This is a genomic window from Microbacterium xanthum, assembly GCF_034531355.1.
GTDB classification, from domain to species: domain Bacteria; phylum Actinomycetota; class Actinomycetes; order Actinomycetales; family Microbacteriaceae; genus Microbacterium; species Microbacterium xanthum.
Genome location: NZ_JAWHUE010000004.1, coordinates 1 through 115343 on the forward strand (window position 1 = coordinate 1; position 115343 = coordinate 115343).

A 115343-nucleotide genomic window follows, 5' to 3' on the forward strand; every position below is an offset into this window, starting at 1 on the left:
TCGCCGCCTCGAACTCCGCGACCGCACCACCGATCACCGCAGCACCCGCGACACCGTACGAATCACCCTCCAGACGACCGTGGAAATCGTTGATCGTCAACACCTGGATCTCGGTGGTCTCGGTCGGTGCGTCAGCCGACAGTCCGACCAGAACCGGATCGTGATCCGACGAGCGGTAGACGTCGTCGGCGTGGAACAGCGTGCCGTGGTTGTTGTAGCGGCTGTACTCCAGCGCCACCGACTCCCCGGAGTTGATGTTCCAGATGTCCCCGCCGGTGGCGCGCGCCCGCGCGTCGGCGTCGAGGAGGATGTGGTCCAGCGACCCGGACTGCCCCGAGAACGAGTACGACGACGTGTCGATGTCGAAGGTGGCCTCGGCATCGACGAAGCCGGCGTCGTACAGGACCTGCATGGGCTCTTCACGGCTGTACGCGTTGAAGTCCCCGGCGAGGATCACCCCGTCGACGCCTTCGGCGAGACCGTCGACCCACGCGGCGAGTGCGGTGGCCTGTCGCACGCGCGACTCGTTGCTGCTGCCTTGTCCGTCGCCGGTGTCGGCATCGCCCGGCCACGGGCCCTCCGACCCCTTCGACTTGAAGTGGTTGACGACGAAGAGGAACGCGTCGCCGCCCGCAGTGGGGGCGAAGGCCTGAGCGATGGGTTCGCGGGCGTTGCCGAAGGCCTCGCCTGAACCTGACTGGTCGCCGAGGGCGAGGGCGGCACCCACCGGTGTCACGTCGGCGGGCTGGTAGATGATCGCGTTGGTGATCACATCCTGCTCCGGCAGCGGCGGCAGGTCTGCAGAGGAGGGCACGAAGGCCCAGATCTCCGCGCCGGCAGCGTCATTCAGAGCCTCGACGAGGGTCGCGACGGCCTCGTCCACGGTCTCACCGAGCTTGGCCGAGTTCTCGATCTCCATCAGGCCGACGACGCTCGCGTCGAGCGCGCCGATGGCCGCGACGATCTTCGCCTGCTGACGGGCGAGGTCTTCGCCGTCCCAGGCGCCACGCTGATCGCAGCCCGTGCGGACGTTGTTCCCGTCCCCCGTGCGGTCGGTGTACGCCTGGCACGAGGGGTTCTGCTCGCCCAGGGTCGTGAAGTAGTTGAGGACGTTGAAGGAGGCGACCGAGATGTCGCCGCCGACGTCGCCCGGGGCGACCGTGCGGGGGTTGGAGAAGGACACCCCGTCGTCTCCGGACCCGTCGCCGACCACCGGGGCGACAGGAGCGAACCGCCAAGCGTCGAATCCGTAGTGGAGGACGACCGGCTCGTCGAAGACGACGGTGCCGCCGACGACGACCGGCTCGACGAGGGAGACGTACGGCGGAGTGAGGGAGGAGTTGTTCGAGGTCGTGAAGTTCGTCGTGCGCCCGTCGTCGAGGATCACGGCTCGCGCGGCGTTGTCCGCCACGACCGCTGCGGCCTCCGCCGAGCCGGGCAGGGCCACGTCCGTCGGCTGGCGGAGGGGCTCGTCACCGAAGGCGAGACCGACCTCGCCGTACGAGTTGGTGCTGTAGGTGTTGCTGATGGTGTAGGTGCCCTGCGGGTCGAGGAGCATCGATTCGAGCGTCTCACGCTCCGCTTCGTCGCGCGGCCACGCCACGGAGGCGGCGGCGACGGGGGCCTGATCGGCGAGGACCGTGGCCTGCCCGGAGGCCACGGACAGCTGGGTCAGGCCGTAGAACTCGCTCACCTGACCGGTGACCTGCACCGTGTCGCCCGGGGAGACATCGCCCACGGTGGCCGACGAGTAGACGAAGATCGCGTCGGATGCGTCGTGTTCGTCGAGATCGAGGGGTCCGCCGGTGCCGGGCGTCTGCAGCACGTAGCCGTTCAGGCCCCCCGTCGGGTAATGCGCCGTGACGATCCCGACGGTGGTCACCGTCTGGCCGACCATGGGCGAGGCGTCTCCCGTTCCCTGGATCTGTGCGATCGCGACCGGAGCGGGCGGCGTCGTCGGGGTGGGCGTCGGCGTCGCTGTGGGGGTCGGCGTGGGTGTCGGGTCGCCGGGTTCCTCCGAGCTCGAGCCGACGGGTGTGGGCGCTCCGGCGGTGAAGTCCGCGGCGTTGTCGGCGGTGTGGGTGTGGGCGGCGTCTCGAGAAACGCTCGTGGCGTTCGACGTGGCGGGGGTCGCTCCCGAACCGGCGAAGATGGCGGCCGATCCGTAGCCGACGAGGTCGACGACGCTCGCCTGCGCGGCGACGTCGGTCGTGGGCAGAAGGGTGTCGGAGTCGACGAGGGCGACCGTGCCGTTGGAGCTGCTCATCGCGATCGACCCGTCGATGTCGGCGGTGTAGCCGGGCAGCGCCGAGTTCGATCCGAACGCCTGGCCGACCAGGAGCGACCCGCCGGCGGCGATCGATCCGGTCAACGGGGTCGCCTGCCATCCGTTGCCGCTGGACGGTGCGTACTGCACGGTCCAGCCCGCGAGGTCGACAGGCGCGGTTCCCGGGTTGTACAGCTCGATGAAGTCGCGGTTGTATGCGGCGCCGCTGTTGCCGCCTCCGCCGTAGACCTCGTTGATGATGACGGGGGCGTCCGCGGACACGGCCGCCGTGGCCGCGACGGGGAATGCGACGCCGGTGGCGGCGAGTGCGACCGCGGTCAGAGCTGCCGCGGTCGAACGCGCGCGGGACGCGCGCGCAGAGGGGGGTGTCGGATCAGTCACGACCGAGGACTCCTTCATGAGGTGTGTTCAGGCGTCGGCGCGGTCGCCGGCGGCCGTGACAACTCTCGGCGACTTCGGGACGTTTTGCGAGAGTCTTGCGTGAACAATGCGTTAACTGCGGATGTCGGAGCGGTTCTGCACCTGCGCGCGTCCTCGACGTCGACCCCCCGTAGAATCGTCGGGACATGTCACCGCGCGCACTCGAGCCCCTCCAGCCTTCCGCGACCCCGCCGGAGTCGATCCGGAACTTCTGCATCATCGCCCACATCGACCACGGCAAGTCGACCCTGGCCGACCGCATGCTGCAGATCACCGGCGTCGTCGCCGATCGTGACATGCGGGCCCAGTACCTGGACCGCATGGACATCGAGCGCGAACGCGGAATCACGATCAAGTCGCAGGCGGTGCGGATGCCGTGGGCCGTCGCGGACGAGTCCGGCGTCGACCGAACGTTCGCCTTGAACATGATCGACACGCCCGGGCACGTCGACTTCACCTACGAGGTCTCGCGCTCCCTCGCCGCCTGCGAGGGAGCGATCCTGCTCGTCGACGCCGCGCAGGGCATCGAGGCGCAGACCCTCGCGAACCTGTATTTGGCACTCGAGAACGATCTGCAGATCATCCCGGTGCTGAACAAGATCGATCTGCCCGCCGCCGATCCCGACAAGTTCGCCGCCGAACTGGCCGGACTCATCGGAGGCGAGCCGGAGGATGTCCTGCGGGTCAGCGGCAAGACGGGCATGGGCGTCGAGGCGCTCCTGGACCGGCTCGTCGAGAAGGTCCCCGCACCGGTGGGCGATGCCGATGCCCCCGCTCGGGCGATGATCTTCGACTCGGTCTACGACTCCTATCGCGGTGTCGTGACGTACGTGCGCATGATCGACGGCAAATTGGAGCCGCGTCAGCGCATCCAGATGATGTCGACGCGCGCGACGCACGAACTCCTGGAGATCGGCGTATCCAGCCCCGAGCCGAAGCCGACGAAGGGACTCGGTGTCGGCGAGGTCGGGTACCTCATCACCGGCGTGAAGGATGTCCGACAGTCCAAGGTCGGCGACACCATCACCGACCAGCGCAAGCCCGCCGCGGACGCGCTCCCGGGGTACACCGACCCGAAGCCGATGGTCTTCTCCGGCATCTATCCGATCGACGGCAGCGACTACGCCGACCTCCGGGAGGCACTCGACAAGCTGAAGCTCTCCGACGCGTCGCTGCAGTACGAGCCGGAGACCTCGGTGGCTCTGGGCTTCGGGTTCCGCTGCGGGTTCCTGGGTCTGCTGCACTTGGAGATCATCACCGAGCGGCTGACCCGCGAGTTCGACCTCGACCTGATCACAACGGCGCCGTCGGTCACCTACGATGTGGTCACCGACACGGGGGAGACCGTGACGGTTACCAATCCCAGCGAGTACCCCGACGGGCGGGTGGCCGAGGTCTCGGAGCCCGTCGTGAAGGTCGGGATCCTCCTTCCCAAAGACTACGTCGGCACGGTCATGGAGCTGTGTCAGTCCCGTCGCGGGACCCTCCTCGGGATGGACTACCTCAGTGAGGACCGTGTCGAGCTGCGGTACAACATGCCCCTCGGTGAGATCGTCTTCGACTTCTTCGACCAGCTGAAATCCAAGACCCAGGGGTATGCGAGCCTCGACTACGAGCCCGCGGGGTCACAGACGGCCGATCTCGTCAAGGTGGACATCCTGTTGCAGGGGGAGAAGGTGGATGCGTTCAGCTCGATCGTCCATCGTGAGAAGGCGTACGGGTACGGCACGCTGATGACCGAACGGCTGCGCAAGCTCATCCCGCGTCAGCAGTTCGAAGTGCCGATCCAGGCGGCCATCGGCGCGCGCATCATCGCGCGCGAGAACATCCGCGCCATCCGCAAGGACGTGCTGGCCAAGTGCTACGGCGGCGACATCTCCCGGAAGCGCAAGCTGCTGGAGAAGCAGAAGGAGGGCAAGAAGCGGATGAAGATGGTCGGGCGCGTCGAGGTCCCCCAGGAGGCGTTCATCGCCGCGCTGTCGGGTGACGTCGAGACCAAGAAGTAGTTCGCGACCGGCTCCCGGCGGATGCTCGGGAGGGGATGGGTAGGCTCGGAACATGCGCCGCGGAACCTTCAAGGACGACACGGTCGACTACGCCGCCGTCGGGGCGACACAGGCGCCCGATCTCATGCACTTCCCTCCGGAGCGCAGCCTTCCCGCGGAGCAGTCTTGGCGGATCGGATCCGGGCAGGCGCGTTTCGCCTCAGCGGGGGAGGCGCTGCTCGGATGGGCGGCCCAGCGTGGCACCGGGTTGACGCTGAGCGACGTGCGCCCGGCTCCCGGGCCGATGTACTCGGGCGTGAGTTTCGACGCCGAGGGGGCCCCGATCGCCCCTAGTCGTACCGAGGCCGATCAGCGCTTCGACGCCGATGGCACACCGTTCGTCGGGGCCGGCACCACCATTCACCTCTCCGGTCGCGTGGCCGGTATGAGCGCCGACGCGGAGCTCCGCGTGATCTTCGCCGTCGAGGAGCCGCGCAGGACCGGGTTCGCCCTGGGAACCGTGGGCGGGTCCGTGGTCAGCGGTGAGGAGTCGTTCATGGTCGAGTGGTACGACAACGACGAGGTGTGGTTCACGGTTCGTGCCTTCGATGCGCCGCGTTCTCTGCTGTACCGGCTCTGTCCGGCGCTGACGCGCCGTCGTCGCCGCGAACTGTTCACCCGCTACCTGCGCGCGATCTCGCCGCTCTACACGACGTCAGCGTGACTCGCGGGGGGTCTCGCTGATGGGCGCCGCGCTGCCGCTGGGTGATCCGGCGCCGCGGGATGGGATGCTGCCGAAAGACCTCGTCATCGATGCGGACGCCGCGTTCGGCGTATACCTGCACGTGCCTTTCTGTCGGGTTCGATGCGGCTACTGCGACTTCAACACCTACACGGCCTCCGAGTTGCGGGGGGCACGGCAGGACACCTACGCCGACACGCTGCTCGGCGAGATCGAGCACGCCGGACGCGTGCTCGCCGTCCGTGCGCCGCTGCGTCCTGCGGCGACGGTGTTCTTCGGCGGGGGGACACCGACGCTCCTCCCTGCGGGCGACCTCTCTCGGATGCTGTCGGGGGTGCGCGACACCTTCGGTATGACTCCCGGTGCCGAGGTGACGGTGGAAGCCAACCCCGACACGGTGACTCCTCGCGTGGTGGCGGAGCTCGCCGATGCGGGCGTCACCCGGATGTCGATCGGCATGCAGTCCGCCGTGCCGCACGTCCTGGCGGCGTTGGACCGCACCCACCGGCCGGAAAACGTCGAGACCGCCGTCCGGGCGGCGCGGAGCGCGGGCCTGAAGGTGAGCGTCGATCTCATCTACGGTGCGCCCGGGGAGCGACTCGAGGACTGGGAGCGTTCGCTCGGAGCCGCCGTGGCCCTCGAACCTGATCACGTGTCGGCGTACGCCCTGATCATCGAGGAGGGCACCAAGCTCGCCCGGCAGATCCGTCGGGGTGAGGTACCGGCTCCCGATGACGACCTCCAGGCCGACATGTACGAGATGGCGGAGTCGATGCTGACGGCGGCGGGGCTGGGATGGTACGAGGTGTCGAACTGGGCACGGACCGACGCCGACCGGTCCTTGCACAATCTGGCCTACTGGCGCGGCACCGACTGGTGGGGATTCGGACCCGGCGCGCACAGTCACGTCGCCGGTCTGCGCTGGTGGAACGTCAAGCATCCCGCCGCCTACGCCGCACGGCTGGCGGCGGGCGACTCGCCCGCCGCGGGGCGCGAGCGGCCGGACGCTGCCTCGCGGGCATTGGAGAAGGTGCTTCTGCGCTCGCGCATCCGGGAGGGACTGCCGATTCTTGAGGTGTCCGAGGACCGGCGCGGGGCCGTCCCCGCACTCATCGCGGACGGACTCATCGACGGCGCTCGTGCGATCTCCGGGGTGATCGTCCTGACGATGCGCGGGCGGCTGCTGGCCGACGCCGTCGTGCGGGCTCTCACCGACTGAGCGCACGCTCCGGGTCGGGCACGATAGAATTGGCACTCACTCGAGACGAGTGCCAGGGAAGCCGGACACGTACGCGGGAGGATCGATGGTCAGCGCACGCGGACTGGAGGTCCTGCGCGCGATCGTGCAGGACTACGTCGAAACGCGTGAACCGGTCGGCAGCAAATCGATCGTCGACCGTCATGCGTTCGGCGTGTCGGCGGCGACCATCCGCAACGACATGGCGCTCCTCGAAGACGAGGACCTCATCACCGCCCCGCATACGTCATCAGGCCGCGTTCCGACCGACAAGGGGTATCGCGTCTTCGTCGACCACCTGTCGGAGGTGCGGCCCCTCTCGCCGGCCCAGCGCACGGCCATCATGTCTTTCCTGGAGGCACCCGGGGATCTCGACGACCTCATGGTGCGCACCGTCCGCGCCTTGACGCAGTTGACCGGTCAAGTCGCGATCGTGCAGTACCCGTCCTTCGCGCAGGCTCACGTGTCCCATGTGGAGTTGGTCGGTCTGGACGCCGGGCGCATGCTCGTCGTCCTGGTCACCGACACCGGCCGGGTCTCGCAACGTCTGCTGTTCCTTCCCCACGAACCCGTCGCCGAAGACCTCGTCCGGATGCGCGCGACGGTGGCCGACCTCATCGTGGGCCGCTCGATCCGGGATGGCGCGCAGGCCATCGCCGACCGTCTGGCGTCGGTGGCGACGGGGACGCGCTCCCCGCACGACACCGTGGTGGACCTCATCGCGAGCGTGGTTGCCGAGGAACTCGACGAGTTCCGGCAGGATCGTCTGGTCATGGCCGGGACCGCGAACCTCGCCCGCCGCGAGGCGGATTTCCGCGGCAGCATCTACCCGCTCCTGGAGGCGATCGAGGAACAGGTGACCCTGATGCGACTGATGGGCGAGATGGTCGCCGACGAGCACGGGCTGGCCGCGAGCATCGGACGGGAGAACGAACCGTTCGGTCTGGCCGAGGCGTCGGTCGTGGCCGGTGAGTACGACGCACCCGGCACTCGGGCCCGTGTGGGTGTGCTGGGGCCGACACGCATGGACTATCCGAGCAATCTCGCGTCGGTGCGCGCTGTGGCGCGCTACCTGTCGCGGCTGCTCGACGAAGACGAGAACGCCCGCTGAGGCGTCCGACGACAGACGAACCCGTGGCGACACGGGTGGGAGAGGCGAACGTGGCTGACCACTACGAAGTACTGGGTGTCTCGCGGGACGCGAGCCCGGAGGAGATCAAGAAGGCCTATCGGCGGCTCGCGCGCGAGCTTCACCCGGACGTGAATCCGGGGGAGGACGCCGCCGAGCGGTTCAAGTCGGTGACGCACGCCTACGACGTGCTGAGCGACCCCGACCAGCGCGCGCGCTACGACATGGGTGGAGACTCGCCGTTCGGGGGTGGCGGAGCCGCCGGTTTCGGTTCCTTCGGCGACATCTTCGAGACCTTCTTCGGTGCCGGCGGCGGCGGGGGAGCGCGGGGGCCGAGGCCGCGCTCGCGCCGCGAACGGGGCCAGGACGCTCTCGTGCGGGTCACCCTCGACCTGGGCGACGTCGTGTTCGGCGTCCACCGCGACATCGAGGTCGACACCGCTGTCCTGTGCGAGACGTGCGACGGCTCGTGCTGCCAGCCGAACACCCAGCCGGTCACGTGCGACATCTGTCACGGGTCCGGCCATGTGCAGCAGCAGGTGCGAAGTCTGCTGGGCAATGTCGTCACCAATGCGCCGTGTCGCGTGTGCCAGGGCTACGGGACGACGATCCCGTACCCCTGCGCCGCATGTCAGGGACAGGGTCGTGTGCGGGCGCGTCGCACGGTCTCTCTCGACATCCCCGCTGGTGTCGAGACGGGTCTGCGCCTGCAGCTGCCGGGCTCGGGAGAAGTCGGTCAGGCGGGCGGGCCCCACGGTGACCTCTACATCGAGGTCACCGTCAAGGACCACGAGACCTTCAGCCGAGAGGGCGACGATCTGCTGGCGACCCTCGACGTGTCGATGCCCGATGCCATCCTCGGGACATCGACGACGATCGAATCGCTCGACGGACCGGTGGAACTCGAGATCCGCCCGGGCGTGCAGGCCGGAGACGTCCTGACCATCAAGGGGCGCGGGATCACTCCGCTTCGCGGCAGCCAACGCGGGGACCTGCGCGTGGGCGTCCATGTGGTCACGCCCACGCGGCTGGATCACAAGGAACGGGCCATCATCGAGGACTTCGCCAAGCGCACCAAGGCGCCCTCGCCTCAGCTCGCGCAGTTCCATCAGGGCCTGTTTGCGAAGTTGCGCGATCGCCTCCGGAACGGCTGAGGTGGCGCTGCACTTCGTCCTCGAGGACGGCGGAGGGCTCGAGGGCGATGAGGTGGTGCTCGAAGGCCGCGAGGCTCATCATGCGGCGGCGGTGCGTCGTCTGCGTGCGGGGGAGCAGGTGACCGTCGGCGATGGTCGCGGCACATGGCTGAGGGGCGAGGCGGCGGAGGTCTCCTCCGGCCGGGTGGTCATCACGGTTCAGGAGCGACGCCACGTCCCCGCCGCCGAGCCGCGCCTGGTGCTCGTGCAGGCGTTGGCCAAGGGCGACCGCGACGAGTTGGCCGTCCAGGCGGCGACGGAGATCGGCGCAGACGAGATCGTTCCCTGGCAGGCCACGCGGAGCGTGTCGCGCTGGGAGGGCGCCAAGCGTGAGAAAGGGCGCGCCCGTTGGCGGACCATCGCCCGCGAGGCGGCGAAGCAGGCCCATCGCGCATGGATCCCCGAGGTCGCAGAGCCGGTTTCGACCGCGCAGCTGATCGAACGCGGCCGCGGTGCGCGGGTTCTGCTGCTGGTGCCGGGTGCGGCGGTGCCGTTGAGCGGCACCGTGCTGGACGCAGCCGACGCCTCGGACGTCGTGCTGGTGGTCGGGCCCGAAGGGGGTATGGCGCCGGAGGAGATCGAGCGGCTGTGCGAGGGCGGTGCCCGCCCCGTGCGACTGGGGCAGAACGTGCTGCGCACGTCTACCGCCGGTCCCGCGGCGCTGGCGATCGTCAGTGCGGCGCTCGGACGATGGTGAAGCGCCGCCCCGCCCGCGGCGTGACGCCGCGCCGATAGACTCGACGTATGACGGAATCGTCTGTTTTCACCCGCATCCTTCAGGGCGAGATCCCTGCGGAGATCATCGCCCAGACCGAGAACGCCTTCGCGATCCGCGACATCGCCCCCCAGGCGCCGGTGCACTTTCTCGTGATCCCGAAGACGGAGCGCTACCGTGACGTCGTCGAGCTCGCCGACGGCGACCCCGCTTTGCTGGCCGAGGTCGTCGGTCTCGCCCGCGCCCTCGCGGACGAGCACGCGGGCGGCGAGTTCCGCCTCGTCTTCAACACCGGTCCGGGGGCGGGTCAGACCGTGTTCCACGTTCACGCGCACGTCCTTGCCGGCCAGCTGGAGGAGAAGACCCTCGGTGCCTGATCAGGAACCCACTGTCGATCGCGTGTACGCGGACGGTGTTGCGATGGTCCAGTTGCTCGGACCCCAGGACCGTCTGTTGCGTGTTCTGGAGCGCGAGCATCCCGACGTGGACGTGCACGTGCGCGGGAACGAGATCACGCTCACCGGTGACGCCGGTGCGGTCGCGTCCGCGCGTACCCTCGTCGACGAGCTGCTGGTCATGACCCGGGCGGGCCATGACATCGCCCCGGCCGACGTCTCCTCGTCCAGCCGCATCCTGCGCTCCGAGACGGGGATGCGGCCCTCCGAAGTGCTCGGCGAACAGATCCTCTCCTCGCGGGGCAAGGTGATCCGTCCCAAGACGCTCGGGCAGAAGTCCTACGTCGACGCCATCGACGATCACACGATCGTGTTCGGCATCGGCCCGGCCGGTACCGGTAAGACCTATCTCGCCATGGCGAAGGCCGTGCAGGCGCTGCATCGCAAGGAGGTCAGCCGCATCATCCTGACGCGGCCTGCGGTGGAGGCCGGCGAGCGGCTGGGTTTCCTGCCCGGCACGCTCACCGACAAGATCGACCCATACCTGCGCCCGCTCTACGACGCGCTCAACGAGATGATGGACCCGGAGATCGTTCCGAAGCTCATGGCGACGGGCACGATCGAGGTGGCACCGTTGGCCTACATGCGCGGGCGCACGCTCAACGACTCGTTCGTGGTGCTCGATGAGGCTCAGAACACCACTCCCGAGCAGATGAAGATGTTTCTGACCCGGCTCGGCTTCGGCACGCGCATGGTCGTCACCGGGGACATCACGCAGATCGACCTGCCCCAGGGTGCTTCCGGGCTTCGACTCGTCACGCGTGTGCTCGGGGAGGTCGATGACATCCACTTCTCCTACCTCACCAGCGAGGACGTTGTCCGCCACACCCTGGTCGGGCGCATCGTCGACGCGTACAGCGAGTACGACGAGAAGCGTCTCGCAGCGCGGCGCGACCGCGATGAGGCGACGGAACTGGCCAACCGGGTGGAGCGGCGTGCCGCCGATCGTCCCCGCAGACCCCGCGATCACCTTCCGAAACGAGGACGCTGATGACCATCGAGATCACGAACGAGTCCGGCGTCGCGGTGGACGAGACGGTGCTGTTGCGCCTCATGGAACACGACCTGGCCGAATTGCGGGTGAGTCCGGACGCCGATGTGGCGATCCTGCTCGTCGACGAGGGGGCCATGGAATCGCTCCACGTGCAATGGATGGACGAGCCCGGCCCGACCGACGTCCTGAGCTTCCCGATGGACGAGCTGCGCCCGGGCACCGAGGACGCCCCGACCCCGGCGGGCCTTCTGGGAGACATCGTGCTCTGCCCGCAGGTCGCCGAAACGCAGGCGATCGCGGCCAAGCACACCACGATGGACGAGATCGTCATGCTGACCACGCACGGGCTGCTCCACCTGCTCGGGTTCGATCACGCCGAACCCGACGAGGAACGCGAGATGTTCGCCCTGCAGCGCGACTTGATCGCGGGCTTCCAGGCGGCTGAGCGCCGCCGACGCGCATGACCGAGGCGATCCTCCTCGTCGCGGCAGCGCTGCTGCTTGCCTTCGGTGGGCTCATGGCCGCCGTGGACGCGGCGCTCAGCGTGACCTCGCGCGCCGACCTCGAGGAGCTGGGTGAGGACGGCCGCAGCCGGACCGCGTTGCGCCGCATCGCCGCCGACCCCGACGCGCACACCACGGCGGTGGCCTTCATCCGCGTCGTGGTGGACACGACCGCGGCGGTGCTCGTCACCGTCGCGTTCACGTTGCTCTTCGAGAACCTCTTCTGGGCGACCCTGGCGGCGGCCGTGCTGATGTCGGGGATCTCGTTCGTGGTCGTGGGTGCCAGTCCCCGCAACTTCGGCCGCCAGCACGCGCGGGGCCTCCTGCGCGGAGCGGCGCCGGTCGTGCGCGGTGTCCGGATCATGCTCGGGCCGCTCGCCCACGGGCTGGTGCTGCTGGGCAACCGCGTGACGCCGGGAGTCGCTCGTGGCGCGTCTTTCGCGTCTGAGGAGCAATTGCTGAGCATGGTCGATGAGGCGGCGTCGCGCGACCTCATCGAAGAGGACGATCGGGAGCTCATCCACTCGGTCTTCGACTTCACGGACCGCTACGTTCGCGAGCTCATGGTGCCGCGCACCGACATGGTCACCGTCGACGCGGGCGCCACGACCCGCGACGCCATGACGATCTTCCTCGACCGCGGCGTTTCCCGCATCCCGCTGATGGACGACGATGCCGACGACGTGGTCGGCGTGCTCTACCTCAAGGACCTCGTGCAGTTCGGCTTCCGCGATGAGTCCGGTTGGCGCGACACGCCGGTCGCCCGTATCGCCCGACGAGCCGTCTTCGTCCCGGAGTCGATGAAGGCCGAGACGCTGCTGCAGCAGATGAAGCGCGACAGCGTGCACGTGTGCATGGTCGTCGACGAGTACGGCGGGGTCTCCGGGCTGGTCACGCTCGAGGACATCATCGAGGAGCTCGTCGGCGACATCTCCGACGAATACGATCCGCGCGCGGACGAGATCACCCCGCTCGAACAGGGACGGTTCCGCGTGAGCGCGCGTCTCGGGCTCGATGAGGTGGGAGAGCTCTTCGACATCGATCTCGAAGACGAGGATGTCGATTCGATCGGCGGCTTGCTCGGAAAGGCCATCGGTCGCGTTCCCCAGCCGGGGTCGACAGCACAGGTCTTCGGTCTCGTCATCACCGGCGGTGCCTCGCGAGGCCGCGGGCGCGGCATCTCGTCGGTGTTCGTGTCCCGGTCGGAGAGCCCGCGTGTCGACGATGCTCCGCCGCGCACCGGAGAGATCACCGTTCCGAAGACCCCCACCGGAGAGATCCGGGTCATCCGAAAGGGCGGTGACGCATGAGCGGCACGTCACGATCAGGATTCGTCACCTTCGTCGGTCGTCCCAACGTGGGCAAGTCCACCCTGACCAACGCGCTCGTCGGCGAGAAGGTCGCGATCACCAGCGACAAGCCGCAGACCACGCGTCGCGCGATCCGCGGCATCGTCAACCGTCCGGGTGGGCAGCTGGTGATCGTCGACACACCCGGCATCCATCGGCCGCGTACACTCCTGGGCGAGCGTCTGAACGATCTCGTCGAACAGGTTCTCGGCGACGTCGATGTGATCGGGTTCTGCGTGCCGGCGACCGAGAAGGTCGGCCCCGGCGATCGCCGCATCGCCCAGTCATTGGACGGCTATCCGCGTGCGCGCAAGGTGGCCATCGTGACCAAGACGGACATCGCTGACCGGTCCCAGGTCACCGACCGGCTGGTGGAAGTGGATGCGTTGCGCGAGGACTGGGATGCGGTCATACCGTTGTCGGCCTCGACCGGGCAGCAGCTGGAGGTCCTTGCGGATGAGCTGCTGGTCCTGATGCCGTCGGGACCCGCACTGTACCCCGAGGGTGTCGTCACCGACGAGGCCGTGGATGATCGCATCGCCGAGATCATCCGCGAGTGCTCCCTCGAGGGCGTGCGGGACGAGCTGCCGCACTCCATCGCCGTGGTCGTCCAGGAAGTGGCGCCACGCGAGGACTCCGACCTCACCGACGTGTATGCCGACATCATCGTCGAACGTGACTCGCAGAAGGCGATCATCATCGGGCGCAAGGGCGCTCGACTCCGCGACGTGGGTGCCGCGGCCCGCGGCCAGATCGAACCTCTCCTCGGCGCCCGGGTCTATCTGTCCCTTCGCGTCAAGGTCGCGAAAGAGTGGCAGCGCGACCCCAAGCAGCTCGGACGCCTGGGTTTCTGAGATGATCCCCGGCTGCGCCCGGGTGTACCCTGGAGCCATGCGCTTCGGTGGGCTCCTTCTTCTTAGCCGCCGCGACGAGGCCTCGATCTAAGGGCCTTCCTCGTCGCGGAGCCTCGCCATGGCCCTGGGGTAGCACCCCGTTCCCCGACGTAGAGAAGACGCGAGCATGAAGAACACCCAGAAGCCTTCCGGGATGCCGGTCCACAAGTACCGCCCCTTCCACGAGCAGATCTCGGTCGACCTGCCGGACCGCACCTGGCCGTCGAAACGGATCACCGAAGCGCCCCGGTGGTGCGCGGTCGACCTGCGCGACGGCAACCAAGCGCTCATCGATCCGATGAGCCCCGAGCGCAAGCGCCTCATGTTCGACCTGCTCGTGAAGATGGGCTACAAGGAGATTGAGGTCGGGTTCCCCTCGGCGAGTCAGACCGATTTCGACTTCGTCCGCCAGCTGATCGACGAGGGCCTCATCCCCGATGATGTGACCATCCAGGTTCTCACCCAGGCGCGCGAGCACCTCATCGCCCGCACGTACGAGTCGATTCGCGGTGCCAAGCAGGCCATCGTCCACCTGTACAACTCCACGAGTGTGCTCCAGCGCGAAGTGGTCTTCCGCACCGACCGGCAGGGCATCATCGACATCGCCCTGGAAGGGGCGCGGCTGTGTCGCGAGCTGGAGAAGACCATCCCGGACACGCAGGTCTTCTATGAGTACTCACCCGAGAGCTACACCGGAACCGAGCTCGAGTTCGCGGTCGAGATCTGCAACCAGGTGATCGAGGTCCTGGAGCCCACACCCGACCGCAAGGTCATCGTCAACCTGCCGGCGACGGTCGAGATGGCGACCCCGAATGTCTATGCCGACTCCATCGAGTGGATGAGTCGGCGGCTCGCGCACCGCGAGAACGTGATCCTCTCCCTGCACCCGCACAACGACCGCGGCACGGCGGTCGCCGCTGCTGAGCTCGGGTACATGGCCGGCGCAGACCGCATCGAGGGGTGCCTGTTCGGAAACGGGGAGCGCACGGGCAACGTCGACCTCGTCGCGCTCGGAATCAACCTGCTGACCCAGGGCATCGATCCGCAGATCGACTTCGGCGACATCGATCAGATCAAGCGCACCGCCGAGTACTGCAACCAGCTCCCGGTGCACGAGCGCAGTCCGTGGGCAGGAGACCTGGTTTTCACCGCGTTCAGTGGATCGCATCAGGATGCGATCAAGAAGGGGTTCGACGCCATGGCGGCGCGCGCCGCCGAGGAGGGGGTCACGGTCGACGAGATCGAGTGGGCGGTTCCTTATCTGCCGATCGATCCGAAGGACCTCGGGCGCTCCTACGAAGCGGTGATCCGGGTGAACTCGCAGTCCGGGAAGGGGGGAGTCGCCTACCTGCTGAAGTCCGATCATGCCCTGGACCTCCCGCGCAAGCTGCAGATCGAATTCTCCGGGGTCGTGCAGGCCAAGACGGACGCCGAGGGCGGTGAGGTCACCAGTGACCAGATCTGGAACGTCTTCACCGATGAGTACCTGCCCGCCGACGACGCCGACGCGCGGTGGGGCCGATTCGAGCTGCTGTCGACGCGGACCGAGAGCGATATGACGGGGGATGTCACCCTGGACGTCCGGCTCCGAGACGGCGACCGCGTCCTCGAGGCGCGGGGCACCGGCAACGGCCCCGTTGCGGCGTTCCTGGAGGTGCTCCGCGCAGAGGGCATCCACGTGACGCTCTACGACTACGTCGAACACGCCCTCAGTTCCGGAGGGGACGCGCAGGCCGCGGCGTATGTCGAGCTGCAGGTCGACGACCAGCGCCTGTGGGGCGTGGGCATGGACGGAGACATCTCCACGGCCTCGCTCAAGGCGATCGTCTCCGCGGTGAACCGCGCGATCCGCACCCGTTCGCGCGCGCGCGACCTCGCCGCGGTCTGAAAGATGCCCGTGGAGACGTCTCTCGCCGTCATCGGGGGAACGGGGCTCGAGCAGGCGTTCGACGCGTTCGAGGAGCGGGTCGTCGTCGACACCCCCTACGGCCCGACCAGTGAGCCGGTGGCGGTGGGGGAGATCGCCGGGCGTCGCGTCGCCTTCCTGCCCAGACACGGCCGGGGGCACTCCCTGCCGCCGGGATCGATCCCGGCACGGGCCAACGCGTGGGCCCTCGCCGCGCTGGGAGTGCGTGGGATCGTCTCCTCGGCGGCCGTCGGATCGCTCGATCCGGACCTGCCGCCGCCGACGCTCGTGATCCCCGACCAGCTGCTCGACCGCACCCGGCATCGCCCCGACAGCTTCTTCGACGGGACCGCCGCGGATGAGCCGGTGCGGCACCTGCCGCTGGCGGACCCGTTCTGCCCCGTGCTGCGGCGCGCCGCGACGACAGCGGCACCGGATGCGCGCGCCGAGGGGACGGTCGCGGTCATCGAGGGACCGCGGTTCTCGACGCGGGCAGAGTCGCGGAGCCTCTTCCGCGACGGCGCCCACATGGTGAACATGACGCTGTTCCCCGAGGTCGCCCTCGCGGCGGAGCTCGGCATCGGCACCGTCACCGTCTGCGTGGTCACCGACATGGACGCCGGAGCGACCGAGCATGACGAGACGGTCAGCGCCGATGTCGTCTACGCGCGATTCGCCGCAGCGCTCCCGGGCGTGGTCACCGCCATCGAGCGGACGATCGCGGCCGTCCCAGACGACTACGCGGGGCGGACGCTCCTCGACGACCGGGCGCGCACGGACGTCCTCGCACGACCGGTGCGGAGGCCGACGAGATGAGGCTGCTCGTCACCGGCGGCGGGGGCTTCATCGGGACGCGTCTCGTTCTTGAGGCGCTGGCTCGCGGTCACGAGGTGCGGGTCCTGGATTCGTTTCGCACCGACGTCCACGGCGCGGTCGCGGCGTTCCCCCGCGCGGTCGAGGTTCTGCACGGCGACGTCCGTGATCCGGAGATGCTCGATCGGGCGCTGCGGCAGGTCGATGCCGTGTCGCATCAGGCGGCGAAGGTGGGACTCGGCGTCGACTTCGCGGACGCCCCCGACTATGTCTCCTCGAACGTGTCGGCAACGGCCGAACTGTTGGCGGCCATGAAACGAGCCGGCGTCGCTCGACTCGTGTTGGCGTCCTCGATGGTCGTCTACGGGGAGGGCGTCTACACCGCGGGTCCCGGCGGCCCGCCGGCGCGGCCGGCCGCGCGTCGCGTGGCCGATCTGGAGGCCGGTGTGTTCGACCCTCGCGACGAGGAAACCGGAAAGGTGCTCGTGCCCGGGCTGGTCGAGGAGGACACCCCGGCCGACCCCCGCAACGTGTACGCCACGACCAAGCTGGCCCAGGAGCACCTCGCGGCGAACTGGGCGCGGGAGACGGGCGGCGTCGTCGCGGCGCTGCGGTATCACAACGTGTACGGGCCCGGGATGCCGCGCAACACACCCTACGCCGGCGTGGCGTCGCTCTTTCGCTCGGCGCTCGAGCGAGGCGAGGCCCCGACCGTGTTCGAAGACGGCGGCCAGCGCCGCGACTTCGTGCACGTCGATGATGTCGCCGCGGCCAATCTGGCGGCACTGTCGTGGACGGGGACATGTCCACCGGGGACGGCCCGACCCTTCAACGTCGCCAGTGGGCACGTGGTCACCATCGGAGAGGTCGCGCGGATTCTCAGTGAGGCGGCGAAGGGGAGCTCTCCGGTGGTCACCGGTGACTTCCGGCGCGGCGATGTGCGTCACATCACGGCATCGCCGGAACGTGCGCGGGCAGAGCTCGGCTGGTCCGCGCTGATCCATCCCGCGGAGGGTCTACGCGGTTTCGCGACCGCACCCCTACGGGCCTGAGGTCACGCCGGCTGCGAGGAGGAGACGGCGGGCAGCCGGATGTCGAACCGGCAGCCGCCGCTGATATTGGTGGCGACGACCTCTCCGTTGTGAGCCGAGACGATGCCGCGCACGATCGCGAGCCCGAGGCCGGCACCGGGGGACGTGCCCGCACCGGCATACGGGGTGCGAGCCGTCGAGCCGCGCCATCCCGGTTCGAACAGACGGGGCAGGTCGTCCGGGTCGATGCCCGGGCCTCTGTCGAGCACCGACACGGTGGGACGGTCATCGATCATCTCGACGCGGACGGCGATCGGCGTATCCGACGGTGTGTGCTGGACGGCGTTCATGAGGAGGTTCCCGATCGCGCGCGACAGCTCCCCGGGGTCCACGTGGACGGAGAGGCCTCGAGGGAGCGTACTGTCGACGCTGATCTCGCGCGCCGGGGCTGCTGGGCGAACGTCGGCGACGGCGTCGCTGACGACGTCGAGCAGCGAGACCTCCTCGAAGCGCAGCCGGAGGGCACCGGCATCGATGCGCGACAGATCGAAGAGGTCGTCGACCATCGAGGAGAGCAGGTCCACTTGCGCCCGCATCTGACGGTGATAGCGGCCGGGGTCGTCGACCATGTCGTCCTCGAGAGCTTCGGCCATCGCGCGGATCCCCGCCAACGGTGTGCGGAGGTCGTGGGATATCCACGCGACCAGTTCCCGGCGGGACGCCTCGACGCGGGCCTCCCTCTCGCGAGACAGGCGCAGCTGCTCACTGGTGTGAGCGAGGGCACCCTCGACACGTGCGAACTCGGCGCTCCCGGCTCGAGTGGAGGCGACGACGAGTTCGCCCTTGCCGATGCGCTCGGCAGCCCGCGACAGTGCGCGCATGTTGGCGACGACCCACATGCACAACGTCACGGCCACCACGAGGGAGCTGACCCCGGCGGCCACGGCGACGGCGATGGCCACGACGAGGTCGTGCGGCGAGAGGTACATCAAGTTCGCCACCGCGATCATGCTCGCGACGACCGAGACGACCCCGACCGACAGTGCGGTCGCCAATTGCACGTAGAGGGGTGTTCGGCGCAAGAGCAGGAGCACACCGACGCCGACGACACCGGTGGCCAGGCTGATGGCGAGCGTGATCGCGACGACGGAGGCGAGATCGTTCAGGCTCACTCCGGCCTCACCTCCGATGGGGGCGACCCCGTCGGATCGAACCGATACCCGACGCCCCACACCGTGACGAGGTGACGGGGCTCGGTCGGATCCGGCTCGATCTTCTCGCGGAGCCTGCGCACGTGCACCGTGACGGTCGACAGGTCCCCGATGGACCAGCCCCATACCGCCTGGAGGAGCCGTGCGCGGTCGAACGCCTGGCCGGGGCGTCGCGCGAGGTACTCGAGGAGGTCGAACTCGCGCGCGGTCAGGTTCAGTTCCGATCCCTCGTACGTCGCGATCCGTGCGGCGGGGTCGACGCGGTACCCGCCGCACACGATGGGGGCGTCGATGGGGGCCGCCAGGGTGGTCCGTCGCAGCACGGATTGCACCCGCAGCACCAGTTCGCGCGGGGAGAACGGCTTGGTGAGGTAGTCGTCGGCGCCGGCCTCGAGTCCGATGATGCGGTCGTCCTGGGACGTGCGGGCGGTGAGCATGAGGACGGCCGTGTCTCCGGCCGCGCGGATGCGCCGACATGTCTCAATGCCGTCGATGTCCGGGAGCATCACGTCGAGGACGACGAGATCGGGTGCCAGTGCCGCCAGCCGGCGCAGTGCCTCGCCGCCGTCGGCGGCGCGGTCCACGACGAAGCCCGCGGCGGACAGGTAGGTACCGGCGACCTCGGCGACGGTGGGGTCGTCATCGACGACGAGGATGCGTCGACCTTCGAGGTCGCCGCTGCGATGGGGCGACGTGCTCACGCACTCACCCTATGGCCCGAGATGACGACCGGCGCCGGTCGCGCCCGTCGTCGTCCGCGTTTCGTAATGGCTCTCGACGGCCCATCCGGCCACCGCAGGGGTTAGCGTCGGAGCATGCCACCGGTGGATGTCGTGCTCCCGTGCCTCAACGAGGCGGAGGCGCTCGCGCGGGTCCTGGGTGGGGTGCCGGACGGTTATCGCGCGATCGTCGTGGACAACGGATCCACCGACGGTTCGGCAGAGGTCGCGGCCGCCGCGGGAGCGCTCGTGGTGCACGAGTCGCGTCGCGGCTACGGCGCCGCCGTCCATGCGGGGTTGCTCGCCGCTGAGGCGCCCGTGGTGGCCTTCGCCGACGCCGATGCGTCGTTCGATCTCGCTCAGCTGCCCCTCGTGGTCGATCCGGTCGCGGACGGGAGAGTGGACATGATGCTCGGGCGCCGGGTCGTCGACGGTCGCGGCGCATGGCCGTGGCACGCGCGTCTGGCCAACCGATACCTGGCCCGTCGGATCTCGGCGGCGGCGAACGTGAGGCTGAGCGATCTGGGGCCGATGCGCGCGGCACGCCGCGGGCCCCTTCTCGAGCTGGGCATCGCCGATCGGCGCAGCGGATATCCGCTCGAGACCGTTCTGCGGGCGGCCGCGGCGGGGTGGCGGATCGACGAGATCGGGGTTGCCTATCGACCGCGGGTGGGTGTGTCGAAGGTCACCGGCACGGTTCGCGGTACGGCGACGGCCGTCTCGGACATGTCCCGCGTCCTCCGGGAGTTGTCATGACAGCCCTCACGATCGCCGTCGTCGCCAAGCAGTGTCTCCCCGGTCGGGTGAAGACGAGATTGACACCGCCGCTGCGACCGGAGGAGGCGGCGCGGCTCGCTCAGGCGAGCCTGGACGACACGCTCGATCTCGTCCGGAGCATTCCTGCCGCACGACGGGTTCTCTTCTTCGCCGGTGACGCACCGACCGATGCGGGGGATTTCGACGTCCTGGCGCAGCCCGATGGCGGGCTGGACGAGCGACTCGGCCATCTCTTCGACGTGATCGAGGGGCCCCTGCTGCTGATCGGCATGGACACCCCGCAGCTGACGCCGGCCGACCTCACCGGTCCCGCGACAGCGTGGCCGGGATCGGTCGACGCCTGGTTCGGGCCGGCCCTCGATGGAGGATTCTGGGCGCTGGCGATGAGGGAACCGGACGGATCGATGATCCGGGGTGTCCGCATGTCGGCGCCGAGCACGGGCCGCGAGCAGCGCGCTCGCCTCGCGGCGGGCGGGCAGCGGGTGGCCGATCTCGCGACGGTACGCGACGTCGACCACGTCGAGGACGTCCGCCACGTCGCCGCCCTCGCCCCTCACGGGCGATTCGCCGCGGTGTGGCGCGACATGCAGCGAACGGACACGCGCCGTGCGGGCTGAGATCCCCGCGGCACGGTTCGCGGCGGGTGGGGAAGACCCGTACGCCCGAATGCTCGACGGCGGGAGCGACGGTGTTCTGCGCCTTCGCCGCGTGAGCTCCGGCGCGATCGCGGAGGAGTGGGATTTCGTCGCGCTCAGCGCGCCCGCAGACGGTGACGACCTCGCGGTGCTGGGCGGATGCGACGGTCCCTTGCTGGACGTGGGCTGCGGCCCCGGCCGCATGGTCAGGGCGGCCGCGCAGCGAGCCTCCGCGGCGATGGGCATCGATGTCTCGGCGGCTGCGGTGCGACGCGCTCGTGCCGACGGGACGCCGGCCCTCGAGCGATCGATCTTCGATCGGCTCCCCCTCGAGGGGCGGTGGCGGACCGTCCTGTTGATGGATGGGAACGTCGGGATCGGAGGCGACCCGCGCCGTCTTCTCGAACGGTGTCGGGATCTGCTCGCCCCCGGCGGAGTCCTCATCGCCGAGGGCGCCGCCGACCCAGACCTCGACGAGCAGTCGCTGTTCACCGTGGTGGATGCGGCGGGCGCCGAGAGCGCCGCCTTCCCGTGGGCGCGCGCGGGCTGGCGCGTTCTCATGGCGGCGGCGACGGCGGCTGGCCTCGCCGACGCCACGCACGTGCGCAGCGGCGCGCGTCACTTCGTCCGCGCGGTCGCCGTCGCTCCACGACCGATCAGCACGGCGCTGACCGCGACGGCCAACGCCGCCGACCACAGGCCCACGAGAACGAGCGGGTAATCGACCGCGTGGATGGTGGGGTTGCGCGCACCGGTCGCACGGACGACCAGGCCCGGGATCAGCACGAGCGAGCAGCAGGCAGCGGTCACCAGGGCGGCGCGGGCAACCGCGGCCGCACGCCTCCCGATCCGCGCAGTGGTGCGGCGCCCGAGGGCCCCGAAAGCGATGACCAGGGGAGCGAGGACACCGTCGTGCAGCACGATCGCGGCCACCAGCCACCACACGACGGCGGGATATTGCGCGGGTGCGACGGTGACCACGCCGAGGAAAGCCGCGTAGCCGAGCACCGCGACGCCCGTTGTGCCGAGGAGAACGCGGGTCGTGTCGACGCGCGACCACGTGCCGGCGGTCACCGCGGCGCCTCGATCGTGCTGAGCCATTTGGTCTGCATTACCCCGGGGCGCCCCGGCGCGATGATGCGCGCCGGGAATCCGTGGTCGATGTCGAGGTCCTCGCCGCCCAGCTTCAGCGCGACGAGAGTCAGGGGATCGTCGACGTAGACCTGCGGCATCGCGGTGCGGGAGAACGCGCCGCGTACCTGCAGGCTCGTGATGCGTACGCCCGCTCCGGTGGAGCCGCCCGCCAGATCGAGCAGATCGCGGAGTGGGACGCCGGTCCAGGTCGCGGTCTGACTCCACCCCTCGACGCAGGCGATCGGAAGGTCGGCGGTGGTCTGCGGCAGGGCCTGGAGCTCGCGACGTGACAGGGCGATGGTGGAGGTCGCGCCCGCGATGCGGAGTGACCAGGTCGGATCCAACGCGCTTCGGTCGGCACCGGCTTCGGTCGCGGTGCGGTTCACCGGAAGGCCCTGTGGGCCGATGCCGGGTCGTCGCGGGGAGAGGACCGCGAGCGGCGCGAGCGGTGCGATGGTCTGCCCCGCGGTACCGAGGAAGATCGCGCCGGCCGAGGCGGCCACGGCGATCATCGCACCGCGACGGGACACGACCTCCGTCTCGGACGGACGCTGGTCGGGATCGGGCGCGGGCTGCTCCGGCCACGTGGGGGCAGGGGGGCGGTCAGTCGCCTCCGGGTCGGCGGGTCGCGCGTGCCAGAAGCCGATGATCGTGGGCAGCTTGACCGCGATGTGGAGCAGGACCGCCCCCACGATGACCCACGCCAGGACGAAATGGACCCGCCGGAAGGAGAAGTCGAACGCGTACCACTGCGCGATGTTCATCACGCCGATCGCGACCTCGACCAGTGACGCGCCGACGAGGACGGCGATCGAGGCCCGTTCGAGCAACGACACCGGACCGGTCACCGGCGGCCAGGCGAACAGGCGCGGGTACACCGCCCACAGCTTCGCCAGCAGCACCGGGATCATCACCAGCCCTGCCAGGACGTGTGTGCCCTGAGTGACCTGATACAGCCACACCGGCCGGGGGAACAACGGCACCCACCCGATGGGGTTCTGGAGGATGTGGCTGTAGAGGCCCGTGAGGAAGCACACGATCACGAGCACTCCGAGGACCCGGCCGAAGACCACAGTGGTCCGCGTCCGACGCGGCGGTGTCGATGCCCCGCGTCGGGCCGCGTCGACGACGCGCTCGAGACGGGCCGACGCGGCCGCGGTGAGTCCGGACATGACTTCAGACAAGCACGTCTCGCGACGGATGCGCCTTACGAATCGGAGACGACAGCGCAGCCACGCGGAGTGGGCGTGCATAGTCTCGGAGTATGTCCGTCGACACCGCCCCCGCCCGTGCGGGCCGCCGCGCGACCCTCATCGGCACGGGCGCGGCACTGCTGCTCATCGCTCTCGCCGTGGTGGTACCGGTGGTCACGAGGTGGGATGTCGCCACGCGGGCCGCCCGCTCGGCCGACGATCGCGCCGTCGCCCCGCTGCACGGACTGTGGGTTCCGCACGTGGGGGTCGCCACGGTCGCCGCGGTCCTGGTCGCCGTGCTCGCGTGGCGATACGCCGACACGCTCGCGGAGTCATTGCCCTGGGGCGGCCTGCTGACGTCGTCGGTCGCCGCGGCGGCATCGTGGATGCTCGCCCTGGCCCTCGTCGATGGCCCGACGGGTCTTTCACGCGTCCTGGGGAACCCGTACGAGTACCTGCGGACAGCGCGCGAGGTCGATGACATCGGTGTCCTCCTGTCGACCTACATCTCCCGTATCCCGTTCGCCGCGGAAGACAACTGGGTCACCCACGTCGCGGGCCACCCGCCGGGGATGTTGCTGTTCTTCGTCGCTCTGGTCCGTGTCGGACTCGGCGCGGATCTCATCGCCGGTCTCGTCGTGACACTGATCGCTTCGACGCTTCCGGCGGCCGTGCTGAGCACCGTGCGCCTGCTCGGTGCCGAGCCGCTCGCGCGGCGCGCGGCACCCTTCCTGGTGTTCACCCCCGCTGCGGTCTTCCTCGCCGTATCCGCCGACGCGGTGATCGCCACGGCCGGTGCATGGGGCATCGCCGCGCTCGCCGCGGCCACGCGCGGGCGCGGTGTCGTCTCGACGGTCGGCTGGGCGGCACTTGCCGGCGTGATCCTGGGATCGACGGTGATGATGTCGTACGGGATGCTGCTGCTCGGTGTCGTCGCCGTCGCCGTCCTCGCCGCCGGCGGTCGATGGTCGCCGCTCCCGGTGGCGGCTCTGACCGCATCCGCGGTCGTGGCGGTCTTCGCAGCCGGTGGATTCGCCCTGTGGGAGGCGTATCCGGTGTTGGCCGAACGGTACGCCGACGGTATCGCCTCCGAGCGGCCGTACTCGTACTGGGTGTGGGGGAATCTGGCGGCCCTCGCGATCTGTGCCGGGCCCCTGCTCGGCGGAGCGCTGGGCGCGGCGGGGGTCTCGGTGCGGGCTCGCGGTGAGCGTGTCGCACTGTGGCTGATCGCGGCCGGCTTGCTGATGGTCCTCTTGGCGGATCTGTCCGGGATGAGCAAGGCGGAGGTCGAGCGGATCTGGTTGCCGTTCGTGCCGTGGCTGACCCTCGCGTTCGCCTTCGTGCCCCGCCCGTGGCGCCGTCGGATCCTGGCGGCCCAACTGGCGTGGGCACTCCTCGTCCAGCACCTGCTGTACACGGTCTGGTGACCGCAACGGCACGTCCGGCCGACTTCCACCGCGATCGCGGGATAATCGAGGGGTGCCCACCTATCGCGACGACGTCGTGGTCCTGCGCACCCACAAACTGGGGGAGGCGGACCGCATCGTCACGCTGCTCAGCCGACGGCACGGCAAAGTGAGAGCGGTGGCGAAAGGTGTGCGACGCACCTCGTCGCGGTTCGGTTCGCGCCTCGAGCCGTTCATGGTGGCCGATGTGCAGCTCTACCGCGGGCGATCCCTCGACATCGTGCAGCAGGCCGAATCGCTGGGCGCGTATGGCGCCGACATCGTCGTCGACTACGACAGCTACACCGCGGCCAGCGCGATGGTCGAGGCGGCGGACCGGCTGAACGAAGCGGAGGCCACCCCGCAGCAGTACCTGCTGTTGGTCGGAGGTCTTCGCGCCCTGTCCCGCGGCGAGCATTCCGCGCGCCACATCCTCGACTCCTACCTGCTGCGAGCGATGGCGCTGTCGGGGTGGGCGCCCGGCCTCGATGAGTGCGCACGGTGCGGATCGCCCGGACCGCACTCATCGTTCGTCGCGCAGTCGGGCGGCATGGTGTGTCCCGACTGCGCGCCCGCCGGCGCCGCGCGGGTCGCCCCCGATGCCGTCGCGCACCTCGGTGCGCTCATCCGCGGCGAATGGACCGTCGTCGACGCCGCGCCCGACGCCGCCACGGCGGCCGCCTCGGGGCTCATCGCGGCGTATGCCCAATGGCACCTCGAGCGCGGTATCCGTTCCCTGTCCCACGTCGAAAGCCGCTCGTGAGCCCGAAGCCCTACACGCACCGCGATGCCGTGCCCTACCGCCCCGTCGATTGGACGGGGGAGTATCCACCGGACTACCCCGCGGGGGCGGTTCCCGCTCATGTGGCGATCGTCATGGACGGCAACGGTCGTTGGGCCAATCGACAGGGCCTGACCCGGGTCGAGGGACACAAGGCGGGCGAGGCGGCGCTGCTGGACGTGGTCGCGGGAGCGATCCAGGCCGGTGTGCGGCACCTCTCCGTGTACGCGTTCTCCACGGAGAACTGGTCGCGGTCACCCGACGAGGTGCGGTTCCTGATGGGGTTCAACCGCGACGTGCTGCACCGGCGCCGCGATCAGCTCAACGAGTGGGGCGTGCGGGTGCGGTGGGCCGGGCGCAAGCCGCGGCTGTGGTCGTCGGTGATCAAGGAACTGCAGTACGCCGAACGTCTCACCGCCGGGAACGATGTCCTCACCTTGACGATGTGCGTCAATTACGGCGGGCGTGTCGAGCTCGTGGATGCGGTGCGCTCGATCGCCGACGACGTGGCCGCCGGCCGGATCCGCCCCGGAGCGGTCTCGGAGAAGCTCATCGCCAAGCGGCTCTACCAGCCGGAGATGCCGGATGTCGACCTGTTCGTCCGATCCAGCGGCGAGCAGCGGACGTCGAACTTCCTGCTCTGGGAGAGTGCGTACGCCGAGTTCGTCTTTCTCGACACGCTGTGGCCGGACTTCGGTCGCACGGACCTGTGGCGTGCGATCGACACCTACCTCGGGCGTGATCGACGCTTCGGCGGCGCCGTCGACTCGCCCGACCACCCCCGCTGACCGGCGCGATATCGCTCCCGGGGAATACCGGGACGGCGAAGGATGTTGTCAACGGCATGACAGATGCCATCGCGATCGAGGTCTGGTCGGACATCGCCTGCCCCTGGTGCTACATCGGCAAGCGCAATCTCGAGAGGGGCATCGCGTCGCGAGGCGCGGATGCGCCCGAGGTCCGCGTGACCTACCGCTCGTTCGAACTCGCACCCGACACACCGGTCGATTTCGAGGGGGGAGAGGCCGATTACCTGGCCGCGCACAAGGGCGTGGATGCCGCCACGGCGCAGCAGATGCTCGAACGCGTGACCGGCGTGGCCGCCGACGCGGGTCTCGAGTACCGGTTCGACCTGCTGCACCACACCAACACGGTCAAGGCTCACCAGCTCCTCCATTACGCGAAAGAGCGCGGACGCCAGCACGAGATGTCCGAACGTCTCATGGCCGCGTATTTCACGGAGGGGCGGCACCTGGGCCGCGACGATGAGCTGGTCTCGCTGGCGGTCGAGATCGGCTTCGATGCCGACGACGTGCGAGCCGCCCTCGAGCAGGAGACGCACCTCGAGTCCGTCCGCGCCGATCAGGCGCAGGCGGCCGCGTACGGGATCAGTGGGGTGCCGTTCTTCGTGATTGACGGTGCGTACGGGGTCAGTGGGGCCCAGCCTCCCGAGGCCTTCTCACAGATCCTCGATCAGGTCTGGCGCGAGCGCGTCGACGACGAACCGGCGGAGCCGGAGCCCCGGTCGGCATGACCGCTCAGCGGGGAAGGCTCTGCTCGATCACCGCGATGATCTGAGGGTCGTCCGGCGTGGTCGTCGGCCGGAACCGGTGCACCTCGCCGGTCGGAGTGATGACGAATTTCTCGAAGTTCCACTTCACGGCGCCGGCCTTGCCGTTCGCATCCTGCGTCGTCTTCAGGGCCTGGTACAGCGGGGCCGTACCGCGCCCGTTGACCTTGATCTTGTCGTTGACGGGGAAGCTGACGCCCCACGTCGTGGCGCAGTAGTCGAGGATCTCCTCGACCGAACCCGGTTCCTGGCCGAAGAACTGATTGCAGGGGAACCCCACGACGGTCAGCCCCCGCTCGCCGTAGGTCCGCTGAAGCTGCTCGAGCTGCTCGTATTGCGGAGTCAGACCGCACTTGGAGGCGACGTTGACCACGAGGGCCACTCCGTCGCCGTACGACGCCAGGGTCGCCTCGCCGCCATCGGCGGTGGCGAAGGGGATGTCGCGGACGGACGAGAGATCGGTCATATCCCCAGGGTATGGCCGGCGCGGCGCAGGCGGCGCGAGTCTGGGAGAATGGTCGGGATGAATACCGCCGTCGCCGCACCCGAGGCCTTGCGCATCGGGCCGATCACCCTCGATGCGCCGGTCGTGCTCGCTCCGATGGCCGGCATCACCAACACCGCCTTCCGGCGCCTGTGCCGTGAGTACGGCGCGGGCCTCTACGTCAGCGAGATGATCACGTCCCGTGCCCTCGTCGAGCGCAACGCGACCACGATGCGGTTGATCACCCATCACGAATCCGAGACGCCGCGCTCGATCCAGTTGTACGGGGTGGACCCGGCAACGGTCGAGAGCGCCGTTCGTCTGCTCGTGGACGAGGATCGAGCCGATCACATCGACCTCAACTTCGGCTGCCCGGTTCCCAAGGTCACCCGCAAGGGCGGTGGGGCCGCGCTGCCCTGGAAGACCGGCCTGTTCCGCGACATCGTCACCCGTGCGGCGCGCGCGGCCGAGCACGTGCCCCTCACGGTGAAGATGCGCAAGGGGATCGATGCCGACCATCTCACCTATCTCGACGCCGGTCGGATGGCTGAGGATGCCGGGGTCGCGGCCGTCGCGCTGCACGCACGCACTGCGTCGGAGTTCTATTCCGGCACCGCGGACTGGTCGGCCATCGCCGCGCTGAAAGAGGCGATCACCGACGTGCCGGTGCTGGGCAACGGAGACATCTGGTCGGCCGAGGACGCTGCGCGCATGATGGCCGAGACCGGTTGCGACGGCGTCGTGGTCGGCCGAGGGTGCCTCGGCCGACCCTGGCTGTTCGGGGACTTGGCGAGGACGCTCGGATCCCCGGACGCGGCGGCGCCGCCGGTGGACGCGACCCTCGCCTTCGTCGCGCGGGCGTTTCGTCGTCACGCCGAGCTGCTCGTGGAGTTCTTCGATGATGAAGGCCGCGGATGCCGCGACATCCGCAAGCACGTCGCGTGGTACTTCAAGGGATACCCCGTCGGCGGTGACCTGCGTGCGCGGCTGGCCACCGTTTCGAGCCTCGCGGAGATCGACGACCTGATCGCCGAGCTCGACCTCGACGCGCCCTACCCGGGCGCTGCTGCCGAGGGGCAGCGCGGTCGTGCCGGGAGCCCCAAACGCCCCGCGCTGCCCGACGGGTGGCTGGACTCGCGTGACCTCGCCGCCGATGCGTCCACCGCGATGGCCGAAGCGGAATCGGATCACAGTGGCGGTTGACCAGGACGCGATGCGCTCCGAGCGCCCCGCCGGCTACGACGACGACGACGCTGCCCGCTTCTACGGGGAAGAGCACCGCTCGCAACGCGACGGCTTCGCGCGTGACCGGGCGCGTGTTTTGCACTCGGCCGCGCTGCGCCGGCTGGCGGCGAAGACTCAGGTGCTCAGCCCCGCATCACCCGCCGATTTCGCGCGGAACCGGCTCACGCATTCGCTCGAGGTCGCGCAGGTCGGCCGCGAACTGGCGACCGCCTTGCGATTGTCGCCGGATGTGGTCGACACCGCCTGCCTCAGCCACGACCTGGGGCATCCGCCGTTCGGTCACAACGGGGAGCGCGCCCTGAACGACTGGGCCGAGGGCATCGGCGGGTTCGAGGGGAACGCCCAGACGCTCCGCATCCTCACCCGCCTCGAACCCAAGGTGCTCGGTGCGGACGGAGTCAGTCACGGGTTGAACCTGACCCGCGCGAGCCTCGACGCGACCTGCAAGTATCCGTGGACGGCCGAGCACCCGTTGCCGGATCCCGGCGGCCGATTGAAGTTCGGGGTCTACCCCGACGACGAACCGGTGTTCCACTGGATGCGATCCGGCGCACCCGGCCGGGTGCGTTGCATCGAGGCGGAGGTCATGGACCTGTCCGATGACATCGCGTACTCGGTGCACGACTTCGAGGACGCGGTCGTCAATGGTTATCTCGACCCGCGTCGACTGTCGGACGCGGCCGAACACGACGCGCTGCTCACCGCGATCCAGTCTTGGGTCGGGTACGACTTCACGCGCGACGAGTTGGCCGACGCGCTGTATCGACTCATGCGCCTGCCGGAGTGGATCGACGAGTTCGGTGCGCGCCGGGCCGACCTGGCTCGTCTGAAGAACCTCACATCGGACCTGATCGGGCGGTTCGCGCGCGCCGCGACGACCGCCACGCGCGACGCGTACGGCGGGCCGGTGCTCACCCGCTACCGCGCGCACGTGGTCGTGCCACGGGTCATCGAGGCCGAGATGGCGGTGCTCAAGGGCATCATCGGCGCGACCGTGGTCTCGATCGACGGCCGCAAAGAGCTGTACCGGGAGCAGCGCCGCGTGCTCAAGCGGCTCGCCACGGCCCTCTGGGAGGCGCCGGCGGAGCTCGACGCGCAGTACGCGGACGATTTCGACGCCGCGCCGGATGACGAGGCCCGGCGGCGCGCGGTGGTCGATCAGGTCGCGAGTCTCACCGACCAGGTGGCCATCGCCTGGCACGGCCGGCTCGTGGGGGACGTCGACGCGGCGTCTCTCGGGGTGTGGGCGCCGCGCTACAGCGAGCCGCGCCCGTCGGGACCGGTGCGCGCGCGCGACGAGATCGGGGCCTGATGGCGGGACGCATCCGGCAGGCCGACGTCGACGAGGTCAAGGCGCGCACGGACATCGCCGACATCATCGGCGAGCGTGTCGCCCTCAAGCCGGCTGGCGTCGGTTCGATGAAGGGGCTGTGTCCTTTCCACGACGAGCGCAGTCCCAGTTTCAATGTGCGCCCGCAGGTCGGGTTCTACCACTGCTTCGGCTGTGGGGAGTCGGGCGATGTGTACACCTTCCTGCGCCGCATGGATCATCTCAGTTTCACCGAGGCGGTCGAGCGCCTGGCGGGACGCATCGGGTACGCACTGCACTACGAGGACGGCGGTGCGGCACCGCAGACCAGCGGACGAGCCCGGCTGTACGAGGCCAATGCCGCCGCCGCGGACTTCTTTCGATCCCAGCTCGCCTCTCGCGACGCCGAGACCGCGCGCCGATTCCTGGGGGAGCGGGGTTTCGACGCCGGCGCCGCGGCCCACTTCGGTGTCGGTTATGCGCCGCGCGGGTGGTCCGGCATGCTCGACGCTCTCTCCGCGCGCGGGTTCCGTCGGGAGGAGCTGCTCGCGGCCGGTCTCGTCTCCCAGGGGCAGCGGGGCGTCTACGACCGTTTCCGCGGGCGCCTGGTGTGGCCTATCCGCGACGTGACCGGACAGACGATCGGCTTCGGTGCGCGCCGCCTGTTCGACGACGACAACGGCCCGAAGTATCTCAACACCCCGGAGACGCCGGTGTACCGCAAGGCGCAGGTCCTCTACGGCCTCGATCTGGCCAAACGGGACATCTCGCGTGGGCACCGGGTCGTGGTGGTCGAGGGGTACACGGACGTCATGGCCTGCCATCTGGCCGGTGTCACCACAGCGGTCGCGACGTGCGGTACGGCGTTCGGGGCCGACCACATCTCCGTCCTGCGTCGCGTCATGGGCGATGACTCCCAGGCGGGTGAAGTCGTCTTCACCTTCGATCCCGATGCGGCCGGGCAGAAGGCCGCGCTGCGGGCGTTCGCCGATGCCAAACGGTTCAATGCGCAGACCTACGTCGCCACGGGCCCCGAGGGGCTCGACCCCTGCGATCTGCGTCTGCAGCGCGGCGACGGTGCGGTGCGCGGGCTCATCGAATCCAAGTCGCCGATGGTCGAGTTCGTCCTCGACCAGCGCATCGCATCTTTCGACCTGGCATCCGTCGAGGGCCGTATCGGCGCCCTGCGCGCCGCCGCGCCGGTGGTCGCCGATCTTCGAGATGCACTCATCCAACCCGAGTACGTCCGGGTGCTCGCGCGACGGCTCGGCCTGGACACCGAAGACGTGAGACGCGAGGTCGAGCGCGCCGGGCGACGCGAACCGGATGATCGTCGCCGTATGACGGTCGCGCCGGCGGCCCCGGAGGCGGCGCCGGTGCAACGTGCCACGGTGGCACAGCTCCCGCGCACGCCGGAGGCCGCGCTCGAACGCGACGCCCTCATGGGTTTCCTGCAGTTCGGTCACCGGCTCGACCCGGATCTGCGTCGACGTGCCGTCGACCAGCCATTCCGGACCCCCGCTCTGGAGGCGGTCCGTCAGGTCATCGCGCAGGCGCCCGACCTGGAGCGTCCAGGGTGGGCGGTGGAGGCCATCGACGGCGTCCGGGAGCCGTACCGTTCTCTCGCCTCGGAGCTGCTGACGATGCCCTTCCCCGCGTCCACGGTCGAGATCGCCGAGGCCTCGACGGCGGATCTCGCGCGCCGTCTGGTGCGGCGGGGTCTGCAGACCGAGAAGGCCGAGTTGCTGGGGGCCATTCAAAGGGTTCCGGCCGACAGCGAGCAGGGCCGACGGATCCGGCTCCGGCTGCGCGAGCTCGATGTCGAGCGCCAGCGGATCGACGCGGAGGATTGACCGGCCGCATTGGTCATCGCCCGGGCGAGAGGGCAGGATGTGGGTATGGCGTCGCGCATCGAGGAAGCGGAGCAGGCCGTCCGCGCCGATGATCTGTCGATCTCGCGGTCCGGACGCGGAGGTCCGCGGACTCGCGTGGTCGACGGCATGACGTTCACCCTGCCGTATGGGCGCACTCTGACGATCATGGGGCCCACCGGGGCGGGGAAGTCGAGTCTGCTGGCCGTGCTCGCCGGCGCTGCCGAGGCCGGGCTCTCCGTCGTCGGAGGAGACGCGCGGGTGCACGGCATCCGCGTGCGGCGGCCGGGGCGTGCTCTGCGCCGACTGACCTACCTCACGGGCTACCTCCCGCAGTCGGCCGGAGCGAAGCTCCCGTCGCGATTCACCGTCTCCGAGCTCATCGGTCATCCCATCACGCGTCGCGACAAGACCGTCAACGCCCGCGGACTGGCGGTGCGCGTCGCGGGTCTGCTGGACGAGATGCAGCTGCCTTTGGGCGCCGCCGCGAAGTATCCCTATGAGCTGAGTGCGGGTATGCGCCAGCGGGTCGCCTTCGCGCAGGCGCTCATCCTCGAACCCACGCTGCTCGTCGCAGACGAGCCCTTCGCGAACCTGGACGTGGAGGTCCGCGCCGCCGCCCTCGAGGCGGTCGTGCGCCGCCGCGACGAGCACGGGATGGCGATGCTCGTCGGGACGAACGACCGTGAGGTCGTCCACGCGCTCGACGCGGATGTGATCGTGATGCGGGGCGGCCACGCCATCGCCGCGGGGCACGGCGTGGACGACCTGCTGTGGACCCCCAGCGGCGACGCGGATCACCGCCTGGTGGCCCCCGGTCCGGCGCAGAGCTGATTTCTTCCCTCGCGGCAAAGCCTGTTAGGATCATCTGGTTGCCCGCGCAGCGGACATATTCCTCCATAGCTCAATTGGCAGAGCAATCGGCTGTTAACCGGTAGGTTCTTGGTTCGAGTCCAAGTGGGGGAGCCGAACGGCCCCGATCCTCGTCCGCGAGGTCGGGGCTTCGTCGTTCCGCGCGGTCGCGACCGGCTCGTCGTGTTGGTCCCGGGCCCGGCATTCCGATAGATTTTGTCCACATCCGCTATCGGAAGGTCCCCCCATGCCCCCGCGCATGCCTTTCCGCGCTCTCTCGTGGACGGTGCTGTACGCCCTCCTCGCGCTCGCGCCGCTGATCGTCAGCCTCGTCCAGCTCGATCCCGGGCGCGGCTTCTGGGTCAATCTGTCGGTGGCCGCGGGGTTCGTGGGTCTGTCGCTGATGGGGCTCCAGTTCGTTCTGGCCGCACACGCCGTGCGGACGGCTCGGGTGTTCGGGCTCGACCTCCTCCTGCGTTTCCACCGGCAGATGACCTGGTTGATCGCGCTGCTGATCTTCGCCCACCCGATCATCCTGTTCGTCTGGGATGCGCGCTTCCTGGCACTGCTGGATGTCACCCAGGCGCCGGCCCGCGCCCGATTCGCTGTGGTGAGTGTCATCCTTCTCGGGATTCTCATCGTCACCTCGGTATGGCGGCGCCGGCTCCGGATCCGATACGCGGTGTGGCAGGTCGCGCACAGCGTGCTGGCCACCCTGATCGTCATCACCGCCCTGGCCCATGTGCTGCTGATCGGCTACTACGTCGGCGAGGCGTGGGAGAAAGCGCTGTGGGTGCTCTATTCGCTGGCGTTCGTCTCCATCGGCGTCTGGGTTCGTGTGGTGCGGCCGATCGTCCGATGGCGTCGTCGGTGGCGCGTCGTCGCGGTGGAGAACGACGCGGCGGGATCATCGACGGTCATCCTGGAGCAGGTGGACCCGTCCGCATTCGGGCCGAAGGGGTTCGCGTTCCACGCCGGTCAGTACGCCTGGATCCACGCCGGCGGGTCGCCTTTCGCCATGACGTATCACCCGTTCTCGTTCTCCTCCAGCGCCCAGCACCCCGAGCAGGTTCGATTCACCATCAAGCCGGAACAGGGGTTCACGGCGACCGTCCCAGACCTCGCACCCGGGAGCGTCGTATACCTCGACGGGCCGTGGGGCCACCTGACGATGGAACGCAACGAGGCGGAGGCGTTCGTGTTCATCGCCGCCGGCGTCGGGGTCACGCCGATGTTGAGCATGCTCGCCACGCTCGCCGACCGCGGCGACGAGCGGCCATGCCTGCTCATCCTCGGCAATCGCCATGAAGACCGCATCATCGGCGGCGAGGCGCTCGAGCGGTTGCAGCAGCGCATGCCCGGCCTCGAGGTGGTCCACGTCATCAGTCGTCCCGGTGAGGTCTGGGGAGGCGAGTCGGGGCGTATCCGAGTGGACCTGTTGGACCGCGTTCTTCCCCGGGACCGACTGCGTCGGTCCTACTTCCTGTGCGCGAGCGGTCCGGTCATGGACGCCGCGACGGGCGCGCTGATCGACCTGGGGATCCCGGAGTCGTCCATCAGCGCCGAGCGATTCGCGATGGCGTGAGGAGGGCGGCGATGAGGAAGGCGAAGACGACGACGCGGGGTATCCGCGAGCGGCGCGTCACACGGATCGTATGGGTCATGTCGGGCGTCGTCGTCGCAGCGTGCGTCGGGTGGAGCATCCTGGTGCAGACCGTCGTGCCCGATGCGTGCCGGTACAGCCCGCCGCCGGCGAACGCGCAGTATCTGCACTGCGAATGAGCGCGACGATGGCGGAACAGGTCAGCTCTCGAGGTCGTCCACCCCGGGCATCCACGCGGCCCCCGGTCGCCCCCACCCTCGCTTGCGCGCGATCTTCTGCACGGTCTTCCATTCGCGGTCGTCGAGACGGTCGATGTAGAGGATGCCATCGAGGTGGTCGAACTCGTGCTGCATGATGCGGGCTCGCCATCCATCGACCTCGATGCGCACCGGCTCGCCTTCCAGGTCGACTCCGGTGACCAGCACCTCATCGGAGCGTCGTAGCGGGAAGCGCTCACCCGGGAAGGACAGACACCCCTCCGATTCCTCGTCCGGGTCGGGCGCGCCCGGTTCGAGGGGCCGCATCCACAGCTGGGGATTGATGACGACACCGCGCCAGGGTGAACCGTCGTCGTCCTCGTACGTGTAGGTGTAGATGCGGAGTGACACCCCGACCTGCGGGGCGGCCAGTCCCACCCCCGGGGCGGCGTCCATGGTTTCGAACATGTCGGATACCAGGGTGCGGATCTCGTCGGTGACCTCGCCGACCGGTGCGGCGGGGCTGTGCAGGACGGGATCGCCCATGATGCGGATGGGAAGAACGGCCACGTCCGACAGCGTATCCCGCACGCTGCCGGGTATCGTCGAAGGGTGATCGCGATCGATGTCGGCAGTGTCGAGGATGTCGGCGATCAGCTCGTGGGAGCCTTCCAGGACCCCGGCATCCTCATCGGCATCCCGCTGGCCCTCATCGGCGCCGTCTTCATGTCGTTCGGGGCCCAGTACCAGCATCGCGGCGTCACGAAAGTCGAGAGGCTGAGCGGCGGGGCACAGACGAACCTCACAGCGGCCCAGCTCGGTCGGCTCCTGGCACGCCCCTCATGGGTGCTCGGCACGATCATGCTGGGCTTGGCGATCGTGTGCCAGCTGTCGGCGCTGTCGTTCGCTCCGCTCATCGTCGTGCAACCGCTCGGGGCGATCGCGCTCGTGATCACCACCCTGCTGAACGCCAAGATCAGCGGACATCGCCCGACCCGCCGTTCGATCATCGCGATCGTCGCCTGCGTCGGGGGCATCTTCCTGTTCGTCACCATCGCCGCGCTGTTCGCCACGGAGTCTCCGCTCAGCGACCGTCAACTCATCACCGTGCTGCTGATCCTCGCGGTCGTCGCCGTGCTGTTCACCGCGGTGTGGCTCTGGCGCCGTCACCACGTCGGAGCGCTCTTCTACATCATGGCCGCGGGCGTTCTCTACGGATTCGTGGCGACGTTGGCCAAAGTGGTCCTCAGTCGCATCGAGTCGGGTGATTTCGAGTGGCTCACGCTGACCTGCGTCGCAGCGTTGCTGATCGTCACCGCCGTCGGTGCATACTTCGTGCAATCCGCATACTCCTCGGGGCCTCCCGATCTCGTGATCGCCGGACTGACCGTGATCGACCCGATCGTCGCCGTCGTGATCGGTCTCACCGTCCTCGGCGAGGCGCAGAACGCACCCCTGTGGGCATACATCGGCTTCGCCGTCGCCGGGGCGATCGCGGTGTGGGGCGTGCTGCAGCTGGCTCGGCATCATCCGCAGATCGTCTCGGACAGCCAGGGGCTCCCGATCGAGCGGGGCAGCTCGGGCGGCGCATTCGACGGTGCGCACCCGCAGACCGGTTCGACGCGACTCGGCGAGGCAGTGGCCAAAGTGTGGCCGGAACCGCCTGTCCGCGACCCAGACGACGACGCCCGGTAGGATTTTCTCCACGCCCCTTGCGGGCGTCGCGGGGCGGTGGCCAAGCTGGTCAAGGCAGCGGGCTCATAACCCGACGATCGTGGGTTCAAGTCCCACCCGCCCTACCGTTTCACCGCAGACGTGCTCCATCGGCTCGCCCGAAGCCACCCGGTGGGGTCGCCTGCGCGTCCTCCGCGCCGATAGAGTTTCGCGGTGCATGACTTCCACCACGCGCCGCTGCGCGATGTCGACGCGCCGACACTCTATCGGCTGCTGTGGCTCCGGGTCAGCGTGTTCGTCGTCGAACAGGCCGCCGCCTACCCGGAACTCGACGGTCGCGACCTCGAGCCGACGACGGAGCTGTTCTGGGTGACCGCGCCCGACGACGAGGTCCTCGCAACGCTCCGGCTCCTGGACGACGGTGACGCCATGCGCATCGGTCGCGTGGCGACGTCGCCGTCCGCCCGCGGCGCCGGCGTGGCGGCCGAGCTCATGCGACGGGCCATCGCCTTGTCGACACGGCGGCAGCCGAATCATGCGATCCGTCTGGATGCGCAGACTCACGTGGCCCCCTGGTACGCGCGCTTCGGCTTCGCTGTCGCCGGGCCGGCATTCGAAGAGGACGGCATCCCCCACGTGCCGATGACGCGCGAACCGCTGGCGGTGACCGGCCCCGCGGACGCCTGAGCGTCGGGCGTCCCGCTCCCGCGTCTTCCGCCGTGCCCGACACGGTCGATAGGGTCGCTGTGACCGGGAGGAGACGCGGATGCGGATGGCAATGGTGGGACTGGGCCGGATGGGGGCGAACATCGTCAGGCGCCTCATGCGGGACGGGCACGAGTGCGTCGTGTACGACGTCGATTCGTCCGCGGTCGAGGCGCTGGCCGCGGAGGGGGCGACCGCGGCGGTGGACCTTGCGGATCTGGCGGCCAAGCTCGACGGCCCCCGGGTGGTGTGGCTGATGATCCCCGCCGGCTTGACCGGCACGGTGGTCACGGAGGTCGCGCAGGTCCTGTCCGTCGGTGACATCATCATCGACGGCGGCAACTCGAACTATCGCGACGATGTCCGGCGGGCGGCGACCCTCCGAGAGTCGGGGATCCACTACGTCGATGCCGGGACCAGCGGTGGGGTATTCGGCCTGGAGCGGGGGTACTGCCTGATGGTCGGGGGCGCCGATGAGGCGGTGGCGACGATCGAGCCCCTCCTGCGGACGATCGCCCCGGGCGCCGGAGAGATCGAACGCACCCCCGGGCGCGAAGGGGAGCATTCGCCCGAGGAACTCGGATACCTGCACTGCGGCCCTCCCGGCGCGGGACACTTCGTGAAGATGGTCCACAACGGCATCGAGTACGGCATCATGGCGTCGCTGGCGGAGGGCTTCAACATCCTCCACAACGCCGACGCCGGGGTACGCGAAGCGGAGCACTCCGCAGAGATCGCGCCCCTGGAAGAGCCGCAGTTCTACCAGTTCGACATCGACGTCCCCAAAGTCGCGGAACTGTGGCGGCGCGGCTCGGTGATCTCCTCCTGGCTGCTTGATCTCACGGCTGCTGCCCTCGAGCAGAGCCCCTCATTGGAAGGTCTGGCCGGTCGCGTGTCCGACTCGGGCGAGGGCCGGTGGACGGTGAAAGCCGCCGTCGACGTCGGCGTCCCCGCGCCGGTACTGGCCGCGTCGTTGTTCGAACGGTTCGCCTCCCGCGACGAGGACCAGTACGCGAACCAGCTGCTGTCCGCGATGAGGCTGCAGTTCGGCGGCCATCAGGAGCTTCCGACGGGGGATCGGTTGGAGGCGGGAGCCCGCAAGGCCGAGTGAACGCTCCGCTCACTCGGCCCAGAGGTACGAATACTTCACGAAGACCTCCGGTGCGAGCCCGGCCTCGGAGAGAACGCCCTGCACCGCGGCGAGCATGTAACTGGAGTCCCATCCCATGTAGAGGAAGTGCGATGCATCCAGGTCGTCCCACTGCCCCGTCCACGACATATCGGGGTACACCGGACCACCCCGCTGTGAACTGTATCTTTCCACCGAAGCGCGGTTGTCGGCCCACAGTCTCTTGAACACCCGGTTGAAGAGGTACTTCACGTCGGGTACCTCCCAGTGTTCGCCGACGTACTCGACGTAGGCGAACTCCCGCTCCCACCCCCGCGGCCACCCTCGCCGCGGCACGGCATCGAGGATCGGGGTGAGACCGTCGTCGTCGATCACGAGTGGGCCGCGGCGCGGCCACACGGTCATGAAGCGCGCCGCCAACTCGGCCGAACGTGCAGAGATGGCGGCCGTGTCCCAGGTGGCGGTGTCCGCCACGGCACGGGTCAGCCCGAGAGCGCTTCGACGATACGCGTCGGCCTTCACCGGGAAGCCCGCTCCGAACACAGACATCGCCAGGTCCTCTTCGAGCAGCGTGAGGTTCCCGATCGTGCCCGCCAGCGCTCGATGTGCGTTCTGCTGGTCGTCGGTCAGATCCTGCCAGGTGGTATCGCCGTCTCCCGTCCACTCGTCGGCGGGGGCCGCCGGCAGGATGTGGTCGACGTCGAGCCCGCTGATACGGTCGACCCCGCTCAGACGCGCGAGCACGTAGTCCGCGTGGGGGAGGTCGGTGAACTTCAGCGCGACTCGAACGCGATCGTCTGACGGGGTCAGCCGCGAGATCGCCTCTTCGAGCGCGGCCGGACCGTCGTCGAGGGCGCGGAGGAGGCGGGCGACCAGGCGCGTGTTCGTCAGGGAGACGATCGCGCGACGCAGCTGCAGCGATTGCAGCTGCTCCAGCACGCACACCAGAGCGTCTTTGTCGATCACGCCCGTCGACCACTCCCGGTGCAGCCGCATCAGAAGGGGGTAGAGGCTCCGCCCGAAGACGTTGAGCCAATGCAGATGCCGTGCGACGTCGGGGTCCGTTTCGCGCCCCGGCTCGAGAAGGATGCCGTAGACCTCGGCGAAAGAGCGCCACTCCTCCGCGGAGCGGCGAAGCGCGGGCGGATCCAGTCGGGGGAACTGCGCGCGGAACGCGTCGTAGACCCCGCGCCCTCGAGACACGGCGACTTCGCGACCGCCCGTCATCACGAGGTAGTGGTTCCAGAAGTCCGCGATCCGTTCGCCGGTGTGCCGTTCGATGGGTACCCAGTACTCGTCCTCGATGGCGGTCTGCTGGGCGTGCGAGAGTCCCATCAGCACGTAGTTGTGGATCAGCTCGTGATCACGCAACGGCTCACCGGTGGAGTTGAGTGACTCGAAGATCTGCTGGGCATTCGCGCCGGGGCCCAGCGTGATCGCGACGTGCTCCAGCTTCTGAAGACCCCGCCATACGCGCGCGACCTCCTCGGGTCGGATCTGGCTGCGGAAGAAGGCGTAGTTGTCATCGAATCGCGAGTCGCGGTCAGCGTCGCCGCGCGCGTCCCGCACGACCGCATCGAAGACCTCCGCCCAGGCGCGATGCGGGCGCAACTTCGTGCGCCCGCCGCGGCGGTGCAGCATCACCCGCTCCAGCTCCTCTGCCAGTCCGGGATCCTGGCCGCGGACGGTGTGATGGAGGGCGGCGACGAGCAGCATCAGGGTCGTCACCCGCTGCTGACCGTCGATGAGGACCAGTTCCGAGCCGTTGTCGCCGCGCGTTTCCGCGCTGAGGATCGAGCCGATGAAGTGCATGTGACGCTCGTCGGAGTCGGCCACGGCGCGGATGTCGGCGAGCAGCCGCTCGCACCCGCCGATATCCCATCGGTACTGACGCTGGTAGACGGGCACCACGATCGTGGCGTCCGCGGCGGACAGCCAGGCCATGGTGTTGACGGCGTGGGCTTCGATGTTCGTGGCGGTGAGCACAGCGCGATCGCTCCCTTCGAGGCAGACCGTCGTCGAGTCTAGTGAACCCCTCGATTCCCCGGTGGCTCGCGTCGACCGCGGGGTAGGCTGGCCTCACCCGGGCCTGTCAGAACGCGCTGGCCCCGATCCGAAAGGTCTTGACTCGCATCATGGGTTACATCAAGAGCGCTGCTCTCGAATCGACCGGCTTCGTCGTGCTCGACTCGTACGACAAGGAGATCGACCCCAAGGAATGGCTCGAGATCGAGTACGTCGACTGGAAGTCCTCCGGCGACACGCGCTTCGCCCCGCTCGCCTCGGCGAAGGGGGAGATCGAGTGCAACGGTTTCTGGAACCACGAACCGCCACGCACCGACAAGGACGGCGTGTGGATCGACGAGCAGACCGAGAAGGCCCCCACGCTCACGGCCCGCGCGATGGAGCCCGGCGCGAACGTCGGCCGCTGCCGCATCATCGAGTTGCAGCCCAACTCCTACGCGGACTGCCTTTACAACCTGCACCAGGACGACAACAATCGGCTGAATCCCGATGGGACCGGCTGGGTGGTCCGCGGGTTCTTCAACCTCACCGATGACAAGGACAGCTACTTCGTGCTGCGCGAGAACCGCAGCGATCCGAGCATCGAGTACCGGATCGCCCTTCCCGCCGGGGCTCAGCTGATCGTCGACACCCAGCGTCTGTGGCATGCCGTGCACCACCAGGGTGAGCAGCCGCGCTACTGCCTGATCACGTCGTGGGAGTCCGGCCCGGAGCTCGACGCGTACATCGCGAAGTACAACGGCAAGCCCACGACCGACTACTACCCGGTATCGGACGAGGTCCGGGAAGCGGGCCAGGCCGAGCAGGCGCGTCGCGATGCCGCTCGCGCCGCGTACTACGCGGCCAAGGGTCAGAAGGAGAGGATCGCCATGAGCGAGGCCTGAGCCTCGCTGTCCGCGGGCCCTCGACGTCGTCGTCGGGGGCCCGCGGCGTGTCGACCGCAGATCCTTGAGATTCTGCGGTCGACGGGTGATAATGGCGGCAGAAAACCGAACATGTCCGCCACGTTCTCCGTGGTGCCAGGTCGTAGGGGAAGACGCACCTGACAAGAAACGGAGACATCATGGCGACATCGCGTTCGCGCGGGGTGGTCTACGTCCACTCCGCGCCTCGTGCGCTCTGCCCCCACCTCGAGTGGGCTGCCGGGCGCGCGCTCGGCCGTGCCGTCAACTTCGATTGGTCGGATCAGCCGGTGCAGCCCGGTACCCGCCGCGCAGAGTTCTATTGGGAGGGACCCGCCGGAACCGGGGCCGCTTTGGCCAGTGCCATCCGCGGGTGGGAGCACTTGCGATTCGAGGTATCGGAAGACCCCTCGGCCGGCAACGACGGCGGCCGTTGGCTGCATACCCCGGGGCTGGGTATCCACTTCGCGCAGACCGATGCCGCCGGGAACATCGTCATCGGCGAGGACCGACTGCGGTACGCGATGGAGGTCGCCGGCGGCGATGCGCGGGAGATGCAGCGTGAGCTCGACCTCGCGTTGGGGGCGGCATGGGACGAGGAACTCGAGCCGTTCCGCCACGCCGGCGACGGTGCGCATGTCGTGTGGCTCCACAAGGTGGGGTGAGGCCAGGCGCGACCGGAATCAGGGTCGGCGAGGCGCCACTACCGAGACTCGGAGGAGGATTCCCGGGGAGCGGGACAGCGAATCGCCGCCTTGCAGCGTCGGATGCCGACCGCGGCATCCGGACACGACGAAGCCCCCGCCACGTGGACGGGGGCTTCGTCGTGCCGGCTCACGCCGAGGCGAAGGCGACGACGGCGTTGTGGCCGCCGAAGCCGAAGGAATTGCTGATCGCCAGCTGATCGCCGCGGCCGAGCTCGACCTGCGCACCGGAGATGTTGAAGGGCACAGCGTCGTCCTGCGTGGTGATGTTGATCGTCGGGGGAGCGAGGCGGTCCTGCAGAGCGAGGACGGTGAACATCGCCTCCAGAGCGCCGGTGCCGCCGAGGAGGTGACCGGTGCTCGCTTTGGTCGCCGAGACCGGGATCTCGTCGATGCGCTCACCGAAGACGGCCTTCAACGCCGTGTACTCGTTCGGATCCCCCACCGGAGTGGAGGTGGCGTGCGCGTTGATGTGCGTCACGTCGTCCGGCGACGCATCGGCCGAGGCGAGCGTCATCTCCACGGCGCGTCGAGCGCCGTGACCCTCGGGGTCGTTTGCGGTGATGTGATACGAGTCGGCGGTGACGCCGCCGCCCACGACATACGCATAGATCTTCGCACCGCGCGCACGGGCGTGGTCCTCGGATTCGAGGATGAGAACGGCGGCGCCCTCGCCCATGACGAATCCGTCGCGATCGACACTGCACGGTCGTGACGCGGTCGCAGGGTCGTCGTTGCGCCGAGAGAGCGCCTGCATCGACGCGAAGGAGGCGATGGTGATGGGGTGGATCGCCGACTCCGTGCCGCCGGCGATGACGACGTCGGCGAGGCCGGAACGGATGTGTTCGGCGGCATTGACGATCGACTCGGTGCTCGAGGCGCAGGCGCTCGCAACGGTACGCGCGAACGCGCGAGCGCCGAAGTGCAACGAGAGGTTTCCGGCGGCTGCGTTGGGCATGAGCATCGGAACCGTCATCGGCATGACCCGGCGCGGCCCCTTCTCGCGAAGGGTGTCCCACGCGTCCAGCAGGGTCCAGACGCCGCCGATGCCGGTGGCGAAATCGACGCCGAGGCGCTCGGCCTCGACGTCGGGTGCGCCCGCGTCGTCCCACGCCTCCATCGCCGCGACCATCGCGAACTGCGACGCCGGGTCCAGACGCTTGGCCATGGGGCGTTCCAGGACCGTGTCGGGGCGAACGGCCGCCTGCGCGGCGAAGGTCACCGGGAGCTGAGTCTGCTCGACCCAGTCGTACTCGAGCGTGCGAGCGCCCGACGCGCCGGCCAGCAGAGCGGACCAGCTTTCTGGGGCGGTGCCGCCGATCGGCGACGACGCGCCGATGCCGGTGACGACGATGCGTGACGTGGTCATGCGGAAGGAGCTCCTCGTGAAAGAACGCTGGTGGGGGCGTTCGCCCCCACCAGAAGGGTTACGCCTGGTTCGACGTGATGTAGGTGACGGCGTCGCCGACGGTCTTGAGGTTCTTGACCTCGTCGTCGGGGATGGTCACGCCGAACTTCTCCTCGGCGTTGACGACGATCGTCATCATGGAGATCGAGTCGATGTCGAGATCGTCGGTGAACGACTTCTCCATTGCGACCTCATCGGCCGAGATGCCGGTCTCATCGGTGATCAGCTCGGCAAGACCTGCGAGGACCTCGTCGTTGGTGAATGCCATGGTTTTCTCCTTGTTCATCGGGGATGCTGGCGCCGCGGGCGGGCCGTTGATCAGTCTAGGGCGGACGCTTACGGCAGGACGACGACCTGCGCGCCGAAGACCAGCCCGGCGCCGAAGCCGATCTGGAGGGCGAGGCCGCCGCTGAGCTCAGGCTGTTCCTCCAGCAGGCGGTGGGTGGCCAGCGGGATCGAGGCCGCGGAGGTGTTGCCGGTGGTGGCGATGTCACGCCCGATCGCCACGGACTCGGGGAGGCCCAGCTGCTTGGCGAACTCGTCGATGATGCGCATGTTCGCCTGGTGGGGGACGAAGGCGGCGAGATCCGATGCCGCAACACCGGCTTCCTCGAGAGCCTGTCGGGCGACCTTGACCATCTCCCACACCGCCCAGCGGAACACGGTGGGACCCTCTTGACGAAGCGTCGGCCACGGCGCGAGGCCGTCGCGGAACTCGGTGAGCGTGTGGTTCATCCCGACGGCGTCCGCTTTCGAGCCGTCCGACCCCCAGACGGTCGGCCCGATGCCGGGGGTGTCGCTGGGGCCGACCACGACCGCCCCCGCACCATCGCCGAGCAGGAAGGAGATGCTGCGATCGGTGGGGTCGACGATGTCGCTGAGCTTCTCGGTTCCGATGACGAGGGCGTACTCGGCCTGTCCCGTGCGGACCAGGGCGTCGGCCTGCGCGACGCCGTATGTGAAGCCCGCGCATGCGGCGTTCACGTCGTAGGCTGCGGCGGGACGTGCGCCGACGCGGTCGGCCACGATCGCGGAGACCGACGGGGTCTGCTTCGGATTGCTGATGGTTGCGACGATGACGGCACCGATCCGTTCGGCGGCCACGCCGGAGCGGGCGATCGCCTCGCGGGCGGCGTCCGCGGCCAGATCGATCGCGGAGGTCTCGGCGATCGCGCGCGTCCGGGTGATGATGCCGGTACGCTGCCGGATCCACTCGTCACTGGAGTCGATCGGGCCGACGAGGTCGTCATTGGGCACCGCGTTCTCGCCGCGGGCCGCGCCGTAGGAGTAGATGCGGGTGTGTTCGGCGCCACGGGACTGCCGGAGGGTGGGGGTCATGGGGGCTCCGCTCAGCGGGTCGGTGTGGTGAGGAGGTCGTGTGCGGACGCCAGGTCCCCAGGGGTCTTCACGGCGACGGCGGGTGTGCCGCGCAGGCCCCGCTTGGCCAGGCCCGTGAGCGTTCCGGCCGGGGCCAGCTCGACGAGTCCGGTCACGCCGGCGTCGGCGAATGACGCCATGCACAGGTCCCACCGCACCGGCGAGGCGACCTGCGTGACGAGCAGGTCCACGTAGCGTCGACCCTCGGCCACCTGCGAGCCGTCGTGATTGGTCCAAAGGCGGAGTCGAGGGTCTTCGGTCTCGACCGCTTCCGCGGCCACCAGGAGCTCCGCGACCGCGGGAGCCATCGCGTCGGTGTGGAAGGCGCCCGCGACCTGGAGGGTGACCACGCGCGTGCCGCGCACGGGATCGGCCCCCAGCGCCTCGAGGGCCGGCAGCGGACCGGCGGCGACGAGCTGACCGCCGCCATTGTGATTGGCCGCCGTGAGGCCGAGCTCGTCGAGCCGGTTCAGAATCGTCTCGGTGTCGCCGCCGAGAACGGCGCTCATCCCGGTGGGCGAGGCGGCGGCGGCATCGGCCATGGCGCGGCCTCGCAGTCCGACGAGGCGCAGAGCGTCCTCTTCGGAGATCACCCCGGCCGCTGCGGCCGCGGCGAATTCTCCGACGGAATGACCGGCCACACCGTCGACGCGTCCGGGGAGGGCGTTCCACGAGAGCAGGCTTGCGGCCACGATCAGCGGCTGGGCCACGGCGGTGTCGCGGATGCGGTCCGCGTCCCACTCGGTGCCGGCCGCGACGAGGTCGACGCCCGCCCATTCGGAGTAGGCGGCCAGACGATCGGCGGCGCCGTCGAGGTCGAGCCAGGGCGTCAAGAAGCCGGGGGACTGGGAGCCTTGCCCGGGGAACATCGCGATCAGCACCATCCCATCCTGCCAAGGATCAGGCGATGCGATGTGTGGCATGCCGCACAAGAGTCTCGCGATCGTTTGTCATTTCCCCACAGCGCTCCGGTGGTCGGCTCGGTGGCGACGGTGCTCGTAGCGGATCAGGACGGGCGACGACCGTTGCCGCGGCGCCGGGTGGCATCTGTTCCGATGGAGCCCAGCACCAGTGACGTCTGCAGGATCAGCGCCTCACGCGGGCCCGTGGCGTCCCAGCCGATCACCTCCGACACGCGCTTGAGTCGATACCGGACCGTATTGGGGTGCACGAACAGCTCACGGGCGGTCGCTTCGAGGGAGCGCCCGTTGTCGAGATAGCTCCACAGCGTGGTCACCAGATCGGTGCTGTGCGCGTGGAGGGGACGGTAGATCCTCTCCACCAGGGTCTGTTTGGCCAACGGGTCGCCGGCGAGCGCGCGCTCGGGGAGCAGATCGTCCGCTTCGACCGGCCGTGGGGCGTGGCGCCATGCGCGGGCGACGGCGAAGCCCGCCAGCGCCGCCCGGGCGCTCTGACCGGCGTCGACGAGAGCGGGAACCACGGGGCCGATGACCAGATGACCGGCACCGAATCCCGGTTCCAGGCGTTTGGCGATCTCCACGAACGTGAGCTCCCCGCCCCCCTCCTCGGTGCGCACGGGCTCTTCGGCGCGCCCGATCACCAAGACGAGACGAGACCCCTGAACGCCGATCAGCACGTCGACACCGAGCTTGCGTGCCGTGCGCCGCAGCTGATCGACGTCGAATTGCGCGGGTGTCGTCCCGACGAGGACCGCGACCTCCCCGTGACCGTGCCAGCCCAGTGCCGCGATCCGGCTCGGCAGTTCCTCATCTGCTTCACCGGTGAGGATGGAGTCGACGACGAGCGCCTCCAAACGCGCATCCCACAGACCGCGTGCTTCGGCGGCGCGCGCATAGACATCGGCGGCCGCGAAGGCGACCTCGCGCGAATAGAGCAGGATGCCCTCGCGGAGGTCGTCCCCCTTTCCGGCCACGCGCTCCTCGGTGACTTCGACCGTCGCCCGGATCAGTTGCAGCGTCTGCTGCAGACTGACGCTGCGCAACAGTTCACGGGGCGCTGCCGCGAAGATGTCCGAGGCGATCCAGGGTGTCGAGCCAGGATCGTCGTACCACTGGATGAACGAGGTGATTCCGGCCTGGGCGACCAGACCCACCGCCGACCGACGTGCCGGCGGCATATCGGCGTACCACGGCAGCGACTCTTCGAGGCGCTTGATGGTGGCGGTGGCCAGATCGCCGGAGATGCGGCGCAACCACGCCAGCGTCTCCTCCTTGTCCATCTCCGCGGGGCGGGGCGGCATCGGTCGGGTCAGCTCTCGCCGCCCGCGTTGCCGCTCGTCCCCGCGGTGACGTCGTGGAGTCGGTACTTCTCGATCGCCCGGGCGGACAGCGACGCGTCGACAGCACCCTCCGCGGCGAGCGCCTGAAGCGCGCGGACGACGAGGGACGGTCCGTCGATCTTGAAGAACCGACGTGCGGCCGGGCGGGTGTCGGAGAAACCGAAGCCGTCGGCGCCGAGGGTCGCGAACTGCCCGGGTACCCACGGGCGGATCTGGTCCTGCACGGCGTGCATGAAGTCGCTGACGGCGATCACCGGGCCCTGCGCGTCGCGCAGCTTCTCGGTGACGTATGCGGTGCGCGGCTCGCTCTCGGGGTGCAGGAAGTTGTGCTCGTCGGCGGCGAGGCCGTCGCGACGCAGCTCCGTCCACGAGGTGACCGACCAGACGTCCGCGTGGACACCCCAATCGTCGCGGAGCAGCTGCTGCGCCTCGAGTGCCCACGGCACACCGACACCCGAGGCCAACAGCTGGGTCCGGGGACCCTCGCCCGTCGCCTCGGAGATCCGGTGCATTCCCCGCACGATGCCATCGACGTCCACGCCCTCCGGTTCGGCCGGCTGGACGAGCGGTTCGTTGTAGACCGTCAGGTAGTACATGACGTTCGGGTCCGGGTGGTTCCCTCCGTACATGCGCTCGATGCCCGCGCGCACGATGTGGGCGATCTCGTAGCCGTACGCCGGGTCGTAGGAGACCGTGGCGGGGTTCGTCGAGGCCAGGAGGTGCGAGTGACCGTCCGCGTGTTGCAGGCCTTCGCCGGTGAGGGTCGTGCGCCCGGCGGTGGCGCCGATGATGAACCCCCGCGCCATCTGGTCACCGGCTGCCCACTGCGCGTCGCCGGTGCGCTGGAAGCCGAACATCGAATAGAAGATGTAGACCGGGATGAGCGGTTCGCCGTGGGTCGAGTACGCGGTGCCGACGCCGGTGAAAGCCGCCATCGCGCCGGCTTCGTTGATGCCGACGTGCATGATCTGGCCCTGCGGGCTCTCCTTGTAGGCCAGGAGGAGCTCCCGGTCGACGGAGGTGTAATGCTGCCCGTTGGGGTTGTAGATCTTCGCGGTCGGGAAGAACGCGTCCATGCCGAAGGTGCGTGCTTCGTCCGGGATGATCGGCACGATCCGGTGGCCGAAGTCCTTCGCGCGGAGGAGGTCCTTCAGCAGTCGCACGAACGCCATCGTCGTGGCGACCTCCTGGGTGCCCGACCCCTTCTTGGGCAGGGCATAGGCCTTGTCGTCGGGCAGCTGCAGCCCGACGTGGTGCGTGCGACGCTCCGGCAGGAATCCGCCCAGTGATCGACGGCGCTCGAGCATGTACTCGATGGTCTCGTCCTGCTCGCCGGGGTGGAAGTACGGCGGCAGATAGGGGTTGTCTTCGAGCTGCGCGTCCGAGATCGGGATGTGCATCGCGTCGCGGAAGAGCTTGAGATCGTCGAGGGTCATCTTCTTCATCTGGTGGGTCGCGTTGCGGCCCTCGAAGTGCGGCCCGAGGCCGTAGCCCTTGATCGTCTTGGCCAGGATGACCGTGGGCTGGCCCTTGTGCTCACGCGCGGCCTTGAATGCGGCGTACACCTTGCGGTAGTCGTGGCCGCCGCGCTTGAGGTTCCAGATCTGCTCGTCGGAGTAGTCCTTGACCAAGGCCGCGGTGCGCTCGTCCCGTCCGAAGAAGTGCTCGCGCACGAAGGCGCCGTTCTCCGTCTTGTAGGTCTGGTAGTCGCCGTCGGGCGTGACGTTCATGAGGTTGCGCAGCGCGCCGTCGCCGTCGCGACCGAGGAGTTCGTCCCACTCGCGACCCCAGATCACCTTGATCACATTCCAGCCGGCGCCGCGGAAGAAGCTCTCCAACTCCTGGATGATCTTGCCGTTTCCGCGGACGGGTCCGTCCAATCGCTGCAGGTTGCAGTTGACGATGAACGTCAGGTTGTCCAGGCCCTCGTTCGCGGCGACCTGCAGCTGCCCGCGGCTTTCAACCTCGTCCATCTCGCCGTCGCCGAGGAACGCCCACACATGGGAATCGGCGACGTCCTTGATGCCCCGGTTCGAAAGGTACTTGTTGGTCATCGCCTGATAGACCGCGTTGATCGGGCCGAGGCCCATCGAGACGGTCGGGAATTGCCAGAACTCCGGCATGAGGCGCGGGTGCGGGTAGGAGGGAAGCCCGTGCGGCGCCGCGGACTTCTCCTGCCGGAACCCGTCGAGCTGGTCTTCGCTGAGGCGTCCCTCGAGGTAGGCACGCGCGTACGTGCCCGGGGAGGCGTGACCCTGGATGAAGATCTGATCGCCGCCGGAGGGGTCGTCCAGGCCGCGGAAGAAGTGGTTGAAGCCGACTTCGTAGAGGGCCGCCGAAGACGCGTAGGTGGAGATGTGCCCGCCCACACCGATTCCGGGGCGCTGCGCGCGGTGCACGGTGATCGCCGCGTTCCAGCGGATCCAGGCCCGGTAGCGGCGCTCGAGCTCCTCGTCGCCGGGGAATTCCGGTTCGGCGTCCGGGGCGATGGTGTTGATGTAATCCGTGGTGGGCACCATCGGCACGCCGAGGTGCAGCTCCTTGGATTCCTTCAGCAGGCTCAGCATGATCTCGCGGCCGCGCTCGTGACCGCGCGCGTCGACGAGCTGCTGGAGCGACTCACGCCACTCCGCGGTCTCGTCGGGGTCGCTGTCGAGAGGGCCCTGGGAGTACGGATCCTGATCGTGGACAGTCACGTGAGACCTTTCGTCGGATGGCAGATCGTGCCAGGCAATCGGAGGGGCGCGATGCCGCGTTTGTCCGCTATGCACAAACGCGCCGCCGCTCAGCCTACCCTCACCTCGGGCGCGGGACGCCGACGCGCGCGCCGCGTCGCGCTCGACCTAGACTGGGCGGGAGGGGCCTTTAGCTCAGCTGGTAGAGCGCCACGTTTACACCGTGGATGTCGTCGGTTCGATCCCGGCAGGGCCCACCATCAGCCCGACCTGCGCGTCGGCGGTCAATTATGTTGGTCGGGTGAAGGCTTCTCCCCGCGATCAGCGCGCGCTCCTCGACCTTGCCGAGCTCGACTCCCGCATCAGGCGCGCGGAGGCGGCGCGCGCCAACCCGCCGCACGCGGCGCGCGTGAAGGATCTCCTCGCGCGCCGGCAGACGCTCAGCCAGGAGCTGACGGGTCTGCTCGGCGCACGCGACGACCTTCGGACGGAGGTGTCGCGGATCGAGTCCGACGTCGCGGTGGTCGATGCGCGACGCGCACGTGACACGGAAAGACTGGCAGCGACCTCGAACGTCAAGGAAGCACAGGGGCTCGAGAGCGAGCTCGCTTCGCTCGCGCGCCGGAAGAGCGACCTCGAGGACGCCGAACTGGAGGTGATGGAGCGGCTCGAGGCCGCCGAGCAAGCCGTCGCCGTGCAGGAGGAGCTCATCGCGCGGACCAACGCGGAGGGCGCCGAACTGAGCGCCGCGGGAAAGGCCGCCGTCGAAGACGCGACCCGCGACCTGGAGGCCGCGGGCCGCGATCGCCGTGCCGTCGCCGACGGGATCGCAGCCGACCTCGTCGCCCTCTACGACAAGCTGGCGTCCCGCAACGCGGGTGCGGGGCTGCTCACCCGCAACACCTGCGGCGGATGCCACATGGTGCTCTCCGGCACCGACCTGGGCGGGCTCCGGCGCGCCGAGGAGGACGAGGTGGTGATGTGCCCCGAGTGCGGCTGCATCCTCGTCCGGACGGAGGAGTCGGGGCTATGAGCACGCTCATCGTCGAGGCCGACGGCGGCTCGCGAGGAAACCCCGGGACGGCTGCCGGCGGCGCGGTGGTCATCGATGCCGCGTCGGGGGAGATCCTGTGCGAGCTCGGCGTCTACGTCGGCGTGGCGACCAACAACGTCGCGGAGTACAACGGCATGATCGTCGGCGTGGAGGCGGCGTTGGCCCGTGATCCCGACGCTGCGATTCACGTCAAGATGGATTCGAAGCTGGTCGTCGAACAGATGACCGGTCGGTGGAAGATCAAGCACCCCGACATGCAGGTCCTCGCTCGTCGCGCACACGAACTCATCGGAGCGCGACCGGTCACGTTCGAGTGGGTTCCGCGCGCCGAGAACGCGCGCGCCGACGCGGCAGCCAATGAGGCCATGGACCGCCGTGACGGCTTCCGCCGCGACGTCGGCTGAGCCGCCCCCGACCTGGACCGTCGTCGGCGACCGCGGGGACGCGGTGGTGCTCGCGGATCTGGACCCCGACGCCCGGGAGATCCGCCGCGTGCAGGTCGCGGCGGTCGACCTCCCCGGCGTCGTCGCCGAGCGAGAACGGAGCAATCCGGCACGATGGGTCTGGCACGACTCCGCTCAGCGCTACCCGCCGTTGCTCGATGCGGGCGTGCGGGTGGCCCGCTGCCACGATCTGCGACTCGCGCGACGGATCCTCGCCGGGAACCCGCACGTGGCCGACGGCACGGATCTGCGCCGCGATGATGTCTGGTCCGACACGCCGGCGACGCCTGTGCTCGCGAACGGCGAGACGTTGTTCGACCTGGGCGCGCCCGGAGGGGGGTCCTCGACGATCGAGGAGACGCTCGCGGAGTTCGCCCGGCAGCGCCGCGCGCTGCGCTCGACTCGCGCGGGAACCGGGCTTCACCTTCTCGTCGCCGCAGAGTCGGCCGGTGCCTTGATCGCGTGCGAGATGCATGCGGCGGGCCTTCCCTGGGACGAGACCCGGCACGGCGATGTCCTCGTGAGCGAGCTGGGTCCGCGCCCGGCTCCGGGGACACGACCGGTGCGGTTGGAGGATCTTGCGAGCCGCCTGCGGGCACAGCTCGAAGCTCCCGGCCTGAATCCGGACTCGCCCGTCCAGCTCCTGCGCGCCCTCCAACGGCAGGGACTGCCGGTGGGATCGACGGGTCGGTGGGAACTCGCCGGGCTGCGCCATCCGGCTGTTCCCACCGTCTTGGAGTACAAGCGGTTGGCGCGATTGTGGGCCGCGAACGGCTGGGCGTGGCTCGACGAGTGGGTCCGGCAGGGCCGTTTCCGTCCCGTGTACATCCCCGCCGGCGTGGTGACCGGTCGGTGGGCGAGCGCCGGCGGGGGAGCGCTGCAGATCCCGCGCGGGTTGCGTGTCGCGGTGCGCGCCGACCCCGGGTGGCGGCTGGTCGTGGCCGACGTCGCGCAGCTCGAGCCGCGCGTGCTGTGCGCGATGTCGCGGGACATGGCGTTGGCGGACGCGGCCCGGGGACGCGATCTCTACGAGGGGATCGTCGCGGGCGGGGCCGTCACGAATCGCGACGATGCCAAGATCGCGATGCTCGGCGCGATGTACGGGGCCACGACAGGCGAGAGTGGACGCTTGGTCCCGCGTCTGCGGCGCGCCTACCCGCGCGCGATGGGACTCGTGGACGCGGCTGCTCGACGAGGTGAGGACGGCGAATCCGTCGCCACGCTGCTGGGGCGCACGAGCCCCGAGCCCGACGGGGCTTGGGTGCGCGCGCAGTCGCGGGCGAGCGAGGCGGACGCGCGCGAGGACGAGGTCGTTCGCGCGCGGCGGTCCGCGCGCGAGCGGGGTCGTTTCACCAGGAATTTCGTGGTCCAGGGGACGGCGGCCGAATGGGCGCTGTCCTGGCTGGCCGATCTGCGGATGCGCCTCGCATCCATGCCGGAGGGGCGGGTCCTCGCTCCCGGATCAGGCCCGGTGTTCGCCCGCCGAGCGCACATCGCCTTCTTCCTCCACGACGAGGTGATCGTGCACTGTCCCGAGGAGCAGGCCCACGACGTCGTCGGCGCCGTGCGCGCCGCTGCGAACACGGCGGGGCGGTTGCTGTTCGGAGACTTCCCGTTGGACTTCCCTCTCGACGCGCGGGCGACCCGGACGGCGGCGAAAGACTGACGGCGGCGGCGCTAGGATCGAAGCGCGAATGGGTCGGCCGGACGGTCGCGTTGCGCATGGCGCACCGAGGAACGTCCGGGCTCCACAGGGCAGGGCGGTGGGTAACACCCACCCGGAGTGATCCGCGAGACAGTGCCACAGAGAGCAGACCGCCGGGCAACGCCCGGTAAGGGTGAAAGGGCGGTGTAAGAGACCACCGGGATCGTGGTGACACGATCTGCACGGCAAACCTCGCCCGGAGCAAGGCCAGACAGGGGATGACGACGCGGCCCGCCGAGTCCCCGGGTAGGCCGCTGGAGCGTCACGGCGACGTGGCGCCGAGAGAGATGACCGTCGAAGGGGCGCAAGCCCCGGAACAGAACCCGGCGTACAGGCCGGCCCATTCGCCTCAGTCCACTGCGAGGGACGCGGCGCCGATGATGCCCGCGTTGTTGCGGTGCACCGCCGGCACGATCGGGGTCTTGATATCGAGCAGGGGGAGGAACTCATCCGCGTGCTTGGACACGCCACCCCCGACCACGAACAGGTCCGGGCTGAACAGGAACTCGATGTGGCTGTAATACCACTGCAGGCGTCCGGCCCACTTCTTCCACGAGAGCTCTTCGCGCTCCATCGCCGAATAAGCCGCGTACGCCTCCGCGTCCTTGCCGTGCTTGGCGCGGTGCACGTGGCCGAGTTCGGTGTTGGGGATGAGGGTCCCGTCGTAGATCATCGCCGAGCCGATCCCCGTTCCCAGGGTGGTGAGGATGGTCAACCCCGCCACCCCCTTGGCGGCGCCGTAGCGGACTTCGGCGATTCCGGCCACATCGGCATCGTTGGCGAAGTGGATGTCGCGACCGAGTCCTTCCTCGAAGAAGGCCTCCGCTTCGAAGCCGATCCACTCGTCCGCGACGTTGGCGGCCGACAGGGTGCGGCCGGCCTTGACGATCGCGGGGAAGGCGACCCCGAGCGGGATGCCGGCATCGGTGACGCCGAGCTTGTCCAGAACGACCGTCACCGCGTCGAGCACGTCCCGGGGCTTGGCGCCCTTCGGCGTGGACACCTTGACGCGGTCGCTGATGAGTTCGCCGCGCTCCAGATCGACGATGCCGCCCTTGATGCCCGTGCCGCCGATGTCGACGCCGACCGCACGGGTGCTGTTGGTTGCCATGCCATCATGCTATCCACCGCCGGGCGGCGCATCAGTAGGATCGGAGGCACCCGGGCGCCGGTCGGTGCGGGAGACGGAGGAGTGAGCGATGTCGGCGAGTGATGAGAAGTTCTGGTACAACCTGTCGACCGGTCAGGTCGAACAAGGACATGTCTCCCCGGCGGTCGACCGTGCCGGGCCGTTCGACACAGCCGACGAGGCGGCTCGCGCCCCGCAGCTGATGAAGGAGCGCTCGCGCGCGTGGGCCGAAGACGAGGCCAGAGACGACGCGTGGGGCGCGTCGGGTCCGGCGCCCGAGGACAAGTAGTCTGGCAGTCAGCCGACCGACTTCAGCGGAGGGAATGTGATGGACAAGCAGCGGGACTTCGTGCTGCGCACGATCGAGGAGCGCGGCGTGAAGTTCGTCCGCCTCTGGTTCACCGATGTGATCGGAACCCTCAAGTCCGTGGCGATCGCGCCCGCCGAGGTCGAGGGGGCGTTCAACGAGGGGCTCGGCTTCGACGGATCCGCCATCGAGGGTCTGACCCGGACATACGAGTCGGACCTCCTCGCGCATCCGGACCCCACGACGTTCCAGACTCTGCCCTGGCGGGGTGAGATCGACCCGACCGGGCGCATGTTCTGCGACATCACCACCCCCGACGGTCAGCCCGCGGTCGCCGATCCGCGCTACGTTCTCAAGCGCTCGCTCGCCAAGGCGGCCGACGCCGGGTTCACCTTCTACACCCACCCCGAGATCGAGTTCTACCTCCTGAAGTCATCCCGCTTCGGCGCCGAGGGGCCGCAGCCGGTGGATTCGGCGGGGTACTTCGACAACGTCCCCGGCGGGACCGCGCACGATTTCCGTCGTCGCTCGGTGCGCATGCTGGAAGACCTCGGCATCTCGGTCGAGTTCAGCCATCACGAGGGTGGGCCGGGGCAGAATGAGATCGATCTCCGCTACGCCGATGCGTTGACGACCGCTGACAACATCATGACCTTCCGCACGGTCATCAAAGAGGTCGCGATCGAGCAGGGCGTCTACGCCACGTTCATGCCCAAGCCCCTCAGCGGACGACCGGGGAGCGGCATGCACACCCACATGTCCCTGTTCGAGGGCGACCTGAACGCCTTCTACGAAGAAGGCGCCCAGTACCAGCTCTCCAAGACGGGCCGACAGTTCATCGCGGGACTGCTGCGCCATGCGAACGAGATCGCAGCCGTCACCAACCAGTTCGTCAACTCTTACAAGCGCTTGTGGGGCGGTGACGAGGCGCCCAGCTTCATCTGCTGGGGTCACAACAACCGATCCGCGCTGGTGCGTGTGCCGATGTACAAGCCGAACAAGGGACAGTCCTCTCGGGTCGAGTACCGCGGGATCGATTCGGCGGCGAATCCGTATCTCGCATATGCCTTGATGCTCTCCGCCGGTCTGAAGGGCATCGAGGAGGGCTACGAGCTTCCCGCCGAGGCCGAGGACAATGTGTGGTCGCTCACCGACTCCGAACGACGGGCGCTCGGCTACGCGCCGCTGCCGACCAGCCTGGACCACGCTCTGGAGTACATGGAGGAGTCGGAGCTGGTCGCCGAGACACTCGGTGAGCAGGTCTTCAACTACGTGCTGCTGAACAAGCGTCGCGAATGGCACGAGTACCGGTCGCAGGTGACGCCCTTCGAGTTGCAGAGCAACCTCGAGATGCTCTGACGCCGGCTCCATGGCCAGTGATCGCTCGTCCACCCTCACCGGTCTCGCCCGTGTGGGATTCAGCCGTCTGACGGCCGCCGATGCCGATCTGACCGAGCTCGGCGACCTCCTCGGGGTGGCCTGGGAGGAGCTGCGGGACGCGGCCGCCGACGCGGCCGATCCCGACGCAGCCGTCTCGGGCATCCTGTTCATCGCCCGTCGCGATGCCGACGCCGTACGCTCCCTGGTGCCGCACGGGACCGGCTGGCGCGCGCTGTGGGCGCTGCTGGGTGCGTCGTCGGGCTTCGCGGAGTTCTTCCTGCGTCACCCGGAGGAGTTGCGGCATCTCCCCGACGCCGGGACGCGTCTGCCGACGGACCTGGAGCTGAATCGGGAGCTGCTCGAGGCGGTCGGTGCCGTGGACGGCTTCGCTGCAGACGGCAGTGAGAACGCCTGGGTGGCGCTGCGCGTTCGATATCGCCGCATGTTGGCCCGGATCGCGGCCTTCGATCTGCTCAGTGCCTCACCGGTCGATCAGGTGCCGTTCGTGGCGGGTCGACTCGCCGACGCGGCCGCGGCGGCACTGGAGGCTTCCCTCTGTGTGGCACGCACGCGCGTGTCGTCCACGGGAGCGGCATTCCCGCGTGAACACGTCGCCGCCACGAAGCTCGCCGTCATCGGCATGGGGAAGACCGGTGCGCGGGAGCTGAACTACATCAGCGATGTCGATGTCATCTTCGTCGGAGACGGCGAGGACTGGCTGCGCGAGGAAGTGGGGGAGAGTCGCGTCGTCGACATCGCCACGCGATTGGCCGTGCAGATGATGCGCGGCGTTTCGGAGATGGAGATCGAGCCACCGCTGTGGGAGGTGGATGCGAACCTCCGCCCGGAAGGTAAGCAGGGGGCGCTCGTGCGCACCCTCGATTCCCATCTGTCCTACTACGACCGGTGGGCCAAGAGCTGGGAGTTCCAGGCGCTGCTGAAGGCGCGGGCCATCGCCGGCGATCTCGAGCTCGGTGAGGCTTATGTCAATGCCGTCGGTCCGAAGATCTGGACCAGCGCCGCGCGGGAGAACTTCGTCGACAGCGTGCAACGCATGCGTGAGCGGGTCACCGACAACATTCCACCCGATGACGTCGCGCGGCAGATCAAGCTCGGCCCGGGCGGCATCCGCGATGTCGAGTTCACCGTCCAACTGCTCCAGCTGGTCCACGGGTTGTCCGACCATGGGATCCGGCAGCGCAGCACGTTGGCCGCGCTGGACGCGCTGGTGGCGGAGGGGTACATCGGCCGCGCCGAGGCGGCGGCGTTCTCACGCGATTACCGCATGCTGCGCCTCCTCGAGCACCGGGTGCAGCTGCGACATCTGCGACGAACCCATCTGATGCCCGAGGAACCCGAGGCGTTGCGGGCGCTGGCCCGCGCGACGGACCTCGGCGACACCGGCGAGGCCGTCCTGGCGATGTGGGAGTCGGTCAAGCGCGAGGTCCGCGACATTCACGTGCGCCTGTTCTACCGGCCGTTGCTCTCGGCTGTGGCGGCGTTGCCGGAGGCCGAGCGTTCGCTGTCGCCCGAGCAGGCGAAAGACCGTCTCGCGGCGATCGGCTTCCGGGATCCGTCCGGCGCGCTCCGCCATATCGGGGCCCTCACCTCCGGCCTCAGCCGCAAGTCCCAGATCCAACGGCACCTGATGCCCGTGATGCTGCGATGGTTCGCGGACGGTGTCGATCCCGATTACGGTCTGATCGCCTTCCGCCGCCTGAGTGAGCGGCTGGGGGACTCGCCTTGGTTCCTTCGGATGCTGCGGGACTCCTCGGGCGCGGCCGAGGACCTCACCCGGGTGTTGTCGGGGTCCCGCTACGTCGGTGAGCTGATGGAGTGGATCCCGGAGGCCGCGGCGTGGTTGGACGACACCCAGCGCCTGCGGCCTCGGACCGGCGTCGCCCTCCAGGAGGAGGCGCGGGCGATCCAGACGCGCCACGACAACGTCGAGGACGCCATGCACTCGGTACGCGGTCTCCGCCGACGCGAGATGCTGCGCACGGCCATGGGGGGCATCCTCGGGGTCCTGACCATCGAGGAGATCGCCGATACGCTCACCACGATCAACGAGGTGACGATCCAGGCCACCCTTCGCGCCGTGCGACGGGAGGTCGTACCGCCGGAGGACGACGCGCTGGATTTCTCCATCATCGCGATGGGGCGTTTCGGTGGACGAGAGCTCGGATTCGGATCCGATGCGGATGTGATGTACGTCTACCGCCCCAACGGTGTCGATCCGCAGCGGGCGAATCAGCTCGCGCAGGCTCTCGTTCAAGGCCTGCGACGCCATTCCGAAGACCACCGCCTGCCGCTCGACCTCGACGCGGAACTGCGCCCCGAAGGCCGCAACGGCCCTCTCGTGCGCTCGCTCGATTCCTACGCCGAGTACTACCGCCGCTGGTCGCTGTCCTGGGAGGCGCAGGCTCTGCTGCGCGCGCGCGGCATCGCGGGCAGCGTCAAACTCATCCGCGCATTCATCGCACTCGCCGACGAGGTGCGGTATCCGACGGATGCCGATCGACAGGGGCTGCGGGAGATCAAACGCATCAAGGCACGCGTCGAGAACGAACGACTCCCGCAGGGCGCGGATCCCGCTCGTCACCTCAAGCTCGGCCCGGGCGGATTGAGCGACGTGGAGTGGCTGGTCCAGTTGCTGCAGCTCCAGCACGCGCACGCGGTCGACGGCATGCGGACCACCTCGACGCTGGACGCGCTCGAGGCGGCGCGCGACGCCGGACTCGTGACGGCGGCGGCGACGGACCGGCTGACGGCCGCGTGGCGATTGGCGAGCCGGTTGCGTTCGGCGAACACCCTCCTGTCGGGGCAGACCAGCGATATCCTGCCGACCGACCGGGGCAAGCTGGACGGGATCGGCCGGCTGCTGGAGATGCCTCCGCACAGCGCCAGCGCCGTGGAGGAGGAATGGGTCAGAACGGCCCGGCGCGCGCGACGAACCTTCGACAAGCTCTTCTACGGGTGAGTCGCTGAGGAGACACAGCACCCGTCGAGGCTCTGTCTCGGGCCCGCGACGACGAAAGAAGGCCCCCGGGGGAACCGGGGGCCTTCTGCACGCGCGGGCGTCAGACGCCGAAGTAGAGCTCGAACTCGAACGGGTGCGGACGCTGGGCGATCGGCTGGATCTCGTTCTCGATCTTGTACTCGATCCACGTCTCGATCAGCTCGGGGGTGAACACGCCGCCGGCGAGAAGGAACTCGTGGTCGTTGCGCAGCGCCTCGAGCGAATCCAGCAGCGAGTTGGGTACCTGCGGGATGTTCTTGGCTTCCTCGGGCGGCAGCTCGTACAGGTCCTTGTCGACCGGCTCGTGCGGCTCGATGCGGTTCTTGATGCCGTCGATGCCGGCCATCAGCTGAGCCGCGAACGCGAGGTACGGGTTGCCGGAGGCGTCGGGCGCGCGGAACTCGATGCGCTTGGCCTTCGGGTTCGATCCCGTGATCGGGATGCGGATCGCGGCGGAGCGGTTACCGGCCGAGTAGACCAGGTTCACCGGAGCCTCGAAGCCCTTCACCAGACGGTGGTAGCTGTTCAGCGTCGGGTTCGTGAAGGCGAGGACGGCGGGTGCGTGCGCCAGGATGCCGCCGATGTACCAGCGGGCGATGTCGGACAGGCCGCCGTAGCCCTTCTCGTCGTAGAACAGGGGCTGGCCGCCGTTCCACAAGGACTGGTGGGTGTGCATGCCCGAACCGTTGTCACCGAAGAGCGGCTTCGGCATGAACGTGGCCGTCTTGCCCCACTGGTCGGCGGTGTTCTTGACGATGTACTTGAACTTCAAGATGTCGTCCGCAGCGTGGACCATCGTGTCGAACTTGTAGTTGATCTCCTGCTGACCGGCGGTGCCGACCTCGTGGTGCGCGCGCTCGAGCTCGAGGCCGCTGGCGATCAGGCGGAGGCTGATGTCGTCACGCAGGTCGGCGGTCTTGTCCACCGGCGAGACGGGGAAGTAGCCGCCCTTGTAGGGGGTCTTGTTGGCGAGGTTGCCGCCCTCTTCGCTCCGCGCGGTGTTCCAGGCGCCCTCGACCGAGTCGACGGAGTAGAAGCTGGTGTTCTGCTTCACCTCGTAGCGGACGTCGTCGAAGATGTAGAACTCCGCCTCCGGGGCGAAGTAGGCGGTGTCGGCGATGCCGGTCGAGGCGAGGTACTTCTCGGCCTTCTTGGCGACCTGACGGGGGTCCTTGCCGTAGATCTCGCCGTTGCGCGGGTTGTAGATGTCGAAGACCATGATCAGGGTCTTCTCGTCGCGGAACGGGTCGAGGTAGGCCGTCGACACGTCCGGGATGAGCTGCATGTCCGACTCGTGGATGTTCGCGAAACCGCGGATCGACGAGCCGTCGAAGAGCTGTCCGACGGTGAAGAACTCCTCGTCGACGGTCGAGGCGGGGATGTTGAAGTGCTGCTGCACACCAGGGAGATCCGTGAAGCGGATGTCGAGGAACTTGACGTCCTCGTCCTTGATGAACTTCAGCACCTCGGATGAATCACTGAACATGGAGTCTCCAGAGGTAGGGCGTTCGGGAACTGCCAACCCGCGAGCGGGCATGGCTTGCACGGTACCGACAGGGCATTGCCCCGCCGTGACACCATTGTTTCCGCCAGGTTACAGGGGTCTGGGTAGGCTTGTGCGGTGACAGAGCCGCGATACCCCGGAGAACGCCTGGACCTGCCTGAATCCGGACGCGGCTCGATCGGCCGGATCGGGCGGCGTGTCGGCGCGCTGTTCATCGACTACGGCGCGGCGTACGTCCTCGCGGGTCTGTTCGTGACGGACCCGGATGGTCTGCCGGCGGTCTTCTCCGGCGACCCGGTGGTCATCGCGGCGCTGTTCGTCGCGATCCAGGTCGTGTTCCCACCGATGCTGCAGGGCAGCCCGGGTCATCGCATCGTCGGTCTCCGGCTGACCCGCCTCGACGGCGCCTGGGTAGGCCTGTGGCGGCCGGTCGTGCGCGCACTTCTGCTGGTGCTGGTCATCCCGGCCGTGATCTGGGATGCCGATCAGCGAGGTCTTCACGACAAGGCCGCGGGCACCGTCCTCGTGCGGGGCTGAGCTCTCGCGGCGGACGATCAGCGAGGGCGCGGTGCGCGCACGCGGTTCGGATCCATGCCCTTCGGGATCGGCAGCGACGCGAGCGACTGAGACACCGAGTCGACACGCTTGATCACCGCGGCCATGGTCGCGCGATCGATCGCCTTCGGGAGCTTCTTGATCGTGGTCGCGAGCTTCGCGATCGGCACCTCGTCAGCGCCGTGGCCGACGTAGAGAACCGTGATCGGCACGCCGGAGGCGACACGCTTGATCTTCGACCGCTCGTCGTTGACGAGTCGCGTGAGGCGACCACGTGCGCCCTCGCCGACGATGACCACACCGCCGCGCCCGATCGCGCGGTAGACCGCCTCCTGCGTCTTCGGGTTGATGCCGACCGGCATCTCACTGGCCTGCCAACGACGACCCAGCGACGTGGACATGACGTGACCGGTCGCTCCGGGCGTGCCGTCGATCTGGCGGTACATCGCCTTGGTGGACAGACGCGTCATGGTCATCATGGCCGCGAGGATGCCGGCCATCAGTCCCGTGATGCCCCACAGCAGAACGCTCCACCACGCCACCGGCGGGATGAGGAATCCGATTCCCACACCGGCGGCGACACCGACGACGAGGATGCCGACGAGGAGGTACGGCAGCCAGGGGAACGCCTTGCGCGTGAACGTGAACAGGGTGCGGAGCTGGGAGAAGAAGCCGGGACGCTTCTCCGGGGTCGTGCTGCGGGCCATGACACCAGACTACCTTTCGGCACGCTCGACCATCGGCCACCACTGCTCCTCCCCACCCCGCCCTCCGATGTCGGCCGTCCACACGCTGCTGCGGTGCCGCGTCACGGCGCGGCTATCGGCGCACGGTGGGGTGCGTGACGGATCCCTCCACCACCCTTCCCTCGTCCCTCTTCTCACCGACTCTGCGTGCCGGAGGCAGTGTGATCCGCCGGATGGACGGCGATGACGCGCCGTGGCCCGGCGTCCTGGCTCGCCTCGACGACGGCGGACCCGCGCTGGTGGTGGCCGCCCCCGTCTTGGGCGGTGCGTGGCCGGGCTGGCGCCTGCCTGCCGGGGATCACGTCCTCACGCCGCGGGACGTCCGGAGAGCACCGGACGGCCACGACGTCGTCTTCCCCCTCTGTGTGGAACGACTGACGGTGCTGCTCGGCCGGCGCGGCCGAGCGATGGCCGCGGGGGAGAAGGTCACCATCGCTGTCAGCGTCCTCCGCGGGACGCGCGAGGTCCTCGACGCGGGTGTGGATCCCGGGGTCGTGGTGTCATGGTGGTTGACCGATGACGGGCGTCCCGTCCTCGCGCTCCACTCGCTCCACGGGGATGAGCTCGGACGTGTCGGGGCGGCGATCCTCCGCGATCCGGTGATGCAGGAAGGGCGCCTCGGCGCCGTATGCGCGCAGGCGGCTCAGGCGATGGCCGACGGATTGCTCGATGCCCGCACGGCGCGCAGGTTCGAGGATGAGCTGTTCGACGTCGCGGAGCCGGACGCCCTCGCGATGGTCGGCTTCGGTCCGCGCCCCGCCGTGGGAGCCGGGGCGGTCCGATCCGAGCCTCCCGCAGAGCCGGACGGGCCGGCACCGGGCGGGGCGGTGACTCACCTTGGCCGTTTCGCCGATATCGGCGTCACCCACGCCGTCGCCGAAGCTGTCGATCGGCTGCGCTCCCGCCTCTTCCGAAGCCCCTCGAGGCGGTCGACCGTGCTCATGGCCGGTGCCGCGGCAAGCGGTGTGCTCGCGCTCGGGTTGCTCTGGCCGGTGGCGGATGAGCCGGTGGGCGTGGCGGAGGTGGTCTCCGCCCCCGCCGGCGATGCGGACGCAGACCTGCGCGAGGAGCCGAACCGAGGTGTGACCGCTGGTGACCCCGAGGACGTCGCGGGGGAACTCCTCGACGCACTCCGCGGCTGCGGCGGCGACGCGAGATGCCGCGCCGATCTCGTGTGGTCCGAGACCGACTTCCCGGCGGGGGCCATCGACCTTCCGGCCGACACGCGCGAGCAGGTCCTCGTCGACGACTTCGGGGGTGTTGCGGTCCTCCGGGTCGTCGACCTCGAGGGGAAGATGGGTGACCAACTGGTCGTGATCGCCCGCAAAGACGACTCATGGCTGTTGCGTGACGTCCACGACGTCACGCAACAGCCATGAGTCCGAGCGGGTCAGGCCCCGAGGTTTCCCGCGAACGAGGCGTCCTCGAGACGCTTCTTCACGGCGCCGAGGAACCGCGCCGCATCCGCGCCGTCGATCGTGCGGTGGTCGTACGACAGCGCCAGATACACATACGAGCGGACCGAGATGGCCTCGACACCGTCGACGTTCACGATGCCCGGGCGCTTGACGACCGTGCCGGTGCCCAGAATGGCGGATTGGGGCAGGAACACCACGGGGGTGTCGAACAACGCGCCACGCGAACCGGTGTTGGTCAGCGTGAACGTTCCACCTGCCAGCTCATCGGGCTTGAGCTTGTTGTCCCGCGTGCGTGCGGCCAGATCGGCGATCTCGTGCGCGATCTCCGCCAGGTTCTTCGACGCCGCGTCGCGCAGGACCGGAGTGAGGAGCCCGCGCTCGGTGTCGACGGCGATCGAGAGGTTCTCGGTGGCCGGGTAGACGATCTTGTCACCGTCGACGGTGGCGTTGATGATCGGGAAGGTCTGCAACGCCTCTGCGGCCGCGAGTGCGAAGAAGGGCAGGAACGACAGCTTGTCGCCCGTCTTGGCCTGGAAGTCCTTCTTCACGCTGTCGCGGTACTGCGAGAGCTTGGTGACGTCGACCTCGACGACCGTCGTCAGCTGCGCCGTCGACTGCATGGATGCGACGGCTCGCTCGGCGAGGACCTTGCGCAGACGCGACATCGGCTGGGTCGTCCCTCGCAGCGGCGACACTTCCACCTCGACCGGCGCTTCGGCGACGGGCGCCGGCGCGGATGCGGGGGCTTCCGCCGCCTTCAGGACGTCCTCCTTGCGGATGCGTCCGCCGACACCCGTTCCGGTCACCGTTGCGAGATCGACACCCTGCTGCTGGGCGAGGCGGCGCACCAGCGGGGTGACGTAGACATCGTCCGGCCCCGAGCTTGCGGGCGTCGCCTGCGGCCCCTGGTCCGCGGGCGGCGCTGCGGGAGCCGCGGGGGAGGTCTGATCTTCGGCGGGCTGTTCCTGAGCGGGAGCGGCCGCCTGCTCGGCGGGGGCCTCTTCCTGCGCGGCCGGCGCATCGTCCGTGGCCGGCGCATCGTCCGTGGCCGGCGACTCCTCGGCGGGTGCGGCCTGCGCGGGCGCGCCCGAACCGATGGTGGCCAGTGCCGCGCCGACTTCGACGGTCTCGTCCTCCTGCACGAGGATCCGCTGCAGGGTACCGGCGAACGGAGAGGGGATCTCCGTGTCGACCTTGTCGGTGGAGATCTCCAGCAGCGGCTCGTCGACCTCGACGTCGTCGCCGACGCTCTTGAGCCAACGGGTGACCGTGCCCTCGGTGACGCTCTCGCCGAGTTCGGGCAGAACCACGTCCTTGCCGTCGCCGTCGGAGCTGGTGGTCTTCGCCGGTGTGGGATCGGAGCTGGTCTCCTGCGGTGCCGATTGCTCGGGGGCGGACTCCTCGGCGGCGGGCTCCGCCGGCGCGTCGGCCTGGGCGGAGTCGTCTGCGTCGTCGCCGGAGGGCGCGCCACTGCCGTCACCGATCTTGGCCAGGACCGCGCCCACCTCGACGGTCTCGTCCTCCTGGACCAGGATCTCTTCGATGACGCCGCTGACCGGTGAGGGAATCTCGGTGTCGACCTTGTCCGTGGAGATCTCGAGAAGACCCTCGTCCTCCTGGATCGTGTCGCCGACCTGCTTGAGCCAGCGGGTCACCGTCCCCTCGGTGACGCTCTCGCCGAGCGCGGGGAGGACGACGGATGTGCTCATGTGCTTGTCTCCTTCGGAATGCCGATTGGTTCTAGCTTAGTGATGACCCGGGCGGACCGGCGTGGGTTGCCGGCGGGGTGTCGGTGCCAGGTGGGTCAGAGGGTGTGCAGCGGAGAGCCGGCGAGAGCGAGGAACGCCTCTCCGAGCGCTTCGCTCTGGGTGGGATGCGCATGCAGGAACGGTGCGACGTCTTCGGGGTGGGCCTCCCACCCGACGACGAGCTGGGCCTCGGCGACCAGTTCCCCGACGCGGTCGCCGACCATGTGGACGCCGAGGACCGGTCCCGCGGTGCGCCGGACGACCTTCACGACGCCGGGGGTGCCGAGGATCGCGCTCTTGGCGTTGCCAGCGAGGTTGTACTCGAACGTCTCGACCGAGTCGCCGTGAAGCTCGCGGGCGGCGGCCTCGGTCAGCCCGACCGAGGCCGCCTCCGGAGAGGAATACGTCACGCGGGGGATGTGGTGATCCGGAATGTGCACGGGGCGACGCCCGGCGATGCGCTCGGCGACCTGGATGCCCTGCTGGAACCCGCGGTGCGCGAGTTGGGGCCCGGCCACGATGTCGCCGACGGCCCAGACGTGCTCGGCGCCGGTGCGGAGGTCGTCGTCGACGACGACGAACCCGCGGTCCAGGACGACACCTGCTTGCTCGAGCCCCAGCCCGGCCGTCACCGGGGCGCGGCCGACCGCGACCAGGAGCAGGTCGGAATCGATCTCGGTGCCGTCCTGAAGGCGCACGAGGACCCGGTCCGCTTCGGCCGACACCGCGGCGACGGGGGACCCGAGCGCGGTGCGGATGCCGCGCTTGCGGAACGCGCGCTCCATGTGCGAGCTGATGACGGGGTCGTCGGCGGGCAGCAGCCGGGGGAGTGCCTCGATCACCGTCACCTCGGCGCCGAGTGATCGCCACAGGCTCGCGAATTCGACGCCGATGACGCCGCCGCCGAGCACCGTGACCCGATCGGGGACCGCCGGCAGCTCGAGCGCCTGCTCGCTGCCGACGATGCGACCGCCGAGCTGGATGCCCGGCAGGGTCCGGGTGGCCGAGCCGGTCGCCACCACGACATCCTTGCCGCGGTAGAGGTCGCCACCCACCCGCACGGCCGGTCCCGGCTCGAGGGTGCCCGCACCGGGGATGACCGTGATGCCCCGCGCGGCGATCAAGCCCTGCAGGCCCTGGTGCTTCTTCGCGACGATGCCTTCCCGATAGGAGGTGAGCGCGGCGACGTCCACGCCCTCCCAGGTGGCGCGGATGCCGAGGGCGGCCGCCTCGCGGGTGTGGTCGGCGATCTCGCCGGCGTGCAGGAGCGCTTTGGTGGGCACGCACCCGCGGTGCAGGCAGGTGCCGCCGAGCTTGTCCTTCTCGACGATGGCCACCGATGACCCCAGTTCCGCCGCGCGCAGCGCCGCAGCGTAGCCGCCGGAGCCGCCGCCGAGGACGACGAGATCGTAATCCTGCACGCTCATCAGTGCGCAACTCCACCGAGGAAGCGGATCAGCGAGCGGACCGTTGCGCCGGTGGGTCCCTTGTCGGTGAAGCCGAAGCCCCCGCCCTTGTGCCAGCCGCTGCCGGCGATGTCCAGGTGCACCCAGGGGATGCGCGGGGCGTCGGCGGCATCGGAGGTGGGCCCGACGAAGCGACGCAGGAACAGACCGGCGAACAGAGATCCGCCGGAGGGGTCGCCGATCTTGGCGTTCTGCAGATCGGCGATGGGGGAGTCCAGCTCCTCCTCCATGTGCTCGGGAAGCGGGAGGGCCCAGGCATCCTCGCCGGTGCGGACCGAGACGTCGAGGTACCGCGCAACCGCGTCCTCGTCACCCATCACCCCGGTGTGGCGGTTGCCGAGGGCGACGGAGATCGCCCCCGTGAGGGTGGCGACATCGACGATGAGATCCGGGTGCTCTCGGCTGGCCGCGGCGAGTCCGTCGGCGAGCACGAGACGCCCCTCGGCGTCGGTGTTGAGGACCTCGACGGTCGTGCCGTCGAGCATGCGGAGAACGTCGCCCGGACGCGTCGCCGACCCGGAGGGCATGTTCTCTGCCAGACAGAGCCAGGCCGTCGCACGAACCGGGGCCTCGATGGTCGCGAGGGCGCGCACCACCGCGAGCGCCGTCGCGGCGCCGCACATGTCGTATTTCATGCCGACCATCGATGCGGGGGGTTTGAGGGACAGTCCGCCGGTGTCGAAGGTGATGCCCTTGCCGACGAGTGCCACGTGACGCGTTGCGTCCTCGGGGGCGTAGTCGACGCGCACCAGACGCGGGGGCCGCGCGGAGCCGCGGCCGACGCCGAGGATGCCGCCGTATCCGCCGGCTGCGAGGTCGTGCTCGTCGAACACCTCGACGTGCACGGGAAGGCCGGCGAGATCTTCGCGGGCGTGCTCGGCGAACTCGGTCGGCCCCAGTCGGTCGGCGGGAACCGTGGACAGGTCCTTCACGAGGGCCATCGCTGCGGCTTCGGCGCGCACCATGCGAGCGACGTCGTCATCGACCGGATCGCCGTGCACGTAGACGGTGGCGGCGCGCGAGGCGGGAGGCGTCGACTTGTAGGAGTCGAACCGGTACCCGCCGAGCGTCGCTCCCTCCGCGACGGCGCGCACGTGTCTGCTCCCGGGCGCCGCGACGGCCACGGTGGAGAATCCGGTGAGCGTGCGGATCGCGGCACCCACCGCGGTGCGCACCGCGTCGGCGTCGGGATCCGCGCCCGTGCCGACCACCGCCAGCGGCACGGACGTCGCCTCGGGGGCTGCCACGCGCAGGTACGAAGACCGCTTGCCGGTGAAGCCGACCGACTCCAGCGCCTCGCGCAGGCCGGGCCACTCGGAGAGGTCCGCGGCATCGTCGAGCGGGGGGAGCGCCAGAAGGATCGCCTCGGCGTCGGACTCTCGGATCGGACTGGTTCGGAACTCGAGGTCGGGGAACGGCATGCCCCCATCCTAGGGATGCTCGTGTTCGCTGTGAGCGGGAGGGCATGCGCCACGGCGAGCTCGGTGCCTCGTACGATGGACGGATGCCCCTGTCCTCGTCACTGTTCGAGCGCTCGGTCTCCGCGCCTCCGATCCCGAAGGGCCTTCCGCTGGTGATCGCATTGACCGGTTTCACCGACGCCGGGGGCGCGCTGTCGCGGACCATCGAGTATTTCCGCGACGAGCTGGATCCGACACCGGTGGCGGTCTTCGCGAACGACGTCCTGCTGGACTATCGGGCCCGTCGCCCGGTCATCGCCTTCGATCAGGATCATCTGACCGAGTACCGCCCGCCGCGTCTGGAACTGTCCTTGGCCCACGACACGCTGGGGTCGCCCTTCCTGCTGCTGGCCGGCTATGAGCCGGACTTCGCGTGGGAGGCGTTCGCGTCCAGCGTGCTCGCCTTCGCCGTCGAGCACGGCGTCTCCACCGTCACGTGGGTGCACGCCATCCCGATGCCCGTCCCTCACACGCGACCCATCGGCACGACCGTCAGCGGAACGCGGAGCGATCTCGCCGAGGCGCACTCGGTCTGGAAGCCCACGACGCAGGTGCCCGCCACCGTGGGGCACCTTCTCGAATACCGCTTCGCCGAGCAGGGTGCTGCCGTGGCCGGATTCGTGCTCCTCGTTCCGCACTATCTCGGTGACACCGAGTACCCGGCCTCCTCGATGGCCGCACTGGATGCGGTCACGGTGGCCACGGGTCTCGTCTTCGACGGTGACGCACTCCGGGACGAGAACCGCGAGTACCTCCAGAAGGTCGACGAGCAGGTCGCCGGCAGTGAAGAACTCTCCCGGATGGTGGAGAACCTCGAGGAGCGTTACGACGCCTATATGGCGGGGTCGACGCAGGCGACACCCATCATCCACACCGGTGATCTGCCGAGTGCCGACGAGTTGGCTGCGGAGCTCGAGCGATTCCTCGCCAACCGCCCGCCGACCGACGACGACCACTTCGGGGCATGAGGGAATAGCGGCACGCGGCGCGGCGTTCCCATACAGGTGTCCACCCTGGCGGGTCAAGTGCCGCCAGGAGTTGTGAGACAATGGAGCGAGCGACCCATTGTCGAGGCCGATCCGCGTTGAGCGCGAACGGACTTGACAAGGGTCTTACTAGTGTCCGAAATCGACCGGGGGGCGTCGACACGCGTCCATCGGTGAAAGGCGAAACGTGACCACAGGCACGAAGACCAGCACCCGCGCGACGCGAGCGACGGACACCGAGGCCGAGGAGACCGTCGAGGAAGCGCCTGCGAAGAAGCCGGCGAAGAAGTCGACGGCCAAGAAGTCCGGGACGCGCACCGCGAAAGCCTCCAAGGCGAAGACCTCGAAGGCTGCCGAAGAGAGCGACATCGACGAAGACGGCGTCGACGCCGATGACCTCGACGATGTCGATGACGTCGACGAGGAAGCGAAGCCAGACGGGAAGAAGGGTGCGAGCGGCGACGCCAAGAAGGCCACCGCCGAACCTCTCCCCACGGGTGCCATCGTCATCTCGTCGAATGACGACGAAGACGTTCCGATCTACTCCACGCAGATCACGGGCGCGACCGCCGATCCCGTCAAGGACTACCTGAAGCAGATCGGTAAAGTCCCGCTGCTCAACGCGGCCGAAGAAGTCGAGTTGGCGATGCGGATCGAGGCGGGTCTGTTCGCCGAAGAGAAGCTCTCCAACATGTCGGCGGCGGAGAAGTCGTCGCAGCTGGGACTGGACCTGCAGTGGGTCGCCCGCGACGGACAGCGCGCCAAGAGCCATCTCCTCGGGGCGAACCTGCGTCTGGTCGTGTCGCTCGCCAAGCGATACACCGGACGCGGTATGCAGTTCCTGGATCTCATTCAGGAAGGCAATCTCGGTCTGATCCGTGCCGTCGAGAAGTTCGACTACACCAAGGGCTTCAAGTTCTCGACCTACGCCACCTGGTGGATCCGGCAGGCGATCACGCGCGCCATGGCCGACCAGGCGCGCACGATCCGCATCCCCGTGCACATGGTCGAGGTCATCAACAAGCTCGCCCGCGTGCAGCGTCAGATGCTCCAGGACCTCGGTCGCGAGCCGACGCCGGAGGAACTGTCCAAGGAACTCGACATGACCCCCGAGAAGGTCATCGAGGTGCAGAAGTACGGTCGAGAGCCGATCTCACTGCACACTCCGCTCGGCGAGGACGGGGACAGCGAGTTCGGTGACCTCATCGAGGACACCGAAGCGGTGGTCCCGGCCGACGCGGTGGGCTTCACGATGCTGCAGCGCCAGCTGGAATCGCTCCTGGACTCCCTTTCGGAGCGTGAGGCCGGGGTGATCCGCATGCGGTTCGGCCTCGGCGACGGGCAGCCGAAGACCCTCGACCAGATCGGCGACACGTTCGGAGTCACGCGCGAGCGCATCCGTCAGATCGAGTCGAAGACGATGGCCAAGCTCCGCCACCCCTCCCGCTCGCAGTCGCTCCGGGATTACCTCGAGTGAGCGACACGCCCAACGACGGGAAGGCCCTCACGACCACGGTCGATGGGAATTCCTTCGCACGTGTGCCGATCCGCACGCGGGTGGTCATGCCGGGAGACGATCTCGATGCGATCATCCAGGAGTACGCCGCCGGCGAGGTGCGTGACGGCGACATCCTCTTCGTCACCGAGAAGATCGTCGCCATCACACAGGGACGATCCTTCCTGCTGAGCGAGATCGAGCCGCGACCGCTGGCCCGGTTCTTGTCGCGATTCGTCGTCCGAACGCCCTACGGTATCGGTCTGGGCATGCCGGAGACGATGGAGATGGCACTGCGGGAGTGCGGCACGATCCGCATTCTCTTCGCGGCGGGCGTGTCGGCGGTCACGAAGCTGTTCGGGCGTCGCGGCGATTTCTACCGCATCGCAGGCGACAAGGCGCGTGCGATCGACGGTCCCACCTCCGGTACGATCCCGCCCTACAACGAGGCGGTGGTGCTGGGGCCCGAGCGTCCACGTGAGGTTGCGGCCCACATCCGGTCGTCGTTGAACGTGGCGGCGGACGTGGCGGTGGTCGATATCAACGACATCGGCGGCAACATCCTCGGTTCCACGCTCTCCCGCGACGGCGAGCGTCGCCTGGTGGCGATCCTCGGTGACAACCCGCTCGGCCAGGGACACCAGTCGACGCCGCTCGGGATCGTCCGCCCGGTGTGAGGCAGGTTCCCGGCGGCGCCGGGGACGCGGCGGCGACGCTCAGTCGTCGTCAGCGAGGCGCGCGGTCTCGTCGTGCCACGACGTGGCGACTTCGCGCAGTTTCTCCTCGTACTTGCGACCGTGGTGGGCGCAGAAGAGCAGTTCGCTCCCGTTGACCTCCGCGGCGATGTAGGCCTGCGCGCCACACGAGTCGCACCGGTCCATCGCCGTCAGGCGGTAGTCGAGGACGGCGGCCGGGTCTGTGGGTGTCGAAATCGAGCTCATGTCGGTCCCTCCTCGAGCGTTCGGTCGATCGCGTCCTACAAGACAACCACGGGTTTGTTTCGAGAATGCCGCGAAGGCGTCACAGTTCGCTGACCGCGTACGATCTGCCGCGATACTCGTGTGTCCACCCGCGGCGCCGACGAGGCCGCGATATCGTTGACGGTTGTGACCGCCGAGTATTCCGCCCATCACCTGCAGGTACTCGAAGGCCTCGAGGCCGTCCGGAAACGACCCGGGATGTACGTCGGGTCGACCGACTCCCGCGGGCTCATGCACTGCCTGTGGGAGATCATCGACAACTCCGTCGACGAAGCGCTCGGCGGCCACGGCGACCGCATCGATGTGGTCCTCCACCGTGACGGCAGTGTCGAGGTCCGCGACCGGGCGCGCGGCATTCCGGTGGATGTCGAGCCTCGCACCGGCCTGTCGGGGGTGGAGGTGGTCTTCACCAAGCTGCACGCCGGTGGCAAGTTCGGCGGTGGCTCCTACGCCTCGTCGGGCGGTCTTCACGGTGTCGGGGCCTCGGTGGTCAATGCGCTCTCCGAGCGACTGGACGTCGAGGTCGACCGCGGCGGCAAGACCTGGGCGATGTCGTTCCATCGCGGTGAGCCCGGCGAGTTCGCCGGCGATTCCCCGGACAGCGCCTTCACCCCCTATGAGCAGAGCAGTCGCCTCCGCCAGGTGGGCAAAGCCGCTCGGGGCGCGACGGGGACGCGCATCCGATACTGGGCCGACACGCAGATCTTCACGAAGGACGCGAGCTTCGCGGTGGAGGAGTTGGAGCAGCGTGCGCGTCAGACGGCGTTCCTGGTGCCCGGCCTCGAGATCGTCATCAGTGACCGGCGCGGCGACGAGCCGCGGGAGACGAGCTATCGGTACGACGGCGGCATCTCGGAGTTCGCCGAGTTCCTCGCCCCCGATGCACCGGTGACCGATACGTGGCGACTGCAGGGGGAGGGGACCTTCACCGAAACGGTCCCGGTGCTCCAGCCCACGGGAGCGATGGTGCCCACCGAGGTGGAGCGGACGTGCGAAGTGGACGTCGCGGTGCGCTGGGGCACGGGTTACGAGACCGTGACGCGCAGCTTCGTCAACATCATCGCCACCCCGAAGGGTGGGACCCATCAACAGGGCTTCGAGCAGGGCCTTCTCAAGGTCGTCCGCGCTCAGATCGAGGCGAACGCCCGTCGGTTGAAAGTCGGCAACGACAAACTCGAGAAAGATGACATCCTCGCCGGTCTCACCGTCGTGTTGACCGTTCGACTTCCCGAGCCGCAGTTCGAGGGGCAGACCAAGGAGGTCCTCGGGACCCCCGCGGTCCGACAGATCGTGTCGAGCGTCGTGGGGAAGGGCCTGCAGGAGCGTTTCGGCTCGACGAAACGCGATGACAAGTCGCAGACCTCCCAACTGATGGAGAAGATCGTCTCCGAGATGAAGGCTCGCATCTCGGCCAGAACCCACAAAGAGACGCAGCGACGCAAGAATGCGCTGGAATCGTCCTCGCTGCCGGCCAAGCTCGTGGATTGCCGCAGCAACGACGTCAACGACTCCGAGCTGTTCATCGTCGAGGGCGACTCGGCGCTCGGTACCGCCAAGCTGGCCCGGAACAGCGAGTACCAGGCGCTTCTGCCGATCCGCGGGAAGATCCTGAACGTCCAGAAGGCGTCGATCAGCGACATGCTCTCCAATGCCGAGTGCGCCTCCATCATCCAGGTCATCGGGGCCGGCTCCGGTCGCTCGTTCGACCTCTCCACCGCCCGATACGGCAAGATCATCCTCATGAGCGACGCCGACGTCGACGGCGCCCACATCCGCACCCTTCTGCTCACGCTGTTCTTCCGCTACATGCGCCCCCTGATCGAGGATGGACGTGTGTTCGCGGCCGTCCCGCCGCTTCACCGAGTCGTCGTGCAGCATCCGGGCTCGAAACCCAACGAGACGATCTACACCTATTCCGAGAAGGAACTGCACACGCTGCTGGCCAAGCTGCGCAAGTCGGGCAAGAAATGGCAGGAGCCGATCCAGCGTTACAAGGGTCTCGGCGAGATGGATGCCGAGCAACTGGCGTCGACCACCATGGACCGCTCGGGACGGATGCTCCGGCGAGTGCAGCTCACCGATGCCGAGTCCGCCGCGACGGTGTTCGAGCTGCTCATGGGGAACGAAGTCGCGCCGCGCCGCGAGTTCATCGTGGACTCCAGCGACCGATTGGGGCGCGAGCGCATCGACGCGTGACGGGGGCGGATGCGCCCGACGCGGCCGTCGAACCGGGTCCGACTCCCGCTTCGCGCGATACGTCGTGCTCAGCGAACGGCGGCTCCGACCGAGCCGATGACCGCGTCGAGTGCGGTTCCGGAGGCGTCCCGCTTGGCCCCGCCGGGCGGAAGGACCCGGATGGAGCCCTCGGTGCCGACGGCACGCGGATCATCTCCCACCCACGCGATGGACAGGCCGTCCTCACCGCGCACGAAACGCTGCGATCGGACTCCGCCGGTCGCACGACCCTTGACCGGGAACTCCGCATAGGCGGAGACCTTCGCCGAACCCGCGTCTGCGCCCATGAGCGCGTCGGCGCTGCCGGCGACGGTGACCACGACCGTGTTCTCGGTCGGCGACACCACGCCGAAGAAGATCGCCTTCTGTCCCTCACCGACGCGGATGCCGGCCATCCCACCGGCACTGCGGCCTTGCGGGCGGACGGCACCGGCGCCGAAGCGCAGCAGCTGGGCGTCGGTGGTGACGAAGACCAGGTCGCTGCCGTCGTCGGCCGGAGCAGCCCCGATAACGCGGTCACCATCCTTCAGGGCGATGATCTCGACCTCCGGCTTGGCCGCGATCTCCGTCGCTGAGACTCGTTTGACGATGCCGTCCGCGGTGCCCAGAGCGATCGGAGGCGTCTCGTGGAGGGGCACGAGCGCGACGACCTTCTCGCCCTTGGCCAGAGCGAGGTACTGGTCCACGCGAGCGCCGGCGGCGAGGGTGACGGAGTTGCCGGGCACCGAGGGGAGGTCGACGGGCGAGAACCGCACCAGACGTCCGGCGGAGGTCACCGCGCCAAGGTCACCGCGGGTCGTGGCCTCGACGCTCGAGCGGACCGCGTCATGCTTCGTCCGGCGCGACGGCGGGACGAGGCCTCCTCCCTCCACCTCGGGATCGAGTTCGGCACGAAGCATGCGTCCCGTGGTGGACAGGAAAACGCGACATGGCGTGTCCGCGATCTGCAGGTCGGCCGGGGCGGCCTTCCGAGAGCGCGGCTGGACCGGCCCGCCGTTGAGCAGGAGCGTGCGCCTCGGCGTGCCGTACGTGTCCGCAGCGGCCTGAAGCTCGCGCGCGACCTGTGCGCGCAGCAGGGCGTCGCTTGCCAGGAGTTCCTCCAGCGCGGCGATGTCGGCCTTCAGCTGATCTCTCTCGGCTTCGAGTTCGATGCGGCTGAATCTGGTCAGACGGCGCAGACGCAGTTCGAGGATGTACTCGGCTTGAGGTTGCGACAGGTCGAAGACCTCTATCAGCCGCGCGCGCGCCTGCTCGCCGTCGTCGGAACTCCGGATGACCTGGATGACCTCGTCGATGTCGAGGATCGCGATCAGGAGCCCTTCGACCAGGTGCAGTCGCTCCTTCTTCCGCTCGAGTCGATACCGGCTGCGTCGCGTGACGACCGAGATGCGGTGATCGAGGTAGACCCGGAGCAACTCGCGAAGACCGAGCGTCTGCGGCTGCCCCTCCACGAGCGCCACATTGTTGAAGCTGAAGTTGTCCTCGAGAGGGGTCAGTCGGTACAGCTGATCGAGAACCGCCTTCGGGTCGAACCCGGTCTTGATGCCGATGACAAGGCGCAGCCCGTGCCGGCGGTCGGTCAGATCGTTCACATCGGCGATGCCCTGCAGCTTCTTCGCCGTGACGGCGTCCTTGATCTTCTCGATCACCCGTTCCGGCCCGACCAGGTAGGGCAGCTCGGTCACCACGATGCCCGTCCGGCGGGGGCCGACCGGTTCGATGGACGTCTTCGCGCGGGTACGGAAGGAGCCCCGCCCGTTGGTGTAGGCGTCCTTGATGCCGTCCAGACCGACGATGATCCCGCCGGAGGGGAGGTCGGGGCCAGGGACGAACTCCATCAGCTCGTCGACACCCGCGTCGGGGTTCTCCAGCAGGTGGGTGGCGGCGGCGACGACCTCGACGAGGTTGTGGGGGGCCATGTTCGTGGCCATCCCGACCGCGATGCCGGAGGCTCCGTTGACGAGCAGATTCGGGAATGCGGCCGGCAGGACCTCAGGCTGCTGGAACTGTCCGTCGTAGTTCGGGACGAAGTCCACGACATCCTCGTCGAGGTTCTCGGTGAGCGCCAACGCCGCGGGCGCCAGTCGTGCCTCGGTGTACCGTGCGGCGGCCGGTCCGTCGTCGAGCGAGCCGAAGTTGCCGTGCCCGTCCACGAGCGGCACGCGGAGGGAGAACGGCTGCGCGAGACGCACCAGGGCGTCGTAGATCGCGGCGTCCCCGTGCGGGTGGAGCTTGCCCATCACCTCGCCGACCACGCGCGCGCTCTTGACGTGGCCGCGGTCGGGTCGAAGCCCCAGATCGGCCATCTGGAACAGGATGCGGCGCTGCACCGGCTTCAGTCCATCGCGTGCGTCGGGCAGGGCGCGGGAATAGATCACCGAGTACGCGTACTCGAGGAAGGATCCCTGCATCTCCGTCGATACGTCGACGTCTTCGATGCGTTCGGACTGCGGTTCGGAATCGGTTCGGGGCATAGCAGAGGGGGCCTCGTGGAGGGACGAAACGGATGGCCGTGCGCCCGTGTGGGAGACTGGCCGGGATGTCCCTCAGCCTACCCGCGGAGTCCCCGAGAGCCCGGAGCCTCACCGGTGTGCTGCCGGAGTGCCTCGCCGCACTGACGGGGAACTCGGCGTGGTTCCCGGCGGCCCGCAGCGCGATCGTCTTCCTTCTCGACGGACTCGGCGCGGGGAATCTCACGGCGCGTTCCGGGCATGCCCGCTTCCTGTCCGTGGCAATGGCGCGTCGAGACGTCGCGCAGACCGTCTTCCCCTCCACGACGGCCGCGGCCCTGGCGGCCCTGCTGACCGGCGAACGGCCGGGACGCACCGGGATGGTCGGGTACCGGGCACTACAACCCTCTTCCGGGCGGGTGGTCAATCAGCTTCGCGGCTGGGAGCACGACGAACTCCCCGTCGACTGGCAACGCGCCGAGCCCCTCTTCGAGCGCGAGGCCGCCCACGGACGGCCGTGCTTCGTGGTGACCAAGTCGGAGTACACCGGGTCCGGCTTCACACGGTCGACGGTGCGCGGCGCAGAGATCGTCGGTGTCGATGACCTCGAGGAGCGCGTGGAGGTCGCAGCGGATCTCGCGGTGACGAACCCCGGGTCGATCGTCTACCTGTACGCCCCGGATCTCGATGCGATCGGGCACCGCCACGGGTGGGAGTCGGATGAGTGGTCGGCGATGCTGGAGCGTGTCGACGGGTGCGCGGCTCGCCTGGCGAGGCGCGCCGGGCCCGATACCGGAGTGGTGGTCACCGCCGACCACGGCATGGTCGACGTGCCACGACACCGACACATCCTCTTCGGAAGCGGCCCGTTGACCGACGGGTTGCGCGATGTCGGCGGCGAGCCGCGCATGCTCCACCTGTACGCGCAGGAAGGCGCGGCGACGTCGTTGGCCGAGGCATGGCGGATCGCCGAGTCCGCTCGATCCTGGGTGATGACGCGCGACGAAGCCGTCTCTGCGGGCCTCTTCGGGCCGGTCGACCCCGAGATCCGCCCGCGCATCGGAGACGTCCTCGTCGCGGCGCGTCAAGGTGTCGCCTACTACGACGACCGGGTGGCCGACACGTCGCCGCAGAAGATGGTGGGCCAGCATGGTTCCCTCACCGCGGAGGAGCGAACCGTTCCGCTCATCCGGCTCGGGGCGTTCGCACGCTGAACCTGCCGGTCAGTCCTCGGTGCGCGCCCCGAAGACGATCTCATCCCACGACGGCATGGACGTTCGCCCCTTGCGGCGGCCGGATCCTTCGGCGATCACCACCGTACGGTCGTCGATGTCATCGTTCGATGCCGCCTCCTCCGAGGCGTCGTACCCCGGCTCGAGCGCGTCGAAGAGGGCCACGGGGGCGCCGCCGGCGGGCGCCGGTTCCTGCTCTGGCTCCGGAAGGGGTTCGCGCTGTCCGCGACGACGTCGCAGCGCCTCCAGCAGGTCGGCCGTTTCGGCGGAGGTGGTCACCTCGGGGGCGTCGGCTCGTTTGGTCGCCGCCTGACGCACAGCCTGGGTCGTGCCGGGGGTGTTCGCGATCAGAGCAGCGTCCTCCGCGTCCGCTCCCGCGTCCTGGTCCGGTACCCGGCGGGGGCCGAAGGCCCCGCTGTCGAAGCGCGAGTCGTCCTTGCCGGCGTTGTCGAGCGCACGTAGCCGGGGGATGAGCCCTTCGGGGAGCGAGCCCTGACGGGAGAGCTGCACGGCGTCTGCGTTCTGCGGCGACAGTGTGGATCTGCGCGGATCGAAGCCCCAACGCGCATCGTGGTCGATCCCGCTCGAGGTGAACTCGAGCTTCACGATCCACCCGCTCTGCTCCTTCCAGCTGGTCCACCGCTCGCCGGAGGCGCCCGCCTCGGCGAGCTTCGCCCGGATCGCCGTGCCGAAGCTCACGTGCGCGTCGTGATCGAGCTCGGAGCCCATGAGCACCGGAACGGCCAGGGCCTGGCCGACGACGTGCTCGCGCTCGGCGAGCACGGGGCGCTCGAACTTCTGAACGTCTTCGACCCGCACCTCCAGGAGATCGGCCACCTCCTGAGTCGACAGGCCCGCCCGGATGTGGGACTGGATCTCGCGCGGGCTCGCCCGCTTGACGGGGGCGTCCGACTCCTGCTCTCGTCGAGCCCGACGCAACTCGGCGCGCAGCACGTCGTCCAGGGCGAGCGCGAAGCGGTCGCCTGCCTCGGTCGCGAGGACGAGTCGATCGTCTTCGGTCCCGATCACTCTGAGCTGTTCCATACCATTTCGCCTCTCCGGTTCGGCGTTCGTCGCCCATGCTGACACAGCGTGTCGTCGCCGCCGGGAATATCGCGGGCGTGCCGCGAGTTCCGAACCGAGCGCGCCCCGCGGATCGCATTTGCGAAAACGCATCCGGTCGTGCAAACTATCGCCGCCCCGATGGGGCCCACAGCAAACTTCTGGGAAGTAGAGACCCGCACGAATGGCTACTGATTACGACGCTCCTCGCAAGTCCGAAGACGAGAGCGAGTCGATCGAAGCGCTCAAGGAGCGCGTTCCGGACAAGGCTTCCGGATCAGTCGACGTCGAGGACGCCGACAACCCCTCGGGCTTCGAGCTGCCGGGCGCAGACCTGTCGGACCTCGAGCTCGACGTGGTCGTGCTGCCTGCTCAGCAGGACGAGTTCACGTGCATGGACTGCTTTCTCGTGAAGCACCGCTCGCAGGCCGTTCTCAGTGCCGACGGTCACCTCAGCTGTCGGGAGTGCGAGGCCTGAATCCCGCGCCGGACCGCCGCGGCGAGGCGGTCCGGGGTGCGTGAGGACACGTACCACGCCGGCACAGGATCGTCCGGATCCTCGATCGGGATCACCACGATCCCGTCTATCCCGCCGCGAAGCAGATGCCATGCGCGCGGGTGAAGACCCGGTCCTCGGGCGTGACGTGCGTCCTCTCCCGTCAGGGTCACCGGCTCACCGAGGTGTCGCGCATCGATGTGCGCCCGGCCGACGCGTACGCAGGTCCCGGTGACCTCGATGCGAGGTGACGCGGCGATCCATGCCGCGATGACGCCGATACCGACCATGCCGCCGAGCGCGAGGGCGGCGGTCGTGTCGATGGGAGCCAAGACGAGTGCGGCCATCGGCCCGGCCAGTCCTCCGGCGACGAGCGCCCAGAGGGACGGACTCAGACGCTCGCGATAGACGGAGGCGCCGCCGGCGCCGACATCGGCTGGTGTGTTCTGCATTACCCTCGTTGCGTGACCCAATCGGTGGACGTCCTCATTATGGCCCGAGAGGCCCCGTTGTACGCACATCCGGGCGATGCCGGTGCGGATCTGGTCTCGGCCGAGGATGTGCGGCTCGAGCCGGGCGAGCGGGCGCTCGTGGGAACGGGTGTACGCATCGCCCTGCCCGACGGACATGTCGGCTTCGTGGTGCCGCGAAGCGGCCTCGCCGCAAAGCACGGCATCACCGTGGTCAACGCCCCGGGGACGATCGACGCGGGATACCGTGGCGAGATCAAGGTCGCCCTGCTGAACACCGACGCGCGTGAGCCGTATCAGATCACGGCGGGCGACCGCATCGCCCAGCTCATCGTGATGCCGGTACCCGCCGTGCGATTCGTACCCGTGGACGCTCTTCCGGAGAGCGCGCGGGGCGACGGAGGGTTCGGCTCGACCGGCTATCAGATGGACGGAGCATCCTCATGACCGACGACACCCCCGCAGACCGTGCCAGTTCCGGGCCCTTCGACGACAGCGAGGCGAACCCCGTTCGGCCGTACATCGATCTCGGCGGAATCAAGATCCTTCCCCGCGAGGGTCTGAACCTTCGTCTCGAAGTCGAGGAGCAGACCAAGCGGATCGTGGCGGTCGGGCTCGACTACGCCTCGTCGACCCTCCAGGTCCAGCCCTTCGCCGCACCCCGCTCGAGTGGGCTGTGGGACGAGACGCGGGACCAGATCCGGGAACAGGTGCGCACGCAAGGCGGGCGTGTCGAGGAGCGGGAGGGGCCGTTCGGTCCCGAGCTGCTCGCCGAGGTGCCCGTCGCCGCGGCGGACGGGAGCAGCGGGAAGCGACTCGCGCGATTCGTCGGGGTGGATGGTCCGCGCTGGTTCCTGCGCGGGGTCATCGGGGGAGCAGGTGCCTCTGACGCCGAGGCCGCGGGGAAGGTCGAAGACCTCTTCCGTTCGATCGTCGTCGTGCGAGGTGGATCGCCGATGCCGCCGCGAGATCTGATTCCCCTGAAGATGCCGGCGACGCCGGGTTCCGCGTGACCGACGCAGGAGATCCGCGCCGGTCGGGTGCCGAACGTGCGCACACGCCCCCTGACACGTCGGAGAACGACGTGTCGGCCTCTGAGGTGCTCGGCGCCGCGCTGGGTCAGGCCGCGCGGCGGGCGGGCATCGATCCGGCGGAGTCCACGACGACCGGACACGTGGTGTGGGCCTCGATGGGCGGCTTCCGCGGAATCCTCGAGTCGGTGCTTCCGGGACTCGTGTTCATCGTCGTCTACACGGTGACGATCGACCCGGCTTCGGGTGAGGGCGACCTCTGGTTGTCGTTGGGTCTCTCGGTGGCGGTCGCTGCCGTCTTCACCCTCGCCCGCCTCATCGCGCGTCAGCCGGTCACCGCGGCCGTGGGTGGACTCGTCGCGGCGGTCGTGGCCGCCGCGTTCGCCCTCCTGACCGGTGACGCCGGCAACAACTTCGTTCCGGGGTTCATCACCAACGCCGTCTACGGCTCGGCGCTGTTGGTCTCGGCGCTCACGGGCTGGTCCCTGATCGGGCTGGCTGCGGGCTTTCTCCTGGGGGAGGGCACCACCTGGCGACGCGACCGGCGCAAACGACGTGTCTACTTCTGGTTGGCCGTGGCCTGGGCGGCTCTGTTCGCCGCGCGCCTGGCGGTGCAGCTGCCGTTCTACTTCGCCGGTGACATCACGGCGCTGGGCACCCTCAAGCTGGTCATGGGTCTTCCCCTGTTCGCCCCGATGCTCGCCGTCACGTGGCTCGCCGTGCGGGCGCTCCATCCTCGATCCGCCGAGTGATAGGATTTATCTCGACATCGAGATAAATCCACCGCCCGCGGTAAGGTCTGCCTTGCTGGTCCCCGGCCACGGGGAAGGGTGAAGATGGGGGAGCCGGTCCCATGCTGGGGGCCTGCCGGCGACGAAGGAGACGGACGTGTCCACAGTTGACAGCTTCGGTGCCAAGAGCACCCTGACAGTCGGCAGCACCGACTACGAGATCTTCCGCATCGACACCGTTCCCGGGTACGACAAGCTCCCGTTCAGCCTCAAGGTGCTGCTCGAGAACCTGCTCCGCACCGAGGACGGCGCCAACGTCACCAAGGCGCAGATCGAGGCCCTCGGCGGGTGGGATGCCGCGGCCGAGCCCGACACCGAGATCCAGTTCACCCCCGCACGCGTGGTCATGCAGGACTTCACCGGCGTGCCCTGCATCGTCGATCTCGCGACGATGCGCGAGGCCGTCACCGCCCTGGGCGGGGATCCGAACAAGATCAACCCGCTCTCGCCGGCCGAGCTCGTCATCGACCACTCCGTCATCGCCGACCTCTTCGGCTCGGACAACGCCCTCGAGCGCAACGTCGAGATCGAGTACCAGCGCAACGGGGAGCGATACCAGTTCCTCCGCTGGGGGCAGACGGCATTCGACGACTTCAAGGTCGTCCCGCCGGGGACCGGCATCGTGCATCAGGTGAACATCGAACACCTGGCGAAGGTGGTCTACGACCGCTCGGTCGACGGGGTCCTCCGTGCCTACCCCGACACGTGCGTCGGCACCGATTCGCACACCACCATGGTCAACGGTCTCGGCGTCCTGGGCTGGGGCGTGGGCGGCATCGAGGCGGAGGCGGCCATGCTCGGTCAGCCGGTGTCGATGCTCATCCCCCGCGTCGTGGGATTCAAGCTCACCGGGGAGATCCCCGCCGGTGTCACCGCCACAGACGTGGTCCTGACCATCACCGACATGCTCCGTCAGCACGGAGTGGTCGGCAAGTTCGTCGAGTTCTACGGCGATGGAGTCGGGTCGGTGCCGCTGGCCAACCGCGCGACCATCGGCAACATGAGCCCCGAGTTCGGATCCACCGCGGCGATGTTCCCGGTCGATGACGTCACGCTCGAGTACTTGCGCCTGACCGGGCGCGATGAGCAGACGGTCGCGCTGGTCGAGCAGTACGCCAAGGAGCAGAAGCTCTGGCACGACCCGGCCAACGAGCCGACCTTCAGCGAGTACCTGGAGCTCGACCTCTCCACGGTGGTTCCCTCGATCGCCGGGCCGAAGCGTCCGCAGGACCGGATCCTCCTGGCGCAGGCGAAGGAGCAGTTCGAGAAGGACCTGGTGGACTACGCCGACACCGATCACGACCTCGTCGACCTGACCGTCTCGGAATCCTTCCCGGCATCGGACCCGCCCGGGTTCAGCCCCGAGGACGCGGACAGCCACCACGAGCACCACCACCACTCGCACGCTCCGAAGGTCGTATCCAAGCCCTCGCCGGTCACCACCGCCGACGGGGCGTCGTTCACCCTGGACCACGGATCCGTCGCGCTCGCGGCGATCACCTCGTGCACGAACACCTCCAATCCGTCGGTCATGATGGCTGCGGGCCTGCTGGCGAAGAAGGCGCTCGAGAAGGGGCTGAAGACCAAGCCGTGGGTCAAGACCACGCTCGGGCCGGGCTCGAAGGTCGTGACGGACTACTACGAGAAATCGGGCCTGGACAAGGCTCTGGAGGGACTCGGCTTCTACACGGTCGGCTATGGCTGCACCGTCTGCATCGGAAACTCCGGACCGCTCATCGAAGAGGTCTCCGCAGCGATCAACGACAACGACCTGGCCGTCACCGCGGTGCTCTCCGGCAACCGCAACTTCGAAGGCCGTATCAGCCCCGACGTGAAGATGAACTATCTCGCCTCGCCGCCGTTGGTGGTCGCGTACGCCCTCGCGGGGTCGATGAACTTCGACTTCGAAACCGACCCGCTGGGCAAGGACGACCAGGGCCGAGACGTCTTCCTCGCCGACATCTGGCCGGCGCCGGAGGAAGTTCAGGACGTCATCGACTCCTCGATCTCCCGTGAGCAGTTCATCAAGCAGTACGCCACCGTGTTCGAGGGTGACGAGCGCTGGAAGAGCCTTCCGACTCCGAGCGGCCCGACCTTCGAGTGGGCTGAGGAGTCCACCTACGTGCGCAAGGCGCCGTATTTCGACGGCATGGCGCTGGAGCCGGAGCCGGTGACCGATATCTCGGGAGCGCGCGTCATGGCCACCCTCGGGGATTCGGTGACGACCGACCACATCAGCCCCGCGGGGAACATCAAGCCCGGTACTCCGGCCGCGGAGTACCTCACCGAGCACGGCATCGAGCGCAAGGACTTCAACTCCTACGGCTCGCGTCGAGGCAACCACGAGGTGATGATCCGCGGCACGTTCGCGAACATCCGCTTGAAGAATTCGCTGGTGGCCTCCGTCAACGACGGCAAGATCGTCGAGGGCGGCTACACCCGTGACTTCACGCAGCCCGGGGGGCCGCAGGCGTACATCTACGACGCCTGCGTGAACTACCAGGAGCAGGGGACGCCGCTGGTGGTCCTGGGTGGCAAGGAGTACGGCTCGGGATCGTCGCGTGACTGGGCCGCGAAGGGCACGAGCCTGCTGGGCGTCAAAGCGGTGATCACCGAGAGCTTCGAGCGCATCCACCGGTCGAACTTGATCGGTATGGGAGTCGTTCCGCTGCAGTTCCCCGCGGGCGAAAGCTGGGAGTCGCTCGGGCTCGACGGCACGGAGATCATCTCGATCAGTGGTCTGGAGCAGCTCAACGAGGGTGTCACGCCCAAGACGGTCCGCGTCACGGCGGAGCCCAGCGAGTTCTCTCGTGAGGGCGCCCAGACGATCGAGTTCGACGCCACCGTGCGCATCGACACGCCAGGGGAGGCCGACTACTACCGCAACGGCGGCATCCTGCAGTACGTGCTCCGTTCCCTGGTCTGAGGCCGCCGACCTCGGAAGGCCCCGTTTCTCGGACGAAACGGGGCCTTCCGCCTTTCCCGCGCGCTCGCGGATAGACTGGCCGTCAGGCGTCTCGAACCGATGAGCCGGAGCCGACGACGAAGGGAGCCCGATGGACATCCTCCCCTCGATCACGGGCCCGCGCGACCTCGACGCCTTGAGTCCCGACCAGCTCCGACGCCTCGCCGCCGAGATCAGGACGTTCCTGATCGACAACGTCTCTCGGACGGGAGGCCATCTGGGCCCCAACCTCGGGACGGTCGAGCTGACGATCGCCCTGCATCGTGTGTTCGACTCGCCCGATGATCCCTTCGTCTTCGACACAGGGCATCAGTCATACGTCCACAAGATCCTCACGGGTCGCCAGGATTTCCGTGACCTCCGTTCCCGCGGCGGGCTCGCCGGGTATCCGCAACGGTCCGAGAGCGCCCACGATGTCGTGGAGTCCTCGCACGCGTCGAGTTCGTTGAGCTGGGCGGACGGCATATCTCGTGCGCTGACACGGACCGGTCGAGGCGACCGTCACGTGGTGGCCGTCGTCGGTGATGGATCACTCACCGGCGGAATGACGTGGGAAGCGCTCAACAACATCTCGGACGACAACGACCGTCGCCTCGTGATCGTGGTCAACGACAACGGCCGTTCCTACGCCCCGACGATCGGCGGCATGGCCCGCTACCTCAACAAGGTGCGGACGGGGGATGCGTACCGTTCGCTGCACCACGGATCGGCGAGTCTCTTCGGTCGACTCGGGCCGGCGGCCAGAGCGGTGTACCGCGGCGTGCGCGGAGGTGCGCGTGGATTCCTCTCGCGCTTCGTGAACAACGAGGCGCTCTACTCGAATCTCGACATCAAGTACCTCGGTCCCGTCGATGGACACGATATCGAGGCGCTCCTGGAGACTCTCGAACTGGCGAAGAACGTCGGTGCCCCGGTCATCGTCCATGCGATCACCGAGAAGGGACGCGGCTTCCGGCCCGCGGTGGAGGACGAGGCCGACCAGTTCCACGCGGTGGGCAAGATCGACCCGGTCACCGGCGCCACGCTCGCCGGCGGCGGCGGCGGCGGCGGGGGCGGCAGCTGGACCGATGTCTTCTCCCAGGAACTGGTCGCCGTGGGTGAGGAGCGCGAGGATGTCCTCGCCATCACCGCCGCGATGCTGCGTCCGACGGGGCTCTTGCCCTTCGCCGAGCGATTCCCCGATCGCGTGCAGGACGTCGGCATCGCCGAGCAGCACGCCGTGGCCTCGGCGGCGGGCCTGGCCTACGGGGGGCTGCACCCGGTCGTGGCGATCTACGCGACCTTCATGAACCGCGCTTTCGATCAGGTTCTCATGGATGTGGGGCTCCATCGCGCCGGGGTGACCTTCGTGCTCGACCGAGCCGGCGTCACCGGGCCGGACGGGCCGAGTCACCACGGGATCTGGGACCTCGCGATGCTGCACATCGTCCCGCACATCCGGATCGCCGCGCCCCGAGACGGCGCCCGTCTGCGGGAGGAGCTTCGAGAGGCGGTGGCCGTCGACGACGCCCCCACGGTCTTGCGTTTCCCGAAGGGGACCGTCGCTCCGGAGCTCCCCGCCATCGAGCGCCTTCCCGACGGCGTGGACGTCCTCGCGCGCTTCGACGACCCGGACGTCCTCCTGGTCGGTATCGGGCCGATGGCCCACGTCGCGGTCGACGTCGCCACGCGGCTCCGCGCCCAAGGGATCGGATCCACGGTCATCGATCCGAGGTGGGTCGTCCCCGTGCCGTCTTCGGTCGTGCAGCTCGCGGCCGTTCATCGCCTGGTCATCACCATCGAGGACGGGATCCGCGTCGGCGGCGTGGGCACGCGCGTGCGGCAGGTTCTCCGCGAGGCCGGGGTGGACACGGCGGTCGACGAGCTGGGCGTTCCCGACGAATTCATCCCGCACGCGTCACGCGAGCAGATCCTCGAAGATGCTGGACTGACCGCCGCTCGGATCGCGCAGGATGTCGTCGCCCAGGTGCTGGGGACGAGGCTTCCCATCGCCCGCGGTGCCGGAATGTCCGTCACCGACGAGGTCATCGACCTGGCCCCGCGACGCGAGGAAGGTTGACACGGGCCGTCGACGCCGAGGCGCCGACGGCCCGCGCGACTCAGCTGTCGATGCCGACGATCACCGGGTGGTGGAAGGTGTCACCGAAGACGCGCTCGGAGGCGCCCTCGCGGTCGAGGTAGGGCGACGCGCCACCGTCGATGAACGGCCATCCCGCGCCGAGGATCAGGCAGAGGTCGATGTCCTCGACTTCCGGCACCACACCCTCGTCGAGCATGATGGCGATCTCCTGTGCGAGACCGTCCTGCACCCGTCGGAGGATCTCCGCCTCCGACGTCGCGCTCTCACCGACCGCGCCACGCAGGACCTTCTCAGCGGCTTTGGTCCATCCGGTCACTCGTCCGGACTTGTCCTTCTCGACCACCTGGTCAAGCTCGGCGAGCCGGTGGAAATTCTCCGACGCGTAGAAGCGGTCGGGGAAGGCAGCAGCCATCGTGTCCTGCACGTGGGCGGCGACCTTCCACCCGACCAAGTCGATCAGCTGGAACGGCGACATCGGCAGGCCGAGCGGCTGGAAGGCCTTCTCGACCGTCACGATCGGCGTGCCCTCGTAGACCGCACGTGCGGCCTCGCCCATCACCTTCGCCAGCAGGCGGTTCACCACGAACCCGGGGGCGTCGGCGGTCAGAACCGCGTTCTTGCCGAGCCCCTTGGCGACCACGAACGCGGTGGACAGCGCCTCATCGGCGGTGTGTGACGTTTTGACGATCTCGATCAGCGGCATCACCGCGACCGGGTTGAAGAAGTGGAAGCCGACAAGACGTTCGGGATGAGCAAGGGTCGACCCGATCTCCTCGACCGACAACGACGAGGTGTTGGTGGCCAGAACAGTGTCGTCGGCGACGATCTTCTCGATCTCCCCGAACACCTGCTGCTTGACGCCCACCTCCTCGAAGACCGCTTCGATGACGAAGTCGCAGTCCGCGTACTCGCTCTTGTCGACCGTGCCCCGTACGAGCGCGCGGAGCTTGTTGGCGCCGTCCGCATCGAGGCGACCCTTGGCCTCGAGCTTGCCGATCTCGTCGTGGATGTACGCCACGCCCTTGTCGACGCGAGCCTGGTCGAGGTCGGTGATGAGCACGGGGACCTGGAGCTTGCGGACGAACAGCAGGGCGAACTGACTCGCCATCAGCCCGGCGCCGATGATGCCGACCTTGGTCACCTTCTTCGAGAGCGACTTGTCGGGGGCGCCGACCGGACGCTTGGCGCGCTTCTGCACGAGGTCGAAGGCGTACATCGATGCGGCGAACTGATCGCCCGTGACGAGCTCGGCCAGCGCCTCGTCCTCCCGGGCGAAACCGTCCTCGCGCGTGCCGCTTCGGGCGCGGTCGAGCAGGTCGAGCGCCACGTACGGAGATGCGGGGACGGTCCCGATCTTGGACTCGAGCATGCCGCGCGCCATCTTGATGGCGATCGGCCACTTCGTCATCCGCTCGATGCGGCCGGGCTCGTTGCGGCGCTCGACCTTGATGCTGCCGCCCAGAACGTCGTCGGCCCAGCGCAGGGAGTCCTCCAGGTAATTCGACGCCGGGAAGATCGCGTCGACGATCCCGTAGTCGAAAGCCTGCGCGGGCTTCAGCATCCGGTTCTGCTTCAAGGGGTTGCTGATGACGACCTCGAGGGCGTTCTCGATGCCGATGAGGTTCGGCAGAAGGTAGGCACCTCCCCATCCGGGAATGATCCCGAGGAAGACCTCGGGAAGCGCGATGGCGGCCGCCGAGGCGTCGACGGTGCGGTAGGTCGAGTTGAGGGCGATCTCCAGGCCACCGCCGAGCGCGAGTCCGTTGACGAAGGTGAAGGAGGGCACGCCGAGTCCGGACAGCTTGCCGAGCACATGGTGCCCCAGCTGTGCGACCTTCTTGGCGTTCTCCTTCGAGCCGACCAGCGTGATGTCGGACAGGTCCGCGCCCGCGGCGAGGATGTACTGCTTGCCGGTGACGGCGACCGCGTCGATCTCACCCGCGGAGGCGCGGATCTTCAGTTCGTCCAGCCGCTCGCCCAGCTCCGTGAGCGTCTTCGGCCCCAGGGTGTTCGGACGCGTGTGATCCCGGCCGTTGTCGAGGGTGATCAGGGCGATCGTCCGGCCCGATGGGAGGCGTACGTCACGCACCCGCGAGTGCGTGACGACCTCGTCGTCGGAGAGGGAGAGCAGGGGAGTGAAGTCGATCTCGTCGTAGTTGGTCATCTCGGCGCTCACTTCTTCCGCTTCTTGCCGTCGTAGTGGGGGTTCTCCCAGATGACGGAACCTCCCTGACCGAGGCCGACGCACATCGCCGTCAGGCCGTACCGGACGTCGGGCCGCTCGGCGAACTGCGCAGCCAGCTGGATCATCAGCCGGACGCCGGACGCCGCCAGCGGGTGGCCGAGCGCGATGGCCCCGCCCCATTGGTTGACGCGCGGATCGTCGTCGGCGATCCCGAAGTGGTCCAGAAGCGAGATCACCTGGATGGCGAAAGCCTCATTGAGTTCGAACAACCCGATGTCATCGATGGTCAGGCCGGCCTTGGTCAGCGCCTTCTCGGTGGCGGGGATGGGGCCGATGCCCATGATCTCGGGTTGGACCCCGGCGAACGCGAAGGACACCATGCGCATCTTGGGGCGCAGGCCGAGCTCCTTCACGGCGCTGCCCCCGGCGAGCAGCGACATGGTCGCTCCGTCGGTCAACGGCGACGAGGTGCCCGCGGTGACGCGGCCGTGCGGTCGGAAGGGGGTCTTGAGGGCCGCGAGGTCCGCCATGGTCGTGTGGGGGCGACGGCCTTCGTCCTCGGTCGCAAGACCCCACGCGCCCTCCGCGTCCTTGATCGCCACGGGGACGAGATCCGCCTGGAGCTTGCCGGCGTCGTAAGCAGCCTGCGCTTTGTGCTGACTGAGCATGCCGAAGCGGTCGGAGCGCTCCTTGGTCAGGTGCGGGAAGCGGTCGAAGATGCGCTCGGCGGTGACACCCATGTTGAGAGCGCCCGGATCGACCATCTTCTCGGCGACGAAGCGCGGGTTGGGATCGGCGTTGGCGCCGATCGGGTGGTGACCCATGTGTTCGACTCCGCCGGCCAGCGCGAGCTCGTACATGCCGACCCCGATCGAGGCCGCCATGGTCGTGACGCTGGTCATGGCGCCCGCGCACATGCGGTCGATCGCGAAACCCGGGACGGACTGCGGCAGACCCGCAAGAATCGCGACGCTGCGCCCCAGGGTCAGACCTTGGTCCCCGGTCTGGGACGTCGCGGCGATGGCCACGTCGTCGATGCGCTCCTTGGGGACGCCTCCGTTCCGCTCCATCAGTCCGATCGTCGCCTTCACGGCGAGATCATCGGATCGGGTGTTCCAGTACATGCCTTTCTCGCCGGCGCGCCCGAAGGGGGTGCGCATTCCATCGACGAAGTAGACGTCCGAAAGCTCGGCCACTCTGCCTCCAAAGTTCAGGGATGACCTCAGCCTAAGAGCGGCTCCCGACGCATCGGAATCGGTTGGTCCGATTCTACGAAGCCGGGTCGGCGGCCTTCTCTGCGTGTTGCACGGATCCGACAAACGCATCCGCGATCACCTGTGCAGTTCGCCCAACCTGCCACTCGCGAGCACCCCACGCACGCAAGGCGTCGGCGACGGAGTCGGGATCGACCGGCTCCGGGGGAGTCCACGCGACACGGCGCAACGTGTCGGGGGTGAGCAGGTTCTCCGTCGGCATGTGCAGGTTGGTGGCCAGCTCCTCGACGGCCGGTCGCGCCGCTTTCAGACGCAGGTCGGCATCGGGATTGCGCTGCGCCCAGGCCCGCGGTGGCGGGAGGGTGTCGCCGCCGGTCGCGCGCTCGCGGGGCGGGGTGGGATCGGCGCGCCCCCGTTCGATGGCTTGCCACCAGCGGTCGAGCTCGCTTCGACTGGCGCGTCCGGTGAACTCCTTCAGCGCGGCGAGATCGTGCTTGGAGCGGGGATCGGCCACCACCGCCGCGACGAGGGCGCGATCCGGTACCAGGCGGCCCGGGGCGATGTCCTCCGCTTCGGCGAACTCCTCTCGCGCCGTCCACAACGCGCGAGCCACAGCGAGGGCTTTCCGCCCGCGGACCGCGTGCAGTCCGCTCAGTCGCCGCCACGGCTCGTCGCGTGGGGGCTTGGCCGGCCGGTCGCGGACATCGGCGAACTCTTCCGCGGCGATCTCCGTCTTGTCCTGCTCGCGCAGTTCGCGGGCGAGTACGTCGCGCACATCCACGAGGTGAAGGACATCGAGTGCGGCGTACTCGAGCCAGGACTGCGGCAAGGGGCGCTGCGACCAGTCCGATGCCGAGTGCGCCTTGGCCAGGGCGATCCCGAGCGTGTTCTCCACCACTGCGCCCAGACCGACCCGCTCATGGCCGAGCAGGCGCGCGGCCAGCTCGGTGTCGAACAGGCGCGGCGGCTCGAGGCCCAGCTCGCGGAGGGACGGAAGATCCTGGCTGGCGGCGTGGAGGACCCATTCCGCGTCGCCGATGGCCTCCTGCAGCGGGGCGAAGTCGTCGAGGGCCGGGGGATCGAAGAGGAAGACGCCGGCGTCGCGACGGAAGACCTGGATCAGATACGCGCGCTGAGAATATCGGAACCCGGAGGCCCGCTCGACATCGACGGCGACCGGACCCGCCGCGGCGGCGAGCGTCGTACAGGCAGCGAGGAAGGCATCGCGTTCGGCGATGACGGTGTATTCAGACACGAGGATTCCTTCGAGAGCCGAGGACGGCGATCCCCTCGGAGCCGGGCGGTAACCCGGCCAACATGCAGGTCAGTTCGGCCCAGGCCTCCACGTGAGGCGTGACCGGCCCTTGGGGCGACCACGACGCGCGCAGTTCGATCTGCGCGCCGTCCCCCTCGGCGGCGAGCGTGCCGAAGCCCTTCGACAGCGTCTTCGTCGCGGTCCCCGACGCGGAGTGATGTGCGGCACCGCGGGCGGCGAGCGCCTCCAGCAGCCAGGACCACGCCACTTCGGCCAACAACGGATCGGTGCCGATCTCGGTTTCCAGCGGCGCTTGTGCGAAGCAGACGATGCGCCACGGTCCGTTCCAGACCGCGGGCTCGTCGGGGTCATGGAGCAGGATCAGGCGCCCGGTGCCGTATGCGGACACGGCGGCCTCCGTTTCGGGGCGCACCTCGCCGGCCAGCGCCAGGGCGTCCGGCGCGAGCCCTCCCGGGGCGTCGATCTCATGCACCGTGAGGTCGTCGCGAAAACGCATCGCCCGCACCTGCTCCGCGGCAGCGGCGAAGGCCGTCGGCGCGCGAGGAGGAGTGGAAGCCACGCAGACAGACTAGAGTGAGGCCTCGATGCACGCCTCCAGGCGCGCCGCGCAGAACGGCGCCACTCCCGCCCTCGTCACCGTCATCCGGTTCGCGATCACCGCCCTCGGTGCCGCGCTCGCGCTGGTGATGACCTCCCTGTCGCTCGTTTCGCTCCGGGTGGCCCGACAGGTCATCACGCCTGCGCGACGTCTGCCCGACACGCGATTGCTCGACCTCGACACGCAAGCGCAGACGGTGACCCTCGCGCGCACCGCGGACACCGCACTCCCGGGTCGATACGGGCTGTTCACATCCGGCACCGAGAGCTATGTCAAGGTCGGGACCGTGCTGGCCTCGGACGACGAGACGGTCACGCGCAAGCTCCTCACCCACGTGGGTCCGGACGCCGAGCTCGCCCCGGACGCGGCTTTCAGCGGCTGGTACTTCAGCCGACCTGACGAACTGCATCTTCCGTGGACACCCGAACTGATCGGTTCCGCCGTCGGCCCCTGTCCGGCGTGGCAGTTCGCGGCGGGCGACGGGGCGACGTGGGTCATCCAGGTCCATGGGCGGGGCACCACCCGCGCCGAGGCCCTCCGTGCCGTGCCGGTCTTCCACGCGCTCGGGATCACGTCTCTGGTCGTCTCCTACCGCAACGACGGCGAGGCACCCCGAAGCAGGACGGGCACGTACGCGCTCGGCGCGACCGAATGGCGCGACGTCGACGCCGCGATCGGTTTCGCCCGCCGCCGGGGAGCCGAGCGGGTCATCGTGATGGGCTGGTCGATGGGAGGGGCCATCGCCCTGCAGCTCGCCTTGAACTCGGCCCATCGCGACCTCATCGCCGGACTCATCCTCGAGTCGCCCGTGATCGACTGGCGGGTCGTCCTGGACTACCAGGCGAGCCTGATGCATCTTCCCGGGCCGGTGACCCGGTTGGCGATCGACACGCTCGGCTCCGATTGGGGCACCGCCTTCACTCGCGCGGGCACGCCGATTCCGTTCGACCGCCTCGACGTGGTCTCGCGGGCCGGCGAGCTTCGCCACCCGATCCTCATCCTGCACAGCGACGACGACGGTTTCGTCCCCTCGGATGCGTCGCACGGCTTGGTCATGGCTCGTCCCGACCTGGTCGAGCTGGAGGTCTTCGATGTCGCGCGGCACACCAAGCTGTGGAACTACGACCAGGACCGCTGGACGTCGGCGATCACCGCGTGGCTGACACGGCTGCGCCTCGCACCTTCAGCCGCAGATAGCTGAAGCCGCGGTCGTCCACCAGCATGCCCGCGACCTCTGTCGCGTGCGGATGCGTCGGGGAGACGAAGGCGGTGCCCGCGGGGGAGAGGGTGGGCGCGACCGTCACACACACCTCGTCCAGCGCCCCCGATTCCAGGAACCGGGTGGCGAGGGTGGGTCCGCCTTCGCAGACGACGCGCCGCAGTCGGAGTGCCGCCAGCGCGGCGACGATGTCGGCGGGGCGAGCCGGGCCCGTGCCCGGTACGACGATGTGTTCCACCGGCGCAGAGCCCAGCCGCGCACGTACGCGGGCGGCATCCCCGGCGGACGAGAGGACCAGCGCGGGCGGCCGCCCTTCGCGCGTCAACCGGACCCCGGCCAGATCCCCGCTGGAGGTGACGATCGCCAGGCGTGCGCGCGCGGGCAACACGTAGCGCTCGGCGCGTGCGGTGCCGGCGCCCACGACCACGACGTCGGCCGCGGCGCGGATCGCCCGCAGGACGAGGCGGTCAGTGGGCGAGGTGACCGTATCGCTGGTGCCGTCCTCGCCCGCGATCGATCCGGTGACGGTGGTCACCATGTTGAGGCGGACGTGGGCGTCGCCGCGGGGGCGATAGCGGCGCCCGAGCCACGATGCCGCGTCGGGGTCGGTCGCGTCGATCCGCGCGAGGGACGGCGGAAGCACCTCGGTGACGAGCGCCGCGCCGGACTCACGGGGCACGGCGGCCCCTTCTGTCCCGGACCTGTCGCTTGACCCGACCCAGCATCCCGGCCATTCCCGCGATGCGCAGCGGCGAGACGGCGCGTGTGAGTCCGATCGACCGGGGGAAGTCGTCTGGGACGCCGAGGACGGCGTCGGCGTGCAGTCCGGTCAGGCCCTCGACCAGGATGGCGGCGAATCCGCGCGTGGTCGGCGACTCCGGCGGGGCGGTCGCATGCATCGTGACGACGTCATCCGCGTCGACCTCGACGACGATGAACACGGGCGACTGGCACTCGGCGACGCGCTCCTGGAGCTCCGGGTGCTCCGCCACGCGTGCCGGCATCTCCGGCAAGCCGTGGGAGAACTCCAGCAGCAGCTGCAGGCGATCGGGCTCGGGAAGGCCGAGGAAGTCCTGGCGGATGTCTGCGAGCGGCGGGGGCAGAGCGTCGTCGGTCATCGCCGCACCGGGACCTCACCGGGCGCGGAGCCGACCGCGATGGGCACCCGTACCAAGCTGCCCCACTCGGTCCACGAGCCGTCGTAGTTGCGCACGTCGGAGAAGCCGAGGAGGTGGGCCAGGACGAACCAGGTGTGACTGGAGCGTTCCCCGATCCGGCAGTACGCGATGATCGGATCGTCCGCGGACAGACCCAGCTCCGTGCGGTAGATCTGCTCGAGCTCGGCCCGTGTGCGGAAGGTCCCGTCCGCGGCGGCGGCACGGGACCACGGCACGTTGTGCGCCGTCGGGATGTGCCCCGCGCGAAGGGCCCCCTCTTCCGGGTAGGCGGGGGCCGAGGTGCGGCTGCCGTCGTACTCCTCGGGGGAGCGGACGTCGATGAGGGGGGCACCGAGGTGGGCGAGGACGTCGTCCCGGTAGGCGCGCAGTGAGGACTCGCGGCGCTCGAGCACGGGATAGTCGCCGACCGGGCGTGCGGAAGGTTCCGTGGTGAGTTCCCGCCCCTCGGCGATCCACAGGTCCCGTCCGCCGTCGAGGAGGCGCACGTCCGCGTGGCCGAACAGCGAGAAGACCCACAGTGCGTACGCGGCCCACCAATTGCTCTTGTCGCCGTAGATGACGACGGTGTCGTCGCGGGAGATCCCCTTTCGGCGCATGAGGGCGGCGAACCCGTGTCCGTCGACGTAGTCCCGCACCACCGGGTCGTTCAACTCGGTGTGCCAGTCGATCTTCACGGCGCCCGGGATGTGGCCGGTCTCGTAGAGCAGGACGTCCTCGTCGGACTCGACGACCACGAGTCCCGGTTCATCGAGGTGTTCGGCGAGCCACCCGGTGCTCACGAGCCGCTCGGGGGCGGCGTAGGCGGCGAACTTCTCGGACGGGTCTGATGGGGCGGGCACGGGGATCTCCTCGGTCGGGGGCGCGACGCGGAGCGCGTAGTGTGGATCCGCATCCCCCCGAGCCTATTTCGCGCGGCGGGGGAGCGCACCCAGACCGCCCCGTGATGAAGGACGACATGACCGCGACCCGCTCCGGACTCGTCCACCTCGTCGACCGCCGCCCCCAGCTCAGCGGTGAGGAGATGGTCGCCGCTCTGGTGCCGCCGCCGCAGTTCCGCACGGCGAGCTTCGACTCCTACCGCGCCGACGACGACTACCCCTCGCAGCGTGAGGCGAAGGAGAGGCTGATCGCCTTCGCCGGGGGCTCTGCGGCACCGCCGCGCACGGGGCTGTTCCGCCGCGCGAAGAAGTCCCCGCAGATGAAGCCGGGTGTGTACCTGGACGGCGGCTTCGGCGTCGGCAAGACGCATCTGCTGGCGGCTATCCACCACGCCATGCCTGCGCGCCGGAAGTACTTCGGATCGTTCATCGAATACACGGCCCTCGTCGGTGCGCTCGGGTACAAGAACACGGTGGATCTCTTCCGCGGGGCCGACCTCTTGTGCATCGACGAATTCGAGCTCGATGATCCCGGCGACACCATGGTGATGACCCGACTTCTCGGCGAGCTGGTGGCTTCGGGGACGCGACTGGCCGCGACGTCCAACACCCCGCCGAACGCGCTCGGCGAGGGCCGCTTCGCCGCGCAGGATTTCCTCCGCGAGATTCATGCGATGGCGGAGAGCTTCGACACGCTCCGGATCGATGGAACCGATTATCGCCAGCGCGCCGTGGACGGACACGCTGCGGTCCTCAGCGCGGAGGAGTACGCGGAGAACATGGCCGCCGCGTCCGCGGCCGGCGCGGTCTCAGACGACGATTTCCACGAGTTGGTGGCCCACCTCGCCCAGGTGCACCCGTCGCGCTACATCCGGCTGATCGAGGGGCTGTCGGTGGTGGGATTGCGCGACGTGGGCGCCTTCGACGACCAGTCGGCCGCGCTGCGCTTCGTCGCATTCGTGGACCGCGTGTACGACGCTCAGATCCCGATCCGTGCCACGGGCGTCGCGCTCGACGCCGTGTTCCCGGACGAGATGCTCGCGGGTGGGTACCGCAAGAAGTACCTGCGCGCGATATCCCGCCTCGTCGCCTCCACGTTGGCCTGAGCCAGCGCCAGAGGTCGGAGTCTTCTCACGGCTTGTTCCCGTCGTCGTGAAACCTGATGTTTACCTGCGCGCGGTTGACGTAACACACGCGAAACACCGGACGCACGCCGCCCGAAACTCCCACTCGCGAGACTGGGGCTCGTCCCACCGATCGCTGCCACCCGAACTGCGGCGTCTGTGGGCACTCGAGTAACAGACACATGGATGAGGAACTTCATGGACAGCGGAAATCTCGCCTGGCTGATCACAGCTTCGGCACTCGTGCTCTTTATGACGCCTGGCGTTGCGTTCTTCTACGGAGGCCTCGTCAAGGCGAAGAGCGTCGTCAGCATGATGATGATGAGCTTCGGTGCGATGGCTCTGGTCGGCGTTCTGTGGATCCTGTACGGGTTCAACATGAGCGGCGTCGACAGCACCTGGGCCTTCGCAGGAAACCCCTTCTCGGACTTCGGTCTGGCGTCGGCGTCGAGCGATGACCTGGTCGGTGCGCTGTTCGGCGCGACCTTCGGCATCATCACCGTCGCGCTGATCTCCGGAGCGATCGCGGACCGTGCCAAGTTCGGCGCGTGGATGCTCTTCGCCGGGATCTGGGCCACGGTCGTCTACTTCCCCGTCGCCGCGTGGGTCTGGGGCGGCGGCTGGGTCTACAACCTCGGCACCAGCTTCGGCTTCTCGACGGAGGTCATCGACTACGCCGGTGGTACCGCGGTCCACATCAACGCCGGTGCCGCAGCGTTGGCCCTCGCCCTCGTGCTCGGAAAGCGCATCGGCTTCCAGAAGGGCATCAACAAGCCCCACAGCGTGCCGCTCGTGGTGCTGGGTGCGTCGATCCTCTGGTTCGGCTGGTTCGGCTTCAACGCCGGCGCTGAGGGTCTGGGCGCGCTGGGCACCGAGGACACCGTCGTCGGCCTCATCGTCATCAACACGCTGGGCGCGACTGCTGCGGCCATCATCGGATGGCTCATCGTCGAGAAGCTCAAGGACGGCAAGGCCACCTCGGTGGGCGCTGCCTCCGGCGCCGTTTCGGGTCTGGTCGCCATCACGCCCGCCTGCGCCAACCTGACCCCGGGTTGGGCCCTGCTCCTCGGTGTCGTCACCGGTGCGGTGTGCGCCCTGGCGATCGAGCTGAAGTGGAAGCTCGGCTACGACGACTCGCTCGACGTGGTCGGCGTCCACCTGGTCGGTGGCCTCATCGGTACCGTCTACCTCGGCTTCTTCGCCACGGAGACCGGTCTCTTCCTCGGTGGCGGCTTCGAGCAGCTGATCCTCCAGGTCGTGGCGGCCGTCGGCGTGCTGATCTACTCCTTCGTGATCGCCTTCATCCTGGGCTTCGCGATCGACAAGACGATCGGCTTCCGCATCAAGAACGAGGACGAGCTCGCCGGCGTCGACAGCACGGTGCACGGCGAAGAGGGCTACGCGATGGTGTGACACCCTCGCAGCTCGCTCTGCTTGGAAAGGGGCGTCGTGGTTCAGGCCACGGCGCCCCTTCGCGTGTGCCGCGGATCTCACGGGCTAGGCTGGCGGAGTGAACGGCCGCGATCTGCTCTCCTCTGTCGCCGGCCTCGTCGGCCGTCTCGTCCGCCCTCGCTCTGGCGTCGTCTCGCGCACACCGGAACCCGGGCGCACCGGCGGCACGGCCACCGTCGAGATCCGCCCTCCCCGGGCGGCCGACCTGCGCATCACCTATGCGCCGGACCGAGACGGCGAGCCGGACGCGGGGGAGATCGTCTGGACATGGGTCCCCTACGAGGAGAAGGACGGCCGCGGGAAGGATCGCCCTGTCCTGGTGATCGGCCGACGCGACGCGGATCATGTCTACGCGGTGAAACTCACCAGCCGTCCCCGCGACGGCGACCGCGACCACCTCGCCCTGGGAAGCGGTCCGTGGGACGCCAAAGGACGGCCCTCCTGGGTCGATGTCGACCAGGTGTACGTGGTTCATCGGACCGGCATGCGCCGCGAAGCCGCCGTTCTCGAGCTCGATCGCTTCGTGCGGGTCGCAGACGTCCTCCACCGTCGGTACGGCTGGCCGGTCGGCCGATGACCGAGCGAGCCGCGACGGTCGCGATTGCGCGCGTGATCGGCGATTCCCGAGCCCGCGCCGGCCTCGGCCGCTAGAATGGTTCTGCTGGCACACGCCGTGATCCTGGGGTGAGGGGTGTGTCAGAAGATCGTGCAGGGTCGCACGGTCTCCGTCCCACGCTCGCCGTGGAGGCCGGAAGGAGGAAGCATATGCACACCGACTATGCAGTGATCGTCCGCACGGCTCTGCGACCGCTTCGGATCGCCGGTCCGAAGGCGCGGATGGTCGCGGTGGTCGACGCTCTCGTGCCCGAGCTGGTCGCCCACGCGGGCGTGTGCGAAGGCACCGCGCGACGCATCGCAGAGTATGTCGCGCTCGAGGCGCAACTCGCGGGCCCGTTCTCCACGGTCACCGACTATGCCGACCATGTCGCAGAAGACGTGCGGGAAGTGCTGGCAGCAGGTCTCGTGCCGGCGTGAAATCCGGTATGGCCCCGCCCTGAGGTCGAGGCCATACCGGATGCGTGGTGGGCGATGCGGGACTTGAACCCACGACCTCTTCCGTGTGAAGGAAGCGCGCTACCAGCTGCGCCAATCGCCCTCGGCTCCGGAGAGCCGCCGACCCTGCGGGCCGGATATCGATGCTACCTGATCGCGTGGCATGGTTCGAACCACCGCCCGAGACACGCGCGGGGGGAGAGTGGTTTTGCGCGTGCCAGGGAATGGGTTAGAGTCTTTCAAGTGCCCGGGAGAAGCCGGGAACGAAATGCGGATGTAGCGCAGTTGGTAGCGCATCACCTTGCCAAGGTGAGGGTCGCGAGTTCGAGTCTCGTCATCCGCTCGAGTGCGGGGATCGTTTTTTCAGCGATCACGACACGTGGGTCGAACCACACGCGGTGGCGTGGCCGAGCGGCTAGGCACCGGCCTGCAAAGCCGTTTACACGGGTTCGAATCCCGTCGCCACCTCGCATGACAACTGAACAGCCTTCACAGGCGCGATTGGCGCAGCGGTAGCGCGCTTCCCTGACACGGAAGAGGTCACTGGTTCGATCCCAGTATCGCGCACCACCTGAAACCCCCGGAGTTCCGGGGGTTTCCGCGTATCTGGACGGATCGATCCGGTGCGGGCGGTAGCCTTGATCCGAGCCACCCTCTGGAGAGTTTCCCTGTGACTGACGTTGCCCCTCCGTCGGACGTGTCCTACCCCGCCGACGGCTTCGCGCTGTTCCCCGACCGTTCCATCGTCGCCATGCGCGTCAACGGCGAGCTGGTAGACCTCGCCACCGCCGTCGAGGATTCCGACGTCGTCGAACCCGTCGAGATATCCAGCCCCGACGGGTTGGACATCCTGCGCCATTCGACCGCACATGTGCTGGCTCAGGCCGTGCAGCGGATCCGCCCCCAGGCCGATCTCGGGATCGGCCCGCCCATCACCGACGGCTTCTACTACGACTTCGGCGTGGCGGAGGCCTTCACCCCGGACGATCTGAAGGCCATCACGAAAGAGATGCAGCGCATCGTCCGCGAAGGTCAGCGCTTCACGCGGCGCGTGGTCAGTGACGCCGAAGCCCGCGTGGAACTGGTCGATGAGCCGTTCAAACTCGAGTTGATCGATCTGAAGGGCGCCGCGGCCGGCGGAGGCGAAGCCGCCGAGGGCGCAGGCGTCGAGGTGGGCGCGGGCGAGCTGACCATCTACGACAACGTCGACCGCGACGGCGAGACCGTCTGGAAAGACCTCTGCCGCGGGCCTCACATGCCCAACACCCGCATGATCGGCAACGGATGGGCCCTGCAGCGGGTCGCCGGAGCATACTGGCGCGGCAGCGAGAAGAATCCGCAGCTGCAGCGCATCTACGGAACGGCCTGGCCGACGAAAGACGAGCTGCGCGCCTACCAGGCTCGGCTGGAGGAAGCGGCCAAGCGTGACCACCGCAAGCTGGGCAGAGAGCTGGACCTGTTCTCCTTCCCGGAAGAGATCGGGCCGGGCCTGTCGGTGTTCCACCCCAAGGGTGGGATCATCCGATACGAGATCGAGCGGTACATGCGTGAGCGACTTCTCGCCAACGGGTACGAGGTCGTCAACACGCCCCACATCACCAAGGGCGACCTGTTCATGACCAGCGGTCATCTGCAGTGGTACGCGGAGGGCATGTACCCGCCCATGCAGCTCGACGAGGTCGTGGACGACGAGGGCAACGTCACCCGCCAGGGGCAGGACTACTACCTGAAGCCCATGAACTGCCCGTTCCACAACCTGATCTTTCGCTCGCGCGGGCGCAGCTACCGCGAGCTTCCGCTGCGACTGAGCGAATTCGGGAGCGTCTACCGCTACGAGAAGAGCGGCACGCTGGCCGGACTCACGCGCGTGCGCGGCATGACCCAGGACGACACCCACATCTACGTCACCGAGGATCAGGTCGAGGACGAGCTCGTCCACAGTCTGCGATTCGTCCTGGAGACGCTGCGCGACTACGGGCTGAACGACTTCTATCTCGAACTCTCCACGAAGGAGCCGGGGAACCCGAAGTTCATCGGCGACGACACCCTGTGGGAGTCTGCGACCGAGACCCTGCGCCGCGTGGCGGAAGGCTCGGGGCTCGAGCTCGTGCCCGATCCGGGCGGCGCCGCGTTCTACGGCCCGAAGATCTCGGTCCAGGCGCGTGACGCGATCGGTCGCACGTGGCAGATGTCCACGATCCAGCTCGACTTCAACCAGCCTGAGCGTTTCGAGCTCGAATACACCGGACCCGACGGCGAGAAGCACCGCCCGATCATGATCCACCGTGCGCTGTTCGGCTCGATCGAGCGGTTCTTCGCGATCCTCCTCGAGCATTACGCCGGCGCTTTCCCGGTGTGGCTCGCGCCGGTGCAGGTCGTCGGCATCCCGGTGGCAGAGGAGTATGCGGACCACCTCCAAAGCGTCGTCGACCGGCTGCGGGCGGCCGGGGTGCGCGCCGAGCTGGACCGGTCCGACGACCGCATGCAGAAGAAGATCCGCACGCACACCGCGCAGAAAGTCCCCCTCCAGCTGATCGCCGGCGAACAGGACCGCGAAGCGGGGGCGGTGTCTTTCCGGTTCCGCGATGGCAGCCAGGACAACGCGGTCCCCGTCGATGCGGCGGTCGAGCGCATCCTGGCCGCGATCCGTGGGAAGGTGCTGGTGGACACCGCCGAGGACCTCGCGTGAGCGGAACCGAGGCAACCGGCGACACCTCGTTCGCCGGCGTTCCGGATGCCTTCCAGCGCTTGTGGACCCCTCACCGGATGGCCTACATCCAGGCCGGACCCCAGGTCCTTCGGGACGATTGCCCGTTCTGCGCGGCGCCCACGAAGTCCGACGTCGACGGCCTGATCGTCGCGCGAGGACGCACCGCCTACGCCCTGCTGAACCTCTTCCCGTACAACTCGGGCCACCTGCTGGTGTGCCCGTATCGTCACGTCGCCACGTACGACCAGGCCACGGCCGAGGAGGTCGCCGAGATCGGCGAGCTCACGCAGATCGGCATGCGCGTCCTCCGGGAGGTCAGCCGATGCGACGGCTTCAACCTGGGGATGAACCAAGGCGCGGTCGCAGGCGCAGGCGTCGACGAACACCTCCACCAGCACATCGTGCCGCGCTGGCGGGCCGACTCCAATTTCTTCCCGATCATCGGACGCACCAAGGCGTTGCCGCAGTTGCTCGGCGATGTGCGCGAGGCGCTCAGCGCCGCGTGGCCCTGAGCGGCCGTCCGACGCGGGGCCCCGAATCGCGTCAGCGGAGGCGCTGAACGTCGAACTGCATCTGGGGGGAGGCGTAGTGCTCTTGCGCTTCGACCAGTTGCAGCTCGCGTCCCCCGGACTCGTGGGTCATCGACAGCAGCGCGAACACGCTCGAGGTCGTCCGTGCGAGCGCGTCGGCGGCATCACCCGTTCGACGCAGGTGGGCCGTGAACAAAGCAGCGGTCACATCGCCGGACCCGTTCGCCTTCATCGGGATGCGCGGTGTCTGCACGATCCACGCGCCGTCGTCGGTGACGGCCAGCATCTCGATCGTCCCCTCCGGCCGGTCGGGCCGCTCGACACTGGTCACGAGCACCGTGTGCGGGCCCATCGCGCGCGCCGCGTCGGCCGCGTCCAGGGTCGAGGCCACGTCGTCGGGCTCGGTCGCGGTGAGGTATCCGAGCTCGAACTGGTTGGGGGTGATGATGTCGGCGGCCGGAACGACGCGCTCGCGCAGCAGCGTCGGGATGGCCGGGGCGACGAAGCATCCGCTCTTGGCATTGCCCATCACGGGGTCGCACGCATAGACCGCAGCCGGATTGGCCGCCTTCACGCGCGCGACGGTGTCGAGGATGACCTCGGCGATCCCCTCACCCCCCTGGTAGCCGGACAGGACGACATCGATGTCGGGGAACGCGCCGCGCTCCTCGATCCCGCGCAGCACGTCTCGGACGTCGTCCGGGCTGATGAGGGGACCACGCCACGCGCCGTAGCCGGTGTGGTTGGAGAAGTTCACCGTGTAGACCGGCAGCACTTCCACGCCGATGCGCTGGAGCGGGAAGACGGCGGCGGAGTTGCCGACGTGGCCGTACGCGACCGCGGACTGGATGGAGAGGATCTTCACCCGTCCGATCATGCCACTCCGAGGTGCGCCCGCCGCGCTCCGTGCGCAGCCGCGGCGACGTCGCGTGCGAGGCGCTCCATCGCCTCGTCGGTCAGATCGTGCACCGTCAGTCGCAACCACCGTGATGGCCCCCCACCGTCCGCGAGGGTGAATTCATCGCCGCCTCGAGCGAGCCAACCGCGCCGCATCAGCAGCCCCACCGCCTCGCGCGCGGACCCGCCGACATCCACCCAGGCGTTCAGGCCGTCCGGAACGTTCGCGGAGACGCCCTGCTCGTGGAGGAGACGGACGAAGGCCAGGTTGCGGGCGGCATAGTGTGCCGCGGCGTCGTCGATCCCCGCCAGTACGTCGGAATCCGAGAGAAGGGCATGGACGAGTCGTTGCAGGAGATGACTCACCCACGTGGTCCCGGGGGTGAGGCGCCTGGCCAACCCGGACGCGGTGTCGGCGTCGGAGGAGACGACGGCCAGACACATGTCGGGGCCGAGGAACTTCGACACCGATCGCACGAGAGCCCAGCGTCGGTGGCCCGACGGCACGACGGAGTGGAAGGGTCGCGTGGACAGAAGCGAGTAGTGGTCGTCCTCGATGACGAGGACGTACGGATGCGCGGCCAGGACGGAGCGCAAGGCATGGGCGCGCCGGGCGGAGACGCTCGCGCCGGAGGGGTTCTGAGCCCGGGGTGTGCACACCACGGCTCTCACGCCGGCGGCCAGGGCGTCGCGAAGCCCGGCGACCGTCATCCCCTCGTCATCGCAGGCGATCGGCACGGCGCGGTAGCCACCGACCTGGACGGTGTGCTTGCTCGTGAGGAAGCACGGATCCTCGAGGCCCATCGCGTCCTCTCGTGCGAGGGCTTGCGCGAGCAGCCGCTCGACGGCGTCCGCCGCCCCGCTCGTGACGGTCAGGCGCGCCCGTGCCGCGTTCGTCGCGTCCGCCATCCACGCGGTGGCCCAGTGCTCCAGACCCGGGTCGATCATCGGCTCGCCGTAGAGCACGGGGTGACCACCGGCGCGGGCGAGAGCGGGGGAGAGGTCCGGGATCAGTCGAGGGTCGGGGTTGCCGGTGCCGAGGTCATGCAAGGCGCTGTCGTGGGCGTAACCTTCCTGAGCCACGGCCGTGGGTGCGGCGATCCGCGTGCCGCTGCGCCCACGAGAGACCACGAGTCCGGAGGCCGCGAGCTGACGGTAGGCGGCCACGGCCGTGTTCCGGTTCACGCCCAGGTCGAGCGCCAGCACGCGGACCGGAGGCAGGGCATCGCCGGGTTGCAACTCGCCCCGGTCGATGCCGGATCGGACGCTCGCGGCGATCTCCGCGGCGGTCGTCCCCTGGATGTGTCGGTGCATGACCTGATCCTCTCGCAGTGCTGCTTCAGCCGCGGTGTCGATGATATCGTTTGGCCTAGATCAAAACCTGTTCATGTCTGTGTCGCCCGAGCGACCTCCGAAAGGACACCCGTGACCACCAACGCCACCGGATCCGACCGCGTCAAGCGCGGCCTCGCCGAGATGCTCAAGGGCGGTGTGATCATGGACGTCGTCACGGCGGACCAGGCCAAGATCGCCGAAGACGCCGGCGCGGTGGCGGTCATGGCCCTCGAGCGCGTCCCCGCAGACATCCGCGCCCAGGGCGGGGTTGCCCGCATGAGCGATCCGGACCTCATCGACGACATCATCGCGTCGGTGTCGATCCCGGTGATGGCCAAGGCGCGGATCGGGCACTTCGTCGAGGCGCAGGTCCTGCAGCAGCTGGGCGTGGACTACATCGACGAATCCGAGGTGCTGTCCCCGGCGGACTACGTCAACCACATCGACAAATGGGGCTTCACCGTCCCGTTCGTGTGCGGGGCGACCAACCTGGGGGAGGCGCTGCGCCGTATCAACGAGGGTGCCGCGATGATCCGGTCCAAGGGCGAGGCGGGCACGGGCGACGTGTCCGAGGCGACGAAGCACATCCGGAAGATCACCGGTGAGATCAACGCCCTGCGCTCGATGAGCCGCGACGAACTGTATGTCGCCGCGAAGGAGTTGCAGGCGCCGTACGAGCTCGTGGCCGAGGTCGCCGAGACCGGATCCCTTCCCGTCGTGCTCTTCGTCGCGGGCGGTGTCGCCACGCCCGCCGATGCGGCGATGATGATGCAGATGGGGGCAGACGGGGTCTTCGTGGGCTCGGGGATCTTCAAATCCGGCAATCCGGCCGAGCGTGCCGCTGCGATCGTCAAAGCGACGACGTTCTACGACGACGCGAAGGTCATCGCCGACGTGTCGCGCGGACTGGGCGACGCCATGGTCGGGATCAACGTCGCCGATCTCCCCGCTCCCCACCGCCTCGCTGAGCGTGGCTGGTAGCCTCCGAGTCGGCGTCCTCGCCCTGCAGGGCGACGTCCGGGAGCACCTGCGGGTCCTCCAGAGCCTCGGTGCCGATGCGGTGCGCGTCCGCCGCGCGGAGGATCTCGAAGAGGTCGACGGCCTCGTCCTGCCCGGTGGGGAATCGAGCGTCATCGACAAGCTGGCCCGGTCGTTCGGGGTCGCCGACCCGATTCGCGCCGCGATCCGATCGGGTCTGCCGGTCTATGGAACCTGCGCGGGACTGATCCTGCTCGCCGACCGGATCGAAGGCGGAATCGTCGGTCAGCAGACCTTCGGTGGCCTGGATGTCACCGTGCGCCGCAATGCCTTCGGTGGCCAGGTCGAATCGTTCGAGACGGCGTTGTCGGTGCCGATCCTCGGCGAACGGCCCGTCGACGCGTCCTTCATCCGCGCGCCGCTCGTGGTTCGATCCGGGCCCGGCGTGGAGGTGCTCGCGACCCTTGCTGACGGCGGAGTCGTCGCGGTGCGTCAGGGCGCGGTCCTCGGAACGGCGTTCCACCCGGAGGTCACGGGTGAGAGACGCTTCCACGAGCTGTTCCTCGCGATGATGGCCACGGCCGGACGGACCCGGCGGTCGCGGCCCGTCGCGCCTCGATAGAATGGCGGGTATGTCCGGTCACTCCAAGTGGGCGACGACCAAGCACAAGAAGGCCGTCATCGACGCCCGACGCGCGAAGTCGTTCGCCAAGCTCATCAAGAACATCGAGGTCGCCGCCAAGATCGGCGGCGCCGACCTCGCAGGCAATCCGACGCTGTACGACGCCGTGCAGAAGGCGAAGAAGACGTCGGTGCCCAATGACAACATCGACCGTGCGATCAAGCGCGGCGCCGGGATCGGCGGCGAGGCCGTCGAGTACCAGACGATCATGTACGAGGCCTACGGGCCCAACGGCGTGGCCCTGATGGTGGAATGCCTCACGGACAATAAGAACCGTGCGGCTGCAGAGGTGCGCACCGCGCTGACTCGGAACAACGGCACTCTGGCAGACCCCGGCAGTGTGGCGTACAACTTCACCCGCAAGGGCGTCATCGTCGTGTCGGACGAGGGGACGACCGAAGACGACGTGATGCTCGCCGTCCTCGACGCGGGCGCCGAAGAGGTGGAGCCGCACGAGAAGGGCTTCGAGATCCTCACCGAAGCCTCGGAGGTCGTGGCCGTCCGGACCGCTCTGCAGGAAGCCGGAATCGACTACGAGTCCGCCGACGTCGAGTTCGTACCGAACCTGAAGGTGGAGGTCGACGCCGACACCGCCCGCAAGATCTTCCGACTCATCGACGCCCTCGAGGACAGCGATGACGTTCAGAACGTCTTCAGCAACGTCGACATCACGCCCGACGTGCAGGCCGAACTGGCGGAGGACGAGGACGAGTGAGCGCGGGCGCGCCTGGTGCGTCGGGCGCGCGTCGACGCATAGCGTGAACGCGTGACCCTCCGTGTGCTCGGTATCGACCCCGGCCTGACCCGGTGCGGCATCGGGGTCGTCGATGTCCGGCCCGATCGCTCGGCCTCGCTCGTGCACGTCGGCGTCGTGCGCTCGGCATCCGATGCACCCATTCAGGTCCGTCTGGCCGCGATCGCGCAGGGGATCCGTGAGGTCATCGCCGCACACGATCCCGGCGTCGTGGCTGTGGAGCGCGTCTTCGCGCAGCAGAACCGCAGCACGGTCATGGGCACTGCTCAGGCCAGCGGGGTCGCGCTGCTCCTGGCGGCCGAGAGCGGGCTTCCCGCGGCGACCCACACCCCGAGCGAGGTCAAGGCCGCGATCACCGGCTATGGATCGGCGGACAAGCGGCAGGTGCAGACGATGGTGGCGCGGGTCCTGCGGCTGGACGACCTCCCGCGTCCGGCGGATGCGGCCGACGCGCTGGCACTCGCGTTGTGTCACGCGTGGCGGGGGACTTCCGCCGCCGCGGCCGATGCCTCGCCCCTCACACCCGCGCAGCGCGCATGGGCGCAGGCGGAACGCTCGACTCGCCGCTAGCGTGTCGCTCGAACATACCTCCGAAGCGGGCGCCTAGGGTGGTGGCATGATCTCCTCCTTGCGCGGACGCGTGCTGCACACCGAACCCGACAGCGTCGTCGTCGACGTGGGCGGGGTCGGATTCGCCGTCGCCGTCACCCCGCAGGTGGTGCGCGCCGCTCACCTCGGCGATGAGCTGCACCTTCACACCTCCCTCATCGTGCGCGAAGATGCGCTGGCGCTGTTCGGCTTCATGGAGCGGGAGGAGCTGACCGTCTTCAGTCAGCTCCTGGGTGTCACCGGTGTCGGGCCGAAGTCCGCACTCGGGGTGCTGGCGACCCTCACGGTGCCGCAGATCGCGGATGCCGTCACCGCCGACGACGACGCTCCCTTCCGGAAGGTCTCGGGCATCGGGCCCAAGACGGCGAAACTCATCGTCGTCCAGCTGGCGGGAAAGCTCGCACCGTCTCGGCCCGCGCAGGGCGCCGCGGGCACGGCCGGCGGAGCCGCCGACGTGCCGTCACAGGTGGTCGAGGCTCTGATCGGCCTCGGATGGCCGGAGCGCCTGGCCGCCGAGACCACCTCGGCTGTCGCGGCCGATACCGCCACCGCCGACCGCGCCACCGTCGGCGGGTTGCTTCGCGCCGCCCTGGCCCAGCTCGGACCGTCACGCAAGGAGCACGTGAATGGCTGATCCGATCGGTGAGAACCCCGTCGACGCGCATCTCGCCGACGAGTCGGAACTCGCCATCGAGGGAGCGCTGCGCCCGACCTCCCTGGGCGAGTTCATCGGGCAGCAGAAGGTCCGCGGTCAGCTGCAGCTGCTCCTGGATGCCGCCCGGATGCAGAATCGGCCGGCTGACCACATCCTCCTCGCCGGCCCACCCGGTCTCGGGAAGACCACCCTGGCGATGATCGTCGCCCAGGAGAGCGGCCGTACGCTCCGACTGTCGAACGGCCCGGCGATCCAGCATGCCGGCGACCTCGCCGCGCTGTTGTCGAGCCTCGTCCCCGGGGATGTGCTCTTCATCGATGAGATCCATCGAATGGCGCGTTCCGCGGAAGAGATGCTGTACCTGGCGATGGAGGATTTCCGCATCGACATCATGGTCGGGAAAGGGGCGGGTGCGACGAGCATCCCGCTCGACCTCGCCCCGTTCACTCTGGTGGGCGCGACCACGCGGTCGGGCCTGCTGCCCAATCCGCTGCGCGACCGGTTCGGGTTCACCGCGCACCTGGAGTTCTACGACGACGACGAACTCGAGGCAGTCGTCGCGCGGTCGGCGCGCACGCTCGAGGTGGACCTGCCGCCGACGGCCCGCGCCGAGATCGCCCGACGCTCCCGGGGGACGCCGCGCATCGCGAATCGTCTGTTGCGACGCGTCCGAGACTTCCTCGTCGTGCATGGCCGCTCCGCCGACGCATCTGTGGCGGACGTCGGTGCCGCACTCGACCTCTACGACGTCGATGCGATCGGGCTCGATCGACTGGACCGGGCGGTGCTGGACGCCGTCGTGCGGCGGTTCCGAGGCGGTCCCGTGGGATTGAACACCCTCGCGGTCACGGTCGGCGAGGAATCGGAGACGATCGAATCGGTGGTCGAGCCCTATCTGGTTCGCATCGGCTTCCTGGGACGAACCCCCCGCGGCCGCATCGCGACCCCGGAGGCGTACGCACACCTCGGCGTACCGCACGCCGAGGTGGCACTGGGATTCGATGACCTATAATCTCTGGAGGCTCCGGCCGACCCCACCCCGATGAACCGCGCGTCCGCGCGCGCGACGAAAGGCATCGCCTCGCCCATGGACTTCGCGCTCTTCTTCTCCAACTACGGCCTGATCATCCTTCTGATCCTGCTCCTGGTCTTCATGTTCTGGAGCTCGCGCCGCCGGATGCAGAAGCAGAAGCTCGAGCAGGAGGAGAAGGCCCGTCAGACGATCCCCGGTGCCGAGGTGCTGCTGCAGGGAGGCCTGTACGGGACGATCATCGAGTTCGACGGCGAGAACCTCGACCAGCCCGCCGTGGTCGCCATCGCCCCCGGTGTGGAGATCAAGGTGCACAGCCAGGCCATCCTCCGTGTGGTCAACCCCGCGGAGGGCGTCGTGACCGAGGACGAGTTCCTCGAGGCCGAAGTCAGCCAGGAGGAGTACGCCGCCGGAGTCGCCGACGGTGAGATCTCGTCGCTGAGCGACGATGCACGCGAGGCCCGCGAGACCGAGGCCCGCGAGAACGACGACAAGAGCAAGCCCGACGCCTGAGCAGGCGCCGGCCCGCTCCGAAGAAAGCTGATCCTCCGTGGCGACACCCACCCCCGTCCGGCACGCCTGGCGTGCACTGATCGGACTGCTGGTCATCACCGGCGTCCTGTTTGGCATCAATGCCCTCGGCGTCTACGTGTTCAAGGAGAGCTCGTGGACTCCTGAGCTTGCGCTGGACCTGCAGGGTGGCACCCAGATCATTCTCGAGGCGCAGACGGCGGACGGCGTGGAGCCGTCCGACGAGCAGATGCAGCAGGCGGTCACCATCATCCGTCAGCGCGTGGATGCGTCAGGCGTCGGCGAAGCTGACGTGACCACCGAGGGCGGCAAGAACATCGTCGTCCAGATTCCCGGCGAGGCGGACGAGCAGACGCGGGAGCGCATCGAGGCTTCGGCTCAGCTGCAGCTGCGGGCCGTGCTGTTCGCCGGGGCGGCGCCGAACACCTACATCGGCGAGGACGGCAACGCGACACCGTACCCGACCCCGGACCCGACGCTCGAGGCGACCCCGAGCATCGAGCCGACCGACGGCAGCGACACCAACTGGATCACGCCCGCGCTCCAGGCCGAGTTCCTCGCCTACGACTGCGACGACCCCGCGAACGACCCGGCCGCAGCTCCGGCGGACCAGCCGCTGATCACCTGCGACGCCGACAACACGGTCAAGTACATCCTCGGCCCGGTGGAACTGGACGGTTCATCGATCGACGATGCCAGCTCCGGCCTGGAGCAGACGACCAACCGGTGGGCGGTGAACCTCGAATTCGACGACGAGGGCACCCGCGTCTTCGGCGAGATCAGCCAGCGCCTGTTCGGCGCGACCTCACCGCTGGACCAGTTCGCCTTCGTTCTGGACGGCTACGTCTTGACGGCCCCGCAGATGAATTCCGTCATTCTCGGTGGCAACCCCAGCATCACGGGCGACTTCACCCAGGAGACGGCGCAGGTGCTGGCGGATCAGCTCAAGTACGGCGCGCTTCCCCTCAGTTTCGAGGTTGTCAGCTCCGACACGATCTCGGCCACCCTCGGCACTCAGCAGCTCCAGGCGGGTCTGATCGCGGGACTGATCGGCCTCGCCCTCGTGGCCGTCTACTCCTTGCTGGTGTATCGCACGCTCGGTTTCGTGATCATCGCGTCGTTGGCCGTCATGGCGGTGCTGACGTACATCATGCTCGCGATCCTCGCCTGGCGGATGGGGTTCCGGCTCTCGCTGGCCGGCGTCGCCGGCCTCATCGTCGCGATCGGGTTCACCGCGGACTCGTTCATCGTCTACTTCGAACGCATCCGCGACGAACTGCGTGACGGCAAGTCGATCACGACGGCCGTCGAAGACGGATGGTCGCGCGCCAAGAGGACGATCTACATCTCCAAGTCGATCAACATCCTCGCCGCGGTGGTGCTGTACATCCTCGCCGACGCGACGGTGAAGGGCTTCGCCTTCACTCTCGGCCTGACCACGGCCATCGACATCCTCATCTTCATCCTGTTCACCCACCCGGTCATGCAGCTCTTGGCGCGAACGCGTTTCTTCGGATCGGGCCACCCGCTCTCGGGCATGGATCCCGCAGCACTGGGGGCGGTCTACCGGGGCCGCGCGCAGTTCCGGGCCCCCGTCGCGCAGGGCGGTCGTGGCGGCGCGGCCAAGCGGGCAGGACGCTCACGGCACGAAGCCGAGAAGCGTCAGACCATCGCCGAGCGCAAGCGGGCCGAGCTTGCCGCAGCAGATGCGACCCCGGCCACGACCTCGAAGGAGGGGGACGACTGATGCGCTCCATGAGCCAGCTCGGAAACGACCTGTACACCGGCAAGACGTCTTTCCCGTTCGTCGGCCGCCGTCGCCTGTGGTTCATCATCGCGGCCGTCCTCGTGATCGGGTCGGCGCTGGTGCCGCTGTTCCGTCCGATCCAGTTCTCGATCGAGTTCACCGGCGGGTCGCAGTTCACCGTCTCCAGTCTGTCCTCGCCCGATCAGTCGCTCGCTGCCGACGCCGTCCAGGAGGTCGTTCCGGACGCGACGGTGAAGGTGACCACGGTCGGCGACAGCGCCGTGCGGGTCCAGACCGACCAGATGACCGATGCCGAGACCCGTGACGTCGCCACGGCACTGGCCACCGCCTACGACGTGCCCGAGGCGGAGGTGACGACCTCGTTCATCGGCCCGAGCTGGGGACAGGACGTGACCCGTCAATCCCTGTGGGGGCTCGCGATCTTCCTCGCCCTCACGTTCCTGATCCTCGCGCTCTACTTCCGCACCTGGAAGATGTCGGCGGCCGCGATCCTGGGGCTGGTCGACGTGCTGGTGATCACGGTCGGCATCTACGCCCTCGCGGGCTTCGAGATCTCGCCCGCGGCGGTCATCGGGTTCCTCACGATCCTCGCCTATTCGCTGTACGACACCACCGTCGTCTTCGACAAGATCCGGGAGAACACCAGCGAAGACGGCGAGATCTCGGGCCGCACCTTCGGGGAATCCGTGAACCTCGCCGTCAACCAGACGCTGGTCCGTTCGATCAACACCACCGTCGTCGCGATCCTGCCCGTCGGCGCGATCCTGTTCATCGGCCCGTGGCTCGGGGCGGAGACCCTCAGCGATATCTCGCTGTCGATCTTCGTCGGCATCATCGTCGCGGCCTACTCGACGCTCTTCGTCGCGGCGCCGCTGTACTCGCTGTTCCGGGAGAACGAGCCGGGTATGAAGGCCCGCGACGAGAAGGTGCGCGAGGCCCGCGTACTCGCGGGCTCACCGGCCGGCGCGTGAGGGCCGACCCCGGGCGTAGGATGAGGGGACCCGTCGCGGGGGAGGAGATCCGATGACCGAAGCCGCCCCTCCCGCGCAGTCGTCGTTGCGCCGTTTGGTGCCGCGCATCTTCTCGCGCGCGGCCCGGCGGGATGACGTCGAGACCCTGATCCGCGCGGTCCGGACCCATCATCCCAAGAGCGACCTCACGATCATCGAGCGGGCCTACGGGGTGGCGGATGCGGCCCACGCGGGGCAGAAACGCCAGAGTGGCGAGCCCTACATCACGCATCCGCTCGCCGTCGCGCAGATCCTCGCGGAGCTGGGTCTCGGCCCCAAGGCCATCGCCGCCGCCCTCCTTCACGACACGGTGGAAGACACCGACTACCCGCTCGATGCGCTGAACGCCGAGTTCGGCGACGAGGTCTCGATGCTCGTCGACGGCGTCACCAAGCTCGACAAGGTCAAGTACGGCGAAAGTGCCCAGGCCGAGACGGTCCGCAAGATGATCGTCGCGATGTCGAAGGACATCCGTGTGCTGGTCATCAAGCTGGCAGACCGGTTGCACAACGCCCGCACCTGGGGTTTCGTCCCACCGCACAAGGCCGCGAAGAAGGCCACGGAGACGCTCGAGATCTACGCGCCGCTGGCGCACCGTCTCGGCATCCAGACGATCAAGTCGGAACTCGAGGATCTGTCCTTCGCCGTGCTGCATCCGAAGCTCTACGCCGAGATCGACAGCCTCGTCAAGCAGCGGACACCGCAGCGCGAGCAGTACGTGCAGAACGTCATCGACGCGGTGGACTCGGATCTTCGCGATCTCCGCATCCGCGGGCGGGTGATGGGACGACCGAAGCAGTTGTACTCCGTCTACCAGAAGATGGTGGTGCGCGGCCGGGAGTTCGATGACATCTACGACCTCATCGGCATCCGCGTCCTCGTGGGAAGCGTGCGCGATTGCTACGCGGTGCTCGGATCGATCCACGCGCGCTGGACGCCGCTCCCCGGTCGATTCAAGGACTACATCGCCACCCCGAAGTTCAACCTCTATCAGTCACTGCACACGACGGTGATCGGCCCGGGCGGCCGGACGGTGGAGATCCAGATCCGTACCCACGAGATGCACCAGCAGGCGGAGTACGGCGTGGCGGCGCACTGGAAGTACAAGGAGCAGATCGCCGGAGGCAAGGCGGACGGCAAGGCCGTCGACGCCGACATGGCCTGGCTCGCGCACATCTCCGATTGGCAGGCCGAAACCGCCGACCCCGGCGAATTCCTCGACTCGCTGCGTTTCGAGATCGGCGCCAAGGAGGTCTACGTCTTCACGCCGAAGGGTCGTGTGATCGGCTTGCCCTCCGGGGCGACCACGGTCGATTTCGCCTATGCCGTCCACACCGAGATCGGCCACCGGACGATGGGCGCGAAAGTCAACGGTCGGCTCGTGCCGTTGGAGACGGAGCTGACCAGCGGCGATGTCGTGGAGGTCTTCACGTCGAAGAATCCCGATGCCGGTCCGAGTCAGGATTGGCTCGGATTCGTCAAGAGCACGCGCGCGCGCAACAAGATTCGCGGATGGTTCACCAAAGAGCGGCGCGAAGAGGCGATCGAGCAGGGCAAGGAGTCGATCGCCCGAGCGATGCGACGACAGAATCTCCCCCTGCAACGCCTCATGAGCCAGGACTCGTTCACCGAAGTCGCCCAGCAGCTGCGCTACGAGGACGTGTCGGCGCTGTACGCCGCGGTGGGCGAGGGTCATGTCTCGACGCAGTCGGTGATCGAGAAGGTCACCGCTCTCGTGGCCGCCGAGGAAACCGCCACCGGGCCGATCGACATCCCGATCGTCGGACGCTCCCGCCAGCCTCGTGCCGGCGACTCGGGCGTCCTGGTTCGCGGTGCACCGGACATCCTCGTCAAGCTGGCCAAGTGCTGCACGCCCGTCCCCGGCGACGAGATCGTCGGATTCATCACGCGCGGCAGCGGGGTGTCCGTCCACCGCGCTGACTGCACGAACGTGAAGTCGCTCATGCAAGATCCCGAGCGTCTGATCGACGTGGAGTGGGGGTCGACGTCCAAGAGCGTCTTCCTCGTCCAGATCCAGGTGGAGGCGCTGGACCGCTCGGGCCTTCTCAGCGACATCACCAGGGTGCTCAGCGAACATCACGTCAACATCCTCTCGGCGTCGGTGTCGACCTCCAACGATCGCTTGGCCATCAGCAAGTTCGTCTTCGAGATGGGGGACATCGTCCACCTCGACCGCGTCCTGAACGCCGTTCGCCGGGTCGACGCCGTGTACGACGTCTATCGCGTCACGTCCTCCTGACCGACGCAAGGGCCGTCAGCAGTGCCGAGGCACGTCGTCGATGCGGTAGCCGTTCTCGCGCCTCGATCCATGCCAGAGCCGGGGCCACCGCCTCGGGCGCGACCCGGGCCAGCGCACGCGCTGCCGCGCGCTGGTGTTCGTCCGCGCTTCGGGCGAGATCGGCGAGCGTGCGTGCGGGGGTTGTGACCCAGATGCCGCCGATCCGTGCGCGATCGGCCGCGGGGATCGCGCGATCGTGCAGCACACGCCGTCGATCGAAGACGTGGTGAAGGCGTGAGGACTCGGTGCGGCACACCGCGTGCCGAGCGGGAGGCTCCGCGCGTCCGCCGTGCACCCACGCGGCGGAGAGGTGGCTGATCGTCAGCGACGGCGGCGCCACGGCGCTCAGCGATCGCGCGCGCAACTCCGCCGTCTCCACGGCGTCGAAGGGCATGTACGCCTCGCCCACCTCGACGATGTGCCCGTCCAAGCGCGCCGCCGACAACTCGGCAGGAGACAGGTCGGAACCGGCGAAGTAGAGGAAGCGCGTGGTCACGACCCCAGTGTGCTCCGGAGGGATCCGTCGGAGCGGCGGATGTCGTGATCTGTGGACGGTGTCTCAGCCGCCGAGCGCTCGGAGCCACCCTCGGCGCGCCTCGAGCGCGTCCTTGGCGGCAGCGATCTTGCGAGCATCGCCGCCGGCTTCGGCATCGACGAGGTCTTGCTCGAGTTTGGCGATCGCGTCGTGCAGCTGACGGGTCATGTCATTTGCACGGGCCTTGGTCTCGGGGTTGTTCCGCTTCCAGTCGGCATCCTCGCGGGCGCGGACGCTCTGCTCGATCTTTCGCAGGTCGTCGTCCAGGGCGCGTTCCGCTTCGCGGGGGTGGATGCGACCGATCTCATCCCAACGCCGTTGAACACCCGTCAGGAGCGCACGCGCCTTGGACAGATCCGACTCGTCGGCGATCGGCGCGGCTTCGGCGAGCAGCTCCTTCTTCGCGGCGATCTTCTCCTTGGAAGCCTCGGCGTCCGCGGCGGCGCGCTCCGAACGCGCCTGGAAGAGCGCGTCGCCCGCGGCCTTGAACCGCGCCCAGAGGGCATCGTCCGCCTTCTTGCCGGCGCGGCCGGCGGCCTTCCACTCGTCCAACAGGGATCGATAGGCGGCGATACCGTCCTCACCCTGCGGCGCGAGCGCCTCCGCGCGCTCGACAAGGCGGTTCTTCCGTTGGCGTACCGCCTTGTGCGCTTCGTCGAGCTGCGCGTAGAACTCGCGCCGGTGCTTGTCGACCGTGGAGCGGGCCTCGCGGAACCGCTTCCAGAGTTGCTGGCCGGCCGACTTGGGCAGGCGCGGGCCGTTCTGCTGATGCTGTTGCCACTCATCGAAGAGGGCGGACATCTCCGCTGACGCCTGCTTCCATTGAACGGTTTGCGGATCGCGTGCGGCAAGTGCCTCGGCCTTCTCCACGATCTGCGTGCGCTCGGCCACGGCATCGTCCACGGCCTGCTTGGCCTCGGCGGCTTCGGTCTCGCTGGCGGCGCTCAGATCGGCGATGAGCGCCTGCAGTCGAGAAGTGAGCCCGGCGAGGTCTCCGACCGCGGCAGCGCCCTCGGTCTTGATCATCACGCCCGCCGCAGCAGCGCGCAGGTCGGAGGCGGAGGCGCCGCCGCGACGGTGTCGCACCTCGAGCAGTGTC

103 protein-coding genes, 7 tRNA genes and 1 other RNA gene (1 of these 111 running past the window's edge) are annotated in these 115343 nt (G+C 68.7%); 75 read left to right on the plus strand and 36 right to left on the minus strand.

Annotated elements, in window-relative coordinates; genetic code table 11:
• A partial coding sequence (locus RZO50_RS12320; RefSeq protein ID WP_322600035.1) for an ExeM/NucH family extracellular endonuclease occupies window positions 1-2668 on the minus strand: 2668 nt, incomplete at its 3' end.
• Between the two features lie 185 nt (window positions 2669-2853).
• On the opposite strand from RZO50_RS12320, the gene lepA reads away from it, so the two are divergent.
• The 14 genes from lepA (at window position 2854) to RZO50_RS12390 (ending at window position 17673) form a co-directional block, all read left to right on the plus strand.
• A complete protein-coding gene (gene lepA, locus RZO50_RS12325) occupies window positions 2854-4713 on the plus strand; it encodes a translation elongation factor 4 (protein WP_322600036.1) in 1860 nt (619 codons plus the stop codon).
• Between the two features lie 52 nt (window positions 4714-4765).
• Window positions 4766-5416 carry a DUF1990 family protein gene (locus tag RZO50_RS12330; RefSeq protein ID WP_322600037.1) on the plus strand — a complete coding sequence of 217 codons (651 nt, stop codon included), beginning with the start codon at window positions 4766-4768 and terminating at the stop codon, window positions 5414-5416.
• A gap of 19 nt (window positions 5417-5435) precedes the next feature.
• The gene (hemW, locus tag RZO50_RS12335; protein WP_322600038.1) at window positions 5436-6653 is read left to right on the plus strand and encodes a radical SAM family heme chaperone HemW; all 1218 of its coding nucleotides are present in this window, start codon (window positions 5436-5438) and stop codon (window positions 6651-6653) included.
• Between the two features lie 85 nt (window positions 6654-6738).
• Window positions 6739-7782 carry a heat-inducible transcriptional repressor HrcA gene (gene hrcA, locus RZO50_RS12340; protein ID WP_322600039.1) on the plus strand — a complete coding sequence of 348 codons (1044 nt, stop codon included), beginning with the start codon at window positions 6739-6741 and terminating at the stop codon, window positions 7780-7782.
• A gap of 50 nt (window positions 7783-7832) precedes the next feature.
• Window positions 7833-8954, plus strand: a complete 1122-nt coding sequence (gene dnaJ / locus RZO50_RS12345; RefSeq protein ID WP_322600040.1) for a molecular chaperone DnaJ — start codon at window positions 7833-7835, stop codon at window positions 8952-8954.
• Window position 8955: 1 nt separating this feature from the next.
• Complete coding sequence (locus tag RZO50_RS12350) at window positions 8956-9690, plus strand: 16S rRNA (uracil(1498)-N(3))-methyltransferase (protein ID WP_322600041.1); 735 nt, start codon at window positions 8956-8958, stop codon at window positions 9688-9690.
• A 47-nt stretch (window positions 9691-9737) separates the two neighbouring features.
• Complete coding sequence (locus RZO50_RS12355; RefSeq protein WP_322600042.1) at window positions 9738-10085, plus strand: HIT domain-containing protein; 348 nt, start codon at window positions 9738-9740, stop codon at window positions 10083-10085.
• A 43-nt stretch (window positions 10086-10128) separates the two neighbouring features.
• Window positions 10129-11154 carry a PhoH family protein gene (locus tag RZO50_RS12360; protein ID WP_322600043.1) on the plus strand — a complete coding sequence of 342 codons (1026 nt, stop codon included), beginning with the start codon at window positions 10129-10131 and terminating at the stop codon, window positions 11152-11154.
• Window positions 11154-11621, plus strand: a complete 468-nt coding sequence (gene ybeY, locus RZO50_RS12365; protein WP_322600044.1) for an rRNA maturation RNase YbeY — start codon at window positions 11154-11156, stop codon at window positions 11619-11621. The genes RZO50_RS12360 and ybeY overlap by 1 nt, the downstream gene beginning before the upstream one ends.
• The gene (locus RZO50_RS12370) at window positions 11618-12970 is read left to right on the plus strand and encodes a hemolysin family protein (RefSeq protein WP_322600045.1); all 1353 of its coding nucleotides are present in this window, start codon (window positions 11618-11620) and stop codon (window positions 12968-12970) included. The genes ybeY and RZO50_RS12370 overlap by 4 nt, the downstream gene beginning before the upstream one ends.
• Window positions 12967-13863 carry a GTPase Era gene (gene era / locus RZO50_RS12375; protein ID WP_322600046.1) on the plus strand — a complete coding sequence of 299 codons (897 nt, stop codon included), beginning with the start codon at window positions 12967-12969 and terminating at the stop codon, window positions 13861-13863. Before RZO50_RS12370 ends, era begins: the two co-directional genes overlap by 4 nt.
• 166 nt (window positions 13864-14029) lie before the next feature.
• Window positions 14030-15790, plus strand: a complete 1761-nt coding sequence (gene leuA / locus RZO50_RS12380; protein WP_322600047.1) for a 2-isopropylmalate synthase — start codon at window positions 14030-14032, stop codon at window positions 15788-15790.
• 9 nt (window positions 15791-15799) lie between these two features.
• A complete protein-coding gene (locus RZO50_RS12385) occupies window positions 15800-16624 on the plus strand; it encodes an MTAP family purine nucleoside phosphorylase (protein WP_322600048.1) in 825 nt (274 codons plus the stop codon).
• The gene (locus RZO50_RS12390) at window positions 16621-17673 is read left to right on the plus strand and encodes an NAD-dependent epimerase/dehydratase family protein (protein WP_322600049.1); all 1053 of its coding nucleotides are present in this window, start codon (window positions 16621-16623) and stop codon (window positions 17671-17673) included. The genes RZO50_RS12385 and RZO50_RS12390 overlap by 4 nt, the downstream gene beginning before the upstream one ends.
• 2 nt (window positions 17674-17675) lie before the next feature.
• Here RZO50_RS12390 and RZO50_RS12395 read toward each other — a convergent pair whose 3' ends face one another.
• Both RZO50_RS12395 and RZO50_RS12400 read right to left on the minus strand, forming a co-directional pair.
• The gene (locus RZO50_RS12395) at window positions 17676-18824 is read right to left on the minus strand and encodes a sensor histidine kinase (protein ID WP_322600050.1); all 1149 of its coding nucleotides are present in this window, start codon (window positions 18822-18824) and stop codon (window positions 17676-17678) included.
• Window positions 18821-19564: a response regulator transcription factor gene (locus tag RZO50_RS12400; protein WP_322600051.1), complete on the minus strand. Its 744-nt coding sequence runs from the start codon at window positions 19562-19564 to the stop codon at window positions 18821-18823. Before RZO50_RS12400 ends, RZO50_RS12395 begins: the two co-directional genes overlap by 4 nt.
• A 114-nt stretch (window positions 19565-19678) precedes the next feature.
• Here RZO50_RS12400 and RZO50_RS12405 point away from each other — a divergent pair, with 114 nt between their 5' ends.
• The 3 genes from RZO50_RS12405 to RZO50_RS12415 are packed head-to-tail and all read left to right on the plus strand — an operon-like array spanning window position 19679 to window position 21715.
• Window positions 19679-20338, plus strand: a complete 660-nt coding sequence (locus RZO50_RS12405; RefSeq protein ID WP_322600052.1) for a glycosyltransferase family 2 protein — start codon at window positions 19679-19681, stop codon at window positions 20336-20338.
• Window positions 20335-20976, plus strand: a complete 642-nt coding sequence (locus RZO50_RS12410) for a TIGR04282 family arsenosugar biosynthesis glycosyltransferase (RefSeq protein ID WP_322600053.1) — start codon at window positions 20335-20337, stop codon at window positions 20974-20976. The genes RZO50_RS12405 and RZO50_RS12410 overlap by 4 nt, the downstream gene beginning before the upstream one ends.
• Window positions 20966-21715, plus strand: coding sequence for a methyltransferase domain-containing protein (locus RZO50_RS12415; RefSeq protein WP_322600054.1), 750 nt, complete (start codon window positions 20966-20968; stop codon window positions 21713-21715). Before RZO50_RS12410 ends, RZO50_RS12415 begins: the two co-directional genes overlap by 11 nt.
• Here the strand turns inward: RZO50_RS12415 and RZO50_RS12420 are convergent.
• Together RZO50_RS12420 and RZO50_RS12425 are read right to left on the minus strand one after the other, a co-directional pair.
• Window positions 21613-22095, minus strand: coding sequence for a hypothetical protein (locus tag RZO50_RS12420; protein WP_322600055.1), 483 nt, complete (start codon window positions 22093-22095; stop codon window positions 21613-21615). The genes RZO50_RS12415 and RZO50_RS12420 overlap by 103 nt on opposite strands.
• The gene (locus RZO50_RS12425) at window positions 22065-23300 is read right to left on the minus strand and encodes a molybdopterin-dependent oxidoreductase (protein WP_322600056.1); all 1236 of its coding nucleotides are present in this window, start codon (window positions 23298-23300) and stop codon (window positions 22065-22067) included. Before RZO50_RS12425 ends, RZO50_RS12420 begins: the two co-directional genes overlap by 31 nt.
• Window positions 23301-23392: 92 nt before the next feature.
• Here RZO50_RS12425 and RZO50_RS12430 point away from each other — a divergent pair, with 92 nt between their 5' ends.
• The 4 genes from RZO50_RS12430 to RZO50_RS12445 are packed head-to-tail and all read left to right on the plus strand — an operon-like array spanning window position 23393 to window position 27081.
• Window positions 23393-24748, plus strand: coding sequence for a hypothetical protein (locus RZO50_RS12430; protein ID WP_322600057.1), 1356 nt, complete (start codon window positions 23393-23395; stop codon window positions 24746-24748).
• A 52-nt stretch (window positions 24749-24800) separates the two neighbouring features.
• Window positions 24801-25529 carry a DNA repair protein RecO gene (gene recO, locus RZO50_RS12435; protein ID WP_322600058.1) on the plus strand — a complete coding sequence of 243 codons (729 nt, stop codon included), beginning with the start codon at window positions 24801-24803 and terminating at the stop codon, window positions 25527-25529.
• Window positions 25526-26335, plus strand: coding sequence for an isoprenyl transferase (locus RZO50_RS12440; RefSeq protein ID WP_322600059.1), 810 nt, complete (start codon window positions 25526-25528; stop codon window positions 26333-26335). The genes recO and RZO50_RS12440 overlap by 4 nt, the downstream gene beginning before the upstream one ends.
• Window positions 26336-26391: 56 nt before the next feature.
• The gene (locus tag RZO50_RS12445) at window positions 26392-27081 is read left to right on the plus strand and encodes a DsbA family oxidoreductase (RefSeq protein ID WP_322600060.1); all 690 of its coding nucleotides are present in this window, start codon (window positions 26392-26394) and stop codon (window positions 27079-27081) included.
• 4 nt (window positions 27082-27085) lie between these two features.
• Here RZO50_RS12445 and RZO50_RS12450 read toward each other — a convergent pair whose 3' ends face one another.
• Window positions 27086-27583, minus strand: coding sequence for a glutathione peroxidase (locus RZO50_RS12450; protein ID WP_322600061.1), 498 nt, complete (start codon window positions 27581-27583; stop codon window positions 27086-27088).
• A 57-nt stretch (window positions 27584-27640) separates the two neighbouring features.
• Between RZO50_RS12450 and dusB the strand changes: the two genes are divergently transcribed.
• The 7 genes from dusB (at window position 27641) to RZO50_RS12485 (ending at window position 34660) form a co-directional block, all read left to right on the plus strand.
• Window positions 27641-28804: a tRNA dihydrouridine synthase DusB gene (gene dusB / locus RZO50_RS12455; protein ID WP_322600062.1), complete on the plus strand. Its 1164-nt coding sequence runs from the start codon at window positions 27641-27643 to the stop codon at window positions 28802-28804.
• A 10-nt stretch (window positions 28805-28814) separates the two neighbouring features.
• Window positions 28815-30158, plus strand: coding sequence for a deoxyguanosinetriphosphate triphosphohydrolase (locus tag RZO50_RS12460; RefSeq protein WP_322600439.1), 1344 nt, complete (start codon window positions 28815-28817; stop codon window positions 30156-30158).
• Window positions 30158-32008 (plus strand): DNA primase, encoded by a 1851-nt coding sequence (gene dnaG, locus RZO50_RS12465; protein ID WP_322600063.1) that lies wholly within the window; start codon window positions 30158-30160, stop codon window positions 32006-32008. The genes RZO50_RS12460 and dnaG overlap by 1 nt, the downstream gene beginning before the upstream one ends.
• 45 nt (window positions 32009-32053) lie before the next feature.
• Window positions 32054-32860: an ATP-binding cassette domain-containing protein gene (locus RZO50_RS12470; RefSeq protein ID WP_322600064.1), complete on the plus strand. Its 807-nt coding sequence runs from the start codon at window positions 32054-32056 to the stop codon at window positions 32858-32860.
• Window positions 32861-32919: 59 nt separating this feature from the next.
• A tRNA-Asn gene (locus RZO50_RS12475) sits at window positions 32920-32992 on the plus strand.
• Window positions 32993-33125: 133 nt separating this feature from the next.
• On the plus strand, window positions 33126-34463 hold the full coding sequence (locus tag RZO50_RS12480) for a ferredoxin reductase family protein (RefSeq protein WP_322600065.1): 1338 nt from the start codon (window positions 33126-33128) through the stop codon (window positions 34461-34463).
• A gap of 11 nt (window positions 34464-34474) precedes the next feature.
• A complete protein-coding gene (locus RZO50_RS12485; RefSeq protein ID WP_322600066.1) occupies window positions 34475-34660 on the plus strand; it encodes a hypothetical protein in 186 nt (61 codons plus the stop codon).
• Between the two features lie 21 nt (window positions 34661-34681).
• Here the strand turns inward: RZO50_RS12485 and def are convergent, their stop codons facing one another.
• Window positions 34682-35248 carry a peptide deformylase gene (def, locus tag RZO50_RS12490; protein WP_322600067.1) on the minus strand — a complete coding sequence of 189 codons (567 nt, stop codon included), beginning with the start codon at window positions 35246-35248 and terminating at the stop codon, window positions 34682-34684.
• 42 nt (window positions 35249-35290) lie between these two features.
• Between def and RZO50_RS12495 the strand changes: the two genes are divergently transcribed.
• The 4 genes from RZO50_RS12495 to gnd all read left to right on the plus strand — a co-directional run bounded on the left by RZO50_RS12495 (window position 35291) and on the right by gnd (window position 38168).
• Window positions 35291-36373, plus strand: coding sequence for a DMT family transporter (locus tag RZO50_RS12495; protein WP_322600068.1), 1083 nt, complete (start codon window positions 35291-35293; stop codon window positions 36371-36373).
• A gap of 30 nt (window positions 36374-36403) precedes the next feature.
• Window positions 36404-36477, plus strand: a tRNA-Ile gene (locus RZO50_RS12500).
• Window positions 36478-36565: 88 nt separating this feature from the next.
• On the plus strand, window positions 36566-37039 hold the full coding sequence (locus tag RZO50_RS12505) for a GNAT family N-acetyltransferase (RefSeq protein WP_322600069.1): 474 nt from the start codon (window positions 36566-36568) through the stop codon (window positions 37037-37039).
• A gap of 79 nt (window positions 37040-37118) precedes the next feature.
• Complete coding sequence (gnd, locus tag RZO50_RS12510; RefSeq protein WP_322600070.1) at window positions 37119-38168, plus strand: phosphogluconate dehydrogenase (NAD(+)-dependent, decarboxylating); 1050 nt, start codon at window positions 37119-37121, stop codon at window positions 38166-38168.
• 9 nt (window positions 38169-38177) lie between these two features.
• On the opposite strand, the gene RZO50_RS12515 is transcribed toward gnd, so the two are convergent.
• Window positions 38178-40172: a DUF262 domain-containing protein gene (locus tag RZO50_RS12515; RefSeq protein WP_322600071.1), complete on the minus strand. Its 1995-nt coding sequence runs from the start codon at window positions 40170-40172 to the stop codon at window positions 38178-38180.
• Window positions 40173-40321: 149 nt separating this feature from the next.
• On the opposite strand from RZO50_RS12515, the gene RZO50_RS12520 reads away from it, so the two are divergent.
• A complete protein-coding gene (locus RZO50_RS12520; RefSeq protein ID WP_322600072.1) occupies window positions 40322-41095 on the plus strand; it encodes a hypothetical protein in 774 nt (257 codons plus the stop codon).
• Window positions 41096-41274: 179 nt separating this feature from the next.
• Complete coding sequence (locus RZO50_RS12525) at window positions 41275-41778, plus strand: DUF3145 domain-containing protein (RefSeq protein WP_322600073.1); 504 nt, start codon at window positions 41275-41277, stop codon at window positions 41776-41778.
• A 169-nt stretch (window positions 41779-41947) separates the two neighbouring features.
• Here RZO50_RS12525 and RZO50_RS12530 read toward each other — a convergent pair whose 3' ends face one another.
• From RZO50_RS12530 to aceE, 6 genes are all read right to left on the minus strand, one after another.
• Window positions 41948-43186 (minus strand): beta-ketoacyl-[acyl-carrier-protein] synthase family protein, encoded by a 1239-nt coding sequence (locus RZO50_RS12530; protein WP_322600074.1) that lies wholly within the window; start codon window positions 43184-43186, stop codon window positions 41948-41950.
• A 58-nt stretch (window positions 43187-43244) separates the two neighbouring features.
• Entirely contained in the window at window positions 43245-43493 is a 249-nt protein-coding gene (locus tag RZO50_RS12535; RefSeq protein WP_322409028.1) for an acyl carrier protein, read from the minus strand.
• Window positions 43494-43561: 68 nt separating this feature from the next.
• Window positions 43562-44563, minus strand: coding sequence for a beta-ketoacyl-ACP synthase III (locus tag RZO50_RS12540; protein WP_322600075.1), 1002 nt, complete (start codon window positions 44561-44563; stop codon window positions 43562-43564).
• Between the two features lie 11 nt (window positions 44564-44574).
• The gene (locus RZO50_RS12545; protein ID WP_322600440.1) at window positions 44575-45483 is read right to left on the minus strand and encodes an ACP S-malonyltransferase; all 909 of its coding nucleotides are present in this window, start codon (window positions 45481-45483) and stop codon (window positions 44575-44577) included.
• Window positions 45484-45608: 125 nt separating this feature from the next.
• On the minus strand, window positions 45609-46823 hold the full coding sequence (locus RZO50_RS12550) for a PucR family transcriptional regulator (protein WP_322600076.1): 1215 nt from the start codon (window positions 46821-46823) through the stop codon (window positions 45609-45611).
• Between the two features lie 8 nt (window positions 46824-46831).
• Window positions 46832-49558: a pyruvate dehydrogenase (acetyl-transferring), homodimeric type gene (gene aceE / locus RZO50_RS12555; protein ID WP_322600077.1), complete on the minus strand. Its 2727-nt coding sequence runs from the start codon at window positions 49556-49558 to the stop codon at window positions 46832-46834.
• 163 nt (window positions 49559-49721) lie between these two features.
• Here aceE and RZO50_RS12560 point away from each other — a divergent pair.
• From RZO50_RS12560 to rnpB, 5 genes are all read left to right on the plus strand, one after another.
• A tRNA-Val gene (locus RZO50_RS12560) sits at window positions 49722-49797 on the plus strand.
• A 41-nt stretch (window positions 49798-49838) separates the two neighbouring features.
• Entirely contained in the window at window positions 49839-50570 is a 732-nt protein-coding gene (locus tag RZO50_RS12565) for a zinc ribbon domain-containing protein (protein WP_322600078.1), read from the plus strand.
• Entirely contained in the window at window positions 50567-50995 is a 429-nt protein-coding gene (locus tag RZO50_RS12570; RefSeq protein WP_322600079.1) for a reverse transcriptase-like protein, read from the plus strand. Before RZO50_RS12565 ends, RZO50_RS12570 begins: the two co-directional genes overlap by 4 nt.
• Complete coding sequence (locus tag RZO50_RS12575) at window positions 50949-52700, plus strand: bifunctional 3'-5' exonuclease/DNA polymerase (RefSeq protein ID WP_416211603.1); 1752 nt, start codon at window positions 50949-50951, stop codon at window positions 52698-52700. The genes RZO50_RS12570 and RZO50_RS12575 overlap by 47 nt, the downstream gene beginning before the upstream one ends.
• A gap of 29 nt (window positions 52701-52729) precedes the next feature.
• Window positions 52730-53086: RNase P RNA component class A (gene rnpB, locus RZO50_RS12580), an RNA gene on the plus strand.
• A gap of 2 nt (window positions 53087-53088) precedes the next feature.
• Here rnpB and ppgK read toward each other — a convergent pair.
• Complete coding sequence (gene ppgK / locus RZO50_RS12585; RefSeq protein ID WP_322600081.1) at window positions 53089-53850, minus strand: polyphosphate--glucose phosphotransferase; 762 nt, start codon at window positions 53848-53850, stop codon at window positions 53089-53091.
• 88 nt (window positions 53851-53938) lie between these two features.
• Here ppgK and RZO50_RS12590 point away from each other — a divergent pair, with 88 nt between their 5' ends.
• From RZO50_RS12590 to RZO50_RS12600, 3 genes are read left to right on the plus strand one after another with little or no spacing between them, the layout of a single operon-like run.
• Window positions 53939-54157, plus strand: coding sequence for an SPOR domain-containing protein (locus tag RZO50_RS12590; protein ID WP_322600082.1), 219 nt, complete (start codon window positions 53939-53941; stop codon window positions 54155-54157).
• Window positions 54158-54196: 39 nt separating this feature from the next.
• Entirely contained in the window at window positions 54197-55534 is a 1338-nt protein-coding gene (glnA, locus tag RZO50_RS12595) for a type I glutamate--ammonia ligase (protein ID WP_322600083.1), read from the plus strand.
• A gap of 10 nt (window positions 55535-55544) precedes the next feature.
• Window positions 55545-58535 (plus strand): bifunctional [glutamine synthetase] adenylyltransferase/[glutamine synthetase]-adenylyl-L-tyrosine phosphorylase, encoded by a 2991-nt coding sequence (locus RZO50_RS12600; RefSeq protein ID WP_322600084.1) that lies wholly within the window; start codon window positions 55545-55547, stop codon window positions 58533-58535.
• A gap of 100 nt (window positions 58536-58635) precedes the next feature.
• Here RZO50_RS12600 and glnA (RZO50_RS12605) read toward each other — a convergent pair whose 3' ends face one another.
• On the minus strand, window positions 58636-60060 hold the full coding sequence (glnA, locus tag RZO50_RS12605) for a type I glutamate--ammonia ligase (protein WP_322600085.1): 1425 nt from the start codon (window positions 60058-60060) through the stop codon (window positions 58636-58638).
• 135 nt (window positions 60061-60195) lie between these two features.
• On the opposite strand from glnA (RZO50_RS12605), the gene RZO50_RS12610 reads away from it, so the two are divergent.
• Window positions 60196-60615 carry an RDD family protein gene (locus RZO50_RS12610; protein ID WP_322600086.1) on the plus strand — a complete coding sequence of 140 codons (420 nt, stop codon included), beginning with the start codon at window positions 60196-60198 and terminating at the stop codon, window positions 60613-60615.
• A gap of 17 nt (window positions 60616-60632) precedes the next feature.
• Here RZO50_RS12610 and RZO50_RS12615 read toward each other — a convergent pair whose 3' ends face one another.
• Window positions 60633-61340 carry a DUF4191 domain-containing protein gene (locus RZO50_RS12615; protein WP_322600087.1) on the minus strand — a complete coding sequence of 236 codons (708 nt, stop codon included), beginning with the start codon at window positions 61338-61340 and terminating at the stop codon, window positions 60633-60635.
• 134 nt (window positions 61341-61474) lie between these two features.
• Between RZO50_RS12615 and RZO50_RS12620 the strand changes: the two genes are divergently transcribed.
• Window positions 61475-62758, plus strand: coding sequence for a hypothetical protein (locus RZO50_RS12620; protein ID WP_322600088.1), 1284 nt, complete (start codon window positions 61475-61477; stop codon window positions 62756-62758).
• Window positions 62759-62769: 11 nt separating this feature from the next.
• On the opposite strand, the gene sucB is transcribed toward RZO50_RS12620, so the two are convergent.
• From sucB to RZO50_RS12635, 3 genes are all read right to left on the minus strand, one after another.
• Window positions 62770-64506 carry a 2-oxoglutarate dehydrogenase, E2 component, dihydrolipoamide succinyltransferase gene (gene sucB, locus RZO50_RS12625; protein WP_322600089.1) on the minus strand — a complete coding sequence of 579 codons (1737 nt, stop codon included), beginning with the start codon at window positions 64504-64506 and terminating at the stop codon, window positions 62770-62772.
• Window positions 64507-64601: 95 nt separating this feature from the next.
• Window positions 64602-65972 carry a dihydrolipoyl dehydrogenase gene (lpdA, locus tag RZO50_RS12630; RefSeq protein WP_322600090.1) on the minus strand — a complete coding sequence of 457 codons (1371 nt, stop codon included), beginning with the start codon at window positions 65970-65972 and terminating at the stop codon, window positions 64602-64604.
• Entirely contained in the window at window positions 65972-67432 is a 1461-nt protein-coding gene (locus tag RZO50_RS12635) for a leucyl aminopeptidase (protein ID WP_322600091.1), read from the minus strand. The genes lpdA and RZO50_RS12635 overlap by 1 nt, the downstream gene beginning before the upstream one ends.
• Before the next feature lie 83 nt (window positions 67433-67515).
• Here RZO50_RS12635 and RZO50_RS12640 point away from each other — a divergent pair, with 83 nt between their 5' ends.
• From RZO50_RS12640 to RZO50_RS12650, 3 genes are all read left to right on the plus strand, one after another.
• Window positions 67516-68439 carry a proteasome assembly chaperone family protein gene (locus RZO50_RS12640; protein ID WP_322600092.1) on the plus strand — a complete coding sequence of 308 codons (924 nt, stop codon included), beginning with the start codon at window positions 67516-67518 and terminating at the stop codon, window positions 68437-68439.
• A 205-nt stretch (window positions 68440-68644) separates the two neighbouring features.
• Window positions 68645-69934, plus strand: coding sequence for an RNA polymerase sigma factor (locus RZO50_RS12645; protein WP_322600093.1), 1290 nt, complete (start codon window positions 68645-68647; stop codon window positions 69932-69934).
• Window positions 69931-70629, plus strand: a complete 699-nt coding sequence (locus tag RZO50_RS12650; RefSeq protein ID WP_322600094.1) for a coenzyme F420-0:L-glutamate ligase — start codon at window positions 69931-69933, stop codon at window positions 70627-70629. Before RZO50_RS12645 ends, RZO50_RS12650 begins: the two co-directional genes overlap by 4 nt.
• A 39-nt stretch (window positions 70630-70668) precedes the next feature.
• Here the strand turns inward: RZO50_RS12650 and RZO50_RS12655 are convergent, their stop codons facing one another.
• A complete protein-coding gene (locus RZO50_RS12655; RefSeq protein ID WP_322600095.1) occupies window positions 70669-70893 on the minus strand; it encodes a DUF7455 domain-containing protein in 225 nt (74 codons plus the stop codon).
• A gap of 165 nt (window positions 70894-71058) precedes the next feature.
• Here RZO50_RS12655 and RZO50_RS12660 point away from each other — a divergent pair, with 165 nt between their 5' ends.
• Window positions 71059-73128: a DNA gyrase/topoisomerase IV subunit B gene (locus RZO50_RS12660; RefSeq protein ID WP_322600096.1), complete on the plus strand. Its 2070-nt coding sequence runs from the start codon at window positions 71059-71061 to the stop codon at window positions 73126-73128.
• 68 nt (window positions 73129-73196) lie between these two features.
• On the opposite strand, the gene RZO50_RS12665 is transcribed toward RZO50_RS12660, so the two are convergent.
• Window positions 73197-75641: a DNA gyrase/topoisomerase IV subunit A gene (locus RZO50_RS12665; protein ID WP_322600097.1), complete on the minus strand. Its 2445-nt coding sequence runs from the start codon at window positions 75639-75641 to the stop codon at window positions 73197-73199.
• A gap of 65 nt (window positions 75642-75706) precedes the next feature.
• Here RZO50_RS12665 and RZO50_RS12670 point away from each other — a divergent pair, with 65 nt between their 5' ends.
• Window positions 75707-76831, plus strand: coding sequence for an alkaline phosphatase family protein (locus tag RZO50_RS12670; protein ID WP_322600098.1), 1125 nt, complete (start codon window positions 75707-75709; stop codon window positions 76829-76831).
• Between the two features lie 9 nt (window positions 76832-76840).
• Here the strand turns inward: RZO50_RS12670 and sepH are convergent, their stop codons facing one another.
• Window positions 76841-77893, minus strand: coding sequence for a septation protein SepH (gene sepH, locus RZO50_RS12675; RefSeq protein ID WP_322600099.1), 1053 nt, complete (start codon window positions 77891-77893; stop codon window positions 76841-76843).
• A gap of 202 nt (window positions 77894-78095) precedes the next feature.
• On the opposite strand from sepH, the gene RZO50_RS12680 reads away from it, so the two are divergent.
• Window positions 78096-78389 carry a DUF4193 domain-containing protein gene (locus RZO50_RS12680; protein WP_322600100.1) on the plus strand — a complete coding sequence of 98 codons (294 nt, stop codon included), beginning with the start codon at window positions 78096-78098 and terminating at the stop codon, window positions 78387-78389.
• Here the strand turns inward: RZO50_RS12680 and RZO50_RS12685 are convergent.
• A complete protein-coding gene (locus RZO50_RS12685) occupies window positions 78359-78859 on the minus strand; it encodes a DUF3093 domain-containing protein (protein ID WP_322600101.1) in 501 nt (166 codons plus the stop codon). The genes RZO50_RS12680 and RZO50_RS12685 overlap by 31 nt on opposite strands.
• Window positions 78860-78871: 12 nt before the next feature.
• Here RZO50_RS12685 and dut point away from each other — a divergent pair, with 12 nt between their 5' ends.
• The 5 genes from dut (at window position 78872) to dxs (ending at window position 85723) form a co-directional block, all read left to right on the plus strand.
• Window positions 78872-79324 (plus strand): dUTP diphosphatase, encoded by a 453-nt coding sequence (dut, locus tag RZO50_RS12690; protein ID WP_322600102.1) that lies wholly within the window; start codon window positions 78872-78874, stop codon window positions 79322-79324.
• Complete coding sequence (locus tag RZO50_RS12695) at window positions 79321-79890, plus strand: DUF3710 domain-containing protein (protein WP_322600103.1); 570 nt, start codon at window positions 79321-79323, stop codon at window positions 79888-79890. Before dut ends, RZO50_RS12695 begins: the two co-directional genes overlap by 4 nt.
• Window positions 79891-79961: 71 nt before the next feature.
• Entirely contained in the window at window positions 79962-80660 is a 699-nt protein-coding gene (locus RZO50_RS12700) for a DUF3159 domain-containing protein (protein ID WP_322600104.1), read from the plus strand.
• Window positions 80661-80796: 136 nt separating this feature from the next.
• Window positions 80797-83625, plus strand: a complete 2829-nt coding sequence (locus RZO50_RS12705) for an aconitate hydratase (RefSeq protein WP_322600105.1) — start codon at window positions 80797-80799, stop codon at window positions 83623-83625.
• 130 nt (window positions 83626-83755) lie between these two features.
• The gene (gene dxs, locus RZO50_RS12710; protein WP_322600106.1) at window positions 83756-85723 is read left to right on the plus strand and encodes a 1-deoxy-D-xylulose-5-phosphate synthase; all 1968 of its coding nucleotides are present in this window, start codon (window positions 83756-83758) and stop codon (window positions 85721-85723) included.
• 40 nt (window positions 85724-85763) lie between these two features.
• Here the strand turns inward: dxs and RZO50_RS12715 are convergent, their stop codons facing one another.
• From RZO50_RS12715 to RZO50_RS12730, 4 genes are all read right to left on the minus strand, one after another.
• A complete protein-coding gene (locus RZO50_RS12715) occupies window positions 85764-87908 on the minus strand; it encodes a 3-hydroxyacyl-CoA dehydrogenase NAD-binding domain-containing protein (protein ID WP_322600441.1) in 2145 nt (714 codons plus the stop codon).
• Window positions 87909-87916: 8 nt separating this feature from the next.
• A complete protein-coding gene (locus RZO50_RS12720; RefSeq protein ID WP_322600107.1) occupies window positions 87917-89125 on the minus strand; it encodes a thiolase family protein in 1209 nt (402 codons plus the stop codon).
• Between the two features lie 73 nt (window positions 89126-89198).
• Window positions 89199-90398, minus strand: coding sequence for an HRDC domain-containing protein (locus RZO50_RS12725; RefSeq protein ID WP_322600108.1), 1200 nt, complete (start codon window positions 90396-90398; stop codon window positions 89199-89201).
• Window positions 90391-90915 (minus strand): DUF3000 domain-containing protein, encoded by a 525-nt coding sequence (locus tag RZO50_RS12730; protein ID WP_416211611.1) that lies wholly within the window; start codon window positions 90913-90915, stop codon window positions 90391-90393. The genes RZO50_RS12725 and RZO50_RS12730 overlap by 8 nt, the downstream gene beginning before the upstream one ends.
• Before the next feature lie 88 nt (window positions 90916-91003).
• Between RZO50_RS12730 and RZO50_RS12735 the strand changes: the two genes are divergently transcribed.
• Complete coding sequence (locus RZO50_RS12735; protein WP_322600110.1) at window positions 91004-92218, plus strand: alpha/beta hydrolase family protein; 1215 nt, start codon at window positions 91004-91006, stop codon at window positions 92216-92218.
• Here RZO50_RS12735 and RZO50_RS12740 read toward each other — a convergent pair.
• Genes RZO50_RS12740 through RZO50_RS12750 form a run of 3 tightly spaced genes read right to left on the minus strand, consistent with a single transcriptional unit; the run spans window position 92166 to window position 94253 of the window.
• Window positions 92166-92915, minus strand: a complete 750-nt coding sequence (locus tag RZO50_RS12740) for a dihydrofolate reductase family protein (protein ID WP_322600111.1) — start codon at window positions 92913-92915, stop codon at window positions 92166-92168. The genes RZO50_RS12735 and RZO50_RS12740 overlap by 53 nt on opposite strands.
• Complete coding sequence (locus RZO50_RS12745; protein ID WP_322600112.1) at window positions 92905-93354, minus strand: SufE family protein; 450 nt, start codon at window positions 93352-93354, stop codon at window positions 92905-92907. The genes RZO50_RS12740 and RZO50_RS12745 overlap by 11 nt, the downstream gene beginning before the upstream one ends.
• Window positions 93351-94253 (minus strand): sulfurtransferase, encoded by a 903-nt coding sequence (locus RZO50_RS12750; protein WP_322600113.1) that lies wholly within the window; start codon window positions 94251-94253, stop codon window positions 93351-93353. Before RZO50_RS12750 ends, RZO50_RS12745 begins: the two co-directional genes overlap by 4 nt.
• Before the next feature lie 116 nt (window positions 94254-94369).
• On the opposite strand from RZO50_RS12750, the gene zapE reads away from it, so the two are divergent.
• The 4 genes from zapE to RZO50_RS12770 all read left to right on the plus strand — a co-directional run bounded on the left by zapE (window position 94370) and on the right by RZO50_RS12770 (window position 97903).
• On the plus strand, window positions 94370-95398 hold the full coding sequence (zapE, locus tag RZO50_RS12755) for a cell division protein ZapE (RefSeq protein ID WP_322600114.1): 1029 nt from the start codon (window positions 94370-94372) through the stop codon (window positions 95396-95398).
• A gap of 216 nt (window positions 95399-95614) precedes the next feature.
• Window positions 95615-96829: an ammonium transporter gene (locus tag RZO50_RS12760; protein ID WP_322600115.1), complete on the plus strand. Its 1215-nt coding sequence runs from the start codon at window positions 95615-95617 to the stop codon at window positions 96827-96829.
• Window positions 96830-96926: 97 nt separating this feature from the next.
• Window positions 96927-97445: a type II toxin-antitoxin system PemK/MazF family toxin gene (locus tag RZO50_RS12765; protein ID WP_322600116.1), complete on the plus strand. Its 519-nt coding sequence runs from the start codon at window positions 96927-96929 to the stop codon at window positions 97443-97445.
• A gap of 188 nt (window positions 97446-97633) precedes the next feature.
• A complete protein-coding gene (locus RZO50_RS12770) occupies window positions 97634-97903 on the plus strand; it encodes a hypothetical protein (RefSeq protein WP_322600117.1) in 270 nt (89 codons plus the stop codon).
• 45 nt (window positions 97904-97948) lie between these two features.
• Here the strand turns inward: RZO50_RS12770 and RZO50_RS12775 are convergent.
• Window positions 97949-98024 (minus strand) — tRNA-Val (locus tag RZO50_RS12775).
• A 167-nt stretch (window positions 98025-98191) separates the two neighbouring features.
• Between RZO50_RS12775 and RZO50_RS12780 the strand changes: the two genes are divergently transcribed.
• The 5 genes from RZO50_RS12780 (at window position 98192) to RZO50_RS12800 (ending at window position 101143) form a co-directional block, all read left to right on the plus strand.
• Window positions 98192-98264, plus strand: a tRNA-Gly gene (locus tag RZO50_RS12780).
• Window positions 98265-98318: 54 nt separating this feature from the next.
• Window positions 98319-98389 (plus strand) — tRNA-Cys (locus tag RZO50_RS12785).
• A gap of 27 nt (window positions 98390-98416) precedes the next feature.
• Window positions 98417-98491 (plus strand) — tRNA-Val (locus tag RZO50_RS12790).
• Between the two features lie 181 nt (window positions 98492-98672).
• Entirely contained in the window at window positions 98673-100610 is a 1938-nt protein-coding gene (thrS, locus tag RZO50_RS12795) for a threonine--tRNA ligase (protein ID WP_416211612.1), read from the plus strand.
• Window positions 100607-101143 carry an HIT family protein gene (locus RZO50_RS12800; RefSeq protein ID WP_322600119.1) on the plus strand — a complete coding sequence of 179 codons (537 nt, stop codon included), beginning with the start codon at window positions 100607-100609 and terminating at the stop codon, window positions 101141-101143. The genes thrS and RZO50_RS12800 overlap by 4 nt, the downstream gene beginning before the upstream one ends.
• Window positions 101144-101174: 31 nt before the next feature.
• Here the strand turns inward: RZO50_RS12800 and pdxY are convergent, their stop codons facing one another.
• On the minus strand, window positions 101175-102026 hold the full coding sequence (gene pdxY / locus RZO50_RS12805) for a pyridoxal kinase PdxY (protein ID WP_322600120.1): 852 nt from the start codon (window positions 102024-102026) through the stop codon (window positions 101175-101177).
• Between the two features lie 8 nt (window positions 102027-102034).
• The gene (locus tag RZO50_RS12810; RefSeq protein WP_322600121.1) at window positions 102035-103372 is read right to left on the minus strand and encodes an aminotransferase class I/II-fold pyridoxal phosphate-dependent enzyme; all 1338 of its coding nucleotides are present in this window, start codon (window positions 103370-103372) and stop codon (window positions 102035-102037) included.
• A 111-nt stretch (window positions 103373-103483) separates the two neighbouring features.
• On the opposite strand from RZO50_RS12810, the gene pdxS reads away from it, so the two are divergent.
• The 10 genes from pdxS to RZO50_RS12860 are packed head-to-tail and all read left to right on the plus strand — an operon-like array spanning window position 103484 to window position 113670.
• Entirely contained in the window at window positions 103484-104374 is an 891-nt protein-coding gene (pdxS, locus tag RZO50_RS12815) for a pyridoxal 5'-phosphate synthase lyase subunit PdxS (protein ID WP_322600122.1), read from the plus strand.
• Entirely contained in the window at window positions 104364-104993 is a 630-nt protein-coding gene (gene pdxT, locus RZO50_RS12820) for a pyridoxal 5'-phosphate synthase glutaminase subunit PdxT (RefSeq protein ID WP_322600123.1), read from the plus strand. The genes pdxS and pdxT overlap by 11 nt, the downstream gene beginning before the upstream one ends.
• A gap of 10 nt (window positions 104994-105003) precedes the next feature.
• On the plus strand, window positions 105004-105768 hold the full coding sequence (locus tag RZO50_RS12825) for a YebC/PmpR family DNA-binding transcriptional regulator (RefSeq protein WP_322600124.1): 765 nt from the start codon (window positions 105004-105006) through the stop codon (window positions 105766-105768).
• Window positions 105769-105819: 51 nt separating this feature from the next.
• Window positions 105820-106377: a crossover junction endodeoxyribonuclease RuvC gene (gene ruvC, locus RZO50_RS12830; RefSeq protein ID WP_322600125.1), complete on the plus strand. Its 558-nt coding sequence runs from the start codon at window positions 105820-105822 to the stop codon at window positions 106375-106377.
• Between the two features lie 46 nt (window positions 106378-106423).
• Window positions 106424-107050, plus strand: a complete 627-nt coding sequence (gene ruvA / locus RZO50_RS12835) for a Holliday junction branch migration protein RuvA (protein WP_322600126.1) — start codon at window positions 106424-106426, stop codon at window positions 107048-107050.
• Entirely contained in the window at window positions 107043-108083 is a 1041-nt protein-coding gene (gene ruvB, locus RZO50_RS12840) for a Holliday junction branch migration DNA helicase RuvB (RefSeq protein ID WP_322600127.1), read from the plus strand. The genes ruvA and ruvB overlap by 8 nt, the downstream gene beginning before the upstream one ends.
• Window positions 108084-108113: 30 nt before the next feature.
• Window positions 108114-108614, plus strand: a complete 501-nt coding sequence (locus RZO50_RS12845; protein WP_322600128.1) for a preprotein translocase subunit YajC — start codon at window positions 108114-108116, stop codon at window positions 108612-108614.
• Between the two features lie 37 nt (window positions 108615-108651).
• Window positions 108652-110379 (plus strand): protein translocase subunit SecD, encoded by a 1728-nt coding sequence (secD, locus tag RZO50_RS12850; RefSeq protein WP_322600129.1) that lies wholly within the window; start codon window positions 108652-108654, stop codon window positions 110377-110379.
• Window positions 110379-111371: a protein translocase subunit SecF gene (gene secF / locus RZO50_RS12855; protein WP_322600130.1), complete on the plus strand. Its 993-nt coding sequence runs from the start codon at window positions 110379-110381 to the stop codon at window positions 111369-111371. Before secD ends, secF begins: the two co-directional genes overlap by 1 nt.
• A 52-nt stretch (window positions 111372-111423) precedes the next feature.
• On the plus strand, window positions 111424-113670 hold the full coding sequence (locus RZO50_RS12860; RefSeq protein ID WP_322600131.1) for a RelA/SpoT family protein: 2247 nt from the start codon (window positions 111424-111426) through the stop codon (window positions 113668-113670).
• Here the strand turns inward: RZO50_RS12860 and RZO50_RS12865 are convergent.
• Window positions 113657-114205 (minus strand): type IV toxin-antitoxin system AbiEi family antitoxin, encoded by a 549-nt coding sequence (locus RZO50_RS12865; protein ID WP_322600132.1) that lies wholly within the window; start codon window positions 114203-114205, stop codon window positions 113657-113659. The genes RZO50_RS12860 and RZO50_RS12865 overlap by 14 nt on opposite strands.
• A gap of 63 nt (window positions 114206-114268) precedes the next feature.
• Window positions 114269-115343, minus strand: partial view of a DUF349 domain-containing protein gene (locus tag RZO50_RS12870; protein WP_416211613.1) — the 3' portion only. Its footprint extends 113 nt past the window's final position; 1075 of the gene's 1188 nt are visible here — the last part of the coding sequence; its start codon lies off the right edge, out of view; its stop codon occupies window positions 114269-114271.

What these genes read in the sequence shown, in the direction of transcription:
- dusB (WP_322600062.1), top strand. Translation starts at nt 27,641, where the DNA reads ATGAATACCGCCGTCGCCGCACCCGAGGCCTTGCGCATCGGGCCGATC.
- RZO50_RS12405 (WP_322600052.1), top strand. Translation starts at nt 19,679, where the DNA reads ATGCCACCGGTGGATGTCGTGCTCCCGTGCCTCAACGAGGCGGAGGCG.
- era (WP_322600046.1), top strand. Translation starts at nt 12,967, where the DNA reads ATGAGCGGCACGTCACGATCAGGATTCGTCACCTTCGTCGGTCGTCCC.
- RZO50_RS12450 (WP_322600061.1), bottom strand. Translation starts at nt 27,583, where the DNA reads ATGACCGATCTCTCGTCCGTCCGCGACATCCCCTTCGCCACCGCCGAT.
- RZO50_RS12655 (WP_322600095.1), bottom strand. Translation starts at nt 70,893, where the DNA reads ATGAGCTCGATTTCGACACCCACAGACCCGGCCGCCGTCCTCGACTAC.
- thrS (WP_416211612.1), top strand. Translation starts at nt 98,673, where the DNA reads ATGCGCGTCAACGGCGAGCTGGTAGACCTCGCCACCGCCGTCGAGGAT.
- RZO50_RS12360 (WP_322600043.1), top strand. Translation starts at nt 10,129, where the DNA reads ATGGTCCAGTTGCTCGGACCCCAGGACCGTCTGTTGCGTGTTCTGGAG.
- RZO50_RS12640 (WP_322600092.1), top strand. Translation starts at nt 67,516, where the DNA reads ATGCCCCTGTCCTCGTCACTGTTCGAGCGCTCGGTCTCCGCGCCTCCG.
- sepH (WP_322600099.1), bottom strand. Translation starts at nt 77,893, where the DNA reads ATGGAACAGCTCAGAGTGATCGGGACCGAAGACGATCGACTCGTCCTC.
- secF (WP_322600130.1), top strand. Translation starts at nt 110,379, where the DNA reads ATGCGCTCCATGAGCCAGCTCGGAAACGACCTGTACACCGGCAAGACG.
- RZO50_RS12540 (WP_322600075.1), bottom strand. Translation starts at nt 44,563, where the DNA reads ATGACCCCCACCCTCCGGCAGTCCCGTGGCGCCGAACACACCCGCATC.
- RZO50_RS12810 (WP_322600121.1), bottom strand. Translation starts at nt 103,372, where the DNA reads ATGCACCGACACATCCAGGGGACGACCGCCGCGGAGATCGCCGCGAGC.
- dnaG (WP_322600063.1), top strand. Translation starts at nt 30,158, where the DNA reads ATGGCGGGACGCATCCGGCAGGCCGACGTCGACGAGGTCAAGGCGCGC.
- RZO50_RS12695 (WP_322600103.1), top strand. Translation starts at nt 79,321, where the DNA reads ATGACCGACGACACCCCCGCAGACCGTGCCAGTTCCGGGCCCTTCGAC.
- RZO50_RS12600 (WP_322600084.1), top strand. Translation starts at nt 55,545, where the DNA reads ATGGCCAGTGATCGCTCGTCCACCCTCACCGGTCTCGCCCGTGTGGGA.
- RZO50_RS12530 (WP_322600074.1), bottom strand. Translation starts at nt 43,186, where the DNA reads ATGACCACGTCACGCATCGTCGTCACCGGCATCGGCGCGTCGTCGCCG.
- RZO50_RS12685 (WP_322600101.1), bottom strand. Translation starts at nt 78,859, where the DNA reads ATGCAGAACACACCAGCCGATGTCGGCGCCGGCGGCGCCTCCGTCTAT.
- leuA (WP_322600047.1), top strand. Translation starts at nt 14,030, where the DNA reads ATGAAGAACACCCAGAAGCCTTCCGGGATGCCGGTCCACAAGTACCGC.
- RZO50_RS12390 (WP_322600049.1), top strand. Translation starts at nt 16,621, where the DNA reads ATGAGGCTGCTCGTCACCGGCGGCGGGGGCTTCATCGGGACGCGTCTC.
- RZO50_RS12665 (WP_322600097.1), bottom strand. Translation starts at nt 75,641, where the DNA reads ATGCCCCGAACCGATTCCGAACCGCAGTCCGAACGCATCGAAGACGTC.
- RZO50_RS12550 (WP_322600076.1), bottom strand. Translation starts at nt 46,823, where the DNA reads ATGCCGCCCCGCCCCGCGGAGATGGACAAGGAGGAGACGCTGGCGTGG.
- zapE (WP_322600114.1), top strand. Translation starts at nt 94,370, where the DNA reads ATGACCGCGACCCGCTCCGGACTCGTCCACCTCGTCGACCGCCGCCCC.
- dxs (WP_322600106.1), top strand. Translation starts at nt 83,756, where the DNA reads ATGGACATCCTCCCCTCGATCACGGGCCCGCGCGACCTCGACGCCTTG.
- RZO50_RS12525 (WP_322600073.1), top strand. Translation starts at nt 41,275, where the DNA reads ATGGCGACATCGCGTTCGCGCGGGGTGGTCTACGTCCACTCCGCGCCT.
- RZO50_RS12370 (WP_322600045.1), top strand. Translation starts at nt 11,618, where the DNA reads ATGACCGAGGCGATCCTCCTCGTCGCGGCAGCGCTGCTGCTTGCCTTC.
- RZO50_RS12520 (WP_322600072.1), top strand. Translation starts at nt 40,322, where the DNA reads ATGGGTTACATCAAGAGCGCTGCTCTCGAATCGACCGGCTTCGTCGTG.
- RZO50_RS12670 (WP_322600098.1), top strand. Translation starts at nt 75,707, where the DNA reads ATGTCCCTCAGCCTACCCGCGGAGTCCCCGAGAGCCCGGAGCCTCACC.
- RZO50_RS12570 (WP_322600079.1), top strand. Translation starts at nt 50,567, where the DNA reads ATGAGCACGCTCATCGTCGAGGCCGACGGCGGCTCGCGAGGAAACCCC.
- RZO50_RS12860 (WP_322600131.1), top strand. Translation starts at nt 111,424, where the DNA reads ATGACCGAAGCCGCCCCTCCCGCGCAGTCGTCGTTGCGCCGTTTGGTG.
- RZO50_RS12575 (WP_416211603.1), top strand. Translation starts at nt 50,949, where the DNA reads ATGAGGCCATGGACCGCCGTGACGGCTTCCGCCGCGACGTCGGCTGAG.
- RZO50_RS12330 (WP_322600037.1), top strand. Translation starts at nt 4,766, where the DNA reads ATGCGCCGCGGAACCTTCAAGGACGACACGGTCGACTACGCCGCCGTC.
- RZO50_RS12430 (WP_322600057.1), top strand. Translation starts at nt 23,393, where the DNA reads ATGTCCGTCGACACCGCCCCCGCCCGTGCGGGCCGCCGCGCGACCCTC.
- RZO50_RS12770 (WP_322600117.1), top strand. Translation starts at nt 97,634, where the DNA reads ATGCACACCGACTATGCAGTGATCGTCCGCACGGCTCTGCGACCGCTT.
- gnd (WP_322600070.1), top strand. Translation starts at nt 37,119, where the DNA reads ATGCGGATGGCAATGGTGGGACTGGGCCGGATGGGGGCGAACATCGTC.
- hemW (WP_322600038.1), top strand. Translation starts at nt 5,436, where the DNA reads ATGGGCGCCGCGCTGCCGCTGGGTGATCCGGCGCCGCGGGATGGGATG.
- RZO50_RS12680 (WP_322600100.1), top strand. Translation starts at nt 78,096, where the DNA reads ATGGCTACTGATTACGACGCTCCTCGCAAGTCCGAAGACGAGAGCGAG.
- RZO50_RS12420 (WP_322600055.1), bottom strand. Translation starts at nt 22,095, where the DNA reads ATGGCTCAGCACGATCGAGGCGCCGCGGTGACCGCCGGCACGTGGTCG.
- RZO50_RS12735 (WP_322600110.1), top strand. Translation starts at nt 91,004, where the DNA reads ATGCACGCCTCCAGGCGCGCCGCGCAGAACGGCGCCACTCCCGCCCTC.
- ruvA (WP_322600126.1), top strand. Translation starts at nt 106,424, where the DNA reads ATGATCTCCTCCTTGCGCGGACGCGTGCTGCACACCGAACCCGACAGC.
- sucB (WP_322600089.1), bottom strand. Translation starts at nt 64,506, where the DNA reads ATGAGCACATCCGTCGTCCTCCCCGCGCTCGGCGAGAGCGTCACCGAG.
- RZO50_RS12825 (WP_322600124.1), top strand. Translation starts at nt 105,004, where the DNA reads ATGTCCGGTCACTCCAAGTGGGCGACGACCAAGCACAAGAAGGCCGTC.
- ybeY (WP_322600044.1), top strand. Translation starts at nt 11,154, where the DNA reads ATGACCATCGAGATCACGAACGAGTCCGGCGTCGCGGTGGACGAGACG.
- RZO50_RS12425 (WP_322600056.1), bottom strand. Translation starts at nt 23,300, where the DNA reads ATGTCCGGACTCACCGCGGCCGCGTCGGCCCGTCTCGAGCGCGTCGTC.
- RZO50_RS12535 (WP_322409028.1), bottom strand. Translation starts at nt 43,493, where the DNA reads ATGGCATTCACCAACGACGAGGTCCTCGCAGGTCTTGCCGAGCTGATC.
- RZO50_RS12590 (WP_322600082.1), top strand. Translation starts at nt 53,939, where the DNA reads ATGTCGGCGAGTGATGAGAAGTTCTGGTACAACCTGTCGACCGGTCAG.
- hrcA (WP_322600039.1), top strand. Translation starts at nt 6,739, where the DNA reads ATGGTCAGCGCACGCGGACTGGAGGTCCTGCGCGCGATCGTGCAGGAC.
- glnA (WP_322600083.1), top strand. Translation starts at nt 54,197, where the DNA reads ATGGACAAGCAGCGGGACTTCGTGCTGCGCACGATCGAGGAGCGCGGC.
- lepA (WP_322600036.1), top strand. Translation starts at nt 2,854, where the DNA reads ATGTCACCGCGCGCACTCGAGCCCCTCCAGCCTTCCGCGACCCCGCCG.
- lpdA (WP_322600090.1), bottom strand. Translation starts at nt 65,972, where the DNA reads ATGAGCGTGCAGGATTACGATCTCGTCGTCCTCGGCGGCGGCTCCGGC.
- RZO50_RS12715 (WP_322600441.1), bottom strand. Translation starts at nt 87,908, where the DNA reads ATGACCAACTACGACGAGATCGACTTCACTCCCCTGCTCTCCCTCTCC.
- RZO50_RS12745 (WP_322600112.1), bottom strand. Translation starts at nt 93,354, where the DNA reads ATGACCGACGACGCTCTGCCCCCGCCGCTCGCAGACATCCGCCAGGAC.
- RZO50_RS12845 (WP_322600128.1), top strand. Translation starts at nt 108,114, where the DNA reads ATGAACCGCGCGTCCGCGCGCGCGACGAAAGGCATCGCCTCGCCCATG.
- RZO50_RS12445 (WP_322600060.1), top strand. Translation starts at nt 26,392, where the DNA reads ATGACAGATGCCATCGCGATCGAGGTCTGGTCGGACATCGCCTGCCCC.
- RZO50_RS12410 (WP_322600053.1), top strand. Translation starts at nt 20,335, where the DNA reads ATGACAGCCCTCACGATCGCCGTCGTCGCCAAGCAGTGTCTCCCCGGT.
- RZO50_RS12730 (WP_416211611.1), bottom strand. Translation starts at nt 90,915, where the DNA reads ATGCGTTTTCGCGACGACCTCACGGTGCATGAGATCGACGCCCCGGGA.
- RZO50_RS12615 (WP_322600087.1), bottom strand. Translation starts at nt 61,340, where the DNA reads ATGGCCCGCAGCACGACCCCGGAGAAGCGTCCCGGCTTCTTCTCCCAG.
- glnA (WP_322600085.1), bottom strand. Translation starts at nt 60,060, where the DNA reads ATGTTCAGTGATTCATCCGAGGTGCTGAAGTTCATCAAGGACGAGGAC.
- RZO50_RS12485 (WP_322600066.1), top strand. Translation starts at nt 34,475, where the DNA reads ATGAGGAAGGCGAAGACGACGACGCGGGGTATCCGCGAGCGGCGCGTC.
- RZO50_RS12470 (WP_322600064.1), top strand. Translation starts at nt 32,054, where the DNA reads ATGGCGTCGCGCATCGAGGAAGCGGAGCAGGCCGTCCGCGCCGATGAT.
- RZO50_RS12760 (WP_322600115.1), top strand. Translation starts at nt 95,615, where the DNA reads ATGGACAGCGGAAATCTCGCCTGGCTGATCACAGCTTCGGCACTCGTG.
- RZO50_RS12635 (WP_322600091.1), bottom strand. Translation starts at nt 67,432, where the DNA reads ATGCCGTTCCCCGACCTCGAGTTCCGAACCAGTCCGATCCGAGAGTCC.
- ruvB (WP_322600127.1), top strand. Translation starts at nt 107,043, where the DNA reads ATGGCTGATCCGATCGGTGAGAACCCCGTCGACGCGCATCTCGCCGAC.
- RZO50_RS12355 (WP_322600042.1), top strand. Translation starts at nt 9,738, where the DNA reads ATGACGGAATCGTCTGTTTTCACCCGCATCCTTCAGGGCGAGATCCCT.
- RZO50_RS12460 (WP_322600439.1), top strand. Translation starts at nt 28,815, where the DNA reads ATGCGCTCCGAGCGCCCCGCCGGCTACGACGACGACGACGCTGCCCGC.
- ppgK (WP_322600081.1), bottom strand. Translation starts at nt 53,850, where the DNA reads ATGGCAACCAACAGCACCCGTGCGGTCGGCGTCGACATCGGCGGCACG.
- RZO50_RS12480 (WP_322600065.1), top strand. Translation starts at nt 33,126, where the DNA reads ATGCCCCCGCGCATGCCTTTCCGCGCTCTCTCGTGGACGGTGCTGTAC.